The organism is Serratia symbiotica (assembly GCF_000821185.2).
Lineage (GTDB): Bacteria > Pseudomonadota > Gammaproteobacteria > Enterobacterales > Enterobacteriaceae > Serratia > Serratia symbiotica.
Genome location: NZ_CP050855.1, coordinates 2,468,567 through 2,583,909, shown reverse-complemented (window position 1 = coordinate 2,583,909; position 115,343 = coordinate 2,468,567). Strand labels below are relative to the sequence as shown.

Genomic DNA, 115,343 nt, shown 5'->3' with positions numbered 1-115,343 from the left:
AGGAAGAAATTCAGACAATTTACCGTGATTTTGCATAATGAATGCACACGGGGTTTTACTTCCCTCTAAAGAAAATTTATCTTATCTCCACTTTTTGTTGTTCGCGAGCGAGCTACCATCGTTAGTATGACGTATTTCTTGCTCGTGTGTCGTTATTCTAGCTTTTCCGGGAAAATTATGGACAAGAGCACCGCTGAGATCCGTCAAGCGTTTCTCGATTTTTTTCATAGTAAGGGCCATCAGGTTGTAGCAAGCAGTTCTTTGGTACCTAACAATGATCCGACATTGCTGTTCACCAATGCTGGCATGAACCAATTTAAAGATGTTTTCTTGGGGCTGGACAAACGCGCTTATTCCCGAGCTACCACCTCGCAGCGCTGTGTGCGTGCTGGCGGTAAGCATAACGACCTTGAGAATGTCGGTTATACTGCGCGTCACCACACCTTCTTTGAAATGCTGGGCAACTTTAGCTTCGGTGATTATTTCAAGCACGAGGCGATCAGCTATGCGTGGGAACTACTCACCGGGGAAGACTGGTTCAACCTGCCAAAAGAAAAACTGTGGGTTACCATCTATGAAACCGATGATGAAGCTTTCGACATTTGGCAGAAACATATTGGTGTGCCGGCTGAACGTATTATCCGCATCGGAGACAACAAAGGAGCTGCCTTTGCCTCTGACAACTTTTGGCAAATGGGCGATACCGGCCCGTGTGGCCCATGCACTGAGATCTTCTATGATCACGGCGATCATATCTGGGGTGGCCCTCCGGGTAGTGCTGAAGAAGATGGCGATCGTTACATTGAGATCTGGAACATCGTCTTCATGCAGTTCAACCGCCAGTCCGATGGTGCCATGTTGCCGTTGCCGAAGCCTTCAGTTGATACCGGCATGGGCCTTGAACGTATTGCAGCGGTACTGCAACATGTGAATGCCAACTATGAGATCGACCTGTTCCGCACACTGATCGCCGCTGTAGCGAAAGTGACTGGTGCTACTGATCTGGACAACAAATCCCTGCGTGTTATCGCCGACCATATCCGTGCCTGTGCTTTCCTGGTGTCAGACGGTGTGAACCCATCTAATGAGAACCGTGGCTATGTACTGCGCCGCATCATTCGTCGTGCTATCCGCCATGGTAACATGCTTGGTGCGAAAGACACCTTCTTCTATAAGCTGGTGGCGCCGCTGATTGAAGTGATGGGGTCAGCCGCCGACGAACTGAAACGTCAGCAGTCGCGGGTAGAGCAAGTGCTGAAAACCGAGGAAGAGCAGTTTGCCCGTACACTGGAGCGTGGTCTGGCGCTACTGGATGATGAGTTGAACAAGTTGCAGGGTGAGACACTGGACGGTGAAATTGCCTTCCGTTTGTACGACACTTTTGGTTTTCCGGTCGATCTGACTGCCGATGTCTGTCGCGAGCGTGGCCTAAAAGTTGATGAAGCTGGCTTTGAGCAGGCGATGGAAGCACAGCGCCGCCGTGCACGCGAGTCCAGCGGTTTTTGCGCAGACTACAACACCATGATCCGCGTGGATGGCAGTAGCCGATTCAGCGGTTATGATTATGAAGAACAGCAGGCGATGGTGATCGCGCTATTCCGCGATGGTCAGCCGGTCGAACAAATTAATGCCGGTGAAGAAGCGGTAGTGGTGCTGGATGGGACGCCATTTTATGGTGAATCCGGTGGCCAGGTGGGTGACAAAGGTGTGCTGAAAGCCGCCAGCGCAGATTTTGTGGTGAGCGACACCCAAAAATACGGCCAGGCTACTGGCCATCTGGGCAAGCTTTCACAGGGGTCGCTGAAAGTGAAAGATCGTGTTGATGCGCAGATCGACACTGAACGTCGCAACCGCATCCGCCTGAACCATTCGGCGACCCATCTGCTGCACGCCGCTCTGCGCCAAACGCTGGGTGAGCATGTTGCGCAGAAAGGCTCGCTGGTTAACGACAAATATCTGCGTTTCGACTTCTCGCACTATGAAGCGATGAAACCGGAGCAAATCCGTAGGGTGGAAGATCTGGTAAACCAGCAGGTGCGTCGCAACCTGCTGGTACAGACTGAAGTGATGTCGTTGGACGATGCCAAAGAGAAGGGAGCGATGGCATTGTTCGGTGAGAAGTACGATGACAATGTACGTGTGTTGACCATGGGCGACTTCTCCACTGAACTATGTGGTGGGACCCATACCAGCCGCACCGGTGACATTGGTTTGTTTAGCATTGTGACTGAGTCCGGTACTGCTGCGGGTGTTCGCCGTATTGAGGCAGTGACTGGCGAAGGCGCTATCGCCAAGTTGCATCAACAAAGTGATCTGTTGCAAGTTGTTGCGCATTTGGTGAAAGGCGACAGTAGCAACCTAGCCGATAAGCTGCATGCAACGCTCGATCGTACCCGTCTGTTGGAAAAAGAGCTACAGCAGTTGAAAGATCAGCAGGCGGCGCAGGAAAGCGCATCCTTGTCCTGTCAGGCAAAAGTGGTTAACGGTGTGAAGCTGTTGGTCAGCCAACTGGATAATGTCGAGGCAAAAATGTTACGCATTATGGTTGATGATCTGAAAAATCAGTTGGGTTCAGCCATTATCGTGCTTGCTACCACTGCTGATGATAAGGTCAGCCTGATTGCTGGCGTGACCAAGGATCTGACAGACCGAGTGAAAGCTGGAGAGCTGATCGGCAATGTGGCGCAGCAGGTAGCTGGCAAGGGCGGTGGACGCCCAGATATGGCGCAGGCGGGGGGAACGGATGTTAGCGCTCTTCCTGCGGCGTTAAACAGCGTAGAAGCCTGGGTGGCTTCGAAGCTGTGAATACAAAGAAATAGCACGCAAAAAAGACATAATAAATTGTTTTTTTTAGTTTTTATGTAGTGCTAACACGGTTTAATTATAATTGCGGGAACAAAGTTTTTCAGGTCAGCTAAACTTATCATTATCTGAAGTGAAAGTAATTTAGCTTATACTTAAATGGCTTATTTTTTCACAACATATGCTTACATTTTATGATATATGATGGATACTAGCGGGAAAACGAGAGGCCCGACTCTTTTAATCTTTCAAGGAGCAAAGAATGTTAATTCTGACTCGTCGAGTTGGTGAAACCCTCATGATTGGCGATGAGGTCACGGTGACAGTGCTAGGGGTAAAAGGCAACCAGGTGCGTATTGGTGTAAATGCCCCCAAAGAGGTGTCAGTACACCGCGAAGAAATATATCAGCGTATTCAGGCAGAGAAGTCTCAACAGACGACTTACTGATTTCGAAGTAGCGTCTCGTTGCTAAGCGAGACGCTGCTGTGCTTTTTGTGTACATATTCTTCCACATTCCACGCTGTTATTTCTACCTGTTTGTTTTGCATCTTTTTACCCAACCCCTGCGGTTGCCTTTGATAAAACACCCTTTTTGCCGTGAAATCCCTCATGTTGAGTGTGAATTGTGCAAACGCACATGAGTTGGGAAAAATTGTTTGACTTACAAGTCGGAGAAAGTAATATGTGCGCCACGCAGTGCCGATGAGCTTCTCTAAAGAGCACTAAGCACAATTTAAAAAAAGCGTACGGTGAGGTGGCCGAGAGGCTGAAGGCGCTCCCCTGCTAAGGGAGTATGTGGTCAAAAGCTGCATCCGGGGTTCGAATCCCCGCCTCACCGCCATTTGCATCCATAGCTCAGCTGGATAGAGTACTCGGCTACGAACCGAGCGGTCGGAGGTTCGAATCCTCCTGGATGCACCATTCATAAAAAGTATTTATTAGAAAGCTCAGGTTTCCAGATAAATACGAACTAAAAGGTAGCTCGAAAGAGGATAATGTTACTTCAGCAACGCCTATAGGGTGAAGCGTCCACACTAAGTAATCCTCTTAGATCCACCGTTGTTCCCAGCGTTTGCTTCACAGAATAAAGCAAATGCTACAGTAAATAGACTGCATCCATAGCTCAGCTGGATAGAGTACTCGGCTACGAACCGAGCGGTCGGAGGTTCGAATCCTCCTGGATGCACCATCCTAAAAAGTATCTATCAGAAATCTTTGTCTTCCAGACAAATACGAGCTGAAAGGTAGCACGAAGAAAGATAACGTTGCTTCAGCAATAGCCCGCCGGAGAAAAGCAACTGAATAATTCTTCTGGGTGCAGTACCTAAAAAATCCGCTTTAGAGGGTTTTCGCTTTCCGGATCTCCTTTTCCCGATATCAGCGACATTCCCCCGTCTCCTTTGGAATACATTCCATCATTACGCAGCCAGCGACAACCTAACGGCTTTGCGTTAAAGTAGCTTCCTTTCCTCAAAGATAACGATCATGGAGTAACGATGTACGACCGCTATCAAGGTCTTATTTTCGACATGGATGGCACCATCCTGGATACTGAACCGACACACCGCAAAGCGTGGCACGAGGTGATGTCTCGTTACGGTATGACGTTTGATGAGGCGGCAATGGTGGCGCTCAGTGGTTCTCCGAGCTGGCATATCGCCCAGGCGATTATCGCCAGCCATCAGGTCGATCTCGATCCCCATCATCTGGCCGCAGAGAAAACGCGCACGGTGGAGGCGATGCTGCTGGACAGTGTGCGACCATTGCCGCTGATCGATGTGGTGAAAGCCTATCATGGTCGCCGTCCGATGGCGGTAGGTACTGGCAGCGAACACCGCATGGCGGAAACCCTGCTGCGCCATCTGGGTTTATTCAACTACTTTGACGCGATCGTCGGTGCTGATGATGTGCAGCGTCATAAGCCGGAACCGGACACCTTCCTGAGCTGCGCTGAATTGATCGGTGTTCCTCCAGAAAAATGCGTCGTGTTTGAAGACGCTGACTTTGGCATTCAGGCGGCGAAAAGCGCCAAAATGGCTGTGGTAGACGTTCGTGAGCTGTAAGTGACTGTTTTTCGACAGCCGCTTCCTTGAGTGTGCCATTGCGGGGAAATTCAGACATTGTTTTGGTCGCTTTGTAGGCTAACAACTGCACCTCAGCGGAATGGCTGGTGTTGGTCGCGCGGACTGACCCATCCATTATAGGGTGCCTGTTACCAGCGTTGAAACCTCAACGGAGGGAGGCGATGTTTTAGCCGGCTGCGTTGAGCCGGTAGTAGGCAATTTGATGTGCATGTTGGCTACGCATGCCTTCAGGGGGCTGTCGTGCTGTTTCTGTGTATCGGAAAGACGCTGCGTTACATCATTTTGGCTTATGGTAACGGTACAAAGCATCGCCTGGTGGCATTAAACAAGTGGATACAATCAGTCTGGGGTACGAATTCAGTATGCTAACGAGTCATTATTTTAGAAACGGGAGGTCAATTTGATCCCGGACGTATCACAGGCGCTTTCTTGGTTGAAAGCCCATCCCCAAGCCTTAAAAGGCATCCGTCGCGGTATTGAACGTGAAACGCTGCGAGTCACCCCCAACGGTACGCTGGCTCTAACTGGGCATCCAGAAAATTTTGGGGCGGCATTAACGCACCACTGGATCACGACAGACTTTGCCGAGGCGATGTTAGAGTTCATTACGCCAGTTGATGACAACCTCGATCACTTGCTGACCTTCCTGCGTGATATCCATCGTTATGTGGCGCGTAATCTGGGCGAGGAGCGTATGTGGCCGCTCAGCATGCCATGCTTTATTGATGCCGACCAGGATATTGAGCTGGCGCAGTTCGGTTCGTCGAACATTGGCCGCATGAAGACACTGTATCGAGAAGGGCTGAAAAACCGCTATGGCGCGCTGATGCAGACCATCTCCGGTGTGCATTATAACTTCTCGCTGCCGCTAGCGTTCTGGCAGGCATGGGCAGGCGTGGAAGACGTGGAAAGTGGCAAAGCGCAGATCTCGGCGGGCTATTTCAGCCTGATCCGCAACTATTACCGTTTTGGCTGGGTGATCCCGTATCTGTTCGGTGCTTCACCGGCGATCTGTTCTTCTTTCTTGAAAAGTCGTGAAACCGATCTGGCGTTCGAATGCACCGAGCAGGGCATGTGTTATCTACCGTACGCCACCTCGCTGCGTTTGAGCGATCTTGGCTATACCAACAAGTCGCAGAGCAATTTGGGTATCAACTTTAACGATCTGCACAGTTATGTGGCAGGTCTGAAGCGAGCGATCGTTACGCCTTCAGAAACGTTCGCCAAGCTGGGGGTGAAGGAGGGTGATCGCTACTTACAACTGAACAGCAACGTGCTACAGATTGAAAATGAACTGTATGCGCCGATCCGGCCAAAGCGCGTAACCAATAGCGACGAGACGCCATCAGATGCGCTCTTGCGCGGTGGCATTGAATATATTGAGGTGCGCTCGCTGGACATCAACCCGTTCTCGCCAATCGGCGTGGACGCGGTGCAGGTGCGATTCTTGGATCTCTTCCTGATATGGTGCGTGCTGGTGGAAGCATCGGAGATGGGCAGCGCCGAGCTACTCTGTACCCGCAAAAACTGGAACCGGGTGATCCTGGAAGGGCGTAAACCCGGCCAGAGTATCGATATTGGCTGCGATGGCAGCCATGAACCGTTGGATAAGGTTGGCAAAGCGCTATTTGACGACCTGCGCCGCGTAGCGGAAGTGTTGGATGGAGAAGTTGGCGATCGGCAGTATCAGCAAGTTTGCGATGAGCTGGTCGCCGCGTTTGATAATCCGGAGCTGACTTTCTCGGCGCGCGTTCTGAAGGCGATGAAGGAAGAAAGCACTGGCTGCGTTGGTTTGCCGTTGGCGGAACAATACCACGAGATGTTGATTGAAGAGCCACTAGAAATTCTGAACGAAGCAGAGTTGGTCAAGGAGCAGGAAGCTTCATGGCAGCGTCAGCGCCACATAGAAGCTAGCGATACGCTAAGCTTTGAAGCATTTATGCAACAAAACGGCGGCAGTTGAAAAAGAAAAGGCCACGTCAACGTGGCCAAATTATGTATCTCTGATAATAAGGATGATGATAACAAATGCGCGTCTTTCACCTACTCAGACTCGCTGGGTTGGAAAAGGTTTCCTGATTAAATAAAAAAGTATCGAATAAAGGGAATGTTAAAAATTCTGTTTCATTCCAGTAAAATATCGATAAGAATGAATGACACCTGTCCCATCCGTCGATTTTGATGAAGCCCTGAAAGCCCTTCAGGATGGTCAGGCTCTGATAGGTAAAGATGGCATCTTTACCCTGCTGATCAAGCAGTTAATCGAAGTGCACTGGCTGATGAACTCGACTCTCATCTGGCTTGGGACGTTGAAGTCAACCGCAAAAAGGGGGCACTCAAAAAAACGGTCAAAACGCCAACCGGTGCCTTTGAACTGGCTACTCCCGGTGACCAAAATGGCTCTTTTGACCCTCATCTCGTGAAAAAACATCAGACCACGCTGTCTGATAAAATCGAACGCAGGATCATCCGGTATTTGCGTGCTGGGTATGAGCTACAAAGATATCAGCCAGGAAATCGAAGATTTATACGCATTTAGCGTCTCTAGCGCCACCCTCAGCGCCGTTCTAATTTATCGCTGCGGGTCAGTGGCTTTCTACACTGACTCTAAGTGGCTTGATCGGCTTCACACGCACCTGTTTGATCATATTGTCCTGCACGTCGAGGATCTCCATCTCGTAGTGACTTACGCGCACCTGGGTGCCGATTTCCGGGATCTCTTCCAACTCTTCTAGCAGCATGCCGTTGATGGTACGCGCTTCGATAGCCGGCAGGTTCCAGTTGAACGCCTTGTTCAGCTCACGTACGTTGGCGGTGCCGTCGATCAATACCGAGCCGTCGCTCTGTGGGTTGACCTCTTCCGCCAGCGTTGGCGACATTGAGGTGGTGAAATCGCCGACGATCTCTTCAAGGATATCCTCTACCGTCACCAGCCCCTGAATATCACCGTACTCGTCGACCACGATGCCGACCTTCTCCTTGTTGCGCTGGAATTTTACCAACTGTACATTGAGCGGCGTGCTTTTGGGTACAAAATAGATCTTATCGGCGGCGCGCAGCAGATTTTCTTTATTGAACTCTTTTTTCTCAGTCATCAGGCGGTAGGCTTCGCGCACCCGCAGCATGCCGATAGCATCATCCAGCGAGCTGCGGTACAGCACAATGCGGCCATGCGGCGAATGGGTGAGTTGGCGCATGATCGACTTCCAGTCGCCGTTGACATCGATACCGATGATCTCGTTGCGCGGTACCATGATGTCGTCAACTGTCACCTTTTCCAGATCCAGCACTGAAATCAGCATGTCCTGATTGCGGCGTGAAATCTGCGACTGGGATTCATTCACGATGGCGCGCAACTCGTCTTTACTGACAGCATCGCTGATGCGCACGTTGGTATGGATGCCAAACAGGCGCAGCACCAGGCTGGTTATGCCGTTAAGCAACCAAACTAGCGGGAACATCACCTTTTGCAATGGAGTGAGCAAAATGCTGCTGGTGAAGGCGATACGTTCCGGATAGAGTGCGGCGAAGGTTTTAGGTAACACTTCAGCGAATAGCAATATGGTAAAGGTCAGCACGCCGGTGGCGATCGCTACCCCAAGATCGCCATGCAACCGCATGCCAACGATAGTCGCTAGCGCTGAGGCGAGAATGTTCACCAGGTTATTGCCGATCAGCACCAGGCCGATCAGGCGATCCGGCTTTTGCAGCAGTTTCTCCACCCGACGGGCAGATTGGTTGCCCTGTTTGGCTCGGTGACGGAGGCGATAACGGTTGAGCGTCATCATGCCGGTTTCGGAAGCTGAGAAATAAGCGGAGACCACTATCATGGTTATCAGGATAATGATCAGGGTTCCTGTCGACACGTGCTCCAACGCGACATTCCTTATATTATGAGGGAAGATAGCCTCAGGCGGCTTAGCCTACCATGACCTGCTGAATCAGTCGGCTACCGAAGTAGGCGAGTGTCAGCAGAAAGGCCCCTGCAAAGCTGAACCAGACAACGCGACGACCACGCCAGCCTTCATGATAATGGCCCCACAGCAGAACGATGTACACAAACCACGCCATGATCGACAGCACGGCTTTATGCACGTTCTCTTTGCTGAATAGGTTATCCATATAAAGCAGGCCAGTGCATAGGGTAAGCGTCAACAGCACCACACCGACCTGGGTGATGTGGAACATTTTGCGTTCGATGCCCATCAGCGGCGGCATATCGGCGCTGAAGGTCAGCTTCTTGTTTTTCAATAAATAATCCAGCCAGGCAAGTTGTAACGCATACAACATGGCGATGATCAGTGTGGCGTAAGAGAACAACGCCAGGCCGATATGCGCCATCAACTCTGGGCTGGCTTCCAAATGAGTAATGAACTCACCGGGCATAAAACTGGCAAACGCCAGATTGATCATCGCAAAGCTGTAGACGATCGGCAGCAGGAACCAGCCACGACCACGGGAAGCGACAACGGTCATCATCGAGCAGATGATCAAGCTAACGATTGAACCGATATTCAGCAGGCTGAGGTTTTGCCCAGTGCTGACATCAAAAATGCGCTGCTGTAGCGCGATAGTGTGGCAGAGCAGTGCTACCACCGCTGAGACGAGAGCAAGTCGACGATATGCGCTGTTCCTTCGCAACAAGCTGGGGATGATCAGTCCAAGGCTGAATAGGTAGGCCATCAAAGCCACAATGGAGAAAACTAGCATAGCTTTTAATTTTGCTTCGGCGTGGTTAATTTGATTACCAGTATAGCGTTGCGCGCCCCGCACTCCAACCGATCTCCAACGCTGATGCAGAGATCCTGTGTGCTTCGTGTTATAATTGCCGCAATTATGCCGCTAGTGCGGCCTGTCATTACACGTTGAGTATGAGGCGATGTTTGAAAATTTAACCGATCGATTGTCGCGCACATTGCGCAATATTAGCGGCCGTGGGCGGCTAACCGAAGAGAATATCAAGGAAACCCTGCGTGAAGTGCGCATGGCGCTGCTAGAAGCAGACGTTGCGCTGCCAGTGGTTCGTGACTTTATCAATCGTGTAAAAGAAAGCGCCGTCGGCCATGAAGTCAACAAAAGCCTGACACCGGGTCAGGAGTTCGTCAAGATCGTCAAGAGTGAGCTGATTGCCGCGATGGGCGCAGTGAACACCGAGCTGAATCTGGCGGCTCAGCCACCAGCGGTGGTGCTGATGGCGGGTCTGCAAGGCGCGGGTAAAACCACAAGCGCAGCCAAGCTTGGCAAGTTTCTGAAAGAAAAACATAAGAAGAAAGTTCTGGTGGTGTCTGCGGACATTTATCGCCCTGCGGCAATCAAGCAATTGGAAGCACTGGCAGAAGGCGTTGGCATCGATTTCTTCCCCTCCGAGGTTAAAGAAAAACCGCTCGATATCGTCAATCGCGCGCTGCAACAGGCCAAATTGAAGTTTTACGATGTGTTGATCGTCGATACAGCCGGCCGTTTGCATGTTGACGAAGCGATGATGGACGAAATCAGGCAGGTACACGCAGCGATCAATCCGGTAGAAACCCTGTTTGTGGTTGACGCCATGACTGGTCAGGATGCCGCCAATACCGCAAAAGCCTTTAATGAAGCGCTGCCGCTGACTGGCGTGGTGCTAACCAAAGTTGATGGTGATGCGCGCGGCGGTGCAGCGCTTTCCATCCGCCACATTACCGGCAAGCCGATCAAATTCCTCGGCGTGGGCGAGAAAACCGAGGCGCTAGAGCCGTTTCACCCGGATCGCGTGGCGTCACGCATCCTGGGTATGGGCGATATGCTATCGCTGATCGAAGATATCGAAAGCAAAGTTGATCGTGAACAGGCGGAGAAACTGGCCAATAAGTTGAAAAAGGGCGACGGTTTTGACTTGACCGACTTCTTGGATCAACTCAAGCAGATGCGCAACATGGGCGGTATGGCCAGCATGCTGAGCAAACTGCCTGGTGCCGGTCAACTGCCGGACAACGTGAAGTCGCAGATGGACGACAAAGTCTTGGTGCGCATGGAGGCGATTATCAATTCGATGACGGTGAAAGAACGTGCCAAGCCGGAAATCATCAAAGGTTCGCGTAAGCGCCGCATCGCGATGGGTTCCGGCGTACAGGTGCAGGATGTTAACCGTTTGCTCAAGCAGTTTGACGAAATGCAGCGCATGATGAAGAAGATGAAAAAAGGCGGTATGGTGAAGATGATGCGTGGTATGAAAGGTATGATGATGCCGGGTTTCCCTGGCCGCTAGCAGGCATCTGCCCGCCAAAAGCGAGCGCATTCATCATTAGCTTCTCGCGCTGAAAACCGCCTGAAGCTTGATTGGCTGCTAAAATTGCCCCGCGCGATCTAAGCTTTAGATTGCTTTTTGCGCCAAAATGAGTAGAATTTTCGGGCTTTTTATATTGCAACCGGGCCCTGTCCCTCAATGGGGCCCGGCTGTTTTATTCACTTAAAGAGGATGTTATGGTAACAATTCGTTTGGCACGTGGCGGCGCAAAAAAGCGTCCGTTCTATCAAGTAGTAGTGACCGACAGTCGCAATGCGCGTGATGGTCGTTTCATTGAGCGCGTAGGCTTCTTCAACCCGATCGCAACTGGTCAGGCTGAAGCTCTGCGTCTGGATCTGGATCGTATCGAACATTGGATCGGCTTGGGTGCAACTGTCTCTGATCGCGTTCACGCGCTGATCAAAGACGCTAAGAAAGCAGCGTAATCTGTTGCGGTGGTGGCAATGAGCAAGCAACTTAAACCGGTAGCTCCTAAACAACCGATTGTACTCGGTAAAATGGGGTCTGCTTACGGCATCCGTGGTTGGCTCAAAGTGTTTTCATCCACCGAAAACGCCGAAAGCATTTTTGACTATCAGCCTTGGCTTATCCAGCAGGTGGGTCAGTGGCAGTTTGTCGAGTTGGAAGACTGGAAGCACCACAGTCAGGATTTGATCATTAAGATCAAAGGTATTGACGATCGGGACGCAGCGAGTTTGCTGACTCATTGTGAGATCATCGTAGATTCTGAGCAACTGCCTCCGCTGGAGGGGGATGATTATTACTGGAAAGACTTAATTGGCTGCCAGGTAGTCACCACCACAGGTTATGAACTGGGTAAAGTCATCGATATGATGGAAACCGGTTCTAACGATGTGATGGTTGTGAAAGCGAACCTGAAAGATGCGTTCGGCATGAAGGAGCGGTTGGTTCCGTTTCTTCACGGGCAGGTTATCAAGAAAGTCGATCTCACTGCTCAAGTGATTGAAGCAGATTGGGATCCGGGTTTTTGACTTCTGGATCACAAGGTCGAAGCAAGTGGAATAACAGTATGGGGATTGGCTGGTGTTCATTGGTGTTGTAAGCCTGTTTCCAGAAATGTTCCGCGCAATCACCGATTACGGAGTGACCGGCCGGGCAGTAAAAAGTGGCCTGCTGAGTGTGCAGTGTTGGAGTCCGCGTGATTTCACCTACGACCGGCATCGTACCGTGGACGATCGCCCATACGGCGGTGGCCCTGGGATGTTGATGATGGTACAACCCTTGCGGGAAGCCATTGATGCAGCAAAAGTAGCAGCAGGCGAGGGCGCCAAGGTGATTTATCTGTCGCCTCAGGGGCGCAAGTTGGATCAAACCGGCGTGTGCGAACTGGCGGCCAATCAGAAGATGATTCTGGTGTGTGGTCGCTACGAAGGGATAGATGAGCGCGTGATCCAAACCGAAATTGACGAAGAATGGTCAATCGGCGATTACGTACTCAGCGGCGGGGAATTGCCAGCAATGACCCTGATTGATTCAGTCGCCCGTTTCATACCGGGTGTGCTGGGGCATCAGGCCTCAGCGGAGGAAGACTCCTTCGCTGACGGATTACTGGATTGCCCGCACTATACCCGCCCAGAGGTGTTGGCAGGGATGGAAGTTCCGCCGGTTCTGCTGTCGGGAAACCATGTCGAGATACGTCGCTGGCGCTTAAAACAGTCGCTGGGCCGTACCTGGCTTAGAAGACCTGAGCTTCTAGAATGCCTAGCTCTGACTGACGAGCAAGCGGTGTTGCTGGCTGAGTTCCAACTGGAGCATCTGGCCAGACAACAGGAGTATGAAGGGAACGTCTGACATCAGGCGAAACCGATATATCAGTTTACCTAGGGTAAGAGACATATTATGAGCAACATTATTAAGCAACTTGAACAAGAGCAGATGAAGCAAGACGTACCCGCATTCCGTCCGGGTGACTCCGTGGAAGTTAAGGTATGGGTCGTTGAAGGTAGCAAAAAACGTCTGCAGGCATTCGAGGGCGTGGTTATCGCTATCCGTAGCCGCGGTCTGCATTCTGCATTCACTGTTCGTAAGATTTCCAACGGCGAAGGTGTTGAGCGAGTATTCCAGACTCACTCCCCAATAATCGACAGTATTACTGTTAAACGTCGTGGTGCCGTTCGTAAAGCCAAACTGTACTACCTGCGTAAGCGTACTGGTAAGGCGGCTCGTATCAAAGAGCGTCTTAACTAAGATACAGCTAACGCTGCATCCAAAAAATTATAATTATCATTGGCTTACCGTTTTGGTAAGCCTTTTTTGGTTTATCGCATTTTAGCGTGAACCCCAATTCTTTTTCTCATCCTATTGCTCATACCCTTCTCATCCAGCTTTAGGCAGAACCTTTTGTAACACCCCGCTGTCGCCGTTGCGGTTAGCAGAGCCATCTTGTAATAAGTCCTCTGGTGTAAATGGATCCTCCCAGGTTGCTGAAGCCCCCATTTTTTTATTGCGCGCCTGCCGAGGCAGCAAATTCTACCTCCACCCAATATGCGATCCTAATACACCACAAGCCTTTATGCCTGACATGAACCGATGGGTAGCAGAGATTATAGTCCGTAGACCAGCGTAACTGAGGTCGTGGTGTCGGTACTCTTAGGCGCTGATACCGGTGGTTTGCGATTATAAGTTATGGTGTAGGCCACGCGCAGTGATAATTTCTCGTTGATCGCCACGTTCAGGGCGGTTTCCGAGTTCAGTGTGATAGCTTCGTTTGTCAGCGCAGAAATACCCTGAGTGATTTTAGTGCTGTCGGTCAGTTGATATGAGTAGTTTGCTGCGCCATAAGCCAGTGCTTTGGTGGAACGGCCTCCGCCATGATATTCATCGTGACGCACACCGGGACCAAATTCTACTCGCAGGTCGCTGACTGGCCCATTCAAGATCTGATGACCATAACCGCCGGTTAGTATGGAGCGAGAATCGTAACCATTGAAACGGTCGCTCAGCCAACTGGCTTGGCCAAATAAGTAGTTGCGATCATTCAGGTTGTAACGGTTACGGCCGCCTGCCTGGTATTTTTCAGACGAGCGTACGTTGGAGGAAGTGGCATTGTTGGCTGCCCCCCACAAGCTGTAGGCTGCATCGTTGTCGAACCAGGTCATGTTGGTGCTGGCCAGTAGCCTGGAGTTTTGCGAGTTGCCAGACTGGGCGTTGTAACCGGCTTGGAAGTTACCTTCGAATGGTTTTTGGGCGGTGGCCGGGTCGTCCATCGCAGTAAAAAGTGTGTTGTCGGCAAGGGCTAAAGCACTGGTAAAAGTTGCCAAGCAGCAGATAAATAGCGGAATTGTACTGCGAACATGTGAAGCAAGCATTCTAGATCCAGATTGTTAAGAAGGTTATTGGTGATGACGACCAATTATATCGGCTCGCCATAGTGACAAAAAGAACTGAGTAAGCTTAATTTATCAACCTCATTTATTGGCTCTTCTGCTGATGAATTAATCCCCGCTGACAGCATAGCATGCTGAGCACTCTGAAGCTTTTATTAGGTATTTTGGCTGATTTTTGCTTCCAATTGCAATTGGGGATTCTACCCTGTAATTTTTGTGTACATAAATATTTGCACTTTTAGGTGTTTATGTTGGTTGAGGAAGGTTTGCGTCATTAATTAATTGTATGTGCTTTTACTGCTTGCATCTCTTAGCCTTTTTTTAATTCATGGTAGTAATACTTTGTTTACATATTTCGGATTTAAATCTTTACACTTCATGGTAAGCTAGGACTCTAGAACGCTCAATGTTCCATTTCAATGCAAAACGGCAAAAGACAGGAATAGAATCATGCAAAAAGACGGGCTCAATAATGTACATATTCGTGCAGAACAGGTCTTGATCACGCCGGAAGAACTGAAAAATCAATTTCCGCTCAGTGTCAATGATGAAAATGAAATCGCCAGCGCCCGCAAAATCATCGCCGATATTTTGCAGGGGCGCGATCACCGCCTGCTGGTGGTCTGTGGGCCATGCTCCATCCACGATCCGGATGCGGCGTTGGATTACGCCCGTCATTTGAAAACCCTGTCGGCTGAATTGAGCGATCAGCTATTTATCGTTATGCGTGTCTATTTTGAAAAGCCCAGAACCACTGTTGGGTGGAAGGGCTTGATCAACGATCCGTACATGGATGGTTCGTTTGATGTTGAGGCTGGTTTGCACATAGCGCGTCGCCTGCTGTTGGGTTTGGTGGGCATGGGGTTGCCGCTGGCGACCGAAGCGTTGGATCCGAACAGCCCACAATACCTGGGAGACCTGTTCAGTTGGTCGGCGATTGGTGCGCGTACCACCGAATCACAGACGCACCGTGAGATGGCTTCGGGTCTGTCGATGCCAGTCGGCTTCAAAAACGGCACAGACGGTAGCCTGGGAACCGCCATCAATGCCATGCGTGCCGCCGCTATGCCGCACCGTTTTGTCGGTATTAACCAGGCAGGGCAGGTATGCCTGCTGCAAACCCAGGGAAACCCGAATGGTCATGTGATCTTGCGCGGTGGCAAGACGCCAAACTACAGTGCCCAAGACGTCGCCGCCTGTGAAAAACAGATGCGGGATGCAGGACTCCACCCATCATTGATGATAGATTGCAGCCATGGCAACTCGAATAAAGATTATCGTCGTCAGCGGACGGTTGCCGAGTCGGTGGTTGAGCAGATCAAAGCGGGTAACCGCTCGATCACTGGCATCATGCTGGAAAGCCACCTGCATGAAGGCAACCAGTCTTCTGAACAACCGCGTACAAACATGCGTTATGGTATTTCCGTCACCGACGCATGCATTAACTGGGAGAGCACCGAGACCCTGCTGCGCCATATGCACAGGGAACTTGGTGCTGTGCTGACGGCCCGCATTGGAGAGTAGAGAGTTATGGTGGCTGAACTGACCGCGTTGCGCGATCAAATCGATGAGATAGACAAAGCACTACTGGAGTTGTTGGCGAAACGCCTGCATCTGGTGGCGGCAGTGGGTGAAGTGAAAAGCTGTCATGGGTTGCCGATATATGTGCCTGAACGTGAAGCGGCGATGCTGGCATCAAGCCGTAAAGAGGCGGAAAACATTGGTGTGCCGCCGGATCTGATCGAAGACGTGTTGCGCCGGGTGATGCGTGAGTCTTATGTCAGTGAAAATGACAAAGGCTTTAAAACCCTGCGGCCTGAACTGCGTCCTATCGTCATTATCGGTGGCAATGGTCAGATGGGGCGGGTATTTAACCGCCTGCTGACGTTGTCCGGCTATCAGGTCAAGGTGCTGGATCAGGGGGACTGGCCGCAGGCGGAGCAATTGCTGACGAATGCCGGCATGGTGATCGTCAGTGTGCCGATTCATGTTACCGAGCAGGTGATTAGTCGGCTGCCTGCGCTGCCGGACGACTGTATTCTGGTGGATCTGGCATCGGTAAAAAATCGCCCGTTGAATGCGATGTTGGCGGTGCACGGTGGCCCAGTGCTTGGGTTGCACCCGATGTTCGGCCCGGATGTGGGCAGTGTGGCTAAGCAGGTGGTAGTCTATTGCGATGGGCGCCAGCCGGAAGCCTATCAGTGGTTGTTGGAGCAACTGCAAGTGTGGGGCGCGCGTTTACACCGCATCAGTGCGCTGGAACATGACCAGAATATGGCATTTATCCAAGCGTTGCGCCATTTTACTACCTTTGCCTACGGGTTGCATTTGGCGGAAGAAAATGTTCAGTTGGAACAACTACTGGCACTTTCTTCACCGATTTATCGCTTGGAACTGGCGATGATTGGCCGACTGTTTGCGCAGGATCCGCAACTCTACGCCGACATCATCATGTCTTCGGAAGAGAATATCGCGCTGATTAAACGCTACTACCAGCGTTTCGGTGAGGCGATAAAGTTACTAGAGCATAATAACAAGCAGGCGTTTATTGAAAGCTTCCAAAAAGTGGCGCGCTGGTTCGGCATTTACGCCCAGCGCTTCTTGGTGGAGAGCCGCACATTATTGTGGCAGGTTAACGACAGCCGGAAGTAACATTAAAACAACAGGGTGTGGCCATCCCCCATTTTTATGACGGTTTGACTGGCACCACGTTGTCGCTTGGGTAACAGCCCAAGACTTTCAGCGAGCGGGTAATAGGCACCAGATCCTGTAGCGATTTCTGCATTGCCCCAGAACGCAAGTTAGCTTGTACATCGATATAAAACATCTCTTCCCAAGGGTTGCCATTAATTGGCCGGGATTCCAACTTTGTCATGATGATGTCGTTATCTCGCAACACTAATAATGCTTCAACCAATGCACCGGATTGCTGGCCAGTGGCCATGATCAGGGTGGTTTTGGCTGGTACTTGTTCGGAAACGTTAATCGCTTTGCGCGCCAGCACGATAAAACGGGTAATGTTCTGTTGCTGGTTGGCCAGGTTATGTTCCAGTACCTGTAAGCCATACAGTGCACCGCCAGCCTCACTGCCCAATGCTGCTGATTTCGGCGAGTTCAGCTTGGCAACTTTTTTCATTGCTGCAGCGGTGCTTTCGGTATACACGATTTTCCAGTACGGATAGCGGTTGATGAACTGGCTGCACTGCTGAAAGGGTTGCGGATGGCTGTAGACGGTTTCGATCTGGTCCAGATCGCTGTCTTTGGCCACCAGAACGCAGTGATCAATCGGGTTGGTCAACTCGCCGACGATCGATAAACTGGTGTGCTGCAACAAATCGTAAACGTCATTAATTGAACCGGAACTGGTGTTTTCGATAGGTAGGATAGCGTAATCTGCCTGGCCGGTTTCCACCTGAGTGAAGATATCCTGGAACTTTTGGCAGCCGCACTCGATCAGTTGATCGAAATGGCGCGCGGCGTATTGGCGCGCCGCCAGATGTGAGTAAGATCCTTTAGGCCCAAGAAAAGCGATGCGTACAGCGTGCTGGCTGATTTGGTTAAGCTGATGCTGCAATAGAGATTGCTGGGTTAGCACCGAATCTTCGATAATCAGTTGAAACACTCGGGTGATAAAGAGACTATCAAGGCCGTGAAGCCTGGCGGCAGCGATCAGCGCATCCAGCATATCGCGTTCGCGCTCCTTATCGCGGATGGGCTGGTGAGAGTGTAGCTTGGTCTTGCCCACTTCCACTGCTAACTCACGCCGCTCTGCCAGCAGGGCCAACAGCTTCAGATCCAGAGTGCTAATGCGTTCGCGTAGCATTAATAACGGGTTGTCAGTCATAATCAGCTTCTGCCTTCTATTCTTATATGTTGCCAATAGTTATAAAAAAAAACCTGTTTTTGAAGTGAACCCCATATATTGGACACTTTGCTTTAACTGGCGGCTAACATGGCCTGAGTTCGATATTGTACCGGACTCAGGCCGTTCAGTTTTACCTTGATGCGCTCTCCGGTTTGGGCCGTTGGCCTTAAAGTTCCGCGCTAAGATGTTTGGCGCCACTTTGCCGTAGGTGCCTTTATATGACGGATATTTCTTGCTTCTCAGGCATCCCATCTTACGCATCAGCTTTCGAACTGTTTTATGATTTATGCCATAGCCTTCATTCCGTAATGCCAGAGTCATACGCCGGTAACCGTATCGCCCTTTATGGTGATGGAACAACGCAACTATTCTGTGTTGTTCCTCCTCATAACGGCCACTACGGTCACCTGACTTTAGGTGTCAGTGATAGGTAATACGGGATAATCCGGCAATATGAAGTCACATTTTCAGCTTATGGCTTTGCCTTAATTCGGTGATTATTTTCGCTTTATCTTCTGTTTTTCCCGAATCAAGGCATGAAGCTTTTTTAGGTAGGCATTCTCGGCCCGCAGCTATTCCAGCTCTTCCTCAGTACTAGGGAACTCTGGACGGGTATTGTTATGTTCTTTATCTGACGTATTGTTCTTCCCTGACTTCACCGGGTGCCCTCTGCGTTAGTCACGTAGGGCGATGATACCGCCTTCACGATAAAGACGCTCCCATTTGCTGACGGTACAGGCTACAGCGATACAAAACTTCGTAGCAGCTTTCCGGGATGACGGGTTGTGTTCCTGCATCCAGCGAACAACGGACTCTTTAAACTCGGTAGAGTAAGCTCTGGTTGGAATGGTAAAGTCGTTCACGCCATTCACTGTTCCAGTGTTCAGTCCAGCGCCGGACTGCACCGTGGTTGACGCCAAACAACCAGGCTGTTTTTTCGCACCGTCATCGCTGTTCAGGTAGTGATGAACAACTTGCTGCTTGCATTCAAAAGAGTATTTTTTTCTGCCCATTGAAACGAAAAACCCTTAATCGTTGGATGTCCAACTTTCGGGGTTCACTTCATTTTAGGAGGCTTTGCTGTTCGTCTTCGCATTCTTTATCACACGATGGAACGCCTCCCAATCAGGGGAAGGTAAAAAAGAATGCGGAGAAAAACGGTGTGCGGATCATTTGTTACCCTCTGGATGTGACATAAACGTTTTTCAAAGTAACCGCTGGTTTTTACCCCGTCAACAAAAAACGCGCCCGCAGGCGCGTTAGAACTGTTCTTGCTCACCTATCGTGGGTTGGCGGCGATCACTTTGGCTACTTTTTCGGCCTCACTGTTCAGTTGTAGCCGCTTATAAGCACGCTCCATCAATGGTAGTGCGTCCCGTGTTGCCTTGGTATCCGGGTATTCACGCAACATCTGTTCGACACGATTAATGGCCGCGACGTAAGCACCACGTTTAGTGTAGTATTCCACCACTGAAAGTTCATACTTGGCCAGACGGTCTTTCAGATAGACCAAACGCTTGTTGGCATCGGTGACGTACTGGCTGTTAGGGGAGCGCTCAATGAGTTGGCTGAAGTCGCGGAACGCGGCACGAGCGTGCAGTGGATCACGATCTGAACGATCGATCCCGAAGAAGCCTTGCAACGTACTGTCATCCAGCGCCATATCGGCTAAACCACGCATGTACATCACATAATCGATGTTCGGGTGCGTTGGATTCAGGCGTATAAAGCGATCGATAGACGCCTGAGCCAGCGGTAAATCGGCAGATTTGTAGTAGGCATAAATCAGATCTAGCTGAACCTGCTGGGAATACGGCCCGAAAGGATAGCGGTTATCTAACGCTTCAAGTTGTGTAATCGCGCCCTTAAAATTACCGTCCTGCATTTTTTGCTGGGCAGTAGCATAGATTTCCGAAGGTGGGTTGTCGGGAACTGCATCCTTGGAAGTGGAGCAACCTGCTAGCACCAAGCTCAACGTGGCTACCGCCACCAGATATTTCATACGCGTCATGACGTTTTGATTACCCTCAGGGTGTTATTCCGGGAGACTGTCCGTTAAGCTCCCGACAAAGACCATGTACAATAGCACACTATATTAAACGGCATCGCCGTGAAACCCCAACGTTAACGAAGAAGCTGCATATGGTACAACAAGTACAACTCACCGCAACGGTGGCCGAATCTCAACTCGGACAACGTTTAGATCAAGCTATGGCCGAATTGTTCCCTGATTATTCACGATCTCGCATTAAAGAGTGGATTTTGGATGATCGGGTGCAGGTCAATGGTAAAACGGCAAACAAGCCGAAAGAGAAAGTGTTGGGTGGGGAGATAGTCGCTATTGCTGCACAGATAGAAGAAGACCCCCGATGGGAACCACAGGATATCGCCTTGGATGTCGTCTACGAAGACTGCGATATTCTGGTGATCAACAAGCCGCGCGATCGGGTCGTGCATCCAGGTGCAGGCAACCCAGACGGCACTGTGCTCAACGCATTGTTGCACTATTATCCGAAAATTGCCGATGTGCCCCGTGCGGGCATCGTACATCGTCTGGATAAAGACACCACCGGCCTGATGGTGGTAGCGAAAACTGTACCGGCGCAAACTCGACTGGTAGAAGCGCTACAGGAGCGTGAAATTACCCGAGAATACGAAGCGGTGGCGATAGGTACCATGACTGCTGGCGGCACTGTGGATGAACCTATTTCGCGCCATTCCACCAAACGCACTCATATGGCGGTGTACCCGATGGGTAAACCAGCGGTGACCCATTATCGCATCCTGGAACATTTCCGCGCCCATACCCGCCTGCGTCTGCGTTTGGAAACCGGCCGTACCCACCAGATCCGCGTGCATATGTCGCATATCAACCACCCATTGGTGGGGGATCCGCTGTACGGCGGTCGCCCACGTTCGCCAAAAGGTGCATCAGAAGCCTTTATCAGCACACTGCGTGGTTTTGATCGCCAGGCACTGCACGCCACCATGCTGCGCTTGTACCACCCGATCAGCGGCATCCAAATGGAGTGGCATGCGCCGCTACCGCAGGATATGGTCGATTTGATCACTGTGCTGAAAGCCGATAGCGAAAAATTCAAAGATAAAATGGATTGGTAATGGCGCCACTCATTCTGCCCGATTGGCCACTGCCAGTAGGGGTTAAAGCCTGCACCACCACCCGCCATGGCGGCGTCAGCTCGCCGCCCTATGATTCGCTTAACCTCGGTACTCACGTAGGGGATGAAGTGCAGGCGGTGGCGCGCAACCGTGACTTGCTGGTGGCCAGTGCACGCCTGCCGCAGATGCCAGTCTGGCTGGAGCAAGTGCATGGCACCCACGTGTTGCGGCTGGAGGGGCAACACCTGGCCGATCTGCGCGCCGACGCGGTTTACAGCTGTGTTCCGGGGCAGGTGTGTGCGGTGATGACGGCAGATTGCCTACCGGTATTGTTTTGCTCGCAGGCGGGAGATGAAGTTGCCGCCGCCCACGCTGGCTGGCGCGGGTTATGCAACGGGGTGCTGGAGCAAACCGTTGCGGCTTTTTCCGCACAGCCGGGCAATATTAGCGCTTGGCTGGGGCCGGCGATAGGCCCCAAGCAGTTTGTAGTTGGTTCGGAGGTCCGCGCCGCCTTTATCGAGGGAGACAGTGCCGCAGTTGCTGCTTTTGTTCCGCATGGCGACAAATTTTTGGCAGATATCTATTTATTGGCGCGTCAACGCCTGCTGCGTGCTGGCATACAGGCTGTTTGCGGCGGTGGCCGCTGTACGTTTAGAGAAATGAGTCATTTTTTCTCCTATCGGCGCGATAGAACAACGGGACGTCTGGCAAGTTTAATCTGGCTGATATAGCCTATTAAATTAGGACGATCCAACGACGCATGGCGTAGTACCAAAAATATTGAGTCGAAATAACCTTGAAAATTTGAGGTGTGACCTCATTTTAATCTCCAGTAGCAATTTCGACCCACTTTGGAGGTGTTATGCGTCTGGATCGTCTTACCAACAAATTCCAACTTGCTCTCGCCGATGCTCAATCTTTAGCCCTTGGACACGACAACCAGTTTATTGAGCCGTTACATCTGATGAGTGCTTTGCTCAATCAGGAAGGGGGGACGGTGCGACCGCTGTTAACTTCCGCTGGTATTGATGCCGGGCGTGTACACATCGAAATTGAACAGGCATTGTCCCGCTTACCTCAGGTCCAAGGTACCGGTGGTGATGTTCAACCGTCCAAAGAGTTGGTACGCGTCCTGAATCTGTGCGACAAGCTGGCGCAGAAGCGTGCAGACAAATTCATTTCTTCTGAGCTGTTTGTCCTTGCGGTGCTTGAAGATCGCGGAAATCTGACCGACCTGTTAAAAACGGCTGGTGTAACAGCAGATAAAATCAGCAAAGCCATTGAACAAATGAGAGGTGGTGACAACGTGGAAGATCAGGGTGCTGAAGACCAGCGGCAGGCATTGAAGAAATACACTATCGACCTGACCGAACGTGCTGAGCAAGGTAAACTCGATCCGGTTATTGGCCGTGACGAAGAAATCCGCCGCACCATTCAAGTGTTGCAACGTCGTACAAAAAATAACCCGGTGCTGATCGGTGAACCTGGCGTGGGTAAAACCGCCATCGTTGAAGGTCTGGCGCAGCGCATTATCAATGGAGAAGTACCCGAAGGACTGAAGCACAAGCGTGTGCTGTCGCTCGATATGGGGGCGCTGATCGCTGGTGCCAAGTATCGCGGCGAGTTTGAAGAACGACTGAAAGGGGTATTGAGCGATTTGGCTAAACAGGAAGGTAGCGTGATCCTGTTTATTGACGAACTACACATTATGGTTGGTGCAGGAAAAGCCGACGGTGCGATGGATGCTGGCAACATGCTGAAACCGGCTTTGGCGCGTGGGGAACTGCATTGCGTTGGCGCGACTACGCTGGATGAGTATCGCCAATATATAGAGAAAGACGCGGCGCTTGAGCGTCGCTTCCAAAAAGTCTATGTTGCGGAACCGTCCGTTGAAGATACTATTGCTATTCTGCGTGGCTTGAAAGAACGTTATGAGCTACATCACCATGTGCAGATCACCGACCCGGCGATCGTGGCGGCGGCAACGCTGTCCCACCGCTATATTTCTGATCGTCAACTGCCGGACAAGGCCATCGATTTGATCGATGAAGCGGCGTCTAGCATCCGCATGCAGATGGACTCCAAGCCAGAGTCGCTCGATCGGCTGGAGCGCCGTATCATTCAATTGAAACTGGAACAGCAGGCGCTAAATAAAGAATCTGATGACGCCAGTAAAAAACGCCTGGAGATGCTCAGTAGTGAACTGGAGCAAAAAGAGCGTGAATATTCTGAGCTGGAAGAAGAGTGGAAAGCTGAGAAAGCCTCGCTCTCCGGTACCCAGAACATCAAAGCCGAACTGGAGCAGGCCAAGATCACCTTGGAGCAGGCACGCCGCGTCGGTGACTTGGGGCGAATGTCTGAATTGCAGTACGGTAAGATCCCTGAGCTGGAAAAGCAGCTCGCCGCTGCGACGCAGGCTGAAGGCAACACCATGAAGCTACTGCGCAATCGGGTGACCGATGCGGAAATTGCCGAAGTGTTGGCGCGTGCTACCGGTATTCCGGTTGCCAGAATGTTGGAAGGCGAACGCGACAAGCTGCTACGTCTGGAGCAGGAATTGCATTCACGGGTGATCGGCCAGGATGAAGCAGTCAGTGCAGTTTCTAACGCGATTCGTCGCAGCCGTGCCGGACTTTCCGATCCTAATCGCCCGATCGGTTCATTCCTATTCCTTGGTCCGACTGGGGTGGGTAAAACCGAACTCTGCAAAGCACTGGCTTCGTTTCTGTTCGACAGCGACGAAGCAATTGTGCGCATCGATATGTCCGAGTTTATGGAGAAACATTCTGTATCTCGGCTAGTGGGTGCTCCTCCGGGCTATGTTGGCTACGAAGAAGGCGGTTACCTGACTGAAGCGGTGCGCCGCAGACCTTATTCAGTGATCCTGCTCGATGAAGTAGAGAAAGCGCATCCAGATGTGTTCAACGTTCTTTTGCAGGTATTGGATGATGGGCGTCTGACTGATGGTCAGGGTCGTACCGTTGACTTCCGCAATACGGTGGTGATTATGACCTCCAACTTGGGTTCTGATCTGATCCAGGAGCATTTCGGTCAAATGAGCTACGAGCAGATGAAAGAATCTGTGATGGAAATGGTGAGCCATCACTTCCGCCCAGAATTTATTAACCGCATAGATGAAGTAGTGGTATTTCATCCACTTAGCCAAAATCACATTGCCGAAATAGCCAAGATTCAACTGGCGCGTCTTTACAAACGCTTGGAAGAACGCGGTTACGAAGTCACCATGACCGAACCGGCGTTGGAGTTGTTGGGTAAAACAGGTTTCGATCCTGTGTATGGTGCACGTCCATTGAAACGCGCTATCCAGCAGGAGATCGAAAACCCGCTGGCGCAAGAAATTCTCTCTGGCGTGTTGATTCCAGGCAAACTGGTGACATTGGATGTCGAAAACGAACATATCGTTGCCCATCAGTCACGGTGATTACCCCTAACAAAGATAAAAGGGAACGGGTGACCGCTCTCTTTTTTTTATTTATTATTTGTTTTTGGTGGTTATTTAAGCGCTTGAAAAGTTTTTTGCATTTAGGTGTTGCGGGCTGCCGAGAACGCCCTATAATGCGCCCCCACTGGCCCGGTATTTCGGCAGATACGCTGCCGGATCAGCAAGGGAAAAGTCAAAATAATGGCTTGACTCTTCAGAGGGAAAGCGTAGTATACGCCACCTCAAGTTTGCCGCCGTGCTGCGGCTGACTTACCGCTCTTTAACAATTTATCAGACAATCTGTGTGGGCACTCCACAAGACAATATCCCGTCCCTGTTGGGACGAAAAAATATCAAGTCTTGAAGAGTGACTACCTGAAGTAACATTCATGCAGTAAATCTTTGAGCAGCGCTTCACAAGTTGAAGCATATCAAGCTTTGAATTGAAGAGTTTGATCATGGCTCAGATTGAACGCTGGCGGCAGGCCTAACACATGCAAGTCGAGCGGTAGCACAAGAGAGCTTGCTCTCTGGGTGACGAGCGGCGGACGGGTGAGTAATGTCTGGGAAACTGCCTGATGGCGGGGGATAACTAGTGGAAACGGTAGCTAATACCGCATAACGTCGCAAGACCAAAGTGGGGGACCTTCGGGCCTCACGCCATCAGATGTGCCCAGGTGGGATTAGCTGGTAGGTGGGGTAACGGCTCACCTAGGCGACGATCCCTAGCTGGTCTGAGAGGATGACCAGCCACACTGGAACTGAGACACGGTCCAGACTCCTACGGGAGGCAGCAGTGGGGAATATTGCACAATGGGCGCAAGCCTGATGCAGCCATGCCGCGTGTGTGAAGAAGGCCTTCGGGTTGTAAAGCACTTTCAGCGAGGAGGAAGGGTAATGTGTTAATAAGACATTGCATTGACGTTACTCGCAGAAGAAGCACCGGCTAACTCCGTGCCAGCAGCCGCGGTAATACGGAGGGTGCAAGCGTTAATCGGAATTACTGGGCGTAAAGCGCACGCAGGCGGTTTGTTAAGTCAGATGTGAAATCCCCGCGCTCAACGTGGGAACGGCATTTGAGACTGGCAAGCTAGAGTCTTGTAGAGGGGGGTAGAATTCCAGGTGTAGCGGTGAAATGCGTAGAGATCTGGAGGAATACCGGTGGCGAAGGCGGCCCCCTGGACAAAGACTGACGCTCAGGTGCGAAAGCGTGGGGAGCAAACAGGATTAGATACCCTGGTAGTCCACGCTGTAAACGATGTCGATTTGGAGGTTGCGCCCTTGAGGGGTGGCTTCCGTAGCTAACGCGTTAAATCGACCGCCTGGGGAGTACGGCCGCAAGGTTAAAACTCAAATGAATTGACGGGGGCCCGCACAAGCGGTGGAGCATGTGGTTTAATTCGATGCAACGCGAAGAACCTTACCTACTCTTGACATCCAGAGAACTTTCCAGAGATGGAGGGGTGCCTTCGGGAGCTCTGAGACAGGTGCTGCATGGCTGTCGTCAGCTCGTGTTGTGAAATGTTGGGTTAAGTCCCGCAACGAGCGCAACCCTTATCCTTTGTTGCCAGCGATAAAGTCGGGAACTCAAAGGAGACTGCCGGTGATAAACCGGAGGAAGGTGGGGATGACGTCAAGTCATCATGGCCCTTACGAGTAGGGCTACACACGTGCTACAATGGCGTATACAAAGAGAAGCGACCTCGCGAGAGCAAGCGGACCTCACAAAGTACGTCGTAGTCCGGATTGGAGTCTGCAACTCGACTCCATGAAGTCGGAATCGCTAGTAATCGTAGATCAGAATGCTGCGGTGAATACGTTCCCGGGCCTTGTACACACCGCCCGTCACACCATGGGAGTGGGTTGCAAAAGAAGTAGGTAGCTTAACCTTCGGGAGGGCGCTTACCACTTTGTGATTCATGACTGGGGTGAAGTCGTAACAAGGTAACCGTAGGGGAACCTGCGGTTGGATCACCTCCTTACCGAAAGATATTGATTTGTGTGGCGTGCTCACACAGATTGTCTGATGAAAGTAGCGAGCAGAAATACCTTAATAGGCTTGTAGCTCAGGTGGTTAGAGCGCACCCCTGATAAGGGTGAGGTCGGTGGTTCAAGTCCACTCAGGCCTACCACTTCTCTTCTATGCTGCGTCATAGTACCGCTCGCATATTGAAATATGCGTCGCAACACCATGCCTTGCCTAGAAAAGAAGTTGTGATCTCAAAGGTCTCTGCAAGTGACAGTATGGGGCTATAGCTCAGCTGGGAGAGCGCCTGCCTTGCACGCAGGAGGTCAGCGGTTCGATCCCGCTTAGCTCCACCATAAAGTCCGAGTGCGGTGTTTCACTACTTCAGAGTGTACTGGCAGCAGTATGCTGTGAAGTATTTTGCTCTTTAACAATCTGGAACAAGCTGAAAATTGAAAAATGGCGGCTGAAGCTTATCCCTGCGTAGAGGTATTGGGGTAAGGGTCAAGCTGTCATGGTGACACTCACCTGTTTGCAATGCGAAGTGAGACACCTTCGGGTTGTAAGGTTAAGTGACTAAGCGTACACGGTGGATGCCTAGGCAGTCAGAGGCGATGAAGGGCGTGCTAATCTGCGAAAAGCGCCGGTAAGGTGATATGAACCGTTATAGCCGGCGATACCCGAATGGGGAAACCCAGTGTGATACGTCACACTATCGTTAAGTGAATACATAGCTTGACGAAGCGAACCGGGGGAACTGAAACATCTAAGTACCCCGAGGAAAAGAAATCAACCGAGATCCCCCCAGTAGCGGCGAGCGAACGGGGGCCAGCCCAGAACCTGAATCAGCGGGTGTGTTAGTGGAAGCGTCTGGAAAGTCGCGCAGTAAAGGGTGATAGCCCCGTACACAAAAATGCACTGGCTGTGAGTTCGATGAGTAGGGCGGGACACGTGACATCCTGTCTGAATATGGGGGGACCATCCTCCAAGGCTAAATACTCCTGACTGACCGATAGTGAACCAGTACCGTGAGGGAAAGGCGAAAAGAACCCCGGCGAGGGGAGTGAAAAAGAACCTGAAACCGTGTACGTACAAGCAGTGGGAGCACCGTTGAGGTGTGACTGCGTACCTTTTGTATAATGGGTCAGCGACTTATATTTTGTAGCAAGGTTAACCGCATAGGGGAGCCGTAGGGAAACCGAGTCTTAACTGGGCGAAGAGTTGCAAGGTATAGACCCGAAACCCGGTGATCTAGCCATGGGCAGGTTGAAGGTTGGGTAACACCACCTGGAGGACCGAACCGACTAATGTTGAAAAATTAGCGGATGACCTGTGGCTGGGGGTGAAAGGCCAATCAAACCGGGAGATAGCTGGTTCTCCCCGAAAGCTATTTAGGTAGCGCCTCGTGAATTCATCTTCGGGGGTAGAGCACTGTTTCGGCTAGGGGGCCATCCCGGCTTACCAACCCGATGCAAACTGCGAATACCGAAGCATGTTATCACGGGAGACACACGGCGGGTGCTAACGTCCGTCGTGAAGAGGGAAACAACCCAGACCGCCAGCTAAGGTCCCAAAGTCATGGTTAAGTGGGAAACGATGTGGGAAGGCCCAGACAGCCAGGATGTTGGCTTAGAAGCAGCCATCATTGAAAGAAAGCGTAATAGCTCACTGGTCGAGTCGGCCTGCGCGGAAGATGTAACGGGGCTAAACCATGCACCGAAGCTGCGGCAGCGGCGCTGATGCGTTGTTGGGTAGGGGAGCGTTCTGTAAGCCGTTGAAGGTGTCCTGTGAGGGGTGCTGGAGGTATCAGAAGTGCGAATGCTGACATAAGTAACGATAAAGCGGGTGAAAAACCCGCTCGCCGGAAGACCAAGGGTTCCTGTCCAACGTTAATCGGGGCAGGGTGAGTCGACCCCTAAGGCGAGGCTGAAAAGCGTAGTCGATGGGCAACAGGTTAATATTCCTGTACTGGGTGTGACTGCGAAGGGGGGACGGAGAAGGCTAGGCAGGCCGGGCGACGGTTGTCCCGGTTTAAGCGTGTAGGGGGGCGTTTTGGGTAAATCCGGAACGCCATACAGAAACCCTGAGGCGTGATGACGATGCACCAAGGTGCAGAAGCTGTTGATGCCCTGCTTCCAGGAAAAGCCTCTAAGCATCAGGTCACCTTTAATCGTACCCCAAACCGACACAGGTGGTCAGGTAGAGAATACCGAGGCGCTTGAGAGAACTCGGGTGAAGGAACTAGGCAAAATGGTGCCGTAACTTCGGGAGAAGGCACGCTGGCATGTAGGTGAACTCCGTATCGGAGGGAGCTGAAGCCAGTCGCAGAGACCAGCTGGCTGCAACTGTTTAATAAAAACACAGCACTGTGCCAACACGAAAGTGGACGTATACGGTGTGACGCCTGCCCGGTGCTGGAAGGTTAATTGATGGGGTTAGCCGCAAGGCGAAGCTCTTGATCGAAGCCCCAGTAAACGGCGGCCGTAACTATAACGGTCCTAAGGTAGCGAAATTCCTTGTCGGGTAAGTTCCGACCTGCACGAATGGCGTAATGATGGCCAGGCTGTCTCCACCCGAGACTCAGTGAAATTGAACTCGCTGTGAAGATGCAGTGTACCCGCGGCAAGACGGAAAGACCCCGTGAACCTTTACTATAGCTTGACACTGAACATGGAGCCTTGATGTGTAGGATAGGTGGGAGGCAGTGAATCGTGGACGCCAGTCTGCGAGGAGCCACCCTTGAAATACCACCCTTTAATGTTTGATGTTCTAACTTTGCCCCGTGACCCGGGGTGAGGACAGTGTCTGGTGGGTAGTTTGACTGGGGCGGTCTCCTCCCAAAGAGTAACGGAGGAGCACGAAGGTCAGCTAATCACGGTCGGACATCGTGAGTTTAGTGCAAAGGCATAAGCTGGCTTGACTGCGAGAGTGACGGCTCGAGCAGGTACGAAAGTAGGTCTTAGTGATCCGGTGGTTCTGAATGGAAGGGCCATCGCTCAACGGATAAAAGGTACTCCGGGGATAACAGGCTGATACCGCCCAAGAGTTCATATCGACGGCGGTGTTTGGCACCTCGATGTCGGCTCATCACATCCTGGGGCTGAAGTAGGTCCCAAGGGTATGGCTGTTCGCCATTTAAAGTGGTACGCGAGCTGGGTTTAGAACGTCGTGAGACAGTTCGGTCCCTATCTGCCGTGGGCGTAGGAAGATTGAGAGGGATTGCTCCTAGTACGAGAGGACCGGAGTGAACGCACCGCTGGTGTTCGGGTTGTCATGCCAATGGCATTGCCCGGTAGCTAAGTGCGGAACAGATAAGCGCTGAAAGCATCTAAGCGCGAAACTGGCCTCGAGATGAGTCTTCCCTGGGTCTGAGAGGTCCCTGAAGGCACGTTTAAGACGAAGACGTGGATAGGCTGGGTGTGTAAGAGCAGCGATGCTTTGAGCTAACCAGTACTAATGAGCCGTGAGGCTTAACCTTACAACACCGAAGGTGTGTTATAGGCAGGGGTGGAGTTATTTTCAGCGAGTTCCGAGATTGGTTCTGGTGGTTACGTGAGTAACGGCCGAGAATGAAACAGACTTTGCCTGGCGGCAATAGCGCGGTGGTCCCACCTGATTCCATGCCGAACTCAGCAGTGAAACGCCGTAGCGCCGATGGTAGTGTGGGGTCTCCCCATGTGAGAGTAGGACACTGCCAGGCATCAAATTAGTGTAGTGTGCTGATATGGCTCAGTTGGTAGAGCGCACCCTTGGTAAGGGTGAGGTCCCCAGTTCGACTCTGGGTATCAGCACCACTTTATTTAAGATAGGTTAGTAATTCGGTAAAAAAACTTTGCCTGGCGGCGATAGCGCGGTGGTCCCACCTGACTCCATGCCGAACTCAGCAGTGAAACGCCGTAGCGCCGATGGTAGTGTGGGGTCTCCCCATGTGAGAGTAGGACACTGCCAGGCACCAAATAAACGTTATCAGTATTACCACTGATAAAATGCAAAATAGGCCAAGTCGATTTTGCCTGGCGTCGTGAGATGCAACGTAGAAGAACCGGTGGAGCGGTAGTTCAGTTGGTTAGAATACCTGCCTGTCACGCAGGGGGTCGCGGGTTCGAGTCCCGTCCGTTCCGCCACTTACCTATTCCAAGATGTTCCTACACATCATATGGATGAGTGAAAACCGTAGTGCTGTCATAGGCATACGGTTTTTTTTCGTCTCTATGATACCTCCCGGAATAGAGAAGTATCCGGCGCAAAATGGCCTACGCGCCGGAAAGAGAAATTTAGTAGGCTATTTTGGTTTTGTGGCTGAGAAAGGGTTGCGGATACAGGTTATTACACCATTCCCGTCGTTTGGCTTTTAACGATAGCCATGGAGTGTATGATGACCATAACACACCGCCAGCTTTCTGCCGTCGCAGTACAAAAAAGTAAAACCCGCCGACAAAGATTATGAACTGCCTGATGGACATGGCCTGATGTTTTCCATCATGTCAACGCCAATTATTGTGGGTATAAATCTCTTTCCGTCGGGCTAACGACGTGTGAGGATTTTGTAACTGCTTGCTAAAATTGAGGGTTTACTATGAGCACATTAGGTCATGAGTTCGATAATTCTTTAGTGTCCAACGCCTTTGGTTTCTTGCGCTTTCCGCTGAATTTCATGCCTTACGACAGTAATGCAGAGTGGGTCATCACCGGTATTCCATTTGACATGGCAACCTCTGGCCGTGCCGGTGGTCGCCATGGCCCAGCGGCGATCCGTCAGGTCTCCACCAACCTCGCCTGGGAAGGTAACCGCTGGCCGTGGCATTTTGATCTGCGTGATCGTCTGAATGTGGTTGACTGTGGCGATATCGTGTTCAACTTCGGTGACGCTCAGGATATGAGCGACAAATTACAAGCACACGCAGAAAAACTGCTGATGTCCGGCAAGCACATGCTTTCTTTCGGCGGCGATCATTTCGTCACGCTGCCGTTGCTGCGCGCTCACGCTAAGCATTTCGGCAAGCTGGCGTTGGTACATTTTGACGCTCACACTGACACTTACGCCAATGGCAGCAAATATGACCACGGCACCATGTTCTTCCATGCGCCGAATGAAGGCCTGATCGACCCACATCACTCAGTGCAAATCGGCATCCGTACCGAATTCGACTATGGCAATGGCTTCACCGTGTTGGACGCCGCGCAGGTCAACGATCGCAGCGTGGAAGACTTGCTGACCCAGATCAAACAGATCGTTGGCGACATGCCGGTATATCTGACTTTCGACATCGACTGCCTAGACCCGGCTTTCGCCCCCGGCACCGGCACCCCGGTGATCGGCGGTCTGACCTCGGATCGCGCGCTGAAGCTGGTGCGCGGCATGCAATCGTTGAATATCGTTGGCATGGACGTAGTGGAAGTGGCACCAGCCTATGATCAGTCAGATATCACCGCGTTGGCCGCAGCCACCCTGGGCTTGGAAATGCTATATCTACAGGCAGCGAAGAAAGAGGTATAAGCGATAGCTATGGCAAGGCGTATTGGTTAGAAAGTTGCCGAGAAAAGCATCAGCCCTAGCTGGGCGCACGTAATTGATCGCATTGCGGAAAAGAAGAGCCAGCCGGTTTCCCGCTGCCTTAAAAATAAAAGATATTTCCGGTTTTGGAGAAGCCATGCTGAGCAAATCATCTCTACGTCTGAACAAATATATTAGTGAAAGTGGTATTTGCTCTCGTCGTGATGCCGATCGCTACATTGAACAAGGCAATGTTTTTATCAATGGCAAGCGTGTTACGCTTGGCGATCGGGTGTTTCCAGGCGATGTCGTCAAGGTCAATGGCCAAGTGATTGAACCCCGTAACGAAGATAACCTGATCTTCATTGCGTTAAACAAACCGGTTGGCATTGTCAGCACCACGGAAGACGGCGAAAAAGACAATATCGTCGATTTTGTTAATCACAGCACCCGCATCTTCCCGATTGGTCGGTTGGATAAGGACTCACAGGGGCTGATTTTCCTCACCAACCAGGGTGATCTGGTAAACAAAATCCTGCGTGCGGGCAACGGCCACGAGAAAGAATATCGGGTTACCGTCAACAAACCGCTGACCGATGACGTTATCCGTGGTCTGGGGGACGGTGTGCCGATGCTGGGTACGGTGACCAAAAAGTGCAAGGTGAAGAAAGAAACGCCATTGGTCTTTCGTATTGTGCTGGTACAGGGGCTTAACCGCCAAATACGCCGTATGTGTGAATATTTTGGCTATGAAGTCACCAAGCTGGAACGAACCCGTATCATGAATGTTAGCCTGATAGGGCTGCCTTTGGGGGAGTGGCGTGATTTGACCGACGACGAGCGAGGGCAACTATTCAAATTGATTGAGGATTCTTCCTCAGAAGTGAAATCGGTGAAGAAAGCCAAACCCGCGGTGAAAAATTTAGCTGGCAATAATGGGCCGAGAAACGGCAATAGATCTGGCAGTAGCCTGGCTGCTCGCAAGCGTTTTACCCAGCCTGGCCGCAAAAAGAAAGGGCGCTGAGCCTGATAAATGATGGCGGAGCGCGCAATGCACGCCATCCGTTTTATCCCCACTTCGCCTTACTGGTCAGCCGCAATACAGTCGCAGATGTTGTGCGCGCGCTTCAGAAGACGGATGGTCATCGAACAGGTTGCTTTGATGGTCGGGTACCACTTTCGCCAATTTTTCAAAGCGGGTGATGAGGCCGTTGGGATCGATGCCGCGTTTTTTCCATCAAGTCGAATGAGTAGTCATCTGCGGTGCTTTCCTGCTACTGCGAGAACTGGGCATTGAGTAATTTAAACCTTATAGTTGGCGGGCATGCCGTTGATATTATCCCCCAGTGCCGTTGCGATTTTGCTCAGACGTTTGTCAACGGTGCTGTCAGCACGCGCGATTTGTGCCTTGCTGTCCATCTCTGTGCTGGATTTATCGCTTAGGGTTTTATGTCGTCATTGCTTAGCGTCGCTACTTGGAAAACCTGTGTGCCAGATTGTATCAACGCCTCGGTGTTCCAGTTTTGGCAACTGCTCACTAAGGAATCCTTATCGCTAACAAAGAGGTACGAATCTTAATAACGTTATCATCCCGTGATAATAACAAGGAAAGGGAGAATGTTGCTATAGAGAATAGATATTGCCGCATGAGACTAGTGTACGCCAGTGCGATAGATAAGGGCATTATTCCGAAAACTGTCTCATCACACTCAAAAGCAGTACGCTCGTTCTCATTTGGTATTAGGGATTGCCGTTTTAATGCGGAGTCTGAGAAAATAGGAAACTTGACTGCTTTTTTAATCCGACTTGGAGTAAAACATGTCCTCTCGTAAAGAGCTTGCCAACGCCATCCGCGCACTCAGCATGGACGCCGTACAAAAAGCGAATTCCGGCCATCCGGGGGCACCTATGGGGATGGCGGATATCGCTGAAGTCCTGTGGCGTGACTACCTAAACCACAACCCAACTAACCCGCTCTGGGCTGATCGCGATCGTTTTGTGCTGTCCAACGGTCACGGCTCCATGTTGATTTACAGCCTGCTGCACCTCACTGGCTATGACCTGCCGATGAGCGAGCTGGAAAACTTCCGCCAACTGCACTCCAAAACGCCGGGCCACCCGGAATACGGCTATACTCCTGGCGTCGAAACCACCACCGGCCCACTCGGCCAAGGTATCGCCAACGCTGTGGGTTTTGCCATTGCCGAACGCACGTTGGGCGCGCAGTTCAATCGCCCAGGTCACAATATCGTTGACCACTGCACTTACGCTTTCATGGGCGACGGCTGCATGATGGAAGGTATCTCCCACGAAGTTTGTTCGTTGGCCGGTACGTTGAAGCTTGGCAAGTTGACTGCCTTTTACGATGACAATGGCATCTCCATTGATGGTCACGTCGATGGCTGGTTCACCGACAATACTGCTGAGCGCTTTGAAGCTTATGGCTGGCATGTCGTGCGTAACGTCGACGGCCACAACCCGGACGCCATCAAGGCGGCGATTGAAGAAGCTCGCAGGTTCACCGACAAACCATCACTGCTGATGTGCAAAACCATAATCGGTTTCGGTTCACCGAACAAAGCGGGTAGCCATGACGTGCATGGTGCTGCGCTGGGTGCTGCTGAAGTGGCTGCTACCCGCGAACAGCTTGGCTGGAAATATGCCGCCTTCGAAATCCCGCAGGATATCTACGCCCAATGGGATGCGAAAGACGCTGGCCAGGCCAAAGAAGCTGCCTGGAATGATCGCTTCGCCGCTTACGCTAAAGCCTTCCCTGAGCTGGCTACCGAGTTCAAGCGCCGCATAAACGGCGAACTACCGGCTCACTGGCACACCGAGGCGAAGGCCTTCGTAGAAGGGTTACAAGCCAACCCGGCCAACATCGCCAGCCGCAAGGCGTCACAGAACGCGCTGGAAACCTACGGCAAGCTGCTACCGGAATTCCTCGGCGGTTCCGCTGATCTGGCACCGAGCAACCTGACCATGTGGTCCGGTTCTAAACCGCTGAACGTTGACCCTGCGGGCAACTACATTCACTACGGTGTGCGAGAATTCGGCATGACTGCCATCACCAACGGCATCGCGCTGCACGGTGGTTTCCTGCCGTACTCGGCGACCTTCCTGATGTTTGTGGAATATGCCCGCAACGCGGTGCGCATGGCGGCGCTGATGAAATTGCGCAACCTGTTCGTATACACCCATGACTCCATCGGCCTGGGGGAAGACGGCCCGACTCACCAGCCGGTAGAGCAGTTGGCCAGCCTACGTGTGACTCCAAACATGAGCACCTGGCGTCCGTGTGATCAGGTGGAATCAGCGATTGCCTGGCAGTACGGCATCGAGCGCAACGATGGCCCGACCACGCTGGTGTTCTCGCGCCAGAATTTGGCCCAGCAGCTGCGTACCGCAGAGCAGTTGGCGAACGTGTACCGTGGCGGCTACGTGCTGAAGGATTGCACTGGCACGCCGGAAGTTATCTTGATTGCCACTGGCTCGGAAGTGGGCATCACGGTGGAAGCGGCGGACAAACTGACGGCAGCTGGCCACAAAGTGCGCGTGGTGTCAATGCCCTCGACCGATGTGTTCGACAAGCAGAATGCCGCTTACCGTGAATCGGTACTGCCAGCGGCGGCGAAGGCCCGCGTGGCGGTGGAGGCGGGTATTGCGGATTACTGGTACAAGTACGTGGGTCTGAATGGTGTCATCGTTGGTATGACCACCTTCGGTGAGTCAGCGCCAGCAGAGCAGCTATTTAAAGAGTTCGGCTTCACCGTGGATAACGTGGTGGCCAAGGCGCAGGCGCTGCTGAAGTAAAGTGCATCGCATTACCCATGACAACGCCTGGCAATGCCGTTGAGTTAAGGCTTCCCTTAATCTGCGCCACTATAACGGCTTCCACATTAAGGGAGCCGTTTTTTTATCCGCACCGCTAATCTTTCCTACCACCGCCTTGAGCCAAAATCTGAGCCAGAACATCTTAGAGCCTATCCCATTAGGCTATTTTATTTGCCTTTTATGGCCCTGGGCAGTGCTCACCATCCTCACGTACTCCCTGTATGCTGCGGTTGTTGCGTGCTGTTCGTGTGCCGACTGGCTGCAACAATGCATGCCTACTAGGATAGGCTATTATTCTGGTAAAATGCAGCTTCTGCTGCTCAGCGTATTTGCTGCGCCTGTTCCTTTTACAAACACTTTGGTTTATGCTCAGCTGAAGCGTTTCAGTTAGTGTGCTATACCGCAGAAGCGCCAGGGTGGCGGCGGTAATATCCTGACGAACAGAATGAATGAAGCAGGTACCGCGTTTGCCCATGCGGGTAGCAACGACTGCACACCACTTTCGTGTTTGGTGTCAACCAGCAGGCAGCGCATTATGCACCCCCATTGCATTATTCCCTTGATCAAACTGTCAGTGGTTTAGTGGGGGCCTACAGTATCGAGGCGGGTACCGTGACTATCGCTCACTCCGCCATGAACGATCAGCAGACGGTATAAGTCTATCACCGGAACTTGTGGCGTAACTGCAGGCGGATATTTTCGTGATATAGTTGATTAGATGCAATGGCTAAGACTAATGAGTCTTGATTGGTTTTAACCTTGGATCCGCACTGCGCAGTACGGTTGTCGATGGTATACAGCCCCGGTTATGGATTGGGCTTAGTGTGACAAGGAATAGGGCTTTGCCAAAGGGTGCTGGATACAACACGGGTAATGGCCGCTTGCATCAGCATTAGCTGGTGCGTTACTCAGGCAACATTATAGAGAATCAACAAGAATAGAGGTTTCACCATGTCTATAATTAAGATGTCCGATTTGGATCTGGGGAGTAAACGCGTTCTGATCCGTTCCGATCTCAACGTACCAGTGAAAAATGGCAAAGTGACTTCCGATGCACGTATTCGCGCCTCCTTGCCGACTATTGAAGCTGCGATGAAACAAGGCGCTCGCGTAATGGTAACTTCCCACTTGGGGCGTCCTACTGAAGGTGAATATAACGAAGAATTCTCCCTGCTGCCAGTGGTCAATTACCTGAAAGAGCATCTGAAATCGCCGGTACGTCTGGCGAAGAATTATCTGGATGGCGTGGACGTCGACGAAGGCGAGTTGGTGGTATTGGAAAACGTCCGTTTCAACAAGGGTGAGAAAAAAGACGACGAAACCCTGTCGAAGAAATATGCGGCACTGTGTGACGTGTATGTGATGGACGCCTTCGGCACTGCACATCGCGCACAGGCATCTACCCACGGAGTGGGCAAATTCGCCCCGGTAGCCTGTGCTGGCCCGCTGCTATCTGCCGAGTTGGAAGCGCTGGGCAAGGCGTTGGGCAACCCGACTCGCCCGATGGTCGCTATCGTTGGTGGCTCTAAAGTCTCCACCAAACTAACGGTGTTGGACTCGTTGTCCAAAATCGCCGATCAACTGATCGTCGGTGGCGGCATCGCCAACACCTTTGTGGCGGCACAGGGCAACAATGTGGGCCAGTCCCTGTATGAGCCGGATCTAATCCCAAATGCGCAGAATCTGCTGAAAACCTGTGATATTCCGGTACCAACCGATGTACGCGTAGCGACTGAGTTCTCTGAAACTGCCGCAGCCACCGTGAAGCAAGCCAACGAGATCAAGGATAATGAGCAAATTCTGGATATGGGTGATGTCTCTGCTGAGCGTCTAGCCGTTATCCTGAAGAACGCCAAAACCATTCTGTGGAATGGCCCAGTCGGCGTATTCGAGTTCCCTAATTTCCGTAAGGGAACCGAGATCGTCGCCCGTGCAATTGCTGATAGTGCAGCCTTTTCTATCGCGGGTGGCGGCGACACTTTGGCAGCAATTGATCTGTTCGGTATCGCTGACAAAATCTCCTATATTTCCACTGGCGGTGGCGCTTTCCTCGAATTTGTTGAAGGGAAGCCATTGCCGGCGGTTGTGATGTTGGAAGAGCGCGCTAAGCAGTAATTCAGGCAATGGGAGGCGGAATGCCCGTTGGTATTATAATGCGCGGTAACGGCAGCACGGCGTGAAAAAAATCGATTTACCTCCACCTTATGTCTATAGCCGATAAAACAGGGCAAAGTCACATGTCTAAAATTTTTGATTTCGTAAGACCAGGTGTCATCACGGGCGATGACGTTCAGAAAGTATTCGCGGTAGCCAAAGAGAACAACTTTGCGTTGCCAGCAGTGAATTGCGTGGGTACTGACTCCATCAACGCGGTATTGGAAACAGCAGCGAAAGTGCGTGCACCGGTGATTGTGCAGTTTTCTAACGGCGGTGCCGCGTTTATCGCTGGCAAAGGCGTGAAGACGGATGTTCCACAGGGGGCCGCGATCCTGGGGGCAATCTCCGGGGCGCATCATGTCCACCTGATGGCTGAGCATTACGGCGTGCCGGTTATTCTGCACACCGACCATTGTGCCAAGAAACTACTGCCATGGTTGGATGGCCTGCTGGACGCTGGCGAGAAACATTTCGCCGCGACTGGCAAACCGTTGTTCTCTTCCCACATGATCGACTTGTCTGAAGAATCCCTAGAAGAAAACATCGCGATTTGCAGCCAGTATCTGGCTCGCATGGCGAAGATCGGCATGACGTTGGAAATCGAACTGGGCTGTACCGGCGGTGAAGAAGATGGCGTGGATAACAGCCATATGGATGCCTCCGCGCTATACACCCAGCCGGAAGACGTGGCTTACGCCTACGAAAAACTGCACGCCATCAGCCCACGTTTCACCATCGCCGCTTCGTTCGGCAACGTGCATGGCGTGTACAAGCCAGGTAACGTCAAACTGACTCCGACTATCCTGCGTGATTCTCAGGACTACGTATCCAAGAAATACCACCTGCCGCACAACAGCTTGAACTTTGTGTTCCACGGTGGTTCCGGCTCTACCGACGCAGAAATCAAAGAGTCAGTCGGCTACGGTGTGATCAAGATGAATATTGATACCGATACCCAATGGGCGACTTGGGATGGCATCTTACAGTATTACAAAGCCAACGAAGCTTACCTACAAAGTCAACTGGGCAACCCGAAAGGTGCCGATCAGCCGAACAAAAAATATTATGATCCACGTGTATGGCTGCGTGCAGCACAGACCAGCATGGTGGCTCGTTTGGAGCAGGCTTTCAAAGATTTGAACGCGGTAGACGTTCTGTAAGTTTCGGCTAACTGTTTCAAAACATGCCAGGCTCCCTATAGGGAGCCTGTTTTTTTTCAGCCCAAAAGACCGGCACCAACGTTAATTGATAGCCCCAGAATCGCCATATTGAACACGAAGGAGATCACCGAATGCAGCAGAGTGATCTTCCGTACCTCCGCCGTGCCGACCGCCACATCGGCTGTTTGTAACGCCACCGCGATGGTGAACGAGAAATAGGCGAAGTCTAGATAGGTCGGTTCGGTAAGGTTGCCGGGAAACAGCAGTGGCAATGGGGCTTGTGAGGCACCCCGGCAGTAAAATTGATGGGCGTAATGCATGGTAAAGGCGGTTGGCAGCAGTAGCCAAGACACCGACAATGTGGTGCCGGTCAACGCTAGATGCAGGGTTTTCAGCGAGTTGCTGGCTTGTTTGGCGCTGCTCAGTTCAAACAGGATCGCTAGTATGCTCACCAGACAACTAATGCTGACCAGCGCCAACACTATGCTGGCGCTTTCATCCTGCGTACGGGCGATCTGACGGATATGTGTCGGCGTGCTTACCAGCATCAATCGCCAGAGAAACAGCAAGTAAAGCCAAGCCAGCACGTTCCAACCGATCATCAGCCGTTGCAGCAGCGAGAACTGTAAAGGTAGTAGCAGTGCGCACAGCAGTCCTGCGCCAACAGAGAACAGCAGCCTGGGCCTGACCTGCCAGTAGTGCCGAAATGAGGAACGGATATGCATGGCGGACGAGTTCCTAGTCTTAAAAAAACGCGAGTGCTGTTTTAGCATAGAAGAAACAAGCCATAGTTACGGTTATTTTTAACGCTTACGGTTGGCGTGCGGCTTTAATCTTGGTTAACCTTAGAGGGTAGTTTCCGGCTGGCATCCTAGACTCGTTGTCTTTCAAGCTGCAATTTGAAATCTTTTGGGTCGGTGTCGGCATACTTTTGCGCGTTTATCCCTACAGGGACAGAGATAGGACGACACGAATGAAAGATTTGAATGTAGTAGACGGCCTGCACGGTGCTGGCGATTGGTTGGTGAATAACCAAGACTTGTTGATCCAGTATGCGGTGAACATTGTCGCCGCTATTGCTATCCTGGTCATCGGTTCGATCGCCGCCCGCGTGGCCAGCAATATGGTAAACCGCGTGATGAAGTTGCGTGGCATTGATACCACGATCGCGGGCTTCCTGTCGGCGCTGGTGCGTTACGGTGTGCTGGCATTCACCTTTATCGCGGTGTTGGGGCGTGTAGGCGTGCAGACCACATCGGTGATCGCTGTGCTGGGTGCCGCTGGTTTGGCTGTTGGTTTGGCGCTGCAAGGTTCGCTGTCCAATTTTGCTGCTGGCGTGTTGCTGGTGATCTTCCGTCCACTGCGTGTAGGTGAATACGTTGATCTGGGCGGCGTGGCTGGCACCGTCAATCAGGTGCAGATCTTCTCCACCACCTTATGCACCGGCGATAACAAAATCATTGTGGTGCCCAACGGTAAAGTCATCGCTGGCAATATTATCAACTACTCCCGTGAGCCGAACCGCCGTGTAGATATCGTAGTGGGTGTAGGCTACAACGCTGATATCGACGTGGTGAAGAAAGTACTGGGCGACGTGATTGCTGCCGACAAGCGCATTCTGCATGCCAAAGGCGTGATTGTGCGTCTGAACGAAATGGCACCATCCTCGCTGAACTTTGTCACCCGTTCATGGACTACCACCGCAGAGTATTGGAACGTGTACTTCGATCTGATGGAAAATTTCAAGCGCGCGCTGGATGCCAACAACATCAATATCCCGTTCCCACAGATGGACGTTCATCTGTATCGTACCGCAGACGCGAAAGTGGAGTAAGCAGCAGGGGGCCTCGGCTCCCTTTTTGTTGGTATAGCTTGTTATAAGGAGACAATGTGAAGCTTACAACATTGGCTATGGCCGCATTGGTTGGAGGGGGAACCTTGCCGCTGGCATTGTCGGCGGCTGAAGTGCCTAAAGGGCCGCATGTGCTCACTTCTGGCACCGCCAACGTGGAGGCGATACCTGATTGGCGATCGAAGTCAGCGCATCCTCCAAAGACGCCGTACAGGCCAAGCAGCAGGTGGATGAGCGCGTAGCGTAATACGTCGATTTCTTACAGAAAAACAACATCAAGAAGCAAGATATCAGTGCTGCCAATCTGTGTACCCAACTGGAATACAATTACCTGAAAACCGGCGAGTCGGTGTTGAAAGGTTACCGTGCGGTGCGCCAGGTTCAGGTGACGTTGCGTCAATTAGATAAGCTGAATGCGCTACTGGATGGTGCATTGAAAGCAGGCCTGAATGAGATCCGCGCGGTTGAATTGGGTATTGCCCAGCCGGGTGTCTATCGTGAGCAAGCACGCCAGCAAGCCATCGAAAATGCCATCCAGTAGGCCGCCTCGCGGGTGAAGGGCTTTAACGCTAATTGAGGTCGGTTTACAGCAATCGCTATCATGTGGTTAACGACCAGCCGATGCCGATGATATGCATGTACAAAGCAACGGAGGGAAGCGACGTAGCTCACACCTATGCACAGCAAAGCATTCACTTTGACCATCAGGTAGTTGTGGTATTCGAATTGCAGCGTAACGCCGCGCAGTAGCAGTAATGGCAAAAAGGCTCGCCGCAGTGAACCTTGTCGTCTAATCCTGGCGCAGCACTCGGCTCCCGTGATCTACCAGTGCATCGGTCACTTTGCGCATCATGCGGCTTTCCGGCGCAAAGCGATGCCAAAACAGCATGCGGCGCTGGTACAGCCCCGGAGTCAGATCGATCAACTCGCCTGACTCAAGTTCTTTCTCAATTTGCAAATGTGGGATCATACAGCAGGTAGTGCCCTGGCGAGCGAGTTGCACGAAGGCTTCGGACGAGTTCACAATATGGCAGGGTACGCTGCCCGGTGACAGGTCGAAGTTCTGCTGTAGGAAAACCTGATGCATATCGTCGAGATGGTCGAATGCCACTGCCGGTGCTTTCAGCAACGCGGAGCGGGTGACGCCGTTAGGGAAATAACGTTCGGCGAAGCCCTTTGAGGCGACAAACAAATAGTCTAACGCGCCCAAGCGATCCACCAGGCTGCTTGGTAGTGGCTGCGGTTGAATACTTACCGCACCCACCACTTCGCCTCGGCGTAGCCGCTCTTGGGTGCGGGTTTCATCTTCCACTTGCAGGTTCAGGCGGATGGGCGAAGTCGCGAGTACCGGTTTCAATGCTGGCAACAGCCAAGTAGCCAGACTGTCAGCGTTGACCGCCAACGACAGCAGCAGGGGGGCATCGATGCCAGTGTCGTTGCCCAGCCACTCCTCTTCCAACAGTTCTACCTGATGCAACAGTGCCAGCAGCTTTTGCCCCTGTTCGGTAGGGCGTGGCGGCACGGTACGCACCAACAGCGGCTGGCCGAACAGATTTTCCAGTTGTTTAATGCGTTGGGATACCGCTGATTGCGTGATACAAAGCTTTTGTGCGGCGCGCTCAAAGCCGCGCTCACGGATCACCGCGTCCAGCGCTTGCAGCGTTCGATAGTCTGGGCGTTTCATCGGAAAAGATATCTCTTAAATTAAATCGATATCAGCACTATGCCACATTTTGCGCGTTGTGTAGGGGTAAAAATCGTAGGAGCAGTTTGCCGCTGGGCGGCTAAAAATGCGGCTCAAGGTAAAGAATAATGTTTCTGCCTGAGTGAACAACAGCATTTTACCCTATAATACGCACAGGTTTTTGCAGAAAGGCAAGGGATATATTATGACGCAGGATGAAATGAAAAAAGCAGTGGGTTGGGCCGCGCTGGAATACGTGATGCCGGGTACCCTTGTTGGGGTCGGCACCGGTTCTACCGCCAGCCACTTTATTGATGCGCTTGGCTCTATCAAGCACCAAATTGAAGGCGCGGTCTCTAGTTCTGATGTTTCCACCGCCAAGTTGAAAAGCCTCGGCATCCCTGTTTTCGATAGCAACGAAGTGGACTCGTTGGATATCTATGTGGATGGGGCGGATGAAATCAACAGCTATATGCAGATGATTAAAGGCGGCGGTGCGGCGCTGACGCGCGAAAAGGTGATTGCCGCCATCGCACGTAAATTTATCTGCATCGTCGATGCCAACAAGCAGGTCGATGTGCTGGGCAAATTCCCGCTGCCAGTGGAGGTGATCCCGATGGCCCGATCCTATGTGGCGCGCGAACTGGTGAAGCTGGGCGGCCTGCCAGAGTATCGTCAGAACGTGGTCACCGATAACGGCAACGTGATCCTGGACGTGCATAATCTGATCATTACCGATGCTGTGGCATTAGAGAATCAAGTTAACGACATCGCTGGCGTGGTCACCGTTGGTTTGTTCGCCAACCGTTGCGCTGATGTGGCGCTGGTCGGTACGCAGGATGGCGTGAAGGTCATCGTATAAATCCCTGCGTCTGCCGGTGTTATGCGGCCTGGGAAATCTCTTGGCCGTATCATTCCCCGATTAAAATACCTTTTCTTGAAATCGCTAAATTTGGTGATTTATATAACTTTTTTGATGTTGAATCCCTAAAATTGATGTATAAGCTTTCCCCTTTGGCACTTTATACCAAAAAATGCCGGCATGACTGTATCTTGTGCTGGTGGCCAGGCAATCGTTTGTATTGCCGCCCGCGTTATTTTTGTTATGTTGGGTAGAGCTGCTTCACCGTAGCGACTTCTGAAGTCTGAACATAGGGTTGGGTAAATGGCAAAAGTATCATTGGAGAAAGAAAAGATTAAATTCCTGTTAGTAGAAGGGGTTCATCAAAGCACGGTAGATAATTTGCGTGCTGCCGGTTATACCAACATTGAATACCATAAAGGCGCGTTAGACAGCGAATCGCTGAAGGCATCGATCCGCGATGCTCACTTCATCGGTATCCGATCGCGCACGCATCTGACCGAAGAGATTTTCGCCGTTGCCGAAAAGCTGGTGGCGGTGGGCTGTTTTTGCATCGGTACTAATCAGGTTGAATTAAAAGCGGCGACTAAACGTGGTATTCCGGTGTTTAACGCGCCATTTTCCAATACCCGATCTGTGGCCGAGATGGTTCTGGGCGAATTGCTGCTGATGTTACGCGGTATTCCCGCCGCTAACGCTAAGGCGCACCGTGGCGTGTGGCACAAATTGGCCGTGGGTGCATATGAAGCGCGTGGCAAGAAGCTGGGCATTATTGGCTACGGCCATATCGGCACCCAATTGGGCATTCTCGCAGAAGGCTTGGGTATGAAGGTGTTTTTCTACGACATTGAGAACAAGCTGCCGCTGGGCAACGCTCAGCAGGTGCATCACCTGTCTGATCTACTCAATATGAGCGACGTGGTGACGTTGCATGTGCCGGAGACCCCGTCTACCAAGAACATGATGGGGGCAGAAGAACTGGCATTGATGAAGCCGGGTGCCATCCTGATCAACGCCTCGCGAGGCACTGTGGTGGATATCCCCGCGTTGTGCAATGTGTTGGCTAGCAACCACTTGGCTGGTGCGGCGATCGACGTGTTCCCAGAAGAGCCGGCGACCAACAGCGATCCATTCAACTCGCCGCTGTGTGAGTTCGATAACGTGCTGTTGACGCCGCATATTGGCGGTTCCACCCAGGAAGCGCAGGAGAACATTGGTGATGAAGTGGCTGGCAAATTGGCTAAATACTCCGACAATGGTTCGACCCTATCGGCGGTCAATTTCCCAGAAGTGTCGCTGCCGGCGCATGGGCCAAACGCCAGCCGCCTACTGCATATTCATCAAAACCGCCCTGGTGTGCTGACGCAGATTAACCAAATCTTCGCCGAAGAAGGGGTTAACATCGCCGCGCAGTATTTGCAAACTGGCTCGGAAATCGGCTATGTGGTGATCGACATCGAAGCGGAAATTGAACGTGCCGGTATTGCGCTGCGACGCATGAAGGCTATCGAAGGCACCATCCGCACCCGTTTGCTGTTCTGATAGCGGCAGTGCGATAATGTAAAAGGCTGGGTTTATCCGGCCTTTTGCTATTCGCTGTCCGGCCACGCCCAACTGCGTGTTGGGGTCAGGATCTCCGGCAGTGGAATATCCCAGTGTTCAGTCGGTAGTTGTGCCACTTGCTGGCAGTCGTGAGCCAGCCCTATAGGGTAAGGGCCGCCGCGCCGCCAGTGGTGCAAAGTACGGTCATAAAAGCCGCCGCCCATACCCAGCCTTTGGCCGGTATCATCAAACGCCACCACCGGCGTCAGCATCACATCCAATTCGCCAAGCGGCAGCACGTCACGCAGTTCTAACTGCGGCTCCAGAATATTGAAGCGGTTGCATACCAGCGGCGTATTGGGGGTATAACGCAGGAATAACAGGTAGCCAGGGCTAAACGGGTGCAGCACTGGCAGATAAATCTGCTTGCCCGATAGCCACAGCCGTTCGATCAGCGCAGTGGTGTCAAGTTCGCCATCGAAAGGCAAAAATACCGCAATGCTGCGTGCAGCTAAAATGCGTGGGTGCACAGTTACGCGTTCGGCTATTTTTTGGGCGGAGATGTGCTGTTGCTCGGACGTAATGTCACGTCGTCGTCGACGAATTTGTTGGCGAATAGTCTGGCGTTGCTGTAAAAAATGGGATTGAAAAGGCATGATGTCGTCAGGTTTGCTCAGTGTGGGTTTCAGCACACATAAACCGCTGAGGAAGAGGGATCTCCAAGATGCCGTCGCAGGCTGTAACCCTTGAACCCATGGTTCAAGGTGAACGTGCCATCGCAATCTTAAGGCTTCCCGGCGCACCGAGCATGCTCACCGATCGCAGATCAACACATTCTGTTTGTACTAAATATCGGCTCAGGGGACTGACCCGCTGACAAACATCTCAGAGAAATTTTTACTCACTATCGAAAATTTTATATTTCAATAGACTAAGTTATTCAAACTGTGCATCCTGGCGCTCAGAGATACGGCCTTGTTCAAGCAATGCTTGCTCAATGGTCTGTTGCAGCATACGAATGCGTTGCTCCATGTTGGATGCATACTCTCGGATTTTCAACTGCTCTTGAGCAAGTTCGTGACAGACGTTCAATGCTGCGATAAAAACCAGTTGCTCAGTATTTGTGACTCTAGTGCGAACTTTAAGATCTTGCAACCGTTGGTTAAGAGCGTCCGCCGCCATGTTCAACGCATCTTGTTGTTCTGGCGGACAGTTGACTTTTAACGAACGGCCAAAAATTTGAATATCTACCGGTTGTGCAGACATGCCACCTTCCTGCCTAAATTTCACGCCAGCCCCAGCTTGCCTTTGTCGGCTTACCAAAACGGACGCCACTAAAATACCTCAGTATCAAGTATACAACCCCTTGCAGTTTCTGGTTGTAATCTACTGCGGCGCACATTACCAGCCAAAAAAGGTTTCGAAATGCCTCATGACTGCCATTTTATCCCCGACTGACGCGGCGTGAGACTTGCCACATCACGATGAAAACTTACCACCGGGGTGTTGCGCTTATCTGGTATAACAATGGATCTTGGTGGTAGCATAACACGAACCTATCCTGCCAACGATGACGAATGCGCATGTCTACACATAACATATTTCCAAATTATTCATCTTTGACCGTAGCCCTCAACCAGCAGGCTGTAGCGCTGACGGCGGCAGAATTGCACGGCCTGATCAGTGGCCTGCTGTGCGGTGGTAGCCGTGACGCTAGCTGGCTGGCGTTGATCCACGATCTGACCAACGACGGTGTGGCTTTCCCGCAATCACTCAGCCAGCCACTACAGCAACTGTACGAAACAACGCATAAAATGCTAGAAGATGACGGGTTTATGTTCCAGCCGCTGCTGGCGGAAGGTGAAACCGTCAGCGTGTTTGAACGCGCCGATGCACTGGCTGGCTGGGTTAACCATTTCCTGCTTGGATTGGGCATAATGCAACCGAAATTGGCGCAGGTGAAAGGTGAAGTCGGCGAGGCCATCGATGATCTGCGCAATATTGCTCAATTGGGCTATGACGAAGATGAAGATCAGGAAACGTTGAAACAGTCGCTGGAAGAGGTGGTGGAATATGTACGGGTTGCTGCCATTCTGTGCCATACCGAGTTCACCCATCAGTCGCCGATAGCGCCAGAAAACATCAAACCGATGTTGCATTGAACGTCATATTGCCGTTCCGCAGGCGGTGAACGCGGAAGGATTGATTTCAGGAGAAGGTAATGACTCAGCAGAAATTCAACACCCGCCGCCGGACGTTGTTGGCGAAAATGGCTCCGGCCAGCGCGGCGGTTATTTTCTCTGCGCCGGAAGTGACGCGTAGTGCAGATTCCAACTATCCCTACCGCCAGAACAGTGACTTTTGGTATCTGACCGGTTTCAACGAGCCGGAAGCGGTGCTGGTTTTGATCAAAAGCGACGAGACTTATAACCATAGCGTACTGTTTAACAGAGTGCGTGATCTGACATCAGAAATATGGTTTGGCCGCCGCCTGGGACAAGATGCTGCACCGGCTACATTGGGGGTGGATCGCGCGTTGCCGTTCGATGACATCAACCAACAACTGCACTTACTGCTCAATGGTCTGGATGTGGTCTACCACGCGCAGGGCGAGTATGATTATGCTGATCGGATCTTGTATGGCGCGTTGGATAAACTGCGCAAGGGGAGCCGCCAAAGCTTTCAGGTGCCGCTGACACAAACTGATTGGCGTCCATGGTTGCACGATATGCGGTTGTTCAAATCGTCGGAGGAACTGGCGATAATACGCCGCGCTGGTGAAATTAGTGCGTCAGCTCATACCCGCGCGATGAAAAAATGCCGTCCTGGTATGTTTGAATATCAACTGGAGGCGGAGATCCACCACGAATTTACCCGCCTCGGTGCCCGTTACCCGTCTTACAATACCATTGTCGGCAGCGGCGAAAACGGCTGCATCCTGCATTACACCGAGAACGAATGTGTCATGCGTGATGGCGATCTGGTACTGATCGACGCCGGCTGCGAATATCAAGGATACGCGGGTGATATTACCCGCACCTTCCCGGTGAATGGTAAGTTCAGCCAGCCGCAGCGCGCGGTGTACGACATCGTGCTAGCTGTGCAGTTGCGTGCGTTGCAGTTGTTTAAACCGGGTACCAGCATCCGCGAAGTTAACGACCAAGTGGTGCGCATCATGATTACCAGGCTGGTGGAGCTAGGGGTGATGAAGGGCGAGGTGGAACAACTGTTTGCCGAGCAGGCGCACCGTCAGTTCTACATGCATGGCTTGAGTCACTGGCTGGGCCTTGACGTGCATGATGTCGGTTCTTACGGCACGCCGAACCGCGATCGGGTGCTGGAGCCGGGCATGGTGCTGACCGTGGAGCCGGGGCTGTATATCGCGCCGGACGCGGACGTGCCAGCAGAGTATCGCGGCATCGGTATCCGCATTGAGGACGATATTCTGATCACCGCCGATGGCAATGAAAATCTGACCGCTGGCGTGGTGAAAGATGCCGCCGCCATCGAAGCGTTGATGGCGGCGGCAAGGTAGAGCGAATGAGCGTAATTATTGTTGGCGGTGGTATGGCGGGGACGACCTTGGCGCTGGCTATCTCGGTGCTAACCCAGGGCAGCATGGCGGTGGATCTGGTTGAAGCTAACCGCCCGGATGACCGTAGCCACCCAGGCTTTGATGCCCGCGCTATCGCGCTGGCGCAAGGCACCTGTCAGCAGTTGATGCGCATTGGCGTCTGGTCAGCGCTGCGCGACTGCGCCACGGCCATTACCCAGGTGCACGTTAGCGATCGCGGTCACGCTGGCTTTGTTAATTTGCATGCGCAGGATTTTCAGGTCGCTGCGCTCGGCCAGGTGATCGAACTGCACGATGCCGGTCAGCGGCTGTTCGCGCTGCTGGCGAAGGCACCTGGCGTGACGCTGCACTGCCCGGCGCGGGTGGTTGATGTAGTCCGCAGCACCGAGCAGGTAGAGGTGCTGCTGGACAGCGGCCAGCGTATCAGCGGGCAACTGCTGGTGGCGGCTGACGGTTCGCGTTCTGCGCTGGCACAGGCTTGTAATATGCAGTGGCAGCAGAGTGATTACCCGCAGTTCGCCACCATCGCTAATGTCACCACTGCGGAAGATCCACAGGGGCGCGCTTTTGAACGCTTTACCCGCTATGGGCCGCTGGCAATGCTGCCAATGTCGCAAGGCCGCAGTTCGCTGGTGTGGTGTCATGCGCGAGAACAACACGAGCAGGTTGATGCTTGGGACGATAAGCGCTTTATCAACGCGCTACAACAAGCTTTCGGCTGGCGTTTGGGGCGTATCCTAAAAGCTGGCAAACGTCATAGCTATCCGCTCAGCCTGCTGACCGCCAACCGGCACGTCAGTCACCGGTTAGCGTTGGTGGGTAATGCTGCACAGACGCTGCATCCGATCGCTGGGCAGGGGTTTAACCTCGGCCTGCGCGATGTGATGTCACTGGCGGAAACGCTGGCGGAAGCGGCGTATAATGGCGAAGATCCCGGTGGCTATGCATGGCTGAACCGTTATCAACAACGGCGGCAACAGGATCAGCAAGCCACAATTGCGGTGACCGATGGTTTGAACCGTTTGTTCGCTAACTGCTACGGTTCGCTGATCGTTGGCCGCAATCTGGGTTTGCTGGCGATGGCGCGCTTGCCAGCGATGCGCAATGCCTTCGCCAAGCGCACGTTGGGCTGGGTGGAACGTTAGACTGACATCAGCGCGCCGCCCCGTGAGGTGCGCTATTTAAGGAAATAAGCAGCATGCAATCATTTGACTTGGTTATTGCCGGTGGCGGTATGGTAGGGCTGGCGCTGGCCTGTGGTCTACAGGGCAGCGGTCTACGCATTGCGGTGCTGGAACAGCGGCAGCCGGATATGACACCGCCGCAGGAATTGCCTGCGTTACGCGTCTCAGCCATCAACGCTGCCAGTGAGTGTTTGCTGCAACATATCGGTGTCTGGCAGGACATCCTCCAACTGCGCGCCAGCACTTACCACGCGATGGAGGTGTGGGATGGTGATAGCTTCGGCAAAATCACCTTTCGCGGTGATGAGTGTGGCTTTAGCCATCTCGGCCATATTATCGAAAACTCGGTGATCCAACAGGTATTGTGGAAACGTGCCGAAAGCTTGTCTAATATCACCCTGATTACCCCAGCTGCGCTCAAACAGGTGGCTTGGGGCGAGAACGACGCTTTTATCACGCTGGAAGACGGCCGTATGTTGAGTGCCCGGTTGGTGATCGCTGCTGATGGTGCCCATTCATGGCTGCGTCAGCACGCCGACATCCCGCTGACCTTTTGGGATTATCGTCACCATGCGTTAGTAGCTACCATCCGCAGCGAAGTGCCACATCTGGCCACGGCGCGGCAGATATTCCATGGCGATGGCATTCTGGCATTCCTGCCGTTCAGCGATCCGTATCTGAGTTCGATCGTCTGGTCAGTGACGCCGCTCAATGCAGAACGGCTGAAGCAATTGTCACCGGAGCAATTTAATCGCCAATTAGCAATGGCCTTCGACATGCGGCTGGGCAATTGCCGCTTGGAGAGTGAGCGCCTGACCTTCCCGTTGACGGGACGCTATGCACGCAGTTTCGCCGCGCATCGCTTGGCGCTAGTTGGCGATGCGGCGCACACGGTGCATCCGTTGGCTGGGCAGGGGGTGAATTTGGGCTTTATGGATGCCGCAGAATTAATCTGCGAACTGCGGCGCTTACAGCACCAAGGGAAAGACATCGGCCAGCATCTGTATCTGCGCCGCTATGAACGCCGCCGCAAGCACGGTGCGGCGGTGATGTTAGCCAGTATGCAAGGTTTCCATGAGTTGTTCGACGGCCATCATTCGGTAAAAAAGTTGTTGCGTGGCATTGGCCTACGGCTGGCGGATAGCCTGCCGGGTGTCAAACCGAAACTGGTGCGTCAGGCGATGGGTCTGAATGATTTGCCGGAATGGCTGGCCAAGAGCCAATTCCAGTAGGCGTACATTGTTGCAGCCAGTTTGGATACGGACAGCGTGGAACAAGCTGAGCGTACAGAGAGTCTGTGGGGATGGTGAGCACTGCCCAGGGCCAAAATGGCAAATAAAATAGCTAATGGGATAGGTTCTTAATCTTTCTGGTCAGGCTCCCAGTGGGAGCCTATGAATTTCCCTGGTTTTCTTCAATCACCCTTCATTTGAAATAATCTCATTTCAGGTGTTTTTATCATGATTTTTTCTAATCCGCTGGTCGGCTATCAAAAGGCGGAATTCTGCGTGTGGTCACCGGTATGTTATATAACCCCGTGTTTTTTCCTGCTAATTTTTTATTTTGTGCCTTTAATCGCATTTTTTTAGTGAAAAACTCTACACACTAGCCCGGCATTTTTCTGTACCTGAACATTGTCGAGCCTATTTTAACTGATAGTTAATGGGGGCGTTCAGTGATAAGTTCAGGGAAAGGTAACGTTTGCGTTATCAGGGTTGGCCGCAATTTTGGGTTGCACCAGCGCAGCGTTTCTGCCGAGCAGTCAGTGCGCCATGGCATCAGTGGCGTATTGCGTGACTGCCCCTATCTTCTAGCGATCAAATGGAAAAAGGGAAAAGATGACAAAGCAAACCCCATTGTACGACCAGCATATGGCGTGTGGAGCGCGCATGGTAGACTTTCATGGCTGGATGATGCCATTGCACTATGGCTCACAAATTGATGAGCATCACGCCGTGCGGCAGGATGCTGGCGTGTTCGATGTCTCCCATATGACTATCGTGGATCTGCACGGAGCCTGTACCCGTGATTTCCTACGTTATCTGCTGGCGAACGATATCGCCAAGCTTACTCAACCCGGTAAAGCACTGTATACCGGCATGCTGAATGACTCCGGTGGTGTGATCGACGATCTGATCGTCTATTTCCTCGCTGAAGATTATTTTCGCCTGGTAGTGAACTCCGCCACGCGCGAAAAAGACCTGTCTTGGATCGAAGCGCATGCCGTGCCGTATAGCGTATCGCTGACGGTGCGTGACGATCTGGCGTTGATCGCGGTGCAAGGTCCACAGGCTCAAGAGCGCGCCGCCACCCTATTTACCCCGGAGCAAAAAAGCGCGGTTGAAGGCATGAAGCCGTTCTTCGGCGTACAGAGCGGGGATCTGTTTATCGCCACTACCGGCTACACCGGTGAAGCTGGTTATGAAATCGCCATGCCGAAAGAGCAGGCGGCAGGCTTCTGGCAGCAGCTACTGGCCGCAGGCGTCAAGCCAGCGGGGTTGGGAGCGCGTGACACCTTGCGTCTGGAAGCGGGCATGAACCTGTATGGTCAGGACATGGACGAAGGCGTTTCACCGTTGGCCGCCAACATGGGTTGGACCATTGCTTGGATACCGGAAGATCGTCAGTTCATCGGCCGCGCTGCCCTGGAACAGCAGCGTGAGCTGGGCAGCGAACAACTGGTCGGCTTGATCATGACGGAAAAAGGCGTACTACGCCATGGGCTGCCAGTGCGTTTCACCGACGAAGTGGGGCAGACACGCCAAGGGGTGATCACCAGCGGTTCGTTCTCTCCGACTTTAGGCTTCAGCATCGCCTTGGCGCGCGTGCCTATGGGTGTCGGCGAGCAGGCTATCGTGCAGATCCGCAACCGTGAGATGCCGGTCAAGGTGACCAAACCCGGCTTTGTCCGTGCTGGCAAGTCACTGGTTCACTGATGTTTATTGATTGATTCTCTCATTTCTTTAAAGGAGTAACTGGCGATGAGCAATGTGCCAACAGAATTGAAATACGCCACCTCCCATGAATGGGTGTGTGACGCAGGTCATGGTGAATACTTGGTAGGGATCACCGAGCATGCGCAGGAATTGCTGGGCGACATGGTGTTTGTCGATTTGCCAGAAATAGGCACAATCGTCTCTGCCGGTGACGATTGTGCGGTGGCGGAATCGGTGAAAGCCGCCTCTGACATCTACGCGCCAATCAGCGGTGAAATCATTGCGGTTAACGACGCACTGGAAAGTGCACCGGAGCGGGTGAACAGCGCACCCTACGGCGAAGGCTGGCTGTTCCGTATCAAGGCGTCCGACGTCGGTGAACTGGGCAACCTGCTGGATGCTGGAGCCTATCAGGCTTCTATCGACGAGTAATCAATGTGACGCCCCAAACCTAGCGGGGCGTTTTAGCTCAGGTGATATCCCGTACCACGCAAGCATTCAGGAATGTGTAGCAATGACTCAGACACTCAGCCAACTTGAACACAGCGAAGCGTTCATTGAGCGCCACATCGGCTCTTCTGCGGAACAACAGCAGGCGTTGCTGGCAACGGTGGGCGCACGCACGCTCAGCGCGCTGATCCAACAGATTTTGCCCGCAGATATTCAGTTGCCGGAGCCGCCGCCGGTGGGCAACGCGGCCACGGAACATCAGGCATTGGCCGAACTGAAGGCGATCGCCTCGCAGAATCAGCGTTACAAATCGTACATTGGCATGGGGTACAGCGCGGTGCTGACGCCGCCGGTGATCCAGCGCAACATGTTGGAAAATCCAGGCTGGTACACCGCCTATACTCCCTATCAGCCGGAAGTGTCGCAGGGCCGTCTGGAGGCGCTGCTGAACTTCCAGACTCTGACGCGCGATCTGACCTGCTTGGATCTGGCCTCCGCCTCGCTGCTGGATGAAGCGACCGCTGCCGCTGAAGCGATGGCGCTGGCTAAACGCGCCAGCAAGCTGAAGGGGGCTAACCGTTTCTTCGTGGCGGATGACGTGCATCCACAAACGTTGGACGTGGTGCGTACCCGCGCTGCAACCTTTGGTTTCGAGGTGATTGTCGATAAAGCTGAAAAAGTGCGGGAGTGGGAAGGGGTATTCGGTGTGCTGCTACCGCAGGTGGGTACCACTGGCGAACTTCACGATTACCGCGCGCTGCTGGCCGAGCTGAAATCCCGTAACATCGTCACCAGCGTAGCCGCTGATATTATGGCGTTGGTGCTGCTGGCTGCACCGAGTGCTGATGTCGTGTTCGGTTCCGCGCAGCGCTTCGGCGTACCGATGGGCTATGGCGGGCCGCATGCGGCTTTCTTCGCTTGTCGCGATGAATTCAAACGCGCAATGCCGGGCCGTATCATCGGCGTTTCCCGCGATGCGGCTGGCAACACCGCGTTGCGCATGGCGATGCAAACGCGTGAACAGCATATCCGCCGTGAAAAGGCTAACTCGAATATTTGTACCTCGCAGGTGCTGCTGGCCAACATCGCCAGCCTGTATGCGGTGTACCATGGTGCATCGGGGCTGCAACGCATCGCCGGGCGTATCCACCGCCTGGCCGACATTCTGGCTGCTGGGTTGCAACAAACCGGTTTGACGCTGCGCCATAAAACCTGGTTCGACACCCTGACGGTTGAAGTGAAAGATAAAACGGCGCTGTTGGAACGTGCACGGAGCTTCGGTATCAATCTGCGCACTGACATTCAGGGGGCCGTGGGCATTACGCTGGACGAAGCCACCTCACGCGAAGACGTGCAAACGCTGTTTACCCTGCTGGTGGGTGACAAACACGGCCTGAATATCGACACACTGGACGCAATGGTGAGCAAAAACAGCCAGTCTATCCCGGCCAATTTGCTGCGCAAAGATCCGATCCTGACTCACCCGGTATTCAACCGCTACCACAGCGAAACCGAGATGATGCGTTACATGCACTATCTGGAGCGCAAGGATCTGGCGCTGAACCAAGCGATGATCCCGCTGGGTTCCTGCACCATGAAGCTGAATGCGGCGGCGGAAATGATCCCGATCACCTGGCCTGAATTTTCCGACCTACACCCGTTCTGCCCACCTGAGCAAGCAGCGGGTTATCAGCAGTTGATCGGCCAATTGTCGCAGTGGCTGGTGCAACTGACTGGCTATGACGCAGTTTGCATGCAGCCTAACTCTGGCGCGCAGGGTGAATACGCTGGCCTGTTGGCGATCCGTCGTTACCACGAAAGCCGCAATCAAGTGGGTCGCCATATCTGTCTGATCCCAAACTCTGCACACGGCACCAATCCTGCTTCCGCCCAGATGGCGGGTATGAGCGTAGTGGTGGTGGCCTGCGACAAAAACGGCAACATTGATCTGCACGATCTGCGTATTAAGGCGGAGCAGGCAGGCGACGCGCTGTCGTGTATCATGGTGACCTACCCATCGACTCACGGCGTGTATGAAGAAACCATCCGCGAGGTGTGCCAGATCGTGCACCAGTTCGGCGGCCAAGTTTATCTGGATGGTGCCAACATGAATGCCCAGGTAGGCATCACCACGCCGGGCTATATCGGAGCGGATGTTTCGCACCTCAATCTGCACAAAACCTTCTGCATTCCGCATGGCGGCGGCGGCCCAGGCATGGGGCCTATCGGTGTAAAAGCACACCTGGCACCGTTCGTGCCGGGCCATAGCGTGGTGCAGATCGATGGCGTGACCACCCAGCAGGGCGCAGTATCCGCAGCGCCGTTTGGCAGTGCATCGATCTTGCCAATCAGTTGGATGTACATCCGCATGATGGGGGCGGAGGGCTTGAAACAGGCCAGCCAGGTGGCGATCCTCAACGCTAACTATATCGCTACCCGCCTGAAAGACGCCTATCCGGTGCTGTATACCGGCCGCGATCATCGCGTGGCGCACGAATGCATCCTCGACATACGTCCGCTTAAAGAAGAGACCGGCATCAGTGAAATGGATATCGCTAAACGCCTGATCGACTACGGTTTCCATGCGCCGACGATGTCGTTCCCGGTTGCTGGCACATTGATGGTTGAGCCGACCGAATCGGAAAGCAAGGTGGAGCTGGATCGCTTTATCAATGCCATGCTGGCTATCCGCAGCGAGATCGACCGCGTTGCGCAAGGTGAATGGCCGCTGGGAGATAACCCGCTGGTGAATGCGCCACACGTTCAGGCGGAACTGGTCGGCGACTGGCAGCATGCTTACAGCCGTGAGCTGGCGGTGTTCCCAACCGATAGCGTACGCGAAAACAAGTACTGGCCAAGCGTCAAACGTCTGGATGACGTGTACGGCGATCGCAACCTGTTCTGTTCCTGTGTGCCAGTGAGCGAATACTAGGCTGTGCCTGCTCATTGACTGCCAGCAGCGCCATACCTACATAGCCTAATAACAGTTTCGGCAAAATTTGTATTCGGAGGGCATCGCATCATGCGGTGCTTTTTTGTGCGGCGTACCCACATTCACAGTTTTATTTTAGCCTACACGTGTACACTGGAATTATTCTTAACTTAAGCTGCGATGTGGAAATCTTGAGCAATATAGGTTTTAAAGGATTTTGCTATATGGGAAAAAAGGGCATAGAAAAAATTGGCGACCAGAAAATCGCCGCCGTACCTTATCCTTGGGCGGAGGAGATTGCCAACAGCATCAGCCACGGCATTGGGCTGGTATTCGGCATTGTCGGCCTGGTACTGCTGCTGGTGCAGGCGGTGGACACTGGCGCAGACGTAACGGCCATCACCAGCTACAGCCTGTATGGCGGCAGCATGATCCTGCTGTTTCTCGCCTCCACGCTCTACCATGCTATTCCTCATCAGAAGGTGAAGCACTGGCTGAAAAAGTTTGACCACTGCGCGATTTATCTTTTGATTGCCGGGACTTACACGCCATTTTTGCTGATAGGGTTGAACTCGCCGCTGGCCAAGGGGCTGATGGCGGTAATCTGGGGGCTAGCCTTGCTGGGCGTATTGTTCAAACTGGTCTTTGCCCATCGCTTTGAAGTGCTATCGTTGGTAACTTACCTGACCATGGGCTGGCTATCGCTGATCGTGATTTATCAACTGGCGATGCATCTGGCGCTCGGCGGTGTGACTTTGTTGGCGGTTGGTGGGGCGGTCTACACCCTGGGGGTGATTTTCTACGCCTCTAAGCGCATCCGTTTCGGCCATGCCATCTGGCATGGCTTTGTGCTTGGTGGCAGTGTTTGCCACTTTATGGCTATCTACCTGTACGTTTGATCCCTGTTTTACGACCACCACATATCGTGTTGAACTCATACCTTGTTGCAGCCAGTTTGCATACGGACAGCGTGCAACAACCGACGCGTACAGGGGGTACGTGCGGTGTCCAGATGCAAAATGACAAATAAAATAGCCTAGCGGGATAGATTTCTATGTGCTGCATCACTCATCCAGCAAGCGTGATGTTACGGCTGCACTACGCCAGCTATCTGTTAATCACAGACTGTTTTGCAGTATTGGATCGCTGGCCTATGCCTGGGTTCAACATGCTAACGTCTAGGACTCCAGCTTATAGGGCAGCGGCTTGATCGCCAACTGGCTGTTGGCGTCAGCACGCACTCGCAGCTTACTGCTGGCGTCTAGATCGTTATTCATCACCACCTGTACCCACAGCGTGCCATCGGCAAGTGTGCTGGCGGCCAGCACCGTGCCGGTACGCCGCCAGTTCTCACCCAATTGCAGTTCCAGATCCTCTGCCGCCTGCGGCGTGCGCCCAGCCCTACCTTCCAGCCAGTACAGTGCGCGTTTGTTAGCACCGCGAAACTTGGCGCGTGCCACCATCTCCTGACCGGTATAGCAACCTTTGCTGAAGCTGATGCCCTGTAACGCTTGCAGGTTGGTGGCCTGGGGGATCAACTGTGCACTGTTAGCGTTGTCGATAATCGGGTAACCGGCTTCGATATCCAGCGCTAGCCATTGGCGGCTGTCGTTCAACTCCGCCTGATCATGTAGTTTGGTCACTAGCTGCTCGGCAACGGTGGTGGTAGTCACCAGCAAGAAACGCTCAGCCGGTTCGGTGAACTGTAGCAGGGTGGTATCACCTTCTTGCACCACCTGATGTTTGGCATCCGGCAAGATAGCGAAGGTACTTGCCAGCGCCGCGCGCGCCTGGAAACCGGCCACACCCAACAGTACCGCATCATTGTCGGCGGCGATGGTGACCTTGGAGAATACCGCGTACTTCTTGATTTCCGCCAATTGACTGCCCAGCACGCTGCGGCGCTCCAGATAGGCAAAGCCCTCCCCGCGATGGAAAAGGCGCAGGGTGCTCCACATTTTGCCCTTGGCATCGCAGTGGCCGCACGGCACATGCTGGTCAGCCGCCAGCGCGTCGATGTCTGCCGTCACCTGGCCCTGAAGATATTTCACCGTATCCGGCCCCTCTAGCGTTACTAACGCCCAATCTTCTAACGAGATCAGCGTCAGGGGCAGATGCGAGGAGGCGACAGGCTGACGAGGTGGGAAGGGAATGTTATAGATCATAGTAAGTTCCTGCTCAGCGTTTAGCATAGAACCTATCCCAATAGGCTACTAAATTGCCCACAATAATTGCGCCTGTTCTATTGGGATAGGTTCTCAGGTGTGTTTCCCCATGGTAAAAGAGGTGGCGAGCTTTGCAAACTGTTATTCGCGTTTGCATCTCCAGTAGCGCTTTTTGGGATATTGAGCGCTTTAGAACATTTTCCGCTGAGAACGTCCTTCACGATGGTGATATCAAATTGTTATTCTAAAGCTTACGGTCAAGGGGCATCCTTTGTCGCTCGTTTTATATCGCGATGGCAGCGCCACGCAGAAAAGAGGTGAGTCATAACAATATGGATATTAACAACAAAGCACGCATCCATTGGGCCTGCCGCCGTGGCATGCGTGAGCTGGACATCTCCATCATGCCATTCTTCGAATATGAGTATGACCAACTAAATGATACTGACAAGGCACTGTTTATCCGCCTGCTAGAGTGCGATGATCCCGATCTGTTTAACTGGCTGATGAACCATGGCGCACCTGAGGACAGCGAACTGCAAAGAATGGTGGCTCTTATCCAGTCGCGAAATAAAGCCCGTGGCCCAGTGGCGATGTGATGTCCGCATTTCCAGGCGTACCCAATTATTCTCGTTGCTGACGCATGGCGTCCTGGTACTGCTGATCCTGATTTCGCCTTGGCCAGCAGGCTACGGGCCGATCTGGCTAGTGCTGCTGATACTGGTGGTGTTTCAAGGTATCCGCAGCCAGAAACGCCTCGCCGCAGTGCAGGGCGAGTTGCGCCTGCTGGCGGACTGGCGCATCAACTGGCATGGCCGCGAGTGGCGACTGGTGAAAAAACCTTGGATGCCGGATTACGGTATATTGCTGACACTGCACCCCATGGAGGGTAACAAGTACCAGCGGCTGTGGCTGGTTTTGGACAACATGGAGAGGGAAGAATGGCGCTATCTGCGCCAACGTCTGCTGTATCCACCAGTGAGCGATGATGAAGAAACCTGATGAAACTGATGCTCTGGCTGGTAGGGGATCAGTCAAAAATCGCTGGGACGCTGTTTCCTCCTGGAACGCTCCGCTGCTGTAACCTGAAGGTGATACGTTGGTGCTGGGAGCGGCGCTTCTGGCAAAGCTTGCACGCTCGGTATGGTTACAGCAGTGGCTCCATCTCCAGCAAGATCTGTTCACACCACTGTTGCAGACGGTCTTCACTGATGTCGAACTGATTGACTTCATCAAGCGCCAAGCCGACAAAGTGGTTACCATCGGCGCTCAGTGCTTTGGGGCTGGTGAATTCGAAGCCATCGGTTGGCCAAAAGCCGATGAACTGTACGCCTAGCGGGGCTATCTGATTGTGTAGCATGCCCAGCGCGTCCAGGAACCATTCGCCGTAACCCAACTGATCGCCCAGGCCATACATGGCGACGATTTTGCCTTTTAGTTCAAGCGTTGTCAGTTGCGGCCAGATTGCCTCCCAGTCTTCTTGCAGTTCGCCGAAATCCCAGGTTGGGATACCGAGGATCAGGATCGAGTAGTCTTCCATCAGCTTGGGGGAGACGTCTTTCAGGTTATGCAGATCGACCAGGTCTTCACCTAGAATCTCGCGGATTTTTTCTGCCGCCATCTCGGTATAGCAGGTGCTGGAGCCGTAAAACAGACCCATCTTCATGTTTTAACCGTCATGTTGCCGTTGGTAGAATTGCACCGAGTATACCTGATTTGCCGCAGCTTAAGGCATAATGCCCAAAGAACAGGCTCCATGGACTTCAAGTTGCAGCTGGGCGGCAAGGGGGTAAATCCTTCCCGCGAGCAGATTTGAGCGCTGGTTGCAACGGCCCCGAAAAGTCACCCGCAGCCAAAACGCAGCGGCTTGAAGACAAAAGGCGAAAGCGCAGCATAAGAGAGGATCGCGTGCAACAGCAAGACAATGCGCAGATTGAGCAATTCCTGGATGCGCTGTGGCTTGAGCGCAATCTGGCGGAAAATACGCTAGTCTCTTACCGGCTGGATTTGCAGGCGCTGGTGGCCTGGCTTAACCATCAGAATATCACACTGCTGCAAGCGCAGGCGCTGGATCTACAGGCGTTTCTTGCCGAGCGAGTTGATGGCGGCTACAAAGCCACCAGTTCCGCGCGCTTGCTTAGCGCCATGCGTCGCCTGTTCCAGTATCTATATCGAGAGAAGCTGCGTGCCGATGACCCGACAACGCGGCTAGCCTCGCCGAAGCTGCCGCAGCGGCTGCCAAAGGATCTGAGCGAGGCGCAGATCGACGCCCTGCTGAAAGCCCCTTGCGTTGATCAGCCGATCGAATTACGCGATAAAGCGATGCTTGAAGTATTGTATGCTACCGGTCTGCGGGTTTCAGAACTGGTCGGCCTGACCATCAGCGACGTCAGCCTGCGGCAGGGCGTGGTACGGGTGATCGGCAAAGGCAACAAAGAGCGGCTGGTGCCACTGGGCGAAGAAGCTGTATATTGGATTGAGAACTATCTGGAACATGGTCGCCCGTGGCTGGTTAACAGCCAGGCGCTGGATGTGTTGTTTCCAAGCCAACGCTGCCAGCAAATGACCCGACAGACATTCTGGCATCGTATCAAACACTATGCGATCCTTGCCGGTATCGACAGCGAGCGATTGTCCCCGCATGTGTTACGGCACGCATTCGCCACCCACCTGTTGAACCATGGGGCTGATCTCCGTGTCGTACAGATGTTATTGGGACACAGCGATCTCTCTACCACGCAAATTTATACTCATGTAGCGACCGAACGACTGAAACAGCTACATCAACAACATCACCCACGCGCCTGAAGGATTGAAACAATGAAAAAAGGTTTAATGCTGCTATCTCTGCTGGTGGCTGCGGTCACCAGTGCTGCACACGCCGATGATGCGGCAATCAAAAAAGCGCTCGATAGCCTGGGCATTCAACAAGCTAATGTGCGGCCTTCATCGGTCAAGGGTTTGAAAACCGTGTTGACCGACAGCGGTGTGTTGTATGTGTCTGAAGATGGTAAACATATTCTGCATGGCCCGCTGTACGACATCAGCGGCAAAGTGCCAGTGAACGTCACCAATCAATTGCTGGTCACTCAACTAGAGGCGCTGCAAGATCAGATGATCGTCTATAAGGCACCAAAGGAAAAACACGTGATCACCGTGTTTACCGACAGCACTTGCGGTTATTGCCACAAGCTGCATCAGCAGATGCATGAGTATAATGATTTGGGCATCACCGTCCGCTATCTGGCCTTCCCGCGTCAGGGAAGGGGCTCCCAGATCGAGAAAGACATGCAGTCGATCTGGTGCAGTGCCGACAAAGCTAAGGCTTTTGACGCCGCCATGAAGGGCGATGCAGTATCTCCGGCAACCTGCAAAACCGACATCAGCAAACACTATGCGCTCGGTGTGCAGTTCGGCATTCAAGGCACCCCGGCGATCATTTTGGAAAACGGCATGATGATCCCAGGCTACCAGGGCCCCAAAGAGATGGCCGCCATGCTGGGGGCGAATCAGGTCGCGACCAAGGCGGGTGGTTAATCGCGGGTGAGTATCAAAATGCAACTCCGCCGCCGACTGGCGGCGGATGACAGCCATCTGCCTGCCAACCTGCCCCCGTTGCTACGTCGTTTGTACGCGTTGCGTGGCGTTCAGGGTGAGCAAGAACTGGAGCGTAGCGTCAAGGGCATGCTGCCTTGGCAGCAGTTAAGTGGCATCGACACCGCCGTTGGCATCCTTGAACAGGCACTGGTTGATTGCCGTAGTATCATGGTAGTGGGTGATTTTGATGCAGACGGTGCCACTAGCACCGCACTGACGGTACTGGCGCTGCGTAGCATGGGGGGGAGCGTTGATTATCTGGTACCGAACCGTTTCGAAGACGGCTACGGCCTAAGCCCCGAAGTGGTGGAACAGGCGGCAGCGCGCGGCGCTGAGCTGATCGTGACCGTCGATAACGGCGTTTCTTCTCACGCTGGCGTTGACGTGGCGCATGCCAACGGCATGCAAGTGCTGGTAACTGATCACCACCTGCCAGGTGAAACCCTGCCAGCGGCCGAAGCAATCGTTAATCCCAACTTGCGCGGCTGTGAATTCCCCTCCAAATCGCTGGCTGGCGTTGGGGTTGCTTTCTATCTGATGTTGGCACTACGCGCCCGGCTGCGAGACAGCGGCTGGTTTGCACAGCGCGCGTTGGCAACGCCCAATCTGGCGGAACTGCTGGATCTGGTGGCGCTTGGCACGGTAGCTGATGTAGTACCGCTGGACACTAACAACCGCATTCTGGTTTATCAGGGCTTGCATCGTATCCGTGCCGGCAAGTGTCGGCCAGGTATTCGCGCGCTGCTCGAAGTGGCCAAGCGCGATGCGCTGCAGTTGGTGGCCAGCGATCTCGGCTTTGCACTCGGCCCACGGCTCAATGCAGCAGGGCGGTTGGACGATATGTCGGTTGGGGTGGCGCTACTATTGAGTGATGACATCGCGCAGGCGCGCATGCTGGCTAACGATCTCGATACGCTGAATCAGACGCGGCGCGAGATTGAGCAAGGCATGCAGATAGAGGCGCTGCATCTGTGCGACCAGTTGGAACGCACCAGCACTGAATTGCCTTACGGATTAGCGATGTACCACCCAGAATGGCATCAAGGGGTAGTGGGTATTCTGGCTTCGCGCATTAAAGAGCGTTTCCACCGCCCGGTGATCGCCTTTGCCCCAGTAGGTGATGGCATCCTGAAAGGTTCTGGCCGTTCGGTGGCCGGGCTGCACATGCGTGATGCGCTGGAGCGGCTGGATATGCTAAGCCCCGGTTTGATGATGACGTTCGGTGGTCATGCGATGGCGGCTGGGCTGTCACTGGAAGAGGCCAAATTCGACGAATTTCGCCAGCGTTTTGGTGAACTGGTGGGCGAATGGCTTGATCCGGCAATGCTAGAGGGAGTTATCTGGTCTGATGGTGAGTTGTCGATGCAGGAGCTATCGCTAACCACGGCAGAACTGCTGCGCGATGGCGGCCCTTGGGGCCAAGCATTCCCGGAGCCGACTTTCGACGGTAGGTTCCGCATCCTGCAACAGCGGTTGGTGGGTGAGAAACACCTGAAGCTGATGGTGGAACCGCTCGGCGGTGGGCCGCTGCTCGACGGCATCGCCTTCAACGTAGACACCACGCTATGGCCGGACAGCAGCGTGCGCGAGGTGGAACTGGCCTACAAGCTCGACATCAACGAGTTTCGTGGCAACCGCAACGTGCAATTACTGATCCAACATCTTTGGCCGCATTAGTCTTGCCGGTGGTGATCCGGGGTTGGGCAACGCAAACCCCGGCATCATTTCTGACCGCCACAAAAACCGACCAACTTGCTATAAACTGGCGGTGAGATCCGTTAGAATCAGCGATTCTAATGGCATTTAGCCATCGACGACATCAACGTAAAAGAACGCAAAACCATGTTTGAAATTAATCCGGTAAAAAACCGAATTCAGGATCTGTCCGAGCGGACTGCCGTTCTTCGGGGGTATCTTTGACTATGACGCTAAGAAGGAACGCCTAGAAGAAGTCAACGCCGAGTTGGAACAGCCTGATGTCTGGAACGAACCTGAACGTGCACAGGCACTGGGCAAAGAGCGTGCGGCGTTGGAAGCCATCGTAGCGACCATCGACCAACTGGCGCAGGGCGGCGAAGATGTCAATGGCCTACTGGAATTGGCGGTGGAAGCCGAAGATGAAGAGACCTTCAACGAAGCAGTTATCGAGCTTGATCAACTGATGGTCAAGCTCGAACGGTTGGAATTCTGCCGTATGTTTTCCGGTGAATACGACAGCGCGGACTGCTACCTGGATATTCAGGCAGGTTCCGGCGGCACCGAAGCACAAGACTGGGCCAGCATGCTGCTGCGCATGTATCTGCGCTGGGCAGAAGCCAAGGGTTTCAAGACCGAAGTAATCGAAGAGTCCGATGGCGACGTTGCGGGGCTGAAATCCGCCACCATCAAAATTATTGGTGATTACGCGTTTGGTTGGTTGCGCACTGAAACCGGTGTGCATCGCTTGGTGCGCAAAAGCCCGTTTGACTCAGGCGGCCGCCGTCATACCTCATTCAGTTCGGTGTTTATCTACCCGGAAGTGGACGACGATATCGATATTGAAATCAACCCGGCGGATCTGCGTATCGACGTTTACCGCGCCTCTGGTGCAGGTGGTCAGCATGTGAACAAAACCGAATCGGCAGTACGTATTACCCACCTGCCAACCAATATCGTAGTGCAGTGCCAAAATGACCGTTCTCAGCACAAAAACAAGGATCAAGCGTTTAAACAGTTGCGAGCCAAACTGTACGAGTTCGAAATGCAAAAGAAAAATGCTGATAAACAGACGATGGAAGACAACAAGTCCGATATCGGTTGGGGTAGCCAGATCCGTTCTTACGTGCTGGATGACTCCCGCATCAAGGATTTGCGCACCAACGTTGAAACGCGTAACACGCAAGCCGTACTGGATGGCGATCTGGATAAATTCATTGAAGCAAGTTTGAAAGCCGGGTTATAAGGAACCGAAATGTCTGAGCAACAATCACAGGGCGTCGATCAGGCGCTGGATCTCAATAACGAGTTGCAATCCCGCCGTGAGAAACTGGCTGGCCTGCGTGAAAACGGCATGGCGTTCCCGAACGATTTCCGCCGCGACACCACTTCTGACAAGCTGCACGCTGCTTACGACAACAAAGAAAACCAGGAGTTGGAAGCGCTGGGTATAGACGTTACCGTTGCTGGCCGCATGATGACCCGCCGTATTATGGGCAAGGCATCGTTCGTCACTTTGCAGGACGTGGGTGGCCGCATTCAGTTGTACGTTGCACGCGACGAACTGGCCGCAGACGTCTACAACGAGCAGTTCAAGAAGTGGGATCTGGGCGATATCATCGGTGCACGCGGTAAATTGTTCAAAACCAAGACCGGCGAACTATCGGTTCATTGCGTTGAACTGCGTCTGCTGACTAAAGCTCTGCGTCCGTTGCCGGACAAATTCCACGGCCTTGCTGACCAGGAAACCCGTTACCGCCAGCGTTATTTGGATTTGATCGCCAACGAAGGATCACGCAACACCTTCAAGGTGCGTTCTCAGATAATGGCATCGATGCGCAACTTCATGGTGGAACGCGGCTTCATGGAAGTCGAAACTCCAATGATGCAAGTGATCCCCGGCGGTGCCTCCGCACGCCCGTTCATTACCCACCACAATGCGCTGGATATTGACATGTACCTGCGTATCGCGCCAGAACTGTACCTGAAGCGTCTGGTCGTCGGCGGATTCGAACGGGTGTTCGAAATCAACCGTAACTTCCGCAACGAGGGTGTCTCGCCGCGCCATAACCCAGAGTTCACCATGATGGAACTTTACATGGCCTACGCGGATTACAACGACCTGATTGAACTGACCGAATCGCTGTTCCGTACCCTGGCCGAGAAAGTACTGGGCACCAGCTTGGTGCAGTATGGTGATGAAGTGTTCGATTTTGGCAAACCGTTTGAAAAGCTGAGCATGACCGAGGCTATCAAGAAATACCGCCCAGAAACTGATTTGGCTGATCTAGCCGATATGGGCAAAACTGTGGCTATCGCCGAATCTATCGGTATCAAGGTTGAAAAAAGCTGGGGGCTGGGCCGCGTTGTAACCGAAATCTTCGAAGAAGTGGCGGAAAGCCATCTGATTCAACCGACCTTTATCACCGAGTACCCAGCGGAAGTGTCCCCTCTTGCACGCCGCAATGACCTGAACCCAGAAATCACTGACCGTTTTGAGTTCTTCATTGGCGGCCGTGAAATTGGCAATGGTTTCTCCGAACTGAACGACGCGGAAGATCAGGCGCAGCGTTTCGCTGATCAGGTGAACGCCAAAGACGCTGGTGACGACGAAGCGATGTTCTACGACGAAGACTACGTCACTGCGCTGGAGCACGGCCTACCGCCAACCGCAGGTCTGGGCATCGGCATCGACCGTATGGTGATGCTGTTCACCAACAGCCATACCATCCGCGACGTGATTCTATTCCCGGCGATGCGCCCACAGAAATAACATCACCTAGCCTAAGCTAACCGGTGCAGGCGGCTGCACCGGCTTTTTCGCTGCCCATACTGCCCATTGCACGCCAATTGCTTAAAACATAGACAGTTATGCGCCATCTCAGCTTGCCCGGTGCTGATAACTCGCTATAATGCCTGACGCACACCGATGCGGGTGTAGTTCAATGGTAGAACGGCAGCTTCCCAAGCTGCATACGAGGGTTCGATTCCCTTCACCCGCTCCAAACTCAAGTCTCCTGAATTCCACCATATTCAATTTTTCCTAACAAGCAGTTATAGCATTCTATTAGTCAATTGAACTCAATAGTACTCCCTCAGGGTCAACCTGTAGTGGTCAACTAAAACTGGCCACCGCGTTAGAGTTTTTCCAGTATCGGTTTTCCGATTCGTTTGGTGGTAACCCACCGTTATATTCATGCGGCCTGAGCGCGCTGTAATACCCAACGATATAGTCCGTTATTGCGTGGGCTGCATCGCTGAAGTTTATGTAACCCGTCACCGGTACCCATTCGTTCTTCAGACTCCTGAAGAAGCGCTCCATTGGGCTATTATCCCAGCAGTTTCCACACCGACTCATACTCTGTCTGATCCGATACCTCCACAGTGACTGCCGGAACTGTCTGCTTGTGTAATGGCTGCCCTGATCGCTGTGGAACATCACTCCGGCTGGTTTTCCCCGGGCCTCCCACGCCATCTCCAGCGCTTTGATGGTCAGCCTGCTGTCCGGTGAGAACGACATTGCCCAGCCCACCGGTTTTCTCGCGAACAGGTCGAGAACAACGGCGAGGTAGGCCCAGCGCCTGCCTGTCCAGATATAGGTCACATCGCCACACCACACCTGATTAGGCTCTGTCACTGCGAACTGCCGCTCAAGGTGATTCGGGATAGCGATGTGTTCAAGGCCACCGCATTTATACCGATGAGTGGGCTGTTGACAACTGACCAGCCCCAGCTCTTTCATGAGCCTGCCGGCGAGCCATCGTCCCATCCTGAAGCCCTTCATGGTTGCCATAGTTGCGATACTCCTTGCGCCAGCAGAGCCATGGCTGACGCTATGCAGTTCCAGTACCTGGCTGCGTAATACAGCTCGTCTGCCATCTGGTTTTTCAGGACGGTTTTTCCAGTATTTGTAGCTGCTGCGATGAACCCCGAACACGTGGCAGAGTGTGACCACCGGATAATGCGCTCTGAGTTTCCCGATTATCGAGAACTGTTCAGGGAGTCTGACATCAAGAGCGCGGTAGCCTTTTTTAATATTTCGTTTTCCATTTCAATACGTTGTATTTTTTTCCTCAGCTCACGTATTTCAATTTGTTCAGGAGTAATGGGAGAGGCTTTAGGTATTTTTCCCTGCCGCTCATCACGCAACTGCTTCACCCATCGCGTCATTGTGGAAAGGCCGACATCCATAGCACTGGCTGCATCTGCCACGGTGTAGTTCTGGTCAACGACCAGTTGAGCGGATTCGCGTTTGAACTCTGCACTGAAATTTCTTTTTTTCATTGAAGCACCTGTAATGTCCTGAGGTGAGCATATCACCTCTGTTCAGGTGGCCAAATTCAGTGTGCCACTACAGACTGCATGGGGCTTGCAACGTGCGGGAGTTCGTATCGAGGCTACAGTTAACAATGCTATTCGCATTGTTTTAGAAAACACTCAAATTAAATTAAAAGATGATTTTTTGATAGTAAATGAGAGTGAAGTTACAATCAGGAATCGCCTAAATGTATCTTCTCAAAGTTTACGTAAACCGGAAAATATATCACTTGATGAAATTGCTATTGGGGTAGTAAGAACTATCTCTGCAAGTTTTGGCGCTACTTTTGAAGAGATTGTCAGTGCAATTTCAAGGATGCTAGGGTACAAGTCGACGAGTGCTGTGTTGAGAAGCAGAATTAAAAACTCCATTGAGATTCTAGAAAAAAATAAAACAGTAGTTCTTTATGATAACTTAATTAAACTCGCTGACCTTCATTAACGGACTTAGACATAGAAAATTTAGCAATGACATCATCAAGGCATGGTGTCATTCTAATTAAAAAAACAATAAAATAAATGGTTTTTATCTATGAATAATGAAAGGGGTCTAAAAAGTCACGTTATAAAATATATTTTATTATTTTTCCTTGCTATAGGTATGGATTTGCTATCAATTTTTTAATAGTGAAATTTTTTTGGAACCACAAATTAATGTAAAAATCCGTGAATGCCATTTAGAAAAAACTTGGGGATTTTAAGCTTCATCTTAATAGGCTATTTATTAATGGCAGCATGGTATATTGGGAAAGGTAAGTCAGTCAAAGCATTAAATGATCTGCTACACTTTATTTCCACTGCCGTTGCAGGTTATTATTTTTTATTTGATTTCAAAACCTTTAAAGATTATCACGCTCATAGGTAAGTGTCCGGCGAACTTATATTGTTAACAAAACTCTGCTGCCACATGCTGCCCTCACTCAATGCAACGACCCTGAGGTGAAGCATGGTAAACGGTATTCTCACAGTGAACGGCAACAGCCTCTCGACGCCTGGCAACACAGCGGATTAACTAAACAGCCCTCTTCCCGCTCAGTTGCCGGCCGTGATGCAGGCCTTGTCCCTATGTTAACGCCGCCGCACATCTGGCTGGTGCGGGAGCCGGTCGATATGCGTCAGGGTATCGATACCCTGACGCAATACGTTACCGACCGTCTCACCAACTCTGGCAAGGGGACGCCGCTTTTGTCTTTTGCACAAGGCACGCTCACGCATCAAAGTCCTGCGCTGGGACAAGCACGGGGGCCGGCGGTGTCTTCGTCGTCTTCGTCAGGGCCACTTTATCTGGCCCTGGCAAGGTGATGTCACCTGGATGCTGTCAACCGAGCAGGCCGACGGGTTGATGAAAGGCATCGACGGGCAGCGGGTGGATGGCCTGGATTTAACCAGTTGGAAATAACGGAAAACCATCATTAATACATTGATTATCAATGACAATACGCTATTGCACTGATAAAACAAGGGCATGAATATCGATGTAGTGCTGGCCTCACAAAACCCCGATGAACTGTGCGCTCTGGTGTTGAAATTATTCGTGAACCAAGAGCCGCAGACACAGCGAAGCCAGACACTGGCAGGCTATATCCAGCAACGGGAAGAGGCACTGAAAAATGCCCGTCAGTGGCGCTTCGGGCGTAAAAGCGAAGCCTTCCAGGGGAAACAGCGCGGGCTGTTCGATGAAGATATCGAGGCCGATGCCGCCGATATCGAGCAGCAACTGGTCACGCTGTTACCTGAGCCAAAAGCACCAAAATATCTTCGACCCCGGCAAGGGCAAAACCTCACGCGGTTATCTGTGGCTCTATATCACCGCACAAGGTGCCGAGCGGGCGATAGTGCTTTATGATTGCCAACCGGGGCGCAATGGTCAGTATGCCCGCGATGTGCTTGAGGGCTGGCGCGTTACCCTGGTGGTGGACGGTGATGCTGGTTACCAGGCGTTGTTCGGCAAGCGGCCAGGCGGTTGACACCGGGTGTTGGGCGCACGCCCGGCGCACGTTCTTCGAGCTGTTCACTGCCAACCCAAGCCCGGTGGCGAAGCTAGCTCTAGATACTATCCATGAGTTGTACAGGCTTGAGCGCAAAATCAAACATCGGTCAGCGGATAAAAAACGTCAATGGCGACAGCGCTATGCCACCCCCCGGCTGGACGCCTTCCATCAATGGCTGTTGTTGCAACAAGCGCAGACGGCCCCCAACTCCAGGTTACGCAAAGCGCTGGACTATCCCCTGAAACGCTGGTCAGCATTACTGCGTTATCTTGACGATAGCCACGTGCCCATAGATAACAATCGCATGGAAAACTGCCTCCGTCCGGTAGCCGTAGGCCGCAAGAACGGACTCTTTGCCGAGTCGTTGCGTGCCGGACAACGGATGGCAGCTATCCTGAATCTGTTGGAAACCGCCAAACTCAACGGCCACGACCCGTCTATCTGGTTGCGTGATGTGCTACCCGCTTACCCACCTGGCCCCACCATAGCCTCCAGCAACCATTACCCTACGCCGAAAACAGCTTCAGTTAATATCCGCCAGCTTATTACATTATTTTAATCACACAACGCGAGTTCGCCGTTCGGTTACCCTTTATCTTCTTGTGGGAAAGGTTCACTGAATGATCAGTGATGCTCAACTGGCGGGTTGTGTGCTTGATCTTCTGCTTTCTTGCTAAAGCGTCGACGAATCACTACGAAGAACACCGGTACGAAGAAGATCGCCAACACGGTGGCGGTAATCATTCCACCCATTACGCCAGTACCTACCGCGTTCTGCGCACCGGAGCCAGCACCATTGCTGATAACCAACGGTAGTACCCCAAGGATGAAAGCCATGGACGTCATCAGGATCGGACGTAAACGCATACGTACAGCTTCCAGCGTTGCCTCGATCAGACCTTTACCTTCTTTCTCCATCAGATCTTTGGCGAACTCAACGATCAGGATGGCGTTTTTCGCTGATAGGCCGATAGTGGTCAACAGCCCCACTTGGAAGTAGACGTCGTTATTCATGCCGCGCAGGGTGGCCGCCAGCAGCGCACCGATAATCCCCAATGGCAGCACCAACATGACCGAGAAAGGAACCGACCAGCTTTCATATAACGCCGCCAAACACAGAAACACCACCAGAATCGAGATGGCGTACAGCGCAGGTGCCTGGTTGCCGGACAGACGCTCCTGATAGGACATGCCAGTCCAGTCGTAGCCGATGCCGTTTGGCAGTTTGGCTGCCAAATTTTCCATTAGGTTCATCGCTTCACCGGTACTCTTGCCCGCTGCTGCCTGCCCTAGAATTTCCATTGATGGCAAGCCATTATAACGCTCCAAACGTGGTGAACCGTGTTCCCATTTCGCCGTAGAGAAGGCGGAGAACGGAACCATCTGGCCGCTGGAGCCGCGAACAAACCACTTATTAATGTCTTCTGGCAACATACGGAACGGCGCTTCAGCCTGTACGTACACCTTCTTCACACGACCACGGTCGATAAAGTCGTTAATGTACGAACCGCCCAACGCCGTAGCCATCGTGTCGTTAATGGTGGTGATGCTTACGCCTAACGCCTTGGCTTTCTCCTGATCGATGATCAATTTAAACTGCGGTGTATCCTCCAGGCCGTTAGGGCGCACGCCCACTAGTATATTGGGATGTTTAGCGGCCATACCCAGTAGTTGGTTACGCGCTGCGGTCAGTTTTTCGTGGCCTAAGCCCCCCTGATCGATCAACTCAAAATCAAAACCGGTCGCGGTGCCAAGTTCGATAATCGCCGGCAGGTTGAACGGGAACACTAAACCTTCTTTAATCTTAGAGAATGCGCCGTTGGCGCGTTTGGCAATCGCCTCGACTCTATTATGTGTCCCTGGACGTTTATCCCAGTTTTTCAGGCTGATAAATGACAGACCAGTGTTTTGGCCGTTACCGTTGAAGCCGAAGCCTGCGACGGTAAACACCGATTCCACGTTGTCCTTTTCCTCGGTCATGAAGTAGTTGGTGACTTTTTCCAATACCTTGGTGGTACGGGCCTCGGTGGCACCGGCAGGCAATTGCACCATGGTCAACAGAAGGCCCTGATCTTCATCCGGCAGGAATGAAGAAGGCAAGCGCAGAAACAGTAGGCCCATGCCCACTACGATCAGCAGGTAGATCGCCAGATAGCGGCCAGTATTGCGCAGAATGCGGCCTATGCTGTCGCTATAGTGGTTAGTGCTCTTTTCGAACATGTTGTTAAACCAACCGAAGAAACCGGTTTTAACCCCATGATCGCCTTTGGGGATCGGCTTTAGTAAGGTGGCGCATAGCGCTGGTGTCAGGATCAGCGCGACCAGCACCGACAACCCCATTGCGGCCACGATGGTGATTGAAAACTGACGGTAGATGGCACCCGTTGAACCGCCGAAGAACGCCATCGGTACGAAGACTGCCGATAGCACCAAAGCGATACCCACCAGCGCGCCCTGGATCTGGCCCATTGATTTGCGCGTGGCTTCTTTCGGCGGCAGTCCCTCTTCAGACATGACGCGCTCGACGTTTTCCACCACCACAATGGCATCGTCCACCAGCAGGCCGATCGCCAGCACCATACCGAACATCGTTAACGTGTTGATCGAAAAGCCGAATACCGAGAGGATAGCAAAGGTTCCCAGCAGAACTACCGGCACTGCGATAGTCGGTATCAACGTGGCGCGGAAGTTTTGTAGGAACAGATACATCACCAAGAATACCAGTGCGATCGCTTCAAACAGCGTTTTCACCACTTCGTTGATGGAAATCTTCACAAACGGACTGGTGTCGTACGGATAAACCACCTTCATCCCTTGCGGGAAGAACGGCTTCATTTTAGCCAATGTGTCTTTTACACCTTTGGCCGTGTTCAAGGCGTTGGCACCGGTGGCGAGTTTAATCCCCAAACCTGCGGCCGGCATGCCGTTATAGCGTGCAGTCACTGTATAGCCTTCGGCACCACGCTCGATATACGCCACGTCTGTTAGACGTACTTGAGAACCGTCGATATTCACCTTGAGCAAGATCTTGCCGAACTCCTCCGGCGAAGTCAGACGGGTTTGCGCAATGATCGAAGCGTTAAGCTGCTGCCCCGGCACGGGTGGCATACCACCCAGTTGCCCAGCGGCGATCTGGTTGTTCTGCTCAGTAATGGCCGAGGTCACGTCCGAGGTGGTCAGTTGGAAGTTGTTCAGCTTGTTCGGATCCAGCCAGATACGCATCGCGTATTGAGCACCGAACAGTTGTACTTCACCCACACCGGATGAACGGCTGAGCGAGTCTTTAATGTTGGAGGCCACATAATCTGCAATATCGTTCTGCGTCATGTTTGGATCGTCGGAAACGAAACCGGCCACCATCAGGAAGCTACTGCTGGATTTTTCTACTTTCAACCCCCGTTGCTGCACTTTTTGCGGTAACAGCGGCGTGGCTAATGACAGCTTGTTCTGAACCTGCACCTGTGCGATGTCAGGATCGGTGCCGGAATCGAACGTCAACGTAATGGTGACGCTACCAGAGGAATCACTGGTGGAGGACATGTACATCAGGTTATCGATACCGTTCATGTTCTGTTCGATAATCTGCGTTACGGTGTCCTGTACCGTTTTGGCGTCTGCACCTGGGTAATTGGCGGAAATATTCACCGCCGGTGGTGCAATAGTGGGATACTGCGCGATCGGCAGTTTCATTATTGCAAGCACCCCTGCCAACATAATAATGATGGCGATTACCCAAGCGAAAATCGGGCGATCTATAAAGAACTTGGCCATGTATCCGATCCTTTTTTATGACTTCTGCGCTTCAGATTGTGGCTGGGTGTCAACTTCTTCCTGCACTTTTACCTGCGCGCCAGGGCGCACTTTCATCAGGCCACTGACGATCACGCGATCACCGGCTTTCAGGCCATCGGTAACCAGCCACTTGTCGCCAATCGCTTTATCCGCTTTCAGCATACGCAGTTCGACTTTATCGTCCATACCGACCACCAGCGCTGTGGCATCACCACGCGGATTGCGCGTCACACCCTGCTGCGGTACTAGCAGCGTATCGCTACGCACGCCTTCGTCCAAACGGGCGCGTACGAACATGCCTGGCAGCAGTATATGGTTTGGGTTAGGAAACAGGGCACGAAGAGTGATAGAACCTGTGGTTTCATCAACGGTGACGTCAGAGAATTCCAGCGTGCCTTCCTGTGCGTATTCAGTGCCGTTTTCCAGTAGCAGTTTCACTTTAGCCTTACCGTTTTCCTGCTTCAAAGTGCCGCTGACCATTTCCTGTTTCAGACGAAGGAAATCGTTGCTCGACTGAGTAACGTCAACGTACATCGGATCTAACTGCTGCACGGTAGCAAGCGCCGCCGCCTGACCATTGCTGACTAACGCCCCTTCAGTCACGGCAGATTTGCCGATGCGCCCGGAGATCGGCGAGGTCACCTTGGTGTATGCCAAGTTAATGCGCGCGGTTTCTACAGCGGCTTTCGCGGCGACTACTACCGCTTCTGCCTGCTGTAGGTTTGATACAGTGGTATCATACTCCTGCTTGCTGATGTAGCGGGTACCCAACAATGGTTTATAGCGGTTTACCGTCACGCTGGCGATAGAAGCACTGGATTGTGCCTTGGCCAGATCGCCCTTGGCGCGATCGTAAGCAGCTTGATAGGTGGCGGGATCGATTTGATATAAGGACGTCCCGGCTTTGATATCGCTGCCTTCAACAAAGTTGCGTTTCAGGACGATGCCGCTGACCTGAGGGCGAACTTCAGCGACACGATACGCAGCGGTGCGGCCAGTAAGATCGCTAGTGATATTGAGAGGTGCGGCTTTTAATGTCACTACACCTACTTCGGGAACTGGGTGTTGGAGACCTTGCTGTTGGGTTTCCGTATCATTACATGCTGTGAGCGCTAAGCTGCCTGAAAGCATCAGAACTGCCGCCAGAGGCATTGACCCTCTGTTTTTGTTCATAAAAAACCTCAAGTGTCCGATTTCAAAATGATCAATGGATCACAAGCCTTAAAACCCATTGCAATATTAATGATATGTGCGCGCTATAGTACATACGTTAGCAAATGTATGTAAAACATAATCACCATAAATAACAACGTCATAGCAAGAAATACCCAATAGTAAGCACAAGCAACCTGACAGCAGATCCTTGACGTTGCGATGAGGGAATTCTCTGAACGTGGCGTTTTTGCAACGTCACTGACAGATATTGCCGCTGCTGCCGGAGTTACGTGTGGCGCAATTTACTGGCATTTAAAAAATAAGATAGATCTGTTTAATGAAGTTTGGAGATCTACCAGGCCGAAAATAGACGATCTTGAGACAGAGTATCAGGCAAAGTATCCAGATATTCCACTGCGTGTTATCCGACAAACTCTGATTTTCATCTTGACATCTATGGCTGAAGACGGTCACCGAAGAGCACTAATGGAGATTATATTCTACAAATGCGAATTTGTCGGCGAAATGACGTCCCTGTTGGATTTACACAAAGTGCTGAATCTTTCTTGTCTGGCGATGAGCACATGGAGGATAATTGCGTTTATTACCGCCAGTGCCTGCACACTCGCCGTGCGGCGATGATTTTGCGTGTTTACACTGATGGAAAACGGGGTGTTTATGCCAGAAAGCTTCGATCTACAGGCTAAAGTGCACGTGCTAGTGGACGTCTTTCTCGACATGCTCCTATTTTTTGTCCTAGCCTGCGGCTCGAAACGGGAGAGCTGGCGTCTCCATCGCCCCGCACCGACTGGCCTCCTGTTTATGGGAGTCTGTCGTCATCCAATTCATAAGCTAGATAAGGGGAATTGGTGTTGGTATGTTGCAGTTTCTCTTGATAATCCTGTTTGACAATATCCAATGCCGCTAGCACGGTGGCTGGATCGATCTCATTGCATTCCAGCAGATAAATCAAATCTACCGCCAACTGTAATGTCGGTGAGGCATTTTCCAGAGACATAAAACCTGCGTTTTGTTGATTGGGTGAATGGATAACATGTTATACCGCTAAGTGTAGTGAACATGGTGAAGGGGGGGGATATTCATTGAAATAATGACTATTCACAACCCCTTTTCTTTATGTTCTATGCTGCGCTCAATACGCGCTAGCACCTGCCGGCAACGCATTAGCCGTCCTGCCAGCACTGCCAGCTCATGCTGCATTTTTTGCTGTGCTGCCAGCGTGCTCTGTTGCCTCAGCAGGCTTTCTCGATCTTGAATCATTGAACTAAGCCGACGCTCATAGTCCTGATGTTCGGCCAGTTTATGATACAAATCGACCGCTCCCGCCTCTTTCGGCTGATTTTTACGGCGCAATCCCTGGGTTGCCAATTCCCGTTTCAGGGCGGCGATCTGCGTCACCAATCTCTCGGCCAAATAAGCCACTTGATTGGTGCGGTTATCGCGGGCTGCGGTTTGCAACTGGGTGAAGTTCTTCTGCACCTCCGCCAGATAATCGCGCAGCCGAGTGCCGCGATTGGCGAACAGCGCAGCGTCAAAACGCGCTTGGGAAATGGGGGCATCGCCACGCGGCGTCACCTCGCTGGCCAACGCTGCGATTTGTTGTTCCAACACCTGCAATAGACGGTGAGTGTTCACATAGGCTCCATGATGGGTTCTGCTGGCGGTAAGCTTGCCCGCGATCTCGCTGTGAAACAAGCGCTGTTCGCATAGAGGTAAAGCGTGGCACGTTATTCTGGTAGGGGCCATTGTTATTGGCCACACCTTTTTCACGTTGCCTGTTATTAAAAATAATAAAAGGGGGACAGTTGCATTTGTTCGCCAGTTTGCATAAATTTGGGCGTTTTCATGTATTGGGCTGCCCCTCTATTTTCCCCTGTGATAGATTTCACCTAGGGTAGTGCGGAACTTTTGGCAACCTGTGTACCCGTTTTCAGGTAGTCTCAATCAGGCAACGATTATGACCGCGACAGCGCAGCAGCTTCAGCTTGTTAAAGACAGTATCAAAACCATCCCGGATTACCCCAAGCTGGGCATTTTGTTCCGTGATGTCACCAGCCTGCTGGAAAAACCCCTGGCTTATGCCGCCAGCATTGAACTGCTGGCTGAGCATTATCGCACAGTAGGTGTAACCAAAGTGGTGGGTACTGAAGCGCGTGGTTTCCTGTTCGGCGCGCCTGTTGCTCTGGCATTGGGTGTCGGGTTTGTGCCGGTGCGCAAGCCGGGCAAACTGCCGCGAACTACCCTCAGCGAAAGCTACGAGCTGGAGTACGGCACTGATCAGTTGGAAATCCACACCGATGCCATTTCCGCAGGTGACAAGGTACTGGTGATTGACGACCTGCTAGCGACCGGCGGAACCGTTGCCGCTACCGTCAAGCTCATTCGCCGTCTGGGTGGAGAAGTGAAAAATGCGGCTTTCGTTATTAACCTGCCAGATCTGGGCGGTGAAGTGCGTTTGAACACACTGGGTATCGAATGCTACAGCTTGATCAATTTCGCTGGTCACTAATCTGCATTACCCCATTACCACAACAGCCTCGCGGATCGCTGTGGGGCTGTGTTAGCATGGTTCTCCAGATCCCTCGACTTCTTCGGTATTAATGAGCTATCAGGTTCTTGCCCGTAAGTGGCGTCCTCAAACGTTTGCAGATGTTGTCGGACAAGAACATGTCCTGACTGCACTGGCTAACGGCCTTTCGCTGGGGCGAATTCATCATGCCTATTTGTTCTCAGGCACGCGTGGCGTGGGTAAGACCACTATTGCGCGCCTGCTGGCTAAAGGGCTGAATTGTGAAGCTGGCATCACTGCCACGCCGTGCGGTCAATGCACTAACTGCCGTGAGATTGAGCAGGGGCGTTTTGTCGATCTGATCGAGATCGACGCCGCGTCCAGAACCAAAGTGGAGGATACCCGTGATCTGCTGGATAACGTCCAGTACGCGCCAGCCCGTGGCCGCTTCAAAGTTTACCTGATCGACGAAGTACACATGCTCTCACGCCACAGTTTTAACGCCTTGTTGAAAACGCTGGAAGAACCGCCTGCGCATGTCAAGTTCCTGCTGGCCACCACCGATCCGCAGAAATTACCGGTCACTATTCTTTCCCGCTGCTTACAGTTCCATCTCAAGGCGCTGGATGTCGAACAGATCCGCAATCAGCTACAAAGGGTGCTGATTGCGGAGCAAATCACCAGCGATGCCCGTGCGTTACAATTGTTGGCGCGCGCTGCTGATGGCAGTATGCGCGATGCGCTCAGCCTAACCGACCAGGCGATCGCTTTGGGGCAGGGGCAGGTTACTGCTGCCACCGTCAGCCAAATGCTCGGTACGCTTGATGACGAACAGCCATTGGCGATCCTAGAAGCGCTGGCCAGCGCTGACGGTGAGAAGGTGATGGCGCAGGTTGCGCAGTCCGCAGCGCGAGGTGTGGACTGGGAAAGCCTGCTGGTGGAGACGCTAGCGCTGTTGCACCGTCTTGCAATGGTGCAATTGCTGCCTGCGATGTTTGATAACCAGTACGCCGCCCTTGAACAGCGGTTGCGTGAGCTGGCACGCACCTTGCCGCCGGCAGACGTGCAACTTTATTACCAGACACTGCTGGTGGGGCGTAAAGAGCTGGCCTACGCGCCAGATCGCCGCATGGGGGTTGAAATGACCCTACTGCGTGCGCTAGCGTTTCATCCCAAAGCGCTAATCGCTGAGCTGCAAAGCGCGCCCGCGCAGATAACGCAGCCAATGCAAGCGCCACAATCTCAGGATGTGCCACCGCCATTAGGCCAAGCTGCTGTACCGCAAAATCACCAACAGCCGAATTTACCGGATGCCACCACCCAGTTGTTAAAAGCGCGTAGTCAACTGCGGCAGCAGGGAGCATCCACAGCAAAAAAGCGTGAACCGGCGGCGTTAGGAAGAGCGCGGCCGGCAAGCTCGGCGCTGGAGCGATTGGCTTCTGTGACTGAGCGCAGCCAGCAGCGTCAGGCAGAAAAAATCGTGCCGGAAAAACCAGTCAAGCCAGAAGCCTACCGCTGGCGCGCTTCAAGCGAGCCGGAGGTAGCGCCGGCGGTGCTGACGACGCCCAAGGCGCTACGCACGGCGCTGGAGCATGAGAAAACCCCGGAACTGTCGGCCAAGCTGGTGGTGGAGTCGCTTGAGCGTGATGCCTGGGCGGCGGAAATTGCCAAGCTGAAGCTGCCAAAGTTGGTGCAGCAGTTGGCGTTGAATGCCTTTAAGCAGCAACAGGAAGCGGACAACATTTGTCTCCACCTGCGGTCTGCGCAATGTCACCTGAATTCGTCCTCGGCGCAGAAGACACTGGCTGACGCGCTCAGCGAGCTATATGGCCGCCCGGTCGAACTGAGCGTGGTGGTAGATGATAATTCGGCGGAACGGACTCCGCTGGAATGGCGGCAAGCCATTTATGAAGAAAAACTGGCGCAGGCGCGCCAGTCCATCGTTGCGGATACCCATATCCAGACGCTGCGCCGCTTCTTTGACGCGGAACTGGATGAAGACAGTATTCGCCCTATTTAAACGTAAGCGCTGCGTACTGTGTGCAGCCTAAGTGACGAGAGACGACTATGTTTGGTAAAGGCGGTTTGGGCAATCTGATGAAGCAAGCCCAACAAATGCAGGAAAAAATGCAGCAAATGCAGGAAGAAGTCGCCAAATTAGAAACGACGGGTGAATCTGGCGCGGGTCTGGTGAAAGTGACCATCAACGGTGCGCATAACTGCCGCCGTGTGGAGATCGATCCAAGCCTGATGGAAGACGACAAAGAAATGCTGGAAGACCTGATCGCCGCTGCCTTTAACGATGCCGCGCGCCGTATTGAAGAAACCCAGAAAGAGAAGATGGCGTCCGTGTCCAATGGCATGCAGTTGCCGCCTGGCTTCAAGATGCCGTTCTGATGCAAACCAGCCCGCTGCTTGAATTATTGATGGAGGCGCTGCGCTGCCTGCCGGGCGTGGGCCCAAAATCAGCGCAGCGCATGGCGTTCCAACTGCTACAACGCGATCGTAGCGGCGGCATGCGTCTGGCGCAGGCACTGACGCGTGCCATGTCGGAAATCGGCCACTGTGCCGACTGCCGCACTTTCACCGAGCAAGATATTTGCACCATTTGCGCCAATCCACGCCGTCAGCAAAATGGCCAGATTTGCGTGGTGGAGACTCCGGCTGATATTCACGCCATTGAACAGACTGGACAGTTCGCCGGGCGCTACTTTGTGTTGATGGGGCGCTTGTCACCGCTGGATGGTATCGGCCCTGGTGACATTGGCCTTGATCGGTTGGGGCAACGGCTGGAGAAGGAACGCATTACTGAAATCATCCTTGCCACCAACCCAACGGTGGAAGGGGAGGCCACCGCCAACTACATCGCCGAGATGTGCGGCCAATATGGCGTGCTCGCCAGCCGCATCGCTCACGGCGTGCCGGTAGGTGGCGAATTAGAGATGGTCGATGGCACCACGCTGTCGCATTCTCTGGCCGGTCGTCATGCCATCAGGTTCCCCTGACGGAGCCATTCGGCTCCGTCAACTATTGTGCAAAAATTTCACGCCAGTCGCTTGAAAAACATCGCCCTGATCCCCACCTGATACGCATTATTGTGTGATTTTGGTAACCATTGTCTTTTGAGGTAATCAATGAATATGAAAGGTCAAGAAACCCGTGGGTTCCAGTCTGAAGTAAAGCAACTGCTTCATTTGATGATTCATTCGCTGTACTCCAACAAAGAGATTTTTTTGCGCGAGTTGATCTCCAACGCCTCGGATGCTGCTGACAAACTGCGTTTCCGTGCATTGTCCGCGCCTGAGCTGTATGAAGGTGATGGTGAACTGCGTGTGCGCCTGTCCTTTGATAAAGAGCAGCGTACACTGACCCTCTCTGATAACGGCATTGGCATGAGCCGTGAAGAAGTGATTGAGAACCTTGGCACCATTGCCAAATCAGGCACTAAGGCTTTCCTTGAGTCTATCGGTTCCGACCAGGCTAAAGACAGCCAACTGATCGGTCAGTTTGGTGTCGGTTTCTATTCCGCGTTCATTGTGGCAGACAAAGTGACAGTGCGTACCCGTGCCGCAGGTGCCCCTGCCGATGAAGGCGTGTTCTGGGAGTCCACAGGTGAGGGCGACTACACTATCGCTGACATTAGCAAAGAGACCCACGGCACTGAGGTCACTCTGCATCTGCGTGAAGGTGAAGATGAGTATCTCGACGCCTGGCGTTTGCGTTCGGTGATCGGCAAATACTCCGATCACATCGCGCTGCCGGTGGAAATTGAGAGCAAAAACGAAGAAGACGGTACCATTACTTGGGAAAAGATCAACAAGGCGCAGGCTCTGTGGACGCGTAACAAGGCTGATATCACCGACGAAGAGTACAAAGAGTTTTACAAGCATATCGCCCATGACTTCACTGATCCGTTGATCTGGAGTCTTAACCGGGTGGAAGGCAAGCAGGAGTATACCAGCCTGCTGTATATCCCGGCTCAGGCACCGTGGGACATGTGGAATCGCGATCATAAACATGGCCTGAAGCTGTACGTCCAGCGTGTGTTTATCATGGACGATGCTGAACAGTTTATGCCGAACTACCTGCGCTTCGTGCGCGGCTTGATAGATTCCAATGATCTGCCGCTAAATGTCTCGCGTGAAATTCTGCAAGATAGCCGCGTCACCCAGAGCCTGCGTGGCGCCCTGACCAAGCGTGTACTACAGATGCTGGAGAAGCTGGCGAAGGACGATACTGAAAGCTATCAGAAATTCTGGCAACAGTTCGGCCTGGTACTGAAGGAAGGCCCAGCGGAAGACAACGGCAACCAAGAAGCGATCGCCAAGCTGCTGCGTTTCGCATCGACCCACAGCGATAGCTCGGCGCAAACCGTATCGTTGGAAGAATACGTTAGCCGTATGGTTGAAGGGCAGGAGAAAATTTACTACATCACTGCCGATAGCTATGCCGCCGCCAAGAGTAGCCCACATTTGGAGCTGTTCCGCAAGAAAGGCATCGAAGTGTTGCTATTGTCCGACCGCATCGATGAATGGATGATGAGTTATCTGACAGAGTTTGACGGCAAGCCGTTCCAGTCAGTGAGCAAAGCTGATGAGGCGCTGGACAAACTGGCGGACGAAACTGAAGAGCAAAAGGCCGCCGAGCAGCAATTGGAACCGTTTATCGAGCGTGTGAAGACGTTGCTGGGTGAACGTGTGAAGGACGTGCGCCTGACGCATCGCCTGACCGACACCCCAGCAGTGGTCATTACCGGTGCCGACGAGATGAGTACTCAAATGGCTAAGCTGTTCGCCGCTGCGGGTCAGCAAGCGCCGGAAGTAAAATACATTTTTGAGCTGAATCCTGAGCATACCCTGGTTAAACATGCCTCCGATGTGGCTGATAACGAACAATTCGCTGAATGGATCGATCTGTTGCTGGATCAAGCGCTGTTGGCGGAACGTGGTACGTTGGAAGACCCAAACCAGTTCATCCGCCGAATGAATAAATTGCTCTCTGTATAATACAGAATCTATGCGCCCCTGACTGACACGTTTGGGGCGCATTGCCGATTTTTTTCTGCATTTCCCCTCTTTTCCCTGAATTTTTCCTTATGATTTACAATTGATTTCCTTTGCGTAACCTTGAGCCACTCCCCCTTGAAATGATATGGTGGCGTGTTTTTGCCATTTTTTTAAAACTCAATACCCAAAAGGTTTCAAATTGCGGCTAGGCGGCAAGCACGCACAGCCTCAGGTAAGTGACTGGGTTGAGTGTGCGCTGCCAAAATGCGGCGGCTTGAAAGATGAAGGGAATAATAGCAAGGGGATTTACGCAATGCGTATCATTCTGCTGGGCGCTCCGGGCGCTGGTAAAGGTACTCAGGCTCAGTTCATCATGGAAAAATACGGTATTCCGCAGATTTCCACTGGGGATATGTTGCGCGCCGCCGTGAAGACGGGCAGTGAATTGGGCAAGCAGGCGAAAGAAATTATGGACGCCGGCAAATTAGTGACCGATGAGTTGGTGATTGCTCTGGTCAAAGAACGCATCACTCAGGAAGATTGCCGCAACGGTTTCCTGCTGGACGGTTTCCCACGTACTATTCCACAGGCCGATGCGATGAAAGAAGCCGGTATCAACGTGGATTATGTGTTGGAATTCGATGTGCCAGACGAACTGATTGTCGATCGCATCATTGGTCGTCGCATGCATGTGCCATCTGGCCGCGTATATCACGTGAAATTCAATCCACCACAAGTGGCAGGCAAAGACGATGTGACCGGCGAAGAACTGACCATGCGCAAGGACGATCAGGAAGAAACCGTACGAAAACGTCTGGTGGAATATCACCAAATGACTGCACCACTGATTTCCTATTACAGCAAAGAAGCGGTAGCAGGCAACACCCAATATCGTAAAATCGACGGTACTCGCAAGGTGAGTGAAGTGAGCGCCGAGTTGGCAACCATTCTCGGCTGATCGATTTCATTGCTTGCATAGCGCCAGACCTCAGGTCTGGCGTTTTTTTTGCCATTCTTCCACCGAATTGTGATCGCCGTAGCTTGTGGCGTCCGCGCCCTTTAATATCTCGCCGCAAATGGCGTATAACTGCCTGCATTTTCATCAGTAGCAGGGAGCTGGGTATGTTCGGACAAACCAATTTTCTGGCGGAGGCCACCGCGCGCCAGATTGTGCAGCGGGCGATGAGCATCATCAGCCACTCCGTCAACGTGATGGATAGCAACGGTGTGATCATCGCCTCCGGCAACCCGTCGCGCCTGTTTCAGCGCCACGAAGGGGCGGTGCTGGCGCTGACGGAAAACCGGGTGGTGGAAATCGACAACGTCACCGCCGAGCACCTAAAAGGCGTGCGCCCCGGCATCAATCTGCCGTTCAGCTTTCGCAACCAGCGGGTGGGGGTGATCGGCATATCTGGCGAACCGACCGAGGTGCGCGCCTATGCTGAACTGGTGAAGATGGCGGCGGAGCTGATGGTGGAACAGATGGCGCTGCTGGATCAGAACCAGTGGGAAAAACGCTATCGGGAAGAGTTGGCGAACCAGCTGCTGCAGCCGCAGGTGAACACGACGTCGCTGGAGGCGATGGCGGCCTACCTGGGGCTGGATCTCCAGCAGCCGCGCATCGTCTGGATTGTCGAACTGCAGGAGTCGCAGCCGCAGCTGTTACGTGAACTGCTGACCGAGCTGGAGGCGGCCCAGCGCGAGGCACTGATCGCCATCACCGGATTCAACGAGATGATCCTGCTGCGCCCGGCCTGCATGGCGCAGGGGGCATGGAGTCCGAAGCTGGAGCGACAGCAGGCTCAGGCGCTGCAAAACCGGCTGAAGCAACGTTTCCGGGTACGCCTGATCGTCGGCGGTTTTTTTGCTGGCGAGCAGGGGGCCTGTCGTTCAAACCTGACAGCGCGCGCCACCCAGGCGCTGGTGCAGCGGCTGAAGCTGCGTCACGCCACGCTGTTGTATCATGACTACCCGCTACCGGCGCTGTTGTGCGATCTGGGCGAAGACTGGCGCGCGCAGGAGCTGGGCCGCCCCTGGCAGGTATTGGGCGAGCAGGATGAAAAAGGAGTGCTGCGCGGCACCCTGCGGCACTATTTTTCGCAAAATTGTGATCAAACGCAGACCGCCGCGCAGCTGCATATCCACGTCAATACCCTGCGCTACCGGCTACAGCGGATCGAAGCGATTACCGGACTAAAAATCAATCAGTTAACCGACTCGCTGCGGCTGTATATCGGCATGCTGAGGCACGACTGAGTTGTGCCAACCCACAACTTCGCCGCCGTTTTAGCGGCGGTTTTTGTCGTTTCCTCTCAGGCTTATGGCCGGCGGCCGGGATAAGGTTGACTGCACATCAACCACGGGGAAAACAACAATGGCAACCGTATCCACTCTGGGGGCGCTGGTGGCGTTAGCCGTCGCCATCGTCCTAATCTTACGCAAGGTTCCGCCGGCCTACGGCATGATTGCTGGAGCGCTGGCGGGCGGGCTGTGCGGCGGTGCCGATCTGGTGCAGACCGTCACGTTGATGATCGGTGGTGCGCAGGGCATTACCAGCGCCGTGATGCGCCTTCTGGCGGCTGGCGTGTTGTCCGGGGTACTGATCGAATCCGGCGCGGCGCACACCATCGCCGAAACCATCGTGCGCAAAGTCGGTGAAACCCGGGCGCTGCTGGCGCTGGCGATAGCTACACTGATCCTGACGGCGGTAGGGGTATTTATCGACGTGGCAGTAATCACCGTGGCACCGATCGCGCTGTCCATCGCGCAGAAGGCTGGGATCTCGCGCGCGGCGATCCTGCTGGCGATGATCGGCGGCGGCAAAGCCGGCAACGTGATGTCGCCGAACCCCAATACCATCGCGGCGGCTGACAACTTTCACGTGCCGCTCACCTCGGTGATGATGGCCGGTATCGTGCCGGGCCTGTGCGGACTGGTGGTAGCTTATCTGCTGGCGCGGCACCTGAGCGGCAAGGGTAGCCGGGTGGTGGCGGAACTGACGCAGCACGCCGAAGGCGCGCGTCCGGGGTTTGCTGCGGCGATCAGCGCGCCGCTGGTGGCGATTTTGCTGCTGTCACTGCGGCCGATTGCCGGCATCGCGGTCGATCCGCTGATCGCGCTGCCGGTTGGCGGCTTGGCGGGCGCGCTGCTGATGGGGCTTATCCGTCAGTGCAACCAGTTTATGGTCTCCGGCCTCAGCCGCATGGCACCGGTGGCGATCATGCTGCTCGGCACCGGCACGCTGGCGGGCATCATCGCCAACTCGGCGCTGAAGGACGTACTGATCATCGGCCTGACGCACACTGGCCTGACGGCCTGGCTGCTGGCACCGCTGTCCGGCGCGCTGATGTCGATGGCCACCGCCTCGACCACCGCAGGCACTGCGGTGGCGTCCGGCGTATTCAGCAGCACGCTGTTGGAGCTGGGCGTCAGCGGGCTGGCCGGCGCGGCGATGATCCACGCCGGTGCCACCGTGCTAGATCACCTGCCGCACGGCAGCTTCTTCCATGCGACCGGCGGCAGCGTCAATATGGCGGTGCACGAGCGGTTGAAACTGTTGCCGTATGAAACGCTGGTGGGCTTTACCATCGCGGCGGTTTCGGCGCTGATGTTGGGCGTATTTAATTTGGCGGGATAAGAAAGAGTAATGAAAACGCTGAAGAAAGTGGTCATAGCACCGGATTCTTTCAAGGAGAGCTTGAGCGCGCTGGAGGTGGCCGATGCGATTGAGTGCGGCTTCAGCCAAATCTTCCCGCAGGTGCGGTATATCAAGCTGCCGATGGCGGATGGCGGCGAGGGCACGGTGGAATCGATGGTGGCGGCCACCGACGGCGAAATTATCGAACTCGAGGTGACCGGGCCGCTGGGGCGGCCGGTACAGGCGTTTTACGGCCTGCTGGGCGACGGCGAAACCGCAGTGATTGAAATGGCCGCCGCTTCCGGCCTGCATCTGGTGCCGAACGGCCAGCGTGACCCGCGCATCACCACCAGTTACGGCACCGGTGAACTGATGCTGGCGGCGCTGGCGCACGGGGTGAAGGCGATGGTTCTCGGCATGGGCGGCAGCGCCACCAACGACGGCGGTGCCGGCATGATACAGGCGCTGGGTGCCCGGCTGCTGGATGCACAGCGTCAGCCGCTGCCTCCGGGGGGCGCGGCGCTGGCGCAATTGGCGCATATCGATCTGGTCGGGCTGGATCCGCGCCTGCGGCAGTTGAGCATCACCGCCGCCTGCGACGTTGATAATCCACTGTGCGGCGAGAAGGGCGCTTCGGCGGTATTCGGGCCGCAGAAGGGCACCACGCCGCAGATGGTGGCACAGCTCGATGCGGCGTTGCGCCACTACGGCGAACTGATGGAGCAGGTTACCGGCCGCGAGATCGTCCGCCAGCCGGGCACCGGGGCGGCAGGCGGAATGGGCGCGGCGTTGCTCGGCATGCTCGAAGCCCGGCTGCGGCCAGGCATTGAGATCGTGATTGAAGCCCTGCGGCTGGAAGAGGCGGTGCGCGGTGCCGATCTGGTGATCACCGGCGAAGGCCGGCTGGACAGCCAGTCGATCCACGGCAAAACGCCGATCGGTGTGGCGCGGGTGGCCAAGCGCCACGGCCTACCGGTGATCGGCATCGCCGGCAGTCTGGCACCGGATTATCAGGTGGTGCATCTGCACGGCATCGACGCCGCATTTTCGGTGCTCGATCGCATCGTCACGCTGGAGGAGGCGTTGGCGGGTTCGGCGCACAATCTGGAGGTTACGGCGCGCAACGTGGCGGCGGTATGGCGGCTGGCGCAGGGCTGAGGCCGAATGGCGCCGTTATGGACGGTGCCTGTTGCTGATATCGGTTCCGACGAAGAGCTTTTCCGTTACAATAGATCGCATTAGTAGCTGCTGACATCCCGACCCAGAACGGGATGCCGACCGGAAAGGTAACGAGGGGAACTGAGATGAAGCAAGAGAAACACGGCGTATTGCTGGTAAACCTGGGGACGCCAGATGCGCCAACCTCATCGGCGGTAAAATGTTACCTGAAAGAATTCCTCAGTGATGGTCGCGTAGTTGACACCTCACCGTTGCTTTGGTGGGTGATCCTTAACGGCGCTATCTTACCATGGCGATCGCCGCGCGTCGCCAAGTTGTATCAGTCGGTCTGGATGGAAGAAGGTTCGCCGCTGTTGGTCTACAGCCGCCGTCAACAACGGGCGCTGGCCGAACGTATACCGAACATTCCCGTCGAGTTGGGCATGAGCTATGGTTCGCCAAGCCTGGCGGAAGCGATCAGTAAACTGCTGGCTCAAGACATCACTAACCTGGTGGTGCTGCCGCTGTACCCGCAATACTCCTGCTCGACCAGTGCAGCGGTATGGGACGGTGTGGCGCGCGCCCTTAAGGGCTATCGCTGTTTACCGTCGATCAGGTTTATCCGCGATTACGCCACACACCCAGCCTATATTTTTGCGCTACAGCAAAGCGTTGAACGCTCATTAGCTGAACATGGTCAGCCGGATCGCCTGATACTTTCGTTTCACGGTATCCCCAAGCGCTATGCACGTCTGGGGGATGATTACCCGCAGCGCTGTGAAGATACGCAGCGTGCGCTAACTGCCACGCTGCCGTTATCGCCGGAACGGGTGATGATGACCTACCAATCGCGCTTTGGTCGTGAGCCGTGGCTGACGCCATATACTGACGAAACGCTGCAAAGTCTTGCGGCGCAGGGCGTGAAGCATGTTCAATTGATCTGCCCCGGTTTCTCGGCGGACTGTTTGGAAACGTTGGAGGAGATCAAAGAGCAGAACCGTGAGATATTCCTCAAGGCTGGCGGCGAGAAGTTTGAGTATATTTCTGCGCTGAATGACGAATCGGCACATATTGATATGATGCAGCAACTGGTGATGGAGTGTACTTAAAGCCTATCCCAGTAGGCGTTCATTGTTGCAGTCTGTTTGGATCAGGACAGCGCGCAATCCTCGCAGCATACATGGCGTATGTGATGATTGTGGGCACGGCCCAAGGCCAAAATGGCAAATAAAATAGCCTTATGGGATAGATTCTTAGTCATCGTTACGTCAGGCGTTGGGTCTATCACTACATCAGGCAGGAATACGCTAATATTTTAATTTCTGCCTGCTAACGGCCCAATGACCAACTATGGCGTTGGGTTGTGCTAAAAGTAAAAGATCCCGCAAGGCGGATCTTATTTATCATCAATGTTGGCATTAGGCCGTGCCTGGCAACGGCCCATGAGTGCCATTGGTGGTTGTTTGAACGCGCAGTAAGGCGCAGGTGATGAGGTTGGGTGGGCCTAATAAGCAGCGAGTCACCTAGGGGGACCTTCCCCTTCCCCTTTGATTATCGGCTTTTGGGTCTGTGACGCCGCCACGATAGATGACCTAGATCGGGCAATTGCCCACTTTATCTTCTTCGCTCAGCCTATCCAATTTAAGGATGTTCAGCATGCTGTTGGCGATCTCCCGCTCACCCATCACCACCTGATTGGCCCCGCGATCAAAAATATAAGCCACTTCATCGTCGTAATGTGCACGGGCGATAATCTCAATGTTTGGCCGTCTATGACGCGCCGAGGCGACGATCTCGCCGGCCTCATAGCCATTCGGGATGGTTAGCAGCAGCCAGCGAGCGCAGTCGAAGCGTGCCAGATCCATCACCTCAGGATTGGCGGCATTGCCATATACCGCCTTGATGCCCTGTTCACGCAGCGCCTCAACGCGCGGGCGAGAGTTTTCAACCACGACCAGCGGAATGCCTGCCTCGGCCAGTTTGCTGCCTAGCAGGCTACCGACGCGGCCATAGCCGACCACCAGCGCATGGTTGCACATTTCGACTGGGATTTGTTTCTCTTCTTCCACCGTTTCTTCCAGGCTCTGTTCTTCTATGATCTCGGTTTTGGCCAGATAGTGCTCCAGCAGAGTGAACAACAGCGGGTTGAGCATAATCGACAGGATAGCACCGGCCAGCACCAAGTTGCGTCCATGCTCCGACATCATCCCCAGCGTAATGCCTAGACCGGCCAAGATAAAAGCGAACTCGCCGATCTGTGCCAGGCTGGTAGAGATAGTTAGTGCAGTGCGTTTGGAGTGGCCGAACAGTCTCACCAGCAGGAATGCGGCGGCAGATTTGCCGAACACGATGATCGCCAGTGTTGCCAACACGGCCAACGGTTCGTTGATTAGGATTATCGGGTCAAACAGCATGCCGACCGAGACGAAGAACAGCACTGCGAACGCATCACGCAGCGGCAGCGTATCGTGGGCCGCACGATGGCTTAGCTCCGATTCGTTCAATACCATGCCAGCGAAAAAAGCACCCAACGCAAAGGAAACATCGAACAGCTTCACCGCACCGTAGGCAATGCCAAGCGCCAGTGCCAAGACTGCCAGGGTGAATAGCTCACGCGAACCGGTGCTGGCGGTTTTTGACAGTATCCAAGGCACCAGACGGCGACCGACCACGATCATCAAGGCGATAAAAGCGATGACTTTGCCAATGGTGATCGCCAGTTCCATCAGCAGTTGGCTGCTGTGGGTGTTGCCGTTGTCCATCATGTTGCCAAAAGCTGGCAACAGTACCAACGTTAGCACCATTGCCAAGTCCTCGACGATCAACCAGCCGATGGCAATTTGCCCGCGCTGGCTGTCTATTAACTGCCGTTCTTCCAGTGCGCGCAATAACACCACGGTGCTGGCGGTGGACAGGCAGAGACCGAATACCAGGCCGGAGAGTAAATCCCAACCAAGCAGCGTAGAGAGTCCGATGCCTAGCAGCGTTGCAACCGCAATCTGTGCTATGGCACCGGGGATGGCGATAGATTTTACAGCGAGGAGGTCTTTAAGCGAAAAATGCAGCCCCACACCGAACATCAACAGGATCACACCGATTTCCGCCAGTTCCGGTGCCAATGAAGTGTCGGCGACAAAACCGGGGGTAAATGGGCCAGCGAGTACTCCTGCGGCGAGATATCCCACCAGAGGGGAGATGCGCAGGCGGTTTGCCAACATTCCGAGGAGGAAGGCGAGGACTAATCCCCCGACGATCGTAGTGATTAGCGGTGTTGAATTATGCATTCAAGCTCCTTTTGGCTGTACATCGTGGTAAGGGAAACACGCAACAAAGTCACGAAAGATATATGCCCTAAATCACTCGAGTTGCAGGAAGGCGACAACGCAGCGACAAATCGGTCGGAAACTGATTTGAACAGCGCGTGTGCTGGGCCGCAGGCTGAACCTCAGGGATGAGGTTCATTAACCTCAGGCGCTGACATCCGTCAGTGACAGGGGTGAGCGAGGCAAGCTCAAGCACAGGCACAGGCAACTTGAAGTATGACGGCTATATCGAGTTTATTGCATTTGTTCACCCATTTTTTGGTTAAATGCTAATTTTATATGAAAAAATGGTGAGTTTCACTTTTGGTTTATCAATGGGGAGATTTTATATCTAATATTGCAAGTAACAGCTATTTATCTGTTAGATAACTAATATTAATGATGTGCTTAAGTTTATAATTTTCAGGTTTACTTTACTTTGTTAATCATATTTTCAGGTGATACGTAAGTAATAGCGATTAGTGGTAAAAAAAACCGATTTCATCGGTTCCATGCCATCCAACAAAGAGGCGACAAAACCAAGAAGCGACATTGCCGCTGATCGGGAAGAACAATGGCTTCAGAGCGTGATTCAGTCACGTTTGGCGATGTTAACAAGCTGGTGGAATAGGTGCCGACATAGATTTACTGCCGTGGCTGTAGCATCGCTGGCAAATTATTTTCGCCATACAGATGCAATGCGCCTACCGCCACGACATAGTTGCCCGTTGGCAATGTCTCCAGCTTTTGCCGCCAATCTTGGTTACGCTGATGCATCAGCATATCATACAGTTCGGTACTGAAGGTGGTGGGTAGCGTATCCCATGCGCCGCTGGGTTTGACGTTAAGCCACCAACTGATCATCGTCTGTAACAGCCGCGCATTGGTATGCCAATGCTCTAGTGTGTCGCGCAGTAGCACGATGCCCCCTCTCGGCAATTGTTCCAGCATAGCGTACTGTTGTTGCGCCCCTTCCAGCTCGATCACCCTTATGTGCTGTGATTTGGCCGCCTGTAATAGCTGGTAGTCCACCCCGTACTCGGTGCGCAGCCCCAGGCGTTGAGCCTGACGCGCTTGCATCATTAGTGCCACCTGCCAGCCTGGTAAGGTCGAAAATGCGTGGACATCAGCCTCCAGTTCTTGGCATAGCATCAGTAACTGGCGGAATTCATCGGTGGAAAGGCGCTGCTCAAGCCCCGGCTGCGGCTCGGCATCACCAAATGGTGAGGCGGAACCGGTGATATCGGACTCGACGATCAACGCATCCGCCTGTTTCAGGCGCATGATCAGCCTGGTTGGCAACGGAGCCATATCCACCGTACCCATATGAATGCTGCCCACCAGATGCAGTTGGCGACCACCGGGCAGGTTGATGTCCAGTGCCGGGTAGGCATAGCTGATGGGAGAAATCAGGCCGAGAAAGGCGGCGATGTGGCGTAGCAGTTGACCCATATAGCGGGACTCCAAGAAGGTATTTGCTTTCAAACTTGACCGGTGAGGGGGCCATGGTGGCCTCATGCTAAACACTCTCCGCCATATCAGAAAGCCTGAAGGAAAGATGTCGAAACAACCGGAGGCTATTTCTCACCCTGGAAGGGTTCCCCTTTAGGTTTAAAGCGCAACAGCCGATTAGCGTTGCTGACTATGGTAATAGATGACAGCGCCATCGCCGCGCCAGCGACTACCGGGCTGAGCAGCGTACCGATGAGCGGATAGAGCACGCCAGCAGCGATCGGAATGCCCAGCGTGTTGTAAATAAACGCGCCGAACAGATTTTGCTTCATATTGCGCAATGTCGCTTTCGATAACTCCAGCGCATCGGCGACACCGTGCAGGCTGTGGCGCATCAGGGTCATCGCCGCAGTTTCGATAGCGATATCGCTGCCGCCGCCCATGGCGATGCCCACATCGGCCTGCGCCAGTGCTGGCGCATCGTTGATGCCATCGCCGATCATCGCTACGCGCTGTCCTTTCGCCTGTAGCTGCTTGATTGCCGCTACTTTGCCCTCCGGCAGCACGCCAGCAATCACCCGATCTATGCCGATCTCTTTGGCGATGGCGTTGGCGGTCAGCGGGTTGTCGCCAGTCATCATCACTAACTGGTAGCCTTGCCGGTGGAGGCGCTGCAATGCCTCAACGCTGTCACTGCGCAGTGGATCGCGGATGGAGAACAACGCGGCTGGCTCACCATCGGCGGCCAGCAGCACCGGCGTTACGCCGCACTCGGCTTGGCTGTGTATCTGTACCTCTAGCTGATCGAGCGCTATCTGGTGCTGTTGCAGCAGCGCGGCGTTGCCCAGGAGCAGTTTTACGCCGCCCACTTCACCGCTAATCCCGGCGCTGCGCAAAGTACGAAATTGCTCCACCTGTGGCAGCGTTTGCCCAGCGGCGCGTTCTACGATGGCTCGCCCCAGTGGGTGATGGGAGCCTTGTTCCAGCGCAGCGGCCCAACTGAGCGCCTGATGTTCGCTAACCTGATTAAAGGTCAGGATCTCCACCACCTGTGGGCGGCCTGCGGTCAAGGTGCCGGTTTTATCAAACACCAAGGTGTCGAGTTGGCTGGCCTGCTGCAATGCATCGGCATCGCGTACCAGCACACCGAATTCAGCCGCCCGGCCGACACCGGCGATGATCGACATCGGCGTGGCTAGCCCCAGGGCGCACGGGCAGGCGATGATCAACACCGTAGTGGCGATCACTAACGTATACCCCCACGGTGGCTGTGGGCCGAAGAAGTACCAGAGGGTGGCGCTGATCAATGCCACCACCACCACCGCTGGCACGAATATCGCGGAGATGCGATCCGCCAGTTGGCCGATTTCCGGCTTACTGCTCTGAGCCTGCCGCACCAGCTTGGTGATGCGCGCTAGTGTGGTTTTGCTGCCGATGGCAGCGGCGCGGAATAGTACGCTGCCGTTGTCGACCACCGTACCGGCATAAACGGTGTCGCCCACGCTCCTTTGCTGCGGCACTGCTTCACCAGTTAGCATCGCTTCATCGAGCCACACGTCACCTTGCACAATCTCACCATCCACTGGCACGCGATCGCCGGTAGTCAGGCGCAGCCTCATGCCGAGCTGCACCTCTGCCAACGGGATAAAACGTTCGCCGTTGTCGGTGACCAGCCGCGCAGTGGGCGGCGTCAGATCCATCAACCGTTCCAATGCCTGCGAAGAGCGCTGACGCGCCCGTTGTTCCAGTGCCTGGCCCAGGTTGATTAGACCAATGATCATCGCGCTGGCCTCGTAATACAGGTGGCGCGCCGCCAGTGGGAAAAAATCAGGCCACATGTTGACGCTGATTGAGTACAGCCAAGCGGCAGCGGTACCCAGCGCCACCAGCGTATCCATGGTGGCGCTGCCGTTCATCAGCGCACGCCCAGCGTTACGGTAGAAATGTCCGCCAGCAAATACCATCACCGCCAAGGTAATGATACCGACGACCAGCCACGGGCGCTGGGTTTCTGGCGTCAGCGACATGCTGCCGCCGAATAGACCCCAGGCCAGCAGTGGCATACCCAGTGCCAGACCCAGCGCCGCCTGCCAGCTAAAACGCTTCATTTTGTCACGCGCGGTTTGCTGTTGACGCGTGCGGCGTTCGGTCTCGTCATGGATCATCTCCGCACTGAAGCCCGCTTTTTCCACTGCCGTGACCAACGCTTGCGGATCGGCAGTGCCGGTTACTAATGCACTGCGCTCCGCCAGGTTCACCCGCGCTTGCTCAACGCCGGGTACGGCCAGCAGCGCGTGCTGTACCTTGCTGACGCAACTGGCGCAACTCAGACCATTAAGTAACAGTTGCACGTCATCATCATTATTATTGTCGGTTGCCGGGAGGGAAGATGACACCGCTGGCTGAGCGTCCGGCAACGAAGAGGTTGCGTCAGTCAACGGCTCAGTTTTTGCGGCGCTGCCACTCGCCAAGTTGGCCTGATAGCCGGCATTTGCTACGGCGGCTATCAGCGCACTACTCGGTGCATCGCCGGTCACCTTGGCGTAATGCATGCTAACTTCTGCCTGTTCGACATCGCGGCAGCTTTCCAGGGCGTGCTTCACCCGTTGCGTGCAATGCATGCACGACAGTCCTTGCAACGCTAACAGGGTAGTTTGTGACATGATTCGGCTCCTCGCTCAAGGGCGGTATGTAAAGGTTGGCTGCTTAACCTGTTTTCACCAAGACTGGAGTTTAAACCTTCCATCAAGGAGAAGGTCAAGGAGTGAAATGAATATTAGCGACGTAGCGAAAAAAACGAGCTTAACCAGCAAGGCGATCCGCTTTTACGAAGAGATAGGGCTGATAACCGCGCCGATGCGCACCGACAATGGCTACCGCTGCTATTCTGCGCAGCATATCGATGAGCTGACGTTGCTGCGCCAGGCGCGGTAGGTGGGTTTTACTCTGAATGAGTGCCACGAACTGGTAGCACTGTTTAATGATCCGGCTCACCACAGTGCCGATGTGAAAGTGCGTACCCTACAGCAGGTGGCGGAGATTGGAAGGCATATCGGTGAATTGGACGAAATGCGCCAGCGTTTGCTGGCGCTGGTGGAGCAATGCCCTGGTGATGATGGTGCAGAGTGCCCCATCATCAATAATTTGGCGGGGTGTTGCCATTTGAGCTAACGGCTAATGGCGCGGATCACCAACGTGACGCCTGCTACTGCGATCACCTCCACGTCAGTGCCTACCGGTAGATCGTCATTGGCCTGGGCGCGCCAACTGCTGTCGCCGATGTTGATACGTCCTATGCCGTTGTGCATCGCCTCGGTGAGTGTGGCATGGGTGCCGATCAACTGGCGGTTACGCTGGTTAAGCATCTGTGCATCGTTGGGTGCCCCCGCTGGACGCTGACGCAGCCAGTACCACCACAGAAAGGCGACGGCAACGGTCAGCACGGCGAATATCGCCCCCTGCCATTCCCACGGCAACTGCGGCAGCAGCCAAACCAGTACGCCGACGATCAATGCCGCTACACCGCTCCACAACAGATAGCCGCTGGCTCCGAGCATTTCCGCCGCCAGCAGTACCCCACCAAGGGAAAGCCAGAAACCCTGTGGGTTTGCTGCAATCAGTGTGGTCATGGTTATTTGCCTTTGCTTTCTTTCAACAGTTCGGCGATACCGCCGATAGAGCCGAGCAGGCTACTGGCGTCCAGTGGCATCATCACTACCTTGCTGTTGTTGGACGAACCGATCTTTTGCAGTGCATCGGTGTATTTCTGCGCCACAAAGTAGTTCACCGCCTGAATATTACCGCTGGCGATGGCATCGGAAACTAACTGGGTGGCGCGTGCTTCAGCTTCAGCGGCGCGTTCGCGCGCTTCCGCTTGCAAGAACGCCGACTGACGCTCGCCCTCGGCCTTGAGGATCTGTGATTGCTTATCCCCTTCGGCGCGCAGGATGGCTGCCTGTCTTACCCCTTCAGCCTCCAGAATGTCGGCGCGTTTAGTACGTTCGGCCTTCATCTGGGCGTTCATTGAGGCGATCAGTTCGGCCGGTGGGCGCACATCGCGGATCTCAATGCGGGTGATTTTGACCCCCCAAGGATTGGTCGCCTCATCGACGATATGCAGCAGACGACTGTTGATGCTGTCACGCTGCGACAGCATTTCGTCCAGCTCCATTGAGCCGAGCACAGTACGGAAGTTGGTCATGGTGAGGTTTACGATGGCTTGTTCAAGGTTGCTGACCTCATAAGCGGCGCGAGCCGGATCAACGACCTGAATAAAGCACACAGCATCAATGGCAACGTTAGCATTGTCGCGCGAGATGATTTCCTGCGAGGGAATATCCAGCACTTGTTCCATCATATTAATTTTCCGGCCAATGCGATCCATAAATGGCACAACCAGATTGAGGCCGGGCATCAGCGTTTTAGTGTAGCGGCCAAAGCGTTCTACCGTCCATTGGAAACCCTGTGGCACAATTTTTATGCCAGCGAAGACCACAATCAGCGCAACAACAATCACGATGGGAATAAAAGTAAGCATGGTGAACCTTCCTGTCAGACATAGGTGAATGAATATTACGCCAGCAGCCATGCAAAGACGAGTCATTCAGGGATGGATGGCGAAGGAGATACCGAATAGGCACGTTCCCACGATTTTGATTTATTTCATGACGTTGTCCGTCTGGCGTTCAGGCAATCTTCAGCGGTGGCCGGTGAGAAAGACGCAGGCGCAGCAAGCTGCGCCTCAAATATTAATACAGCAGTGAATACAACTGGCGACGGTATTTGGCGGCCAACGCATCGCTGGTGCCTAATGTGGCGAGAATATCCATCAACGTCTTGCGCGCACTGCCGTCGGCAGCGGCCAGATCTCTCTTCAAGTGCCCCATCAATAGTTCCAGCGCTTCTTCATGGCGCCCGACCTGATGCAGTTGCAACGCCAATTGCACCGCCAGATCCACGTTCTCCGGCTGTTGCTGTACTTGTTGCTGTAACTGCTGGATTTCAGGGGTGTTGGCCGCTTGCTTCAGCAGCTCAATCTGTGCCACTAGGCCCTGATAACGGGTATCATGATCTTGCAGTGGGATGGTAGCGAGTACCGCTTCGGCGTCTTCAGTACGGTTCAGAGCGATTTGGGTTTCGGCCAACGTCAAGCCGATATCGCTACGCTGCTGGCTCGATTGCCAGGCATCTTTCAGCAGCGGCAGCGCCTCGGAATACTGGGCTTCAGCCAGCAGATCGGTGGCCTGAGCCAGCTTTAGATCCTCTTCCTTCGGCAAAAAACGCTGTAGAAATTCGCGAATGATCGCTTCCGACTGCGGGCCTTGGAAGCCATCGACCGGCTGACCGTCTTTAAACAGATACACCGCCGGGATGGAACGCAATCCAAATTGGGCGGCGATCATTTGTTCGGTGTCACAATCCACCTTGGCCAGCACCCATTGGCCGACATACTCTGCTGCCAGTTTCTCCAGCACTGGAGTGAGTTGCAGGCAGTGTTGGCTGCGTTCTGACCAAAAGTAGAGCAGTACCGGGATCGATATCGATTGTTCTAGCGTTTGGTGCAGGTTATTTTCGTTAATGTCAACAACAGATTGAGCTAGCATGTATTTTTCTCTCTGATCTTGCAGAACGATTGAAGGGTAAATGGGGGCGCGCCGGTATTCTTCAACCTCGCTGGCCAAATTAACTGATGTTGCGTAGTAGCCAGTCCATGCAGCGGCTCGGCAGGATGCGGCGCAGCACGCTTAGCGTGTGTGCTAGCAGGGTTACCGGATAACGCAGTTTGGCTCTGGGGCTTTCCAGCGCGTGGTGCAGCTTGGGCAGAATGGCCTGTGGGGGAAGCCTCAGGCGTTTGACGATGCGGGAGTTGTGCACTGGCTGGTCGCTCTGCGCCTGATTGGTATTCTGGGTAAAATGGGTGGAGATCGGCCCTGGCTCAATCAAACTCACCTGAATGCCGCTGCTATGCAACTCCATGCGCAGCGCATCGGACCAAGCTTCCAGCGCAAACTTGCTGGCGGCGTAGGCACCACGGCCGACGCCAGATACCAGCCCCATCACGGAACTGGTCTGGATAATGCGTCCTTCGCCGTGTGGCAGCATCGCTGGCAGCAGCAACTGGGTCAACTGGTGGGTACCGAACAGGTTGGTGGCGAACTGCTGCTCCATTTGACGGCGCGAAATGCTGCTCAGGGCGCCATACATCCCGAAACCGCCGTTATTGAACAGGGCGTACAACTTGCCACCGGTCAGGGTGATCACTTGTGCTGCGGCACGTTCGACGCTGGCGCTGTCGTCCAGATCCAACTCAATGCCTTCCAGCCCAAGCTGGTGCATGTTCTCCACGTCCTGCGGTTTTCGGCAGGCGGCCAACACCCGGTAGCCTCGGTTGTGCAGATCCTGCGCGGCAATCAGTCCAATCCCGCTGGAACAGCCGGTTATTAATACCGCTTTGGACATAAGGTTACCCTCCATTGATGTGGCATATACCTCAAGCCAGCTTTTGCTGTGCCCAAGCCAGGCTGCTCTGGTATTCAGTTGGCAGCAGCGATGCCAGCTTCTGCAACGCTTGCCGTAGCGCTACTGCGTCTGGATCATTTAGATTCAGATGGCCGACCTTGCGGCCAGCGCGCACTTCTTTCTTGTACCAGTGCAGATGCACCAGCGGCAGTGCCAGCCACTGATGATTTACTGCGGTGCCGATCAGGTTGACCATCACCGCCGGGGTATTTACCACTGGCTTCGGCAGTGGCAGGCTAAGAATGGCGCGCAGATGCAGCTCAAACTGGCTGATGGAAGCCCCGTTTTGCGTCCAGTGGCCGCTGTTGTGCACACGGGGTGCCAACTCGTTAATCAGCAACTGCTTGCCGACGATAAAGCATTCCATCGCCATCACACCAACATAGTTTAGCGCGTTCATGATTGCCGCCAGCATTTGCTCGGCTTGTTGCTGCTGCGCCGGGTTGGGCTGCGGCAGCGCTACGCTGGTGCGCAGAATACCGTCTTCATGCAAATTGTGGGTGAGTGGGTAGAACACCGACTGGCCATCGTGGCCACGTGCGCCGACCAGCGATACTTCACCGCAGAAGTTGATACCCTGTTCAACGATACATTCGCCATAGGCATCAGTTGGCAAAGCATGCTGTTGGCCTGGGCGCAGACGCCACTGACCACGGCCATCGTAACCGCCGACGCGGCGCTTGACGATCGCCAGTTCACCCAGGGTTGAGAACACCTGTGGCCACTCGGCGGCGTTTGCCAGCAACTGCCAAGGTGCAGTGGGTAAGCCAAGTTGGTCAATTAGCTGTTTTTGCGCCAGACGATCGGCCAGGCGTGGGAAGATGTCACGGTTAACGAAACTGTTGTGGATCGCCAACTCGCGTGTGAGTGCGGTTTCTGACCAGCGCTCGATTTCGGCGGTGATAACGCTGTTCTGATAGGGTACGGCTTCCGGTGTGGCATCGATGCCGATGGGATAAACGCTAATGCCCAGTGGTTCGCCGGCCTGGCGCAGCATGCGCCCCAGTTGGCCGTTGCCCAGTACGCAAACCGGCTTCATGCTTCCTCCCGGGGGTCTGGGTTGTTTAGCACATCTTCGGTCTGCGCGCGACGCCAGTCTGCCAAACGCTGTGCCAACGGCGCATCGTGCAGGGACAGGATCTGTGCCGCCAGCAATCCAGCATTGGCGGCACCGGCTTTGCCGATCGCCAGAGTAGCGACTGGAATACCGCGCGGCATTTGCACGATAGAATACAGGCTGTCAATGCCGCTTAACGCGGCGCTTTGCACTGGCACACCCAGTACTGGAACCAGGGTTTTCGCCGCCAACATGCCCGGCAAGTGCGCAGCCCCCCCTGCGCCAGCGATAATCACCTCAAACCCGTTGGCGCTGGCTTGTTCGGCGAAGCTGAACAATTTGTCTGGTGTGCGATGAGCGGAAACGACTTCAGCGTGGAACCGGACATCAAGCATGGTCAGCACTTCGGCTGCAAATTGCATGGTGGCCCAGTCACTTTTCGATCCCATTACAATTGCGATTTTCACTCCAGCGTGGCTAGCTGAAGCAGTGTTGGCTCCCATGGGAAGGCTCCTGTGATGGTACAAGCGCGGCCGCAGGGGCCGAATAATGAGGACATAGAGCATACCATGGGTGCACAGTAAGGAGAACGGTTGCGTCGCTGGTTTTCGCCGTCAACAGCGCGGATTTTTACATGCGCGGTTACTCTGGAATTTAGAATGGGAATGGGATCAGTTCGACGGCGTCGGCGCTGACTTTGATCATTGAGCCTTCGACGTGCCAGGCACCCAGCACTACACGGTGGGCCTGGCTATTGTTCAGATCCAGCCGATGCATTGCTGGGCGATGGGTGTGGCCGTGGATCATCCAGTGCACGCCGTGATGCAGCATTGCCTGTTTAACCGCTTGTGGATTGACGTCCATGATAGCTTCCGGCTTACATTGGTTGGCCTGTTGGCTACGAGCGCGCATTTTAGTGGCGATTTTCAGCCGCCAGCGCAATGGCAGGGCCAGGAACAGTTTTTGGATCAGCGGATTGCGCACCTTGCGGCGGAATTGTTGGTAAGTTTGATCGTCGGTACATAGTGTATCGCCGTGCAGGAGCAGAATGTGGCGACCATACAGTTCAAGCACTGTCTCTTCCGGCAGTAGCTGCATGCCGCTGGCGCGGGCGAAACGCTCGCCCAGCAGAAAATCGCGGTTACCATGGATGAAATAACAGGGTACGCCAGCTTGTTGCAGCGCCTTTAGCGCTGCGGCGATCTCATTGTGCAATGGTTCGGGATCATCATCGCCAGTCCAGGCTTCAAACAGATCGCCGAGGATATACAGTGCATCGGCGTGGATTGCATCGCGCTGTAAAAAACCCAGAAAACCGGCAGTAATTGCCGGTTCTTGTGGACACAAGTGCAGATCTGCGATGAACAGCGTACTCATACAGTGGCGATTATTCGCTGACGGTAACGCTTTTGATCACCACATCTTCTACCGGTACGTCCTGGTGCATGCCACTATGGCCGGTTTTCACGCCTTTGATCTTGTCAACCACATCCATGCCTGCAACCACTTCACCGAATACGCAGTAACCCCAATCCTGGGTGTTTTCACTACGAAAGTTCAGGAAGTCGTTGTCTGCCACGTTGATGAAGAACTGCGCGGTAGCGGAGTGTGGATCGTTGGTGCGTGCCATGGCCAAGGTGCCGATGGTGTTTTTCAACCCGTTGTTGGCTTCGTTCTTGATGGCTGCTTGGGTGGATTTCTGGTTCATGCCAGGCTCAAATCCGCCACCCTGAATCATGAAACCATTGATAACACGATGGAAGATAGTATTGTCGTAAAAACCTGCGCGGCAGTAGTTCAAGAAATTTTCAACGGTAACCGGCGCTTTGTCAGCAAAAGTTTTGATAACAATGTCACCATAATTAGTGTGGAAAGTAACCATAGATGTAGTCCTAACAAAATGAAATGAGACGTCACAGAGCGAGTGAACATTCAGACTGACCTTATAACATATCTCCCAGATTGAGTCAGCAGCCGCTAAATGGCGTCCTGCCCGTGGAAAAATAAATTTGTTATAACATCGCTGTCTATGGCTTATTTTTATCGTTTTCTATGGGGTAGGTAGGTAAAACATGCATGATCTTGCATTAGAGCAGGCTTCAGGTTTCAATATGCTACCGGGTTAGCCCCCTGACCCTGGTTACCCTTTTTGTTATCACGCACACCACGGAATGTCCCGATGCTAAAGATTTTTAATACCCTGAGTCGTCAAAAAGAGGAATTCAAACCCATTGATGCTGGAAAAGTTGGCATGTACGTGTGCGGGGTAACCCTCTATGACCTGTGTCATATCGGCCATGGCCGTACCTTTGTTGCTTTTGATGTGGTGGCACGTTACCTGCGTTATCTCGGCTATTCGTTGAACTATGTGCGCAATGTTACCGATATCGACGACAAAATTATCCGCCGTTCGGCGGAAAACGCTGAAACCTGCGATCAACTGACCGAGCGCATGCTGGCGGAGATGCATGCCGACTTCGATTCATTGTTGATTGAGCGCCCGGATCAAGAACCACGCGCCACCCAGCATATCGCTGAAATCATCGCGATTACCCAGCGTCTGATCGATCGTAATCACGCCTATGTGGCCAGCAATGGCGATGTGATGTTCTCCATCGACAGCGATCCACAATACGGTTTGCTGTCGCACCAGGCTTTGGAACAACTACAAGCGGGAGCGCGCGTTGAGATTGACGATGTGAAGCGCAATCCGATGGACTTTGTGTTGTGGAAGATGTCCAAACCGGGTGAGCCGAGCTGGCAATCACCATGGGGGGCAGGCCGCCCTGGTTGGCACATTGAATGCTCCGCCATGAACTGCAAGCAGCTCGGCCCCCACTTTGATATCCACGGCGGCGGTTCGGATCTGATGTTTCCGCACCACGAGAATGAGATCGCTCAGTCCAGTTGCGCGCACGATGGTCGCTACGTCAACTACTGGATGCACTCCGGCATGGTGATGATCGACAAAGAGAAGATGTCCAAATCACTGGATAACTTTTTCACCATTCGCGATGTGCTCGGCCACTACGATGCTGAGACGGTACGTTACTTCCTGATGTCTGGCCACTATCGCAGCCAACTGAACTATAGCGAAGAGAACCTGAAGCAGGCGCGCACTGCGCTGGAGAGGTTATATACCGCGCTGCGTGGTGCCGATGCTGATGCTCAGCCAATGGGGGGAGACGCGTTCGAAGCTCGCTTTCGCCAGGCGATGGACGACGACTTCAACACCCCGGAAGCCTACTCAGTGCTGTTTGAGCTGGCGCGTGAAGTCAACCGCCTGAAGAACGAGGACAGGGTGGCGGCTAACGGCATGGCGGCGACGCTACGCAAGCTGGCGAAGGTGCTCGGCCTGTTGCAGCAACAGCCCGAACAGTTCCTGCAAAACGGTGCGCAGGTTAACGGTGGTGAAGGAGCGGAAATCGAAGCGCTGATCAAACAGCGTAATGAGGCGCGCGAAACCAAAAACTGGGCGCTGGCGGATGCCGCGCGTGATCGACTAAACGAGATGAACATCGTGCTGGAGGACGGCCCCCAAGGCACCACCTGGCGTCGCAAGTAATGCGGCTTGATACGAAAAGGCGCTGATATTAGTGCCTTTTGTCTTATTGAAAGGCCCTACATTTCAAAGACTCGGCTTACCAGATGCCTCTCGCCCAGGGGGGCACCATAATAAAACGGTGAGGCCTGGCCTTTGCGCAGTGCACGCATCACTTCAATTTCGCGGTTCCAGCGTACACCCCCGTTAAGTGCATTTTTTGAGCAGACTTAGCGAGTGAAGAAAACGAGGGTCTGCTTACTCTTTTCCTTGATGTCAGTTCTCTTACCGTTTTCAGCACTATTGAAGTTAATAAACCCAACAATGGAATCAACGTAAATCCGGTTGACAAAGTAACGTATTGATAGAATTAAAATCATATAGTTACGTTTTTAACGTACATTTCCGTTCCATTGGGATTCAAACCCCTAGATGAGCAACTGGTCACCCAGCGACTTCCTCCTGGTTCCTCTGTCGCTTAGCTGCCTGAGCTATAGCTATCTCCCAGTCCACAGTTTCTTCTTGTCTGTTTTGACTGTGCGGTGGTGCCTGTTGTGTCCTTTTTTTCACCTCTTTTCCCTGACCATCCAACTGTTCTCTGGTCGTTATTTTAACTCGATCCAGCTCAGCTTTCTCTCTCGCCATCGCAGTATGTAATAATGCCAATACCTGCGGAGTGATTTTTTCTTTAATTTTTTCCTGTAGGGCTTCAAAACTGGATTTCGGATTTTTAGTTCGCCGGACTCCGGTTTGTGCTCTGGAAACCATTCTGTACAGTTCCCGGTTTTCTGGAACGAGTCCCCCTTCTTTCAGGTGTGCTTTTGCCGCTTCATTTCGGCTGAATTTATCTGCCTTTTTTGCCTGTTCGTAGAAATCTGCAGCCTGGTTACGCTTAAGCTGACTGAGCCTGGAGCCGGGCAACTTCAGAGACAGACGCGCCATGATGTCCTGACGTGAATTTTCATCGCTGCCGGCAACGTCAGACAGCAGGGCGCAAAGCTTCGTTGCGGCCTCAGAATTCCATGCTGCGCCGGCAATGGCATGGGCGAGGGATCCAACGCTGTGCTCCTTTTTATGCGGCAGCAGCGCTGATATTACCTCCTCTTTGTCGAGGTATTTGTTTTCGTACAACCGGTGTAATAAAGAAACCCATGCCTCTGCAAGGGGAGCCATTCCGCCTGCTGCTACCCTGGTTGCCAGCAGGCTGCCGGGGTGGGCCTCGTTGACATTGCCGGGTCGGACTGCCATAGCCGCCACCGCAGGGGCGGAGGCAGCAACCGAAGTCAGTTCAATCACGGCTTTCAGGGCCTGCTCCGGGCGCTTATCAGCCATCAGAGCACAGTACCGGTTTTGCAGGAACGCGCGGGTAAGGGCAGTCTCGTTCTCACCCGTCATTTCATCCCAGACTTTTTTGCCAACAGCCACTTCGGCATCAGCAATACCCTCCACCCCAGCGGCCTTCAGTTCTGCATCCACGCGCTGACGATAAGTGTCGTTTAAAGCCCCTGTCTGCTGCTCCTGCATGTTCTCGACAAATCCGGGGCTGGCCCGGTACAGCGCCGTTTTCCAGGGGGTCCACTGTGCCAGCCAGGTGGGAAACGCCCGTTTTTCCCGCTCTCTGACCTGTACCAGTGCCCGATCCAGGTCTTCCTGCGTCACGCCGGAGACGTCACCATAGCGCATTCTTTCTCCCGCAGAGGTCAGCCTCAGTGCATCGCGCAGGCCGGTCTGGTATGCCAGGTAAACCTCAACTTCATCAACGAACCGGAGCGTTTTAACCTTGTCACGGGCTGCCTGCTCAAGCTGTTCAAGACGGAACATCTCGCATCCGGCAGTCATTAATTCCGGCAGTCTGTCATCCCAGGTACCGCTTTCAACGTCATACACCAGCGCCACTTTCTGCATATCGTTCCAGGCGAGTGTCACCCTGTCTTCGCAGCTTGTGGTGGCCTCCTGGGCTACGGCAAATGTTGTCTCCCGCAGCGCGGGGGTTTCTGCCAGGCGGGTCAGCCAGTCAGACACCCGCGCCTTAAATGCCGGATTTTCTCGCGCGTTTTGGGTTTCGCCCAGGCGGCTGAGGAACGCGCTGAAGGCCGCTGCGTTATCCTCCTTTTCCATGGCTGCCCAGGCACTTTCTGCCGTCTGTGCTGACAGCCAGTCTTTCACCGCTTCACCCAAGGGACGGGGCGGGGCATCAGCCCTGTATTCTGACATGGAGAAAAGGAAATGTGGCCCGGTATAATCTGCCATCTGAACCCAATCCATGAATCTGCGGAGGGTGCGTGCTGAAAACGGATTACTATCCAAATAAACGCTAGCCTCCGATGGAAGACGCCAAAGGGAAGCAGGAATTGTTTGAAATTGATTATCTCGTAAATCTAAGAACCGCAGGTTATTAGGTAGATGAGCTGGCAGGGTTGATAATCTATTTTCAGCTAAATTAAGGTCCTCAATGGTATCGGGTAGATTACTAGATATTATTTCCAAATAATTGTTTTCTAAATAAAAAGATATAAGCCTAGGAGGGATGTTTGCGGGGATTTCCATGAGTATATTATCGCAAGCATTAATAGCAATCAGTGTCTCTGGTAAATTATCAGGTAATTTACTGAGGTGGTTGCCATAAGCAATTAATTCCCTGATATATGGAGGAAGGGATTCGGGCAACGAACTGAGTTGTAGTTCAGCCAGGTCAAGCAACTCTCTGCCTGTTTCCAGACACTCGCGCATTCTTGCCACTGCGATGTCCCGTTTCTCCCCCATACCTGGTGGGGCATTTTCTTCCCACTCAGACCAGAGGGCATAATACTCATCGGGTCTGAGTGGAACGGTTGTCGTGTGAGAAACATTGTCTGAAGATGTGGCATCCCTTGCAGAACGGAGACCCGTCTGAAAAGGCTGATAAGGGTTATTATTGACAGGAAGCATGACACTCTCTTAATCATTCTAATGAAGTGGGTAACTTCGCCCGAAAAAAGAATGTAATTGAAAACTGACTAGACGGCAAATAGTTAGCCATCTTTAAAATCTGGCTGTGGTGTATAAGGGGTTTGAATCCCAATGGAACGGAAATGTACGTTAAAAACGTAACTATATGATTTTAAATCCATAAATACGTTACTTTGTCAACCGGATTTACGTTGATTTCATTGTTGGGTTTATTAACTTCAATAGTGCTGAAAACGGTAAGAGAACTGACATCAAGGAAAAGAGTAAGCAGACCCTCGTTTTCTTCATTCGCTAAGTCTGCTCAAAAATGCACTTATAGGCATCGCCGGGGAAGTTTTTACCCTTGCCGATCTGGCGTACCCAGTCAGGGGTTGAAGTGGTCGGATAAGGCCGGACATATAGATACCCTGAATTTTTTCAGCAGTATCGCCCGCCGTCAGGGGAACAAAATAATCACCGTCATATTTCCCGACGAGGCCATATACCGGGAACGAACGGGAGGAGTCGATAATAACCGGTTCGATGGTCAGATCCTGCGGACGTGACACAGCCCCGGCAATGCCAACCAGCATCCGGTACAGGTATGCATTACTCATTGAATTATCCTTTGCGGTTAGACCAGAATTCGCGGTTCTGTTTGTTCAGATCGGCGATGGTGTTCGCTGTCTGGCGGAAACTGTCGACAGTACAGGTTTAGGTATTGCGGGATTTGGCAAGCTCAGAAACAGCATTAAAGGCCATATTCACCGCTGATTTAGGGAGTTTGTTAGCATCTGCATCCCCCACAACCATACGGACAAGAGCGTTATCTGCGGAAGACAGCACTTCATGCATAAATCTGTAGTAGCTCTTACTTGAACTGACCTCTCTTGTTGTATATAAAAAATACCAGAGAGGCGAAAAATGAATCAGACAGCAAAAATCATTAAACCTAAACTCGGTTTGTGAGAACTGGCACGACAACTGGGTAATGTTCGGGAAGCCTGTAAAATTATGGGCTACAGCAGAGACCGCTACTATCGTTTCAAAACGCTTTACGAACAAGGTGGTGAGTTGGCGCTACAGGAAATCAGTCGTAAAAAACCTATCGAAAAAAATCGTGTTGAAGCTCATATCGAACAAGCCGTCGTAAATATGGCCTATGAATTCCCCGCTTATGGCTAGCACCGTGTCGCCAAGGAATACTGATTTCAGGCAGCGGGGTTCGTTCTGTTTGGTGACGATATGATTTGGAATGCTTTAAAAAGCGGCTCACTGCGTTGGAAACCAAGATGGCTCAGGAGGGCGGTGTTCTCACCGAGGCTCAGTTGCAGGCACTGGAGCAAGCTAAATCCCAACGAGAAGCTCACGGTGAAATAGAGACACAGTACCCAGGCTATCTGGGTGCACAAGACACCTATTATGTCGGCAATATCAAAGGGATTGGCAGAATTTATCAGCAAACCTTTATTGATACTTATAGCCGTGTTGCTGTTGCCAAAGTCTATACCGAGAAGAATGCATTGATTTGTAGTGGCACACTGAATTTGGCCACCTGAACAGAGGTGATATGCTCACCTCAGGACATTACAGGTGCTTCAATGAAAAAAAGAAATTTCAGTGCAGAGTTCAAACGCGAATCCGCTCAACTGGTCGTTGACCAGAACTACACCGTGGCAGATGCAGCCAGTGCTATGGATGTCGGCCTTTCCACAATGACGCGATGGGTGAAGCAGTTGCGTGATGAGCGGCAGGGAAAAATACCTAAAGCCTCTCCCATTACTCCTGAACAAATTGAAATACGTGAGCTGAGGAAAAAAATACAACGTATTGAAATGGAAAACGAAATATTAAAAAAGGCTACCGCGCTCTTGATGTCAGACTCCCTGAACAGTTCTCGATAATCGGGAAACTCAGAGCGCATTATCCGGTGGTCACACTCTGCCACGTGTTCGGGGTTCATCGCAGCAGCTACAAATACTGGAAAAACCGTCCTGAAAAACCAGATGGCAGACGAGCTGTATTACGCAGCCAGGTACTGGAACTGCATAGCGTCAGCCATGGCTCTGCTGGCGCAAGGAGTATCGCAACTATGGCAACCATGAAGGGCTTCAGGATGGGACGATGGCTCGCCGGCAGGCTCATGAAAGAGCTGGGGCTGGTCAGTTGTCAACAGCCCACTCATCGGTATAAATGCGGTGGCCTTGAACACATCGCTATCCCGAATCACCTTGAGCGGCAGTTCGCAGTGACAGAGCCTAATCAGGTGTGGTGTGGCGATGTGACCTATATCTGGACAGGCAGGCGCTGGGCCTACCTCGCCGTTGTTCTCGACCTGTTCGCGAGAAAACCGGTGGGCTGGGCAATGTCGTTCTCACCGGACAGCAGGCTGACCATCAAAGCGCTGGAGATGGCGTGGGAGGCCCGGGGAAAACCAGCCGGAGTGATGTTCCACAGCGATCAGGGCAGCCATTACACAAGCAGACAGTTCCGGCAGTCACTGTGGAGGTATCGGATCAGACAGAGTATGAGTCGGCGTGGAAACTGCTGGGATAATAGCCCAATGGAGCGCTTCTTCAGGAGTCTGAAGAACGAATGGGTACCGGTGACGGGTTACATAAACTTCAGCGATGCAGCCCACGCAATAACGGACTATATCGTTGGGTATTACAGCGCGCTCAGGCCGCATGAATATAACGGTGGGTTACCACCAAACGAATCGGAAAACCGATACTGGAAAAACTCTAACGCGGTGGCCAGTTTTAGTTGACCACTACAATTGCCGCAGAAATGCTCAATGAGCAAGTGTTGCCGTTCTTTGATGAGCAAGGGATAGCGTTGTTACGGATATTGACTGATCGCGGGACGGCGTTCTGTGGCAAAAAAGAGAGTCATGCGTTTGAATTATATTTGAATATTGAAGATATCGAGCATACACGACCCCAGGCTTACAGCCCGCAGACAAACGGCATCTGTGAAGGGTTTCACAAGACAATGAAAACGGAATGCTACGATGTCATGTATCGCCGTAAGATTTACCGTAAATCTGATGAAATCCAGCGAGAACTCAGCCAATGGCTCTATTTTTACAACCGTGAGCGCCCCATTCATGACGATACTGTTATGGAAAAACGCCTTGGCAGACTTGGGAAAGCAGCAAGGGTTTGGCGAAAGAAAAGTAACTTGAGAGTTTATTTATCGCATCGGACAGTCAGACTCAACTGACAAATTTGGGTCTGAAAAATGAGTGAATGTCAGATTAAGTTTGAGCTAATACACCTTAACGTTCCTATACAACCGACTGGCAGCAGCGTAAGCCGCATTGCCTTCGCATTTGTAGCCCGCTTTTCTATACGCCTCGATTCTATTTTTTGTTTTTACATACCAATAAACAAAAAGAGCGTGCTGGTCAGAAAGTCCGAATTCATCAGGATCAAACGCCAGATTAAAATCGTACTCTGATGATTTTTCTTCATCGAAAATCTGCTCACGCGGCTTTAGGCGGCTATCAGAATTTTGCTGCTTTTTTTGGGGCGTTTTTTTGGAACAAGATTATTTTTTGCCCCTTTTTTTTGCCCCGTTTTTGCCCTTATCCAGCCATATAGCGCAGGGCTTTTATCGTGATTCCGTACTTATCCGCCACAGTCTGGAGGGAAAGCACCCCAGCACAGAAATCACGCTCGATCGCTTGCTCATCAATCACTGTCCTGTTGCCTGTCCCACCTCAACAATGAATTCCATGCGACGAATTTGATAGCTCTTTTACCCGTGCATTACCTCTTTCATCTCTGACACATCAAGCAGCCAATGGTACAAATCACCGTAATTATCAGTAATATCCATTTTTTCTGAAAGTCTTCCATTCTCTACCCTACGCACTTCCACCCCAGCCATAGTTGGGTAACCATCATTTCTTACAGAATATATTACTGATTCAGGATAAATATGATCTTCACTGTACGGCATACCGCATGATATCAGGAAATCTACTTTACTCTTAGGTTCTGCTAACTCACTATTCCTTTCGCCTGACAAAACTTCTCTATAATCAACACACAAATTAATACTGAAAGGAATCTTTTCAAAAAGAACATTATTCAACCTAGAACCATAGCCATCAGTGCCGTTATGTTCTGCGACTACATCCCCTTTTTTTACAACATCTATTTTCAAATCATTACCAAGGGTAAAATAACGGTAATCTTCATCTTCCCCGTTCTGTTCACCAAAATCTATCTTGGAAACAAACCTCTTGGGCCACATGCTTATTTCTGACCCACATCCTGACTCAGTGAAATTACTTACCACAAGAGAATAATTAATAGCTTCATAGTGAATGTTATCAAATGAGTTCACTTCCAAAAGAAGTGCGACGCTGCCAGCAATAAAAACAAACTTATCATGATCTACCACCTGAAATTCTTCCATGAGAGATTTCAGATTCAGGCTCAACTCATTAAAATAAAACTCAAATAGCTCATTAATTTCATCAGCCGAATAAATATAATCCCATGGGACATTCCAGTAAAATTCGGGAATACAGAAAAACATTGCATTTGTTTTTCTTCTCCTTACTGCATCTTTTATGTTTTCGCGAACCACTCCCAGCTTAACACGCATATCATATGCCAGGTAATCCCGCAGACTCATCCCATCCTCTCTGACCACAGAGGATGGGGAGTTATACGTTAAATATTTAAGTCCGAAAATATCACAATTCATATACTTCACCTCTTAAATTTACTTTGATTAATTCATAAAGGCGCTCTGGGAAATTAATAATTAACGGCACTGAGACCTTACATACTCCTGCAAACCTTCCATCTGTTTTTCCATCTGAGTTACTCGTTCGATGAGAATGAAATAATTTCGTTGAGCGGCGTCCGCCAGTCTGGGGGCGGTTGCATTAGTTGCGCCGGGGGTGGCGGTTCCAGACATGGGCTTGCAAATGGCGTTGATGCGTAACCGCTGATTACCAACGATAACGCTACGCTCAAGCTGATTGATAGTAGCCTTAGCATCAGTTAACTCTCTTGTATACTTTGCATCAATATCCGCCACGACGCGCTGTCTGGCCTGCATATCAACGATGGCTTTGCCTGGTTGCGGCCAGTTGTGCCAACTCGCGCTGCTTGTCGAGAGCATGGTGGTAGCTGTCGCGGTAATGCCAAGTGGCTATAGACAAAATAATAATCACCCATCCTGATAGCGCAGCAAGGCCTACTGTCCCGTTGAGCATAGCTAGCACCTCGCAAGGTCGATGGCCTTAATAAATACATCAAAGCTGTAAGGCTGGCTACCATTTTCATGCCTGATAATCGCCTGTAGCAACTTCATCAAGATACGGCTGTCGCTGATATCAATGCGCTGATCAGGAGCAACACCAACCTCCTGCGATACGCTGTCGATATAAGCCTGCGTGTCGTTCTCGCTAGTCGGTGCCCAACGGTGGATAATGCCGCTGATAGTGTTGATACCGTGTTTACGCTGGTAATTACGCAGGATAATTATCATCGCGCGGATACCGTATTCCGGAGTAGTAAACTGGCAGAATAATTTATCAGTTCGATCAGGCTTTGATACTAAACCTTGCCACTCATCACCCCAGCGGATATTTCCGGGATTGTTGTTGCGAATGCCTCTACTTGTTGTCATTGCCCCCCCAAATGATTACCAATAAAACGCAGGGTGATTGTGCGGAAAGCATCCACGCCGATAAAACCAATGCCACCACCTATCGCAATTGAAATGGATTTAGGCCATTCCAGATATTCCAGCGAAGAGGCAAAAGTTAGCGTCAGCGCACCACATAGTAATCCCTCTAAAATCATCTTCCCAGCCACCACCCGTGTAGGCAATGCGCAGGGTTGCCATGATTATCGCCATGAGAACCGCACCCATTGGGGTCTCTCCCCGCCACCAGCCCTGTAAAAGTTCGAAAAGGTCTGTCCAGGAGTAAGGGTTATTGTGCATTTTCATTCTCCACCTCCCGCATGGGTGGCTCCGTTAAAATAAAAAGGCCCACCGAAGTGAGCCTTTAGATAGGTTGATAATGATTACAGAACTGTTATTTCTAGCCGCTTGCCCAGCGCCTTAAGCGCGGCCTCGATCGTATCGATTTTGGTCGCATGGTTTAGGGTAACGATGCGGTTAACTTCCTGCGGTCGTGTACCCAGGCGGCGGGCCAGTTGCGCCGGTGTTGTGCCGGTGGCAATCATGGCATTAAGCAGCAGCACCTTGGCCGCCACACTGGCCGGCACATCGATAAACTCTTCGCCGTTAGCGCTTGGCATCGGTACAGGGCGCCGATCTTCAAAGTAAAAATCAAACGCCGTTACCAGGGCGTCTTGCGCCATTTCTATCGCTTCCTCCCTGGTATCTCCGCCCGTTAGTGCTTCCGGGATATCCGGGAAAGATACACACCACCCGGTTTCGTCATGCTCAAATTTTACGGGATATCGCATATTTGACTAAGTGAACCTTCGCGAGTGACCAGCCCCGGAGGGTTGGTTTATTATGTGATGCCGAGTTGCTTGAGGATTGCTTTCCTGAGCGGTTCCGGTATTTCTTTCCCCGGATGCCTCGGCATTACCGTTTGCTTGCTGTTGAGTATAATTTTTAGATGGTTAGTACCGTCTTTAAATTCTGCCCCCTGAGCCGCAAGCCAACGCCTGAACTCGCTTTGCTTCACTTCCTCCTCCTGTCTGCTTTAAGATAGAACCAATATAAACATTTTTGATTATATTGTCAACGCGATTTATAAACTTTTTTGTTTATGTTAAATTTGGCACTGTTGCAAAGTTCACGATAGGTGCCTTTTGTCTTATTGAAAGGCCCTACATTTCAAAGACTCGGCTTACCAGATGCCTATCGCCCAGGGGGGCACCATAATAAAACGGTGAGGCCTGGCCTTTGCGCAGTGCACGCATCACCTCAATACCTTTAATTGTGGCGTAAGCCGTCTTCATGGTTTTAAATCCCAGCGTGGCACCGATTATCCTTTTCAGCTTGCCATGATCGCATTCAATGACGTTATTCCGGTACTTAATTTGCCGGTGTTCAACGTCAGGCGGGCATCGACCTTCGCGTTTGAGCAGAGCAAGCGCACGGCCATAGGTGGGAGCGTTGTCTGTGTTGATAAATCGCGGGATCTGCCACTTCTTCACATTGTTGAGGATTTTACCCAGAAACCGGTATGCGGCTTTACTGTTATGGTGGGAGGAAAGATAAAAATCGACGGTACGCCCTCTGCTGTCAACGGCGCGATACAGATAAGCCCAGCGGCCATCGACCTTCACGTACGTTTCATCAATATGCCACGGGCAAAGATCGGAAGGATTACACCAGTACCCGCGCAGGCGTTTTTCCATTCCACGATTTAGCGCTGAACCCAGCGATAAATCGTGGAATGGTCAACACTGACACCACACTCGGCCAGCATCTCCTGCAGCTCACGGTAGCTGATTCCGTATTTGCAGTACCAGCGTACCGTCCACAGGATGATGTCACGCTGAAAATGCCGGCTTTTGAATAGGTTCATGTGCTGCTCCTTCAGCTAAGGGGAGAGATGAGTTTATTACCTCCAGATTTTTGCAACAGTGCCGGGGTGGTTATCCAGGTTAAAAATTTCCATATTGCCTTACTTAGGTTGAACATCGTGATAGACCTCGCAGGCTTGCAAGGTATTTTGGAGCAGTGTGGCAACGGTCATCGGGCCAACGCCACCCGGCACTGGCGTAATATAAGCAGCGCGTTCGCTGGCGACGTCGAAATCCACATCACCGACCACTTTGCCACTTTCCAGACGATTGATGCCAACATCGACCACAATGGCACCCGGTTTGATCCAGTTCCCCGGAATAAAACCCGGTTTGCCGACCGCTACCACCAGCAGATCGGCATTTTCAACATGATGACGCAAATTCTTGGTGAAGCGGTGGGTGATGGTGGTGGTGCAACCAGCCAGCAGCAACTCCATGCTCATCGGACGGCCGACGATGTTGGAGGCACCGACCACCACGGCATTCAGGCCATAAGTATCAATGTTATAACGTTCCAGCAGGGTGACGATACCCCGTGGGGTACAAGGGCGCAGTGTAGGCGCACGCTGGCACAGACGGCCAACATTGTACGGATGGAAGCCATCAATGTCTTTATCGGGATGTATGCGCTCTAGCACCTTGACGTTATCGATACCGACGGGCAGCGGCAGTTGCACCAGAATGCCGTCGATTGCCGAATCGGCGTTCAATTGGTCGATCAACGTCAGTAGTTCAGCCTCACTGGTAGTGGCGGGCAGATCGTAGGAGCGGGAAAGAAAGCCCACTTCATCGCAGGCGCGGCGCTTGCTGGCAACGTAAATCTGTGAGGCTGGGTTATCGCCGACTAACACCACCGCCAGACCTGGGGCGCGTTTACCGGCCACCAGACGTTGTCTAACTTGCTCAGCCACTTCGTTTCTAACTTGCTGCGCAATCGTTTTACCATCAATAATCTTTGCTGCCATCAGTGAGAAAATCCATCATTTGAGAAAAGCGGGGATGGCGCTATTTTGTCAGAAGCTGAGCGCGCTGTCAGGCGCTGAATTATCCTCGTCATGATTTACGCTTTTTTATATCAACGGTATGATCTTCTCTGCCTTTATCTATCATCTACTGGGCAAGTTTAGAGCCTATCCCAGTAGGCGTATATTGCAGCAGCCAGTTTGGACAGGGACAGTGGGCAACAACCGGCGCGTACAGGGAGCACGTGATGAGGGTGAGCACTGCCCAGGTACAAAATGGCAAATAAAATAGCCTAATGGGATCGGCCCTTAGTTATCATCCAAGCTGGATGACCGCGTTTACCTACCCACGCATTGACCGATAGCGCAAAACCAGCATAATGCACGGTTGCAGCCGTAACGCTATGAAAAGGAATTGACTCAATAAACG

The 115,343-nt window shown here is 52.9% G+C and carries 90 protein-coding genes, 8 tRNA genes, 4 rRNA genes, 1 other RNA gene, 14 pseudogenes and 2 other annotated features (1 of these 119 cut by a window edge); of the genes and pseudogenes, 72 read left to right on the top strand and 45 right to left on the bottom strand.

Annotation, left to right across the window (positions count from 1 at the left end; translation table 11 throughout):
* From recX to SYMBAF_RS18195, 9 genes and pseudogenes are all read left to right on the top strand, one after another.
* Positions 1-38: the 3' end of a recombination regulator RecX gene (gene recX / locus SYMBAF_RS12940; RefSeq protein WP_040267043.1), read on the top strand. Its footprint begins 466 nt before the window's first position; 38 of the gene's 504 nt are visible here — the last part of the coding sequence; the start codon falls outside the window, past its left edge; its stop codon occupies positions 36-38.
* A gap of 139 nt (positions 39-177) precedes the next feature.
* A complete protein-coding gene (gene alaS, locus SYMBAF_RS12935; RefSeq protein ID WP_040267042.1) occupies positions 178-2,805 on the top strand; it encodes an alanine--tRNA ligase in 2,628 nt (875 codons plus the stop codon).
* Positions 2,806-3,064: 259 nt separating this feature from the next.
* Positions 3,065-3,250: a carbon storage regulator CsrA gene (gene csrA, locus SYMBAF_RS12930; RefSeq protein ID WP_004091602.1), complete on the top strand. Its 186-nt coding sequence runs from the start codon at positions 3,065-3,067 to the stop codon at positions 3,248-3,250.
* 301 nt (positions 3,251-3,551) lie between these two features.
* Positions 3,552-3,644, top strand: a tRNA-Ser gene (locus tag SYMBAF_RS12925).
* A gap of 3 nt (positions 3,645-3,647) precedes the next feature.
* Positions 3,648-3,724, top strand: a tRNA-Arg gene (locus SYMBAF_RS12920).
* Between the two features lie 191 nt (positions 3,725-3,915).
* Positions 3,916-3,992: transfer RNA gene (locus SYMBAF_RS12915), tRNA-Arg, on the top strand.
* Between the two features lie 307 nt (positions 3,993-4,299).
* Positions 4,300-4,866: a fructose-1-phosphate/6-phosphogluconate phosphatase gene (yqaB, locus tag SYMBAF_RS12910; RefSeq protein ID WP_040267039.1), complete on the top strand. Its 567-nt coding sequence runs from the start codon at positions 4,300-4,302 to the stop codon at positions 4,864-4,866.
* A gap of 421 nt (positions 4,867-5,287) precedes the next feature.
* Positions 5,288-6,850 (top strand): glutamate--cysteine ligase, encoded by a 1,563-nt coding sequence (gene gshA, locus SYMBAF_RS12905; RefSeq protein WP_040267037.1) that lies wholly within the window; start codon positions 5,288-5,290, stop codon positions 6,848-6,850.
* A gap of 190 nt (positions 6,851-7,040) precedes the next feature.
* A pseudogene (locus SYMBAF_RS18195) lies at positions 7,041-7,454 on the top strand (transposase); the annotation flags it as partial.
* Between the two features lie 18 nt (positions 7,455-7,472).
* Here SYMBAF_RS18195 and SYMBAF_RS12895 read toward each other — a convergent pair.
* Both SYMBAF_RS12895 and SYMBAF_RS12890 read right to left on the bottom strand, forming a co-directional pair.
* Positions 7,473-8,762 (bottom strand): HlyC/CorC family transporter, encoded by a 1,290-nt coding sequence (locus tag SYMBAF_RS12895; protein ID WP_040267034.1) that lies wholly within the window; start codon positions 8,760-8,762, stop codon positions 7,473-7,475.
* A gap of 43 nt (positions 8,763-8,805) precedes the next feature.
* Complete coding sequence (locus tag SYMBAF_RS12890) at positions 8,806-9,597, bottom strand: cytochrome C assembly family protein (protein ID WP_040267117.1); 792 nt, start codon at positions 9,595-9,597, stop codon at positions 8,806-8,808.
* 169 nt (positions 9,598-9,766) lie between these two features.
* Between SYMBAF_RS12890 and ffh the strand changes: the two genes are divergently transcribed.
* The 5 genes from ffh to rplS all read left to right on the top strand — a co-directional run bounded on the left by ffh (position 9,767) and on the right by rplS (position 13,375).
* The gene (gene ffh, locus SYMBAF_RS12885) at positions 9,767-11,128 is read left to right on the top strand and encodes a signal recognition particle protein (RefSeq protein WP_040267029.1); all 1,362 of its coding nucleotides are present in this window, start codon (positions 9,767-9,769) and stop codon (positions 11,126-11,128) included.
* 215 nt (positions 11,129-11,343) lie between these two features.
* On the top strand, positions 11,344-11,592 hold the full coding sequence (rpsP, locus tag SYMBAF_RS12880) for a 30S ribosomal protein S16 (protein WP_006708249.1): 249 nt from the start codon (positions 11,344-11,346) through the stop codon (positions 11,590-11,592).
* Positions 11,593-11,610: 18 nt separating this feature from the next.
* On the top strand, positions 11,611-12,159 hold the full coding sequence (gene rimM / locus SYMBAF_RS12875; RefSeq protein WP_040267027.1) for a ribosome maturation factor RimM: 549 nt from the start codon (positions 11,611-11,613) through the stop codon (positions 12,157-12,159).
* A gap of 52 nt (positions 12,160-12,211) precedes the next feature.
* Positions 12,212-12,979 carry a tRNA (guanosine(37)-N1)-methyltransferase TrmD gene (gene trmD, locus SYMBAF_RS12870; RefSeq protein WP_040267026.1) on the top strand — a complete coding sequence of 256 codons (768 nt, stop codon included), beginning with the start codon at positions 12,212-12,214 and terminating at the stop codon, positions 12,977-12,979.
* A 48-nt stretch (positions 12,980-13,027) separates the two neighbouring features.
* The gene (gene rplS, locus SYMBAF_RS12865; protein ID WP_006708252.1) at positions 13,028-13,375 is read left to right on the top strand and encodes a 50S ribosomal protein L19; all 348 of its coding nucleotides are present in this window, start codon (positions 13,028-13,030) and stop codon (positions 13,373-13,375) included.
* Positions 13,376-13,731: 356 nt separating this feature from the next.
* Here the strand turns inward: rplS and SYMBAF_RS12860 are convergent, their stop codons facing one another.
* On the bottom strand, positions 13,732-14,496 hold the full coding sequence (locus SYMBAF_RS12860; RefSeq protein WP_040267013.1) for a DUF481 domain-containing protein: 765 nt from the start codon (positions 14,494-14,496) through the stop codon (positions 13,732-13,734).
* Between the two features lie 468 nt (positions 14,497-14,964).
* Between SYMBAF_RS12860 and SYMBAF_RS12855 the strand changes: the two genes are divergently transcribed.
* Entirely contained in the window at positions 14,965-16,038 is a 1,074-nt protein-coding gene (locus SYMBAF_RS12855) for a 3-deoxy-7-phosphoheptulonate synthase (protein WP_040267011.1), read from the top strand.
* Positions 16,039-16,044: 6 nt separating this feature from the next.
* Positions 16,045-17,166, top strand: a complete 1,122-nt coding sequence (tyrA, locus tag SYMBAF_RS12850) for a bifunctional chorismate mutase/prephenate dehydrogenase (RefSeq protein WP_040267010.1) — start codon at positions 16,045-16,047, stop codon at positions 17,164-17,166.
* A 34-nt stretch (positions 17,167-17,200) separates the two neighbouring features.
* Here tyrA and pheA read toward each other — a convergent pair whose 3' ends face one another.
* The 4 genes and pseudogenes from pheA to bamD all read right to left on the bottom strand — a co-directional run bounded on the left by pheA (position 17,201) and on the right by bamD (position 20,390).
* Positions 17,201-18,358 carry a bifunctional chorismate mutase/prephenate dehydratase gene (gene pheA, locus SYMBAF_RS12845; protein WP_040267008.1) on the bottom strand — a complete coding sequence of 386 codons (1,158 nt, stop codon included), beginning with the start codon at positions 18,356-18,358 and terminating at the stop codon, positions 17,201-17,203.
* A gap of 165 nt (positions 18,359-18,523) precedes the next feature.
* A pseudogene (locus SYMBAF_RS17850) lies at positions 18,524-19,392 on the bottom strand (IS3 family transposase); the annotation flags it as partial.
* A gap of 51 nt (positions 19,393-19,443) precedes the next feature.
* Positions 19,444-19,553, bottom strand: a sequence feature (Phe leader region).
* Complete coding sequence (gene pheL / locus SYMBAF_RS17380; RefSeq protein WP_194379722.1) at positions 19,505-19,552, bottom strand: pheA operon leader peptide PheL; 48 nt, start codon at positions 19,550-19,552, stop codon at positions 19,505-19,507. It overlaps the preceding feature by 48 nt.
* A 105-nt stretch (positions 19,554-19,658) precedes the next feature.
* The gene (gene bamD, locus SYMBAF_RS12830) at positions 19,659-20,390 is read right to left on the bottom strand and encodes an outer membrane protein assembly factor BamD (RefSeq protein WP_040267007.1); all 732 of its coding nucleotides are present in this window, start codon (positions 20,388-20,390) and stop codon (positions 19,659-19,661) included.
* 131 nt (positions 20,391-20,521) lie between these two features.
* Between bamD and rluD the strand changes: the two genes are divergently transcribed.
* The 13 genes from rluD to rluF all read left to right on the top strand — a co-directional run bounded on the left by rluD (position 20,522) and on the right by rluF (position 33,425).
* A complete protein-coding gene (gene rluD, locus SYMBAF_RS12825) occupies positions 20,522-21,499 on the top strand; it encodes a 23S rRNA pseudouridine(1911/1915/1917) synthase RluD (protein ID WP_040267005.1) in 978 nt (325 codons plus the stop codon).
* Entirely contained in the window at positions 21,499-22,230 is a 732-nt protein-coding gene (gene yfiH / locus SYMBAF_RS12820; protein WP_040267001.1) for a purine nucleoside phosphorylase YfiH, read from the top strand. The genes rluD and yfiH overlap by 1 nt, the downstream gene beginning before the upstream one ends.
* A gap of 131 nt (positions 22,231-22,361) precedes the next feature.
* Positions 22,362-24,941 (top strand): ATP-dependent chaperone ClpB, encoded by a 2,580-nt coding sequence (clpB, locus tag SYMBAF_RS12815; RefSeq protein ID WP_040267000.1) that lies wholly within the window; start codon positions 22,362-22,364, stop codon positions 24,939-24,941.
* 440 nt (positions 24,942-25,381) lie between these two features.
* Positions 25,382-26,923, top strand: a 16S ribosomal RNA gene (locus SYMBAF_RS12810).
* Positions 26,924-26,996: 73 nt separating this feature from the next.
* Positions 26,997-27,073: transfer RNA gene (locus SYMBAF_RS12805), tRNA-Ile, on the top strand.
* Positions 27,074-27,187: 114 nt separating this feature from the next.
* Positions 27,188-27,263 (top strand) — tRNA-Ala (locus SYMBAF_RS12800).
* A 210-nt stretch (positions 27,264-27,473) separates the two neighbouring features.
* A 23S ribosomal RNA gene (locus SYMBAF_RS12795) occupies positions 27,474-30,385 on the top strand.
* Between the two features lie 106 nt (positions 30,386-30,491).
* Positions 30,492-30,607 (top strand): 5S ribosomal RNA (rrf, locus tag SYMBAF_RS12790).
* Between the two features lie 18 nt (positions 30,608-30,625).
* Positions 30,626-30,701 (top strand) — tRNA-Thr (locus SYMBAF_RS12785).
* 41 nt (positions 30,702-30,742) lie between these two features.
* A 5S ribosomal RNA gene (gene rrf, locus SYMBAF_RS12780) occupies positions 30,743-30,858 on the top strand.
* Together the 16S, 23S and 5S rRNA genes with 4 tRNA genes alongside form the textbook arrangement of a ribosomal RNA operon.
* Before the next feature lie 96 nt (positions 30,859-30,954).
* Positions 30,955-31,031, top strand: a tRNA-Asp gene (locus SYMBAF_RS12775).
* Positions 31,032-31,483: 452 nt separating this feature from the next.
* On the top strand, positions 31,484-32,404 hold the full coding sequence (gene speB, locus SYMBAF_RS12770) for an agmatinase (RefSeq protein ID WP_040266998.1): 921 nt from the start codon (positions 31,484-31,486) through the stop codon (positions 32,402-32,404).
* A gap of 154 nt (positions 32,405-32,558) precedes the next feature.
* A complete protein-coding gene (gene rluF, locus SYMBAF_RS12765) occupies positions 32,559-33,425 on the top strand; it encodes a 23S rRNA pseudouridine(2604) synthase RluF (RefSeq protein WP_006708263.1) in 867 nt (288 codons plus the stop codon).
* Positions 33,426-33,491: 66 nt separating this feature from the next.
* On the opposite strand, the pseudogene SYMBAF_RS12760 reads toward rluF, so the two are convergent.
* Positions 33,492-33,980, bottom strand: a pseudogene (locus tag SYMBAF_RS12760) (M48 family metalloprotease).
* Positions 33,981-34,219: 239 nt separating this feature from the next.
* On the opposite strand from SYMBAF_RS12760, the gene tkt reads away from it, so the two are divergent.
* The 3 genes from tkt to fbaA all read left to right on the top strand — a co-directional run bounded on the left by tkt (position 34,220) and on the right by fbaA (position 39,552).
* Complete coding sequence (gene tkt / locus SYMBAF_RS12755) at positions 34,220-36,214, top strand: transketolase (protein WP_040266997.1); 1,995 nt, start codon at positions 34,220-34,222, stop codon at positions 36,212-36,214.
* A 972-nt stretch (positions 36,215-37,186) separates the two neighbouring features.
* Positions 37,187-38,350, top strand: coding sequence for a phosphoglycerate kinase (pgk, locus tag SYMBAF_RS12750; RefSeq protein WP_040266995.1), 1,164 nt, complete (start codon positions 37,187-37,189; stop codon positions 38,348-38,350).
* A gap of 122 nt (positions 38,351-38,472) precedes the next feature.
* Positions 38,473-39,552, top strand: a complete 1,080-nt coding sequence (fbaA, locus tag SYMBAF_RS12745) for a class II fructose-bisphosphate aldolase (protein WP_040266994.1) — start codon at positions 38,473-38,475, stop codon at positions 39,550-39,552.
* Between the two features lie 56 nt (positions 39,553-39,608).
* Here the strand turns inward: fbaA and SYMBAF_RS12740 are convergent, their stop codons facing one another.
* Positions 39,609-40,277 (bottom strand): DUF1345 domain-containing protein, encoded by a 669-nt coding sequence (locus tag SYMBAF_RS12740; protein ID WP_040266992.1) that lies wholly within the window; start codon positions 40,275-40,277, stop codon positions 39,609-39,611.
* A 248-nt stretch (positions 40,278-40,525) separates the two neighbouring features.
* Here SYMBAF_RS12740 and mscS point away from each other — a divergent pair, with 248 nt between their 5' ends.
* Both mscS and SYMBAF_RS12730 read left to right on the top strand, forming a co-directional pair.
* The gene (gene mscS / locus SYMBAF_RS12735) at positions 40,526-41,386 is read left to right on the top strand and encodes a small-conductance mechanosensitive channel MscS (RefSeq protein ID WP_040266990.1); all 861 of its coding nucleotides are present in this window, start codon (positions 40,526-40,528) and stop codon (positions 41,384-41,386) included.
* A gap of 56 nt (positions 41,387-41,442) precedes the next feature.
* Positions 41,443-42,154 (top strand): annotated as a pseudogene (locus SYMBAF_RS12730) (oxidative stress defense protein).
* A 40-nt stretch (positions 42,155-42,194) separates the two neighbouring features.
* On the opposite strand, the gene SYMBAF_RS12725 reads toward SYMBAF_RS12730, so the two are convergent.
* Entirely contained in the window at positions 42,195-43,088 is an 894-nt protein-coding gene (locus SYMBAF_RS12725; RefSeq protein WP_040266989.1) for a LysR family transcriptional regulator ArgP, read from the bottom strand.
* A gap of 205 nt (positions 43,089-43,293) precedes the next feature.
* On the opposite strand from SYMBAF_RS12725, the gene rpiA reads away from it, so the two are divergent.
* Both rpiA and serA read left to right on the top strand, forming a co-directional pair.
* Positions 43,294-43,950, top strand: a complete 657-nt coding sequence (rpiA, locus tag SYMBAF_RS12720) for a ribose-5-phosphate isomerase RpiA (RefSeq protein ID WP_040266988.1) — start codon at positions 43,294-43,296, stop codon at positions 43,948-43,950.
* 303 nt (positions 43,951-44,253) lie between these two features.
* Positions 44,254-45,492, top strand: coding sequence for a phosphoglycerate dehydrogenase (gene serA, locus SYMBAF_RS12715; RefSeq protein WP_040266986.1), 1,239 nt, complete (start codon positions 44,254-44,256; stop codon positions 45,490-45,492).
* 47 nt (positions 45,493-45,539) lie between these two features.
* On the opposite strand, the gene SYMBAF_RS12710 is transcribed toward serA, so the two are convergent.
* The 3 genes from SYMBAF_RS12710 to zapA all read right to left on the bottom strand — a co-directional run bounded on the left by SYMBAF_RS12710 (position 45,540) and on the right by zapA (position 46,758).
* Entirely contained in the window at positions 45,540-46,148 is a 609-nt protein-coding gene (locus SYMBAF_RS12710; RefSeq protein ID WP_040267114.1) for a 5-formyltetrahydrofolate cyclo-ligase, read from the bottom strand.
* A gap of 56 nt (positions 46,149-46,204) precedes the next feature.
* A non-coding RNA gene (ssrS, locus tag SYMBAF_RS12705) (6S RNA) lies at positions 46,205-46,387 on the bottom strand.
* A 41-nt stretch (positions 46,388-46,428) separates the two neighbouring features.
* Positions 46,429-46,758 carry a cell division protein ZapA gene (zapA, locus tag SYMBAF_RS12700; protein WP_040266985.1) on the bottom strand — a complete coding sequence of 110 codons (330 nt, stop codon included), beginning with the start codon at positions 46,756-46,758 and terminating at the stop codon, positions 46,429-46,431.
* Positions 46,759-47,075: 317 nt separating this feature from the next.
* On the opposite strand from zapA, the gene SYMBAF_RS12695 reads away from it, so the two are divergent.
* The 8 genes from SYMBAF_RS12695 (at position 47,076) to trhA (ending at position 57,467) form a co-directional block, all read left to right on the top strand.
* Positions 47,076-47,654, top strand: a complete 579-nt coding sequence (locus tag SYMBAF_RS12695; protein ID WP_040266983.1) for a YecA/YgfB family protein — start codon at positions 47,076-47,078, stop codon at positions 47,652-47,654.
* Positions 47,655-47,713: 59 nt separating this feature from the next.
* Complete coding sequence (gene pepP / locus SYMBAF_RS12690) at positions 47,714-49,027, top strand: Xaa-Pro aminopeptidase (protein WP_040266978.1); 1,314 nt, start codon at positions 47,714-47,716, stop codon at positions 49,025-49,027.
* Positions 49,028-49,032: 5 nt separating this feature from the next.
* Positions 49,033-50,211, top strand: a complete 1,179-nt coding sequence (gene ubiH, locus SYMBAF_RS12685) for a 2-octaprenyl-6-methoxyphenyl hydroxylase (protein WP_040266976.1) — start codon at positions 49,033-49,035, stop codon at positions 50,209-50,211.
* Positions 50,212-50,264: 53 nt separating this feature from the next.
* A complete protein-coding gene (ubiI, locus tag SYMBAF_RS12680) occupies positions 50,265-51,482 on the top strand; it encodes an FAD-dependent 2-octaprenylphenol hydroxylase (protein WP_040266974.1) in 1,218 nt (405 codons plus the stop codon).
* 606 nt (positions 51,483-52,088) lie between these two features.
* A complete protein-coding gene (gcvT, locus tag SYMBAF_RS12675; protein WP_040266973.1) occupies positions 52,089-53,186 on the top strand; it encodes a glycine cleavage system aminomethyltransferase GcvT in 1,098 nt (365 codons plus the stop codon).
* Between the two features lie 45 nt (positions 53,187-53,231).
* Complete coding sequence (gene gcvH / locus SYMBAF_RS12670; protein ID WP_040266971.1) at positions 53,232-53,618, top strand: glycine cleavage system protein GcvH; 387 nt, start codon at positions 53,232-53,234, stop codon at positions 53,616-53,618.
* Between the two features lie 82 nt (positions 53,619-53,700).
* Positions 53,701-56,568 carry an aminomethyl-transferring glycine dehydrogenase gene (gene gcvP, locus SYMBAF_RS12665; protein WP_040266969.1) on the top strand — a complete coding sequence of 956 codons (2,868 nt, stop codon included), beginning with the start codon at positions 53,701-53,703 and terminating at the stop codon, positions 56,566-56,568.
* 224 nt (positions 56,569-56,792) lie between these two features.
* Positions 56,793-57,467 (top strand): PAQR family membrane homeostasis protein TrhA, encoded by a 675-nt coding sequence (gene trhA / locus SYMBAF_RS12660; protein WP_040266967.1) that lies wholly within the window; start codon positions 56,793-56,795, stop codon positions 57,465-57,467.
* Between the two features lie 279 nt (positions 57,468-57,746).
* Here trhA and ygfZ read toward each other — a convergent pair whose 3' ends face one another.
* A complete protein-coding gene (ygfZ, locus tag SYMBAF_RS12655) occupies positions 57,747-58,733 on the bottom strand; it encodes a tRNA-modifying protein YgfZ (RefSeq protein ID WP_006709289.1) in 987 nt (328 codons plus the stop codon).
* 332 nt (positions 58,734-59,065) lie between these two features.
* Here ygfZ and sdhE point away from each other — a divergent pair, with 332 nt between their 5' ends.
* On the top strand, positions 59,066-59,332 hold the full coding sequence (gene sdhE, locus SYMBAF_RS12650; RefSeq protein ID WP_006709290.1) for an FAD assembly factor SdhE: 267 nt from the start codon (positions 59,066-59,068) through the stop codon (positions 59,330-59,332).
* Positions 59,313-59,735 (top strand): protein YgfX, encoded by a 423-nt coding sequence (locus SYMBAF_RS12645; RefSeq protein ID WP_040266965.1) that lies wholly within the window; start codon positions 59,313-59,315, stop codon positions 59,733-59,735. Before sdhE ends, SYMBAF_RS12645 begins: the two co-directional genes overlap by 20 nt.
* Positions 59,736-59,880: 145 nt before the next feature.
* On the opposite strand, the gene fldB is transcribed toward SYMBAF_RS12645, so the two are convergent.
* On the bottom strand, positions 59,881-60,399 hold the full coding sequence (gene fldB, locus SYMBAF_RS12640) for a flavodoxin FldB (RefSeq protein WP_040266964.1): 519 nt from the start codon (positions 60,397-60,399) through the stop codon (positions 59,881-59,883).
* A gap of 242 nt (positions 60,400-60,641) precedes the next feature.
* Between fldB and xerD the strand changes: the two genes are divergently transcribed.
* The 6 genes from xerD to SYMBAF_RS12610 all read left to right on the top strand — a co-directional run bounded on the left by xerD (position 60,642) and on the right by SYMBAF_RS12610 (position 67,030).
* A complete protein-coding gene (gene xerD / locus SYMBAF_RS12635) occupies positions 60,642-61,541 on the top strand; it encodes a site-specific tyrosine recombinase XerD (RefSeq protein ID WP_006709292.1) in 900 nt (299 codons plus the stop codon).
* Positions 61,542-61,553: 12 nt separating this feature from the next.
* A complete protein-coding gene (dsbC, locus tag SYMBAF_RS12630) occupies positions 61,554-62,270 on the top strand; it encodes a bifunctional protein-disulfide isomerase/oxidoreductase DsbC (RefSeq protein ID WP_040266963.1) in 717 nt (238 codons plus the stop codon).
* A 6-nt stretch (positions 62,271-62,276) separates the two neighbouring features.
* Positions 62,277-64,007, top strand: a complete 1,731-nt coding sequence (gene recJ, locus SYMBAF_RS12625) for a single-stranded-DNA-specific exonuclease RecJ (RefSeq protein WP_040266962.1) — start codon at positions 62,277-62,279, stop codon at positions 64,005-64,007.
* 165 nt (positions 64,008-64,172) lie between these two features.
* Positions 64,173-65,271, top strand: a protein-coding gene (gene prfB / locus SYMBAF_RS12620) for a peptide chain release factor 2 (protein ID WP_152609188.1) whose coding sequence is annotated in 2 segments (ribosomal slippage) — positions 64,173-64,247 and positions 64,249-65,271 — 1,098 coding nt in all. Because the reading frame shifts where the segments join, the coding sequence is not laid out codon by codon here.
* Positions 65,272-65,280: 9 nt separating this feature from the next.
* Complete coding sequence (gene lysS, locus SYMBAF_RS12615; RefSeq protein ID WP_040266960.1) at positions 65,281-66,798, top strand: lysine--tRNA ligase; 1,518 nt, start codon at positions 65,281-65,283, stop codon at positions 66,796-66,798.
* Between the two features lie 158 nt (positions 66,799-66,956).
* Positions 66,957-67,030, top strand: a tRNA-Gly gene (locus tag SYMBAF_RS12610).
* 110 nt (positions 67,031-67,140) lie between these two features.
* Here SYMBAF_RS12610 and SYMBAF_RS12605 read toward each other — a convergent pair.
* A protein-coding gene (locus SYMBAF_RS12605) for an IS3 family transposase (RefSeq protein WP_152609187.1) occupies positions 67,141-68,309 on the bottom strand; the annotation gives its coding sequence in 2 pieces (ribosomal slippage) (positions 67,141-68,060 and positions 68,060-68,309; 1,170 coding nt in all).
* 61 nt (positions 68,310-68,370) lie between these two features.
* Between SYMBAF_RS12605 and SYMBAF_RS12600 the strand changes: the two genes are divergently transcribed.
* From SYMBAF_RS12600 to tnpC, 4 genes and pseudogenes are all read left to right on the top strand, one after another.
* Positions 68,371-68,784, top strand: coding sequence for a hypothetical protein (locus SYMBAF_RS12600; protein ID WP_052447857.1), 414 nt, complete (start codon positions 68,371-68,373; stop codon positions 68,782-68,784).
* A 750-nt stretch (positions 68,785-69,534) separates the two neighbouring features.
* Positions 69,535-69,741: a transposase gene (gene tnpB, locus SYMBAF_RS18190; RefSeq protein ID WP_244986305.1), complete on the top strand. Its 207-nt coding sequence runs from the start codon at positions 69,535-69,537 to the stop codon at positions 69,739-69,741.
* 66 nt (positions 69,742-69,807) lie between these two features.
* On the top strand, positions 69,808-70,188 hold the full coding sequence (locus SYMBAF_RS12590; RefSeq protein ID WP_082027040.1) for an IS66 family transposase: 381 nt from the start codon (positions 69,808-69,810) through the stop codon (positions 70,186-70,188).
* Positions 70,097-70,864: pseudogene (gene tnpC, locus SYMBAF_RS12580) on the top strand (IS66 family transposase); the annotation flags it as partial. The gene SYMBAF_RS12590 and the pseudogene tnpC, both read left to right, overlap by 92 nt.
* Positions 70,865-70,957: 93 nt before the next feature.
* Here the strand turns inward: tnpC and SYMBAF_RS12575 are convergent.
* Complete coding sequence (locus tag SYMBAF_RS12575) at positions 70,958-74,104, bottom strand: efflux RND transporter permease subunit (RefSeq protein WP_040266956.1); 3,147 nt, start codon at positions 74,102-74,104, stop codon at positions 70,958-70,960.
* A gap of 15 nt (positions 74,105-74,119) precedes the next feature.
* Entirely contained in the window at positions 74,120-75,298 is a 1,179-nt protein-coding gene (sdeX, locus tag SYMBAF_RS12570; RefSeq protein ID WP_040266954.1) for a multidrug efflux RND transporter periplasmic adaptor subunit SdeX, read from the bottom strand.
* 201 nt (positions 75,299-75,499) lie between these two features.
* On the opposite strand from sdeX, the pseudogene SYMBAF_RS12565 reads away from it, so the two are divergent.
* A pseudogene (locus tag SYMBAF_RS12565) lies at positions 75,500-76,189 on the top strand (TetR family transcriptional regulator).
* On the opposite strand, the gene rsmS reads toward SYMBAF_RS12565, so the two are convergent.
* Both rsmS and priC read right to left on the bottom strand, forming a co-directional pair.
* Entirely contained in the window at positions 76,101-76,298 is a 198-nt protein-coding gene (rsmS, locus tag SYMBAF_RS12560; protein ID WP_040266952.1) for a pleiotropic regulatory protein RsmS, read from the bottom strand. The pseudogene SYMBAF_RS12565 and the gene rsmS sit on opposite strands and share 89 nt — an antisense overlap.
* Positions 76,299-76,399: 101 nt before the next feature.
* Entirely contained in the window at positions 76,400-76,936 is a 537-nt protein-coding gene (gene priC / locus SYMBAF_RS12555) for a primosomal replication protein PriC (protein ID WP_040266950.1), read from the bottom strand.
* Between the two features lie 322 nt (positions 76,937-77,258).
* Here priC and apt point away from each other — a divergent pair, with 322 nt between their 5' ends.
* The 10 genes from apt (at position 77,259) to hemH (ending at position 88,720) form a co-directional block, all read left to right on the top strand.
* Positions 77,259-77,810, top strand: a complete 552-nt coding sequence (gene apt, locus SYMBAF_RS12550; RefSeq protein WP_006708022.1) for an adenine phosphoribosyltransferase — start codon at positions 77,259-77,261, stop codon at positions 77,808-77,810.
* A gap of 91 nt (positions 77,811-77,901) precedes the next feature.
* Entirely contained in the window at positions 77,902-79,830 is a 1,929-nt protein-coding gene (gene dnaX, locus SYMBAF_RS12545; RefSeq protein ID WP_040266948.1) for a DNA polymerase III subunit gamma/tau, read from the top strand.
* Positions 79,163-79,227, top strand: a sequence feature (DnaX frameshifting element). It overlaps the preceding gene by 65 nt.
* Positions 79,831-79,877: 47 nt before the next feature.
* The gene (locus SYMBAF_RS12540; RefSeq protein ID WP_040266946.1) at positions 79,878-80,207 is read left to right on the top strand and encodes a YbaB/EbfC family nucleoid-associated protein; all 330 of its coding nucleotides are present in this window, start codon (positions 79,878-79,880) and stop codon (positions 80,205-80,207) included.
* The gene (recR, locus tag SYMBAF_RS12535) at positions 80,207-80,815 is read left to right on the top strand and encodes a recombination mediator RecR (protein WP_040266944.1); all 609 of its coding nucleotides are present in this window, start codon (positions 80,207-80,209) and stop codon (positions 80,813-80,815) included. The genes SYMBAF_RS12540 and recR overlap by 1 nt, the downstream gene beginning before the upstream one ends.
* A 135-nt stretch (positions 80,816-80,950) precedes the next feature.
* A complete protein-coding gene (gene htpG / locus SYMBAF_RS12530; protein WP_040267109.1) occupies positions 80,951-82,816 on the top strand; it encodes a molecular chaperone HtpG in 1,866 nt (621 codons plus the stop codon).
* 313 nt (positions 82,817-83,129) lie between these two features.
* A complete protein-coding gene (gene adk / locus SYMBAF_RS12525; RefSeq protein WP_037388053.1) occupies positions 83,130-83,774 on the top strand; it encodes an adenylate kinase in 645 nt (214 codons plus the stop codon).
* A gap of 164 nt (positions 83,775-83,938) precedes the next feature.
* The gene (locus tag SYMBAF_RS12520; protein ID WP_040266938.1) at positions 83,939-85,072 is read left to right on the top strand and encodes a sugar diacid recognition domain-containing protein; all 1,134 of its coding nucleotides are present in this window, start codon (positions 83,939-83,941) and stop codon (positions 85,070-85,072) included.
* 118 nt (positions 85,073-85,190) lie between these two features.
* Positions 85,191-86,453: a GntP family permease gene (locus SYMBAF_RS12515; RefSeq protein ID WP_040266937.1), complete on the top strand. Its 1,263-nt coding sequence runs from the start codon at positions 85,191-85,193 to the stop codon at positions 86,451-86,453.
* A 9-nt stretch (positions 86,454-86,462) separates the two neighbouring features.
* Positions 86,463-87,611: a glycerate kinase gene (locus SYMBAF_RS12510; protein ID WP_040266935.1), complete on the top strand. Its 1,149-nt coding sequence runs from the start codon at positions 86,463-86,465 to the stop codon at positions 87,609-87,611.
* Between the two features lie 146 nt (positions 87,612-87,757).
* Entirely contained in the window at positions 87,758-88,720 is a 963-nt protein-coding gene (gene hemH, locus SYMBAF_RS12505) for a ferrochelatase (protein WP_040266933.1), read from the top strand.
* Positions 88,721-89,203: 483 nt separating this feature from the next.
* Here hemH and ybaL read toward each other — a convergent pair whose 3' ends face one another.
* From ybaL to copA, 3 genes are all read right to left on the bottom strand, one after another.
* The gene (ybaL, locus tag SYMBAF_RS12500) at positions 89,204-90,895 is read right to left on the bottom strand and encodes a YbaL family putative K(+) efflux transporter (protein WP_040266932.1); all 1,692 of its coding nucleotides are present in this window, start codon (positions 90,893-90,895) and stop codon (positions 89,204-89,206) included.
* Positions 90,896-91,558: 663 nt separating this feature from the next.
* On the bottom strand, positions 91,559-92,365 hold the full coding sequence (locus SYMBAF_RS12495; protein ID WP_040266931.1) for a TraB/GumN family protein: 807 nt from the start codon (positions 92,363-92,365) through the stop codon (positions 91,559-91,561).
* 125 nt (positions 92,366-92,490) lie between these two features.
* Entirely contained in the window at positions 92,491-95,028 is a 2,538-nt protein-coding gene (gene copA / locus SYMBAF_RS12490; RefSeq protein ID WP_040266930.1) for a copper-exporting P-type ATPase CopA, read from the bottom strand.
* A gap of 106 nt (positions 95,029-95,134) precedes the next feature.
* Between copA and cueR the strand changes: the two are divergent.
* A pseudogene (gene cueR, locus SYMBAF_RS12485) lies at positions 95,135-95,536 on the top strand (Cu(I)-responsive transcriptional regulator).
* On the opposite strand, the gene SYMBAF_RS12480 reads toward cueR, so the two are convergent.
* The 8 genes from SYMBAF_RS12480 to ppiB form a co-directional block, all read right to left on the bottom strand.
* Positions 95,533-95,994 carry an NfeD family protein gene (locus SYMBAF_RS12480; protein WP_040266929.1) on the bottom strand — a complete coding sequence of 154 codons (462 nt, stop codon included), beginning with the start codon at positions 95,992-95,994 and terminating at the stop codon, positions 95,533-95,535. The pseudogene cueR and the gene SYMBAF_RS12480 overlap by 4 nt on opposite strands.
* Positions 95,995-95,996: 2 nt before the next feature.
* Positions 95,997-96,902 (bottom strand): SPFH domain-containing protein, encoded by a 906-nt coding sequence (locus SYMBAF_RS12475; RefSeq protein WP_006708032.1) that lies wholly within the window; start codon positions 96,900-96,902, stop codon positions 95,997-95,999.
* Between the two features lie 211 nt (positions 96,903-97,113).
* Positions 97,114-97,968, bottom strand: coding sequence for a co-chaperone YbbN (locus tag SYMBAF_RS12470; RefSeq protein WP_040267108.1), 855 nt, complete (start codon positions 97,966-97,968; stop codon positions 97,114-97,116).
* Between the two features lie 79 nt (positions 97,969-98,047).
* Positions 98,048-98,824 carry an SDR family oxidoreductase gene (locus tag SYMBAF_RS12465; RefSeq protein ID WP_040266927.1) on the bottom strand — a complete coding sequence of 259 codons (777 nt, stop codon included), beginning with the start codon at positions 98,822-98,824 and terminating at the stop codon, positions 98,048-98,050.
* A gap of 31 nt (positions 98,825-98,855) precedes the next feature.
* Positions 98,856-99,923 (bottom strand): 5-(carboxyamino)imidazole ribonucleotide synthase, encoded by a 1,068-nt coding sequence (gene purK, locus SYMBAF_RS12460; RefSeq protein WP_040266925.1) that lies wholly within the window; start codon positions 99,921-99,923, stop codon positions 98,856-98,858.
* Complete coding sequence (gene purE / locus SYMBAF_RS12455) at positions 99,920-100,444, bottom strand: 5-(carboxyamino)imidazole ribonucleotide mutase (protein WP_040266923.1); 525 nt, start codon at positions 100,442-100,444, stop codon at positions 99,920-99,922. The genes purK and purE overlap by 4 nt, the downstream gene beginning before the upstream one ends.
* Before the next feature lie 151 nt (positions 100,445-100,595).
* Positions 100,596-101,318 carry a UDP-2,3-diacylglucosamine diphosphatase gene (locus tag SYMBAF_RS12450; protein WP_040266920.1) on the bottom strand — a complete coding sequence of 241 codons (723 nt, stop codon included), beginning with the start codon at positions 101,316-101,318 and terminating at the stop codon, positions 100,596-100,598.
* A gap of 10 nt (positions 101,319-101,328) precedes the next feature.
* Positions 101,329-101,823, bottom strand: coding sequence for a peptidylprolyl isomerase B (ppiB, locus tag SYMBAF_RS12445; protein ID WP_006708036.1), 495 nt, complete (start codon positions 101,821-101,823; stop codon positions 101,329-101,331).
* A 297-nt stretch (positions 101,824-102,120) separates the two neighbouring features.
* Between ppiB and cysS the strand changes: the two genes are divergently transcribed.
* Positions 102,121-103,506, top strand: a complete 1,386-nt coding sequence (cysS, locus tag SYMBAF_RS12440; RefSeq protein WP_040266918.1) for a cysteine--tRNA ligase — start codon at positions 102,121-102,123, stop codon at positions 103,504-103,506.
* Positions 103,507-103,562: 56 nt separating this feature from the next.
* Here the strand turns inward: cysS and SYMBAF_RS12435 are convergent.
* The 5 genes and pseudogenes from SYMBAF_RS12435 to SYMBAF_RS17840 all read right to left on the bottom strand — a co-directional run.
* Positions 103,563-103,664 (bottom strand): annotated as a pseudogene (locus SYMBAF_RS12435) (IS6 family transposase); the annotation flags it as partial.
* Between the two features lie 262 nt (positions 103,665-103,926).
* Positions 103,927-105,747 (bottom strand): NEL-type E3 ubiquitin ligase domain-containing protein, encoded by a 1,821-nt coding sequence (locus SYMBAF_RS12430; RefSeq protein ID WP_237162876.1) that lies wholly within the window; start codon positions 105,745-105,747, stop codon positions 103,927-103,929.
* 480 nt (positions 105,748-106,227) lie between these two features.
* Positions 106,228-106,410: pseudogene (locus SYMBAF_RS18505) on the bottom strand (leucine-rich repeat domain-containing protein); the annotation flags it as partial.
* A 305-nt stretch (positions 106,411-106,715) separates the two neighbouring features.
* Entirely contained in the window at positions 106,716-107,027 is a 312-nt protein-coding gene (locus SYMBAF_RS12425; RefSeq protein ID WP_419789487.1) for a gp53 minor capsid family protein, read from the bottom strand.
* Between the two features lie 4 nt (positions 107,028-107,031).
* A pseudogene (locus SYMBAF_RS17840) lies at positions 107,032-107,268 on the bottom strand (DUF2213 domain-containing protein); the annotation flags it as partial.
* A 114-nt stretch (positions 107,269-107,382) separates the two neighbouring features.
* Here SYMBAF_RS17840 and SYMBAF_RS12415 point away from each other — a divergent pair.
* The 3 genes and pseudogenes from SYMBAF_RS12415 to SYMBAF_RS12405 all read left to right on the top strand — a co-directional run.
* Positions 107,383-107,957: pseudogene (locus SYMBAF_RS12415) on the top strand (helix-turn-helix domain-containing protein); the annotation flags it as partial.
* Positions 107,958-108,011: 54 nt separating this feature from the next.
* Positions 108,012-109,180 (top strand): IS3 family transposase gene (locus tag SYMBAF_RS12410; protein ID WP_152609001.1). Its coding sequence is split into 2 segments (ribosomal slippage): positions 108,012-108,261 and positions 108,261-109,180, totalling 1,170 coding nucleotides; the frame shifts between segments, so codons are not numbered across the junction.
* A 14-nt stretch (positions 109,181-109,194) separates the two neighbouring features.
* Positions 109,195-109,592: pseudogene (locus SYMBAF_RS12405) on the top strand (integrase core domain-containing protein); the annotation flags it as partial.
* Between the two features lie 580 nt (positions 109,593-110,172).
* On the opposite strand, the gene SYMBAF_RS12400 reads toward SYMBAF_RS12405, so the two are convergent.
* The 9 genes and pseudogenes from SYMBAF_RS12400 to folD form a co-directional block, all read right to left on the bottom strand.
* Positions 110,173-111,132 carry a hypothetical protein gene (locus SYMBAF_RS12400; protein ID WP_040266916.1) on the bottom strand — a complete coding sequence of 320 codons (960 nt, stop codon included), beginning with the start codon at positions 111,130-111,132 and terminating at the stop codon, positions 110,173-110,175.
* 60 nt (positions 111,133-111,192) lie between these two features.
* Positions 111,193-111,471, bottom strand: a complete 279-nt coding sequence (locus tag SYMBAF_RS18500; RefSeq protein ID WP_419789486.1) for a lysis protein — start codon at positions 111,469-111,471, stop codon at positions 111,193-111,195.
* A 22-nt stretch (positions 111,472-111,493) separates the two neighbouring features.
* Entirely contained in the window at positions 111,494-111,649 is a 156-nt protein-coding gene (locus SYMBAF_RS18495; RefSeq protein WP_419789485.1) for a hypothetical protein, read from the bottom strand.
* Between the two features lie 2 nt (positions 111,650-111,651).
* Entirely contained in the window at positions 111,652-112,065 is a 414-nt protein-coding gene (locus SYMBAF_RS12390; protein WP_040266915.1) for a structural protein, read from the bottom strand.
* Positions 112,062-112,389, bottom strand: a pseudogene (locus SYMBAF_RS12385) (phage holin, lambda family). Before SYMBAF_RS12385 ends, SYMBAF_RS12390 begins: the two are co-directional and overlap by 4 nt.
* A gap of 77 nt (positions 112,390-112,466) precedes the next feature.
* On the bottom strand, positions 112,467-112,874 hold the full coding sequence (locus SYMBAF_RS12380) for a type II toxin-antitoxin system HicB family antitoxin (protein WP_040266912.1): 408 nt from the start codon (positions 112,872-112,874) through the stop codon (positions 112,467-112,469).
* A 50-nt stretch (positions 112,875-112,924) separates the two neighbouring features.
* Positions 112,925-113,101, bottom strand: a complete 177-nt coding sequence (locus SYMBAF_RS12375) for a type II toxin-antitoxin system HicA family toxin (RefSeq protein ID WP_040266910.1) — start codon at positions 113,099-113,101, stop codon at positions 112,925-112,927.
* Between the two features lie 145 nt (positions 113,102-113,246).
* A pseudogene (locus SYMBAF_RS12370) lies at positions 113,247-113,950 on the bottom strand (IS6 family transposase).
* 99 nt (positions 113,951-114,049) lie between these two features.
* Entirely contained in the window at positions 114,050-114,916 is an 867-nt protein-coding gene (folD, locus tag SYMBAF_RS12365) for a bifunctional methylenetetrahydrofolate dehydrogenase/methenyltetrahydrofolate cyclohydrolase FolD (RefSeq protein WP_040266905.1), read from the bottom strand.
* Positions 114,917-115,343: the final 427 nt, after the last annotated feature.

What these genes read in the sequence shown, in the direction of transcription:
- SYMBAF_RS12520 (WP_040266938.1), top strand. Translation starts at nt 83,939, where the DNA reads ATGTTCGGACAAACCAATTTTCTGGCGGAGGCCACCGCGCGCCAGATT.
- purE (WP_040266923.1), bottom strand. Translation starts at nt 100,444, where the DNA reads ATGGGAGCCAACACTGCTTCAGCTAGCCACGCTGGAGTGAAAATCGCA.
- dnaX (WP_040266948.1), top strand. Translation starts at nt 77,902, where the DNA reads ATGAGCTATCAGGTTCTTGCCCGTAAGTGGCGTCCTCAAACGTTTGCA.
- cysS (WP_040266918.1), top strand. Translation starts at nt 102,121, where the DNA reads ATGCTAAAGATTTTTAATACCCTGAGTCGTCAAAAAGAGGAATTCAAA.
- csrA (WP_004091602.1), top strand. Translation starts at nt 3,065, where the DNA reads ATGTTAATTCTGACTCGTCGAGTTGGTGAAACCCTCATGATTGGCGAT.
- SYMBAF_RS12390 (WP_040266915.1), bottom strand. Translation starts at nt 112,065, where the DNA reads ATGACAACAAGTAGAGGCATTCGCAACAACAATCCCGGAAATATCCGC.
- SYMBAF_RS12575 (WP_040266956.1), bottom strand. Translation starts at nt 74,104, where the DNA reads ATGGCCAAGTTCTTTATAGATCGCCCGATTTTCGCTTGGGTAATCGCC.
- pgk (WP_040266995.1), top strand. Translation starts at nt 37,187, where the DNA reads ATGTCTATAATTAAGATGTCCGATTTGGATCTGGGGAGTAAACGCGTT.
- tyrA (WP_040267010.1), top strand. Translation starts at nt 16,045, where the DNA reads ATGGTGGCTGAACTGACCGCGTTGCGCGATCAAATCGATGAGATAGAC.
- SYMBAF_RS12425 (WP_419789487.1), bottom strand. Translation starts at nt 107,027, where the DNA reads ATGAGTAATGCATACCTGTACCGGATGCTGGTTGGCATTGCCGGGGCT.
- SYMBAF_RS12515 (WP_040266937.1), top strand. Translation starts at nt 85,191, where the DNA reads ATGGCAACCGTATCCACTCTGGGGGCGCTGGTGGCGTTAGCCGTCGCC.
- adk (WP_037388053.1), top strand. Translation starts at nt 83,130, where the DNA reads ATGCGTATCATTCTGCTGGGCGCTCCGGGCGCTGGTAAAGGTACTCAG.
- ygfZ (WP_006709289.1), bottom strand. Translation starts at nt 58,733, where the DNA reads ATGATCTATAACATTCCCTTCCCACCTCGTCAGCCTGTCGCCTCCTCG.
- purK (WP_040266925.1), bottom strand. Translation starts at nt 99,923, where the DNA reads ATGAAGCCGGTTTGCGTACTGGGCAACGGCCAACTGGGGCGCATGCTG.
- bamD (WP_040267007.1), bottom strand. Translation starts at nt 20,390, where the DNA reads ATGACGCGTATGAAATATCTGGTGGCGGTAGCCACGTTGAGCTTGGTG.
- serA (WP_040266986.1), top strand. Translation starts at nt 44,254, where the DNA reads ATGGCAAAAGTATCATTGGAGAAAGAAAAGATTAAATTCCTGTTAGTA.
- sdhE (WP_006709290.1), top strand. Translation starts at nt 59,066, where the DNA reads ATGGATATTAACAACAAAGCACGCATCCATTGGGCCTGCCGCCGTGGC.
- dsbC (WP_040266963.1), top strand. Translation starts at nt 61,554, where the DNA reads ATGAAAAAAGGTTTAATGCTGCTATCTCTGCTGGTGGCTGCGGTCACC.
- sdeX (WP_040266954.1), bottom strand. Translation starts at nt 75,298, where the DNA reads ATGAACAAAAACAGAGGGTCAATGCCTCTGGCGGCAGTTCTGATGCTT.
- pepP (WP_040266978.1), top strand. Translation starts at nt 47,714, where the DNA reads ATGACTCAGCAGAAATTCAACACCCGCCGCCGGACGTTGTTGGCGAAA.
- ybaL (WP_040266932.1), bottom strand. Translation starts at nt 90,895, where the DNA reads ATGCATAATTCAACACCGCTAATCACTACGATCGTCGGGGGATTAGTC.
- SYMBAF_RS12710 (WP_040267114.1), bottom strand. Translation starts at nt 46,148, where the DNA reads ATGCCTTTTCAATCCCATTTTTTACAGCAACGCCAGACTATTCGCCAA.
- pheA (WP_040267008.1), bottom strand. Translation starts at nt 18,358, where the DNA reads ATGACTGACAACCCGTTATTAATGCTACGCGAACGCATTAGCACTCTG.
- lysS (WP_040266960.1), top strand. Translation starts at nt 65,281, where the DNA reads ATGTCTGAGCAACAATCACAGGGCGTCGATCAGGCGCTGGATCTCAAT.
- SYMBAF_RS12400 (WP_040266916.1), bottom strand. Translation starts at nt 111,132, where the DNA reads ATGAATTGTGATATTTTCGGACTTAAATATTTAACGTATAACTCCCCA.
- SYMBAF_RS12475 (WP_006708032.1), bottom strand. Translation starts at nt 96,902, where the DNA reads ATGCTTACTTTTATTCCCATCGTGATTGTTGTTGCGCTGATTGTGGTC.
- rimM (WP_040267027.1), top strand. Translation starts at nt 11,611, where the DNA reads ATGAGCAAGCAACTTAAACCGGTAGCTCCTAAACAACCGATTGTACTC.
- SYMBAF_RS12465 (WP_040266927.1), bottom strand. Translation starts at nt 98,824, where the DNA reads ATGTCCAAAGCGGTATTAATAACCGGCTGTTCCAGCGGGATTGGACTG.
- htpG (WP_040267109.1), top strand. Translation starts at nt 80,951, where the DNA reads ATGAAAGGTCAAGAAACCCGTGGGTTCCAGTCTGAAGTAAAGCAACTG.
- zapA (WP_040266985.1), bottom strand. Translation starts at nt 46,758, where the DNA reads ATGTCTGCACAACCGGTAGATATTCAAATTTTTGGCCGTTCGTTAAAA.
- SYMBAF_RS12695 (WP_040266983.1), top strand. Translation starts at nt 47,076, where the DNA reads ATGTCTACACATAACATATTTCCAAATTATTCATCTTTGACCGTAGCC.
- yfiH (WP_040267001.1), top strand. Translation starts at nt 21,499, where the DNA reads ATGGCGCCACTCATTCTGCCCGATTGGCCACTGCCAGTAGGGGTTAAA.
- rluF (WP_006708263.1), top strand. Translation starts at nt 32,559, where the DNA reads ATGCTGAGCAAATCATCTCTACGTCTGAACAAATATATTAGTGAAAGT.
- SYMBAF_RS12540 (WP_040266946.1), top strand. Translation starts at nt 79,878, where the DNA reads ATGTTTGGTAAAGGCGGTTTGGGCAATCTGATGAAGCAAGCCCAACAA.
- rpsP (WP_006708249.1), top strand. Translation starts at nt 11,344, where the DNA reads ATGGTAACAATTCGTTTGGCACGTGGCGGCGCAAAAAAGCGTCCGTTC.
- apt (WP_006708022.1), top strand. Translation starts at nt 77,259, where the DNA reads ATGACCGCGACAGCGCAGCAGCTTCAGCTTGTTAAAGACAGTATCAAA.
- copA (WP_040266930.1), bottom strand. Translation starts at nt 95,028, where the DNA reads ATGTCACAAACTACCCTGTTAGCGTTGCAAGGACTGTCGTGCATGCAT.
- SYMBAF_RS12725 (WP_040266989.1), bottom strand. Translation starts at nt 43,088, where the DNA reads ATGAAACGCCCAGACTATCGAACGCTGCAAGCGCTGGACGCGGTGATC.
- rpiA (WP_040266988.1), top strand. Translation starts at nt 43,294, where the DNA reads ATGACGCAGGATGAAATGAAAAAAGCAGTGGGTTGGGCCGCGCTGGAA.
- fldB (WP_040266964.1), bottom strand. Translation starts at nt 60,399, where the DNA reads ATGAAGATGGGTCTGTTTTACGGCTCCAGCACCTGCTATACCGAGATG.
- SYMBAF_RS12890 (WP_040267117.1), bottom strand. Translation starts at nt 9,597, where the DNA reads ATGCTAGTTTTCTCCATTGTGGCTTTGATGGCCTACCTATTCAGCCTT.
- SYMBAF_RS12860 (WP_040267013.1), bottom strand. Translation starts at nt 14,496, where the DNA reads ATGCTTGCTTCACATGTTCGCAGTACAATTCCGCTATTTATCTGCTGC.
- speB (WP_040266998.1), top strand. Translation starts at nt 31,484, where the DNA reads ATGAGCACATTAGGTCATGAGTTCGATAATTCTTTAGTGTCCAACGCC.
- SYMBAF_RS12590 (WP_082027040.1), top strand. Translation starts at nt 69,808, where the DNA reads ATGAATATCGATGTAGTGCTGGCCTCACAAAACCCCGATGAACTGTGC.
- mscS (WP_040266990.1), top strand. Translation starts at nt 40,526, where the DNA reads ATGAAAGATTTGAATGTAGTAGACGGCCTGCACGGTGCTGGCGATTGG.
- alaS (WP_040267042.1), top strand. Translation starts at nt 178, where the DNA reads ATGGACAAGAGCACCGCTGAGATCCGTCAAGCGTTTCTCGATTTTTTT.
- SYMBAF_RS12450 (WP_040266920.1), bottom strand. Translation starts at nt 101,318, where the DNA reads ATGAGTACGCTGTTCATCGCAGATCTGCACTTGTGTCCACAAGAACCG.
- rluD (WP_040267005.1), top strand. Translation starts at nt 20,522, where the DNA reads ATGGTACAACAAGTACAACTCACCGCAACGGTGGCCGAATCTCAACTC.
- trhA (WP_040266967.1), top strand. Translation starts at nt 56,793, where the DNA reads ATGGGAAAAAAGGGCATAGAAAAAATTGGCGACCAGAAAATCGCCGCC.
- SYMBAF_RS12855 (WP_040267011.1), top strand. Translation starts at nt 14,965, where the DNA reads ATGCAAAAAGACGGGCTCAATAATGTACATATTCGTGCAGAACAGGTC.
- fbaA (WP_040266994.1), top strand. Translation starts at nt 38,473, where the DNA reads ATGTCTAAAATTTTTGATTTCGTAAGACCAGGTGTCATCACGGGCGAT.
- gcvH (WP_040266971.1), top strand. Translation starts at nt 53,232, where the DNA reads ATGAGCAATGTGCCAACAGAATTGAAATACGCCACCTCCCATGAATGG.
- SYMBAF_RS12470 (WP_040267108.1), bottom strand. Translation starts at nt 97,968, where the DNA reads ATGCTAGCTCAATCTGTTGTTGACATTAACGAAAATAACCTGCACCAA.
- gcvP (WP_040266969.1), top strand. Translation starts at nt 53,701, where the DNA reads ATGACTCAGACACTCAGCCAACTTGAACACAGCGAAGCGTTCATTGAG.
- yqaB (WP_040267039.1), top strand. Translation starts at nt 4,300, where the DNA reads ATGTACGACCGCTATCAAGGTCTTATTTTCGACATGGATGGCACCATC.
- ffh (WP_040267029.1), top strand. Translation starts at nt 9,767, where the DNA reads ATGTTTGAAAATTTAACCGATCGATTGTCGCGCACATTGCGCAATATT.
- folD (WP_040266905.1), bottom strand. Translation starts at nt 114,916, where the DNA reads ATGGCAGCAAAGATTATTGATGGTAAAACGATTGCGCAGCAAGTTAGA.
- ppiB (WP_006708036.1), bottom strand. Translation starts at nt 101,823, where the DNA reads ATGGTTACTTTCCACACTAATTATGGTGACATTGTTATCAAAACTTTT.
- recR (WP_040266944.1), top strand. Translation starts at nt 80,207, where the DNA reads ATGCAAACCAGCCCGCTGCTTGAATTATTGATGGAGGCGCTGCGCTGC.
- SYMBAF_RS12510 (WP_040266935.1), top strand. Translation starts at nt 86,463, where the DNA reads ATGAAAACGCTGAAGAAAGTGGTCATAGCACCGGATTCTTTCAAGGAG.
- rsmS (WP_040266952.1), bottom strand. Translation starts at nt 76,298, where the DNA reads ATGTCTCTGGAAAATGCCTCACCGACATTACAGTTGGCGGTAGATTTG.
- SYMBAF_RS12480 (WP_040266929.1), bottom strand. Translation starts at nt 95,994, where the DNA reads ATGACCACACTGATTGCAGCAAACCCACAGGGTTTCTGGCTTTCCCTT.
- SYMBAF_RS12740 (WP_040266992.1), bottom strand. Translation starts at nt 40,277, where the DNA reads ATGCATATCCGTTCCTCATTTCGGCACTACTGGCAGGTCAGGCCCAGG.
- SYMBAF_RS12430 (WP_237162876.1), bottom strand. Translation starts at nt 105,747, where the DNA reads ATGGATTGGGTTCAGATGGCAGATTATACCGGGCCACATTTCCTTTTC.
- ubiI (WP_040266974.1), top strand. Translation starts at nt 50,265, where the DNA reads ATGCAATCATTTGACTTGGTTATTGCCGGTGGCGGTATGGTAGGGCTG.
- hemH (WP_040266933.1), top strand. Translation starts at nt 87,758, where the DNA reads ATGAAGCAAGAGAAACACGGCGTATTGCTGGTAAACCTGGGGACGCCA.
- rplS (WP_006708252.1), top strand. Translation starts at nt 13,028, where the DNA reads ATGAGCAACATTATTAAGCAACTTGAACAAGAGCAGATGAAGCAAGAC.
- ubiH (WP_040266976.1), top strand. Translation starts at nt 49,033, where the DNA reads ATGAGCGTAATTATTGTTGGCGGTGGTATGGCGGGGACGACCTTGGCG.
- SYMBAF_RS12495 (WP_040266931.1), bottom strand. Translation starts at nt 92,365, where the DNA reads ATGGGTCAACTGCTACGCCACATCGCCGCCTTTCTCGGCCTGATTTCT.
- tkt (WP_040266997.1), top strand. Translation starts at nt 34,220, where the DNA reads ATGTCCTCTCGTAAAGAGCTTGCCAACGCCATCCGCGCACTCAGCATG.
- clpB (WP_040267000.1), top strand. Translation starts at nt 22,362, where the DNA reads ATGCGTCTGGATCGTCTTACCAACAAATTCCAACTTGCTCTCGCCGAT.
- gcvT (WP_040266973.1), top strand. Translation starts at nt 52,089, where the DNA reads ATGACAAAGCAAACCCCATTGTACGACCAGCATATGGCGTGTGGAGCG.
- SYMBAF_RS18495 (WP_419789485.1), bottom strand. Translation starts at nt 111,649, where the DNA reads ATGCTCAACGGGACAGTAGGCCTTGCTGCGCTATCAGGATGGGTGATT.
- SYMBAF_RS12380 (WP_040266912.1), bottom strand. Translation starts at nt 112,874, where the DNA reads ATGCGATATCCCGTAAAATTTGAGCATGACGAAACCGGGTGGTGTGTA.